General features: G+C 48.1%; 99 protein-coding genes and 2 pseudogenes (2 of these 101 cut by a window edge). 40 read left to right on the top strand and 61 right to left on the bottom strand.

Going from position 1 to position 115,343, the window contains the following annotated elements:
• Window positions 1–817: the 5' end (the start) of an ATP-dependent Clp protease ATP-binding subunit gene (locus KUA49_RS10050; protein ID WP_218411429.1), read on the bottom strand. 1,946 nt of this gene lie to the left of the window's left edge; only the first 817 of its 2,763 coding nucleotides appear in the window; the start codon lies at window positions 815–817; its stop codon lies off the left edge, out of view.
• Window positions 818–1,149: 332 nt separating this feature from the next.
• Between KUA49_RS10050 and gyrA the strand changes: the two genes are divergently transcribed.
• The 5 genes from gyrA to KUA49_RS10025 all read left to right on the top strand — a co-directional run bounded on the left by gyrA (window position 1,150) and on the right by KUA49_RS10025 (window position 7,115).
• Complete coding sequence (gene gyrA / locus KUA49_RS10045) at window positions 1,150–3,762, top strand: DNA gyrase subunit A (protein WP_218411430.1); 2,613 nt, start codon at window positions 1,150–1,152, stop codon at window positions 3,760–3,762.
• A 75-nt stretch (window positions 3,763–3,837) separates the two neighbouring features.
• Window positions 3,838–5,046, top strand: a complete 1,209-nt coding sequence (locus KUA49_RS10040; RefSeq protein ID WP_218411431.1) for a hypothetical protein — start codon at window positions 3,838–3,840, stop codon at window positions 5,044–5,046.
• 97 nt (window positions 5,047–5,143) lie between these two features.
• Entirely contained in the window at window positions 5,144–6,190 is a 1,047-nt protein-coding gene (locus KUA49_RS10035) for an iron ABC transporter permease (RefSeq protein WP_218411512.1), read from the top strand.
• A gap of 205 nt (window positions 6,191–6,395) precedes the next feature.
• The gene (locus KUA49_RS10030; protein ID WP_218411432.1) at window positions 6,396–6,755 is read left to right on the top strand and encodes a hypothetical protein; all 360 of its coding nucleotides are present in this window, start codon (window positions 6,396–6,398) and stop codon (window positions 6,753–6,755) included.
• Window positions 6,756–6,974: 219 nt separating this feature from the next.
• Window positions 6,975–7,115 carry an N-acetylmuramoyl-L-alanine amidase gene (locus tag KUA49_RS10025; protein ID WP_218411433.1) on the top strand — a complete coding sequence of 47 codons (141 nt, stop codon included), beginning with the start codon at window positions 6,975–6,977 and terminating at the stop codon, window positions 7,113–7,115.
• Between the two features lie 92 nt (window positions 7,116–7,207).
• On the opposite strand, the gene KUA49_RS10020 is transcribed toward KUA49_RS10025, so the two are convergent.
• The 6 genes from KUA49_RS10020 to dnaN all read right to left on the bottom strand — a co-directional run bounded on the left by KUA49_RS10020 (window position 7,208) and on the right by dnaN (window position 14,739).
• Complete coding sequence (locus tag KUA49_RS10020; RefSeq protein WP_218411434.1) at window positions 7,208–8,860, bottom strand: tetratricopeptide repeat protein; 1,653 nt, start codon at window positions 8,858–8,860, stop codon at window positions 7,208–7,210.
• 19 nt (window positions 8,861–8,879) lie between these two features.
• Window positions 8,880–10,547: a DNA repair protein RecN gene (recN, locus tag KUA49_RS10015; protein WP_218411435.1), complete on the bottom strand. Its 1,668-nt coding sequence runs from the start codon at window positions 10,545–10,547 to the stop codon at window positions 8,880–8,882.
• A gap of 11 nt (window positions 10,548–10,558) precedes the next feature.
• The gene (locus KUA49_RS10010; RefSeq protein ID WP_256624733.1) at window positions 10,559–11,446 is read right to left on the bottom strand and encodes a DUF4835 family protein; all 888 of its coding nucleotides are present in this window, start codon (window positions 11,444–11,446) and stop codon (window positions 10,559–10,561) included.
• Complete coding sequence (coaBC, locus tag KUA49_RS10005) at window positions 11,424–12,674, bottom strand: bifunctional phosphopantothenoylcysteine decarboxylase/phosphopantothenate--cysteine ligase CoaBC (RefSeq protein WP_218411437.1); 1,251 nt, start codon at window positions 12,672–12,674, stop codon at window positions 11,424–11,426. Before coaBC ends, KUA49_RS10010 begins: the two co-directional genes overlap by 23 nt.
• 2 nt (window positions 12,675–12,676) lie before the next feature.
• Window positions 12,677–13,540: a 3'-5' exonuclease gene (locus KUA49_RS10000; RefSeq protein WP_218411438.1), complete on the bottom strand. Its 864-nt coding sequence runs from the start codon at window positions 13,538–13,540 to the stop codon at window positions 12,677–12,679.
• A gap of 71 nt (window positions 13,541–13,611) precedes the next feature.
• A complete protein-coding gene (gene dnaN, locus KUA49_RS09995; RefSeq protein ID WP_218411439.1) occupies window positions 13,612–14,739 on the bottom strand; it encodes a DNA polymerase III subunit beta in 1,128 nt (375 codons plus the stop codon).
• A 287-nt stretch (window positions 14,740–15,026) separates the two neighbouring features.
• Here dnaN and KUA49_RS09990 point away from each other — a divergent pair, with 287 nt between their 5' ends.
• The gene (locus tag KUA49_RS09990) at window positions 15,027–15,479 is read left to right on the top strand and encodes a DUF3127 domain-containing protein (RefSeq protein ID WP_203038436.1); all 453 of its coding nucleotides are present in this window, start codon (window positions 15,027–15,029) and stop codon (window positions 15,477–15,479) included.
• A gap of 226 nt (window positions 15,480–15,705) precedes the next feature.
• Here the strand turns inward: KUA49_RS09990 and KUA49_RS09985 are convergent, their stop codons facing one another.
• From KUA49_RS09985 to KUA49_RS09975, 3 genes are all read right to left on the bottom strand, one after another.
• On the bottom strand, window positions 15,706–16,887 hold the full coding sequence (locus tag KUA49_RS09985) for an MFS transporter (protein WP_218411440.1): 1,182 nt from the start codon (window positions 16,885–16,887) through the stop codon (window positions 15,706–15,708).
• A gap of 82 nt (window positions 16,888–16,969) precedes the next feature.
• Window positions 16,970–17,746, bottom strand: a complete 777-nt coding sequence (gene nudC, locus KUA49_RS09980; RefSeq protein WP_218411513.1) for an NAD(+) diphosphatase — start codon at window positions 17,744–17,746, stop codon at window positions 16,970–16,972.
• Window positions 17,747–17,749: 3 nt separating this feature from the next.
• On the bottom strand, window positions 17,750–19,513 hold the full coding sequence (locus KUA49_RS09975) for a bifunctional metallophosphatase/5'-nucleotidase (RefSeq protein ID WP_218411441.1): 1,764 nt from the start codon (window positions 19,511–19,513) through the stop codon (window positions 17,750–17,752).
• Between the two features lie 114 nt (window positions 19,514–19,627).
• Between KUA49_RS09975 and KUA49_RS09970 the strand changes: the two genes are divergently transcribed.
• Window positions 19,628–20,425, top strand: coding sequence for a DnaJ domain-containing protein (locus tag KUA49_RS09970; protein ID WP_218411442.1), 798 nt, complete (start codon window positions 19,628–19,630; stop codon window positions 20,423–20,425).
• A 117-nt stretch (window positions 20,426–20,542) separates the two neighbouring features.
• Here the strand turns inward: KUA49_RS09970 and KUA49_RS09965 are convergent, their stop codons facing one another.
• The 6 genes from KUA49_RS09965 to KUA49_RS09940 form a co-directional block, all read right to left on the bottom strand.
• Entirely contained in the window at window positions 20,543–21,868 is a 1,326-nt protein-coding gene (locus KUA49_RS09965) for a double zinc ribbon domain-containing protein (protein ID WP_218411443.1), read from the bottom strand.
• A gap of 32 nt (window positions 21,869–21,900) precedes the next feature.
• The gene (locus KUA49_RS09960) at window positions 21,901–22,587 is read right to left on the bottom strand and encodes a glycoside hydrolase family 25 protein (protein WP_218411444.1); all 687 of its coding nucleotides are present in this window, start codon (window positions 22,585–22,587) and stop codon (window positions 21,901–21,903) included.
• A gap of 139 nt (window positions 22,588–22,726) precedes the next feature.
• Window positions 22,727–23,422 carry a hypothetical protein gene (locus tag KUA49_RS09955; RefSeq protein ID WP_218411445.1) on the bottom strand — a complete coding sequence of 232 codons (696 nt, stop codon included), beginning with the start codon at window positions 23,420–23,422 and terminating at the stop codon, window positions 22,727–22,729.
• A 90-nt stretch (window positions 23,423–23,512) separates the two neighbouring features.
• A complete protein-coding gene (locus KUA49_RS09950) occupies window positions 23,513–24,823 on the bottom strand; it encodes a Na+/H+ antiporter NhaC family protein (protein WP_217763255.1) in 1,311 nt (436 codons plus the stop codon).
• Between the two features lie 138 nt (window positions 24,824–24,961).
• Complete coding sequence (locus tag KUA49_RS09945) at window positions 24,962–26,458, bottom strand: UxaA family hydrolase (protein ID WP_218411446.1); 1,497 nt, start codon at window positions 26,456–26,458, stop codon at window positions 24,962–24,964.
• A gap of 127 nt (window positions 26,459–26,585) precedes the next feature.
• Window positions 26,586–27,650: a substrate-binding domain-containing protein gene (locus KUA49_RS09940; protein ID WP_218411447.1), complete on the bottom strand. Its 1,065-nt coding sequence runs from the start codon at window positions 27,648–27,650 to the stop codon at window positions 26,586–26,588.
• 569 nt (window positions 27,651–28,219) lie between these two features.
• On the opposite strand from KUA49_RS09940, the gene KUA49_RS09935 reads away from it, so the two are divergent.
• From KUA49_RS09935 to KUA49_RS09915, 5 genes are all read left to right on the top strand, one after another.
• Entirely contained in the window at window positions 28,220–29,242 is a 1,023-nt protein-coding gene (locus KUA49_RS09935; RefSeq protein WP_203038426.1) for a sugar kinase, read from the top strand.
• 107 nt (window positions 29,243–29,349) lie between these two features.
• On the top strand, window positions 29,350–30,021 hold the full coding sequence (locus KUA49_RS09930) for a bifunctional 4-hydroxy-2-oxoglutarate aldolase/2-dehydro-3-deoxy-phosphogluconate aldolase (protein WP_022121226.1): 672 nt from the start codon (window positions 29,350–29,352) through the stop codon (window positions 30,019–30,021).
• A gap of 51 nt (window positions 30,022–30,072) precedes the next feature.
• The gene (locus KUA49_RS09925) at window positions 30,073–33,618 is read left to right on the top strand and encodes a DUF5112 domain-containing protein (RefSeq protein ID WP_218411448.1); all 3,546 of its coding nucleotides are present in this window, start codon (window positions 30,073–30,075) and stop codon (window positions 33,616–33,618) included.
• 15 nt (window positions 33,619–33,633) lie between these two features.
• A complete protein-coding gene (locus KUA49_RS09920; RefSeq protein WP_218411449.1) occupies window positions 33,634–34,359 on the top strand; it encodes a DUF5932 domain-containing protein in 726 nt (241 codons plus the stop codon).
• On the top strand, window positions 34,349–34,939 hold the full coding sequence (locus tag KUA49_RS09915; RefSeq protein WP_256624723.1) for an AbgT family transporter: 591 nt from the start codon (window positions 34,349–34,351) through the stop codon (window positions 34,937–34,939). The genes KUA49_RS09920 and KUA49_RS09915 overlap by 11 nt, the downstream gene beginning before the upstream one ends.
• Before the next feature lie 195 nt (window positions 34,940–35,134).
• Here the strand turns inward: KUA49_RS09915 and KUA49_RS09910 are convergent, their stop codons facing one another.
• The 4 genes from KUA49_RS09910 to KUA49_RS09895 all read right to left on the bottom strand — a co-directional run bounded on the left by KUA49_RS09910 (window position 35,135) and on the right by KUA49_RS09895 (window position 38,033).
• Window positions 35,135–36,157, bottom strand: coding sequence for a hypothetical protein (locus KUA49_RS09910; RefSeq protein WP_218411450.1), 1,023 nt, complete (start codon window positions 36,155–36,157; stop codon window positions 35,135–35,137).
• Between the two features lie 151 nt (window positions 36,158–36,308).
• Window positions 36,309–37,064: a YaaA family protein gene (locus tag KUA49_RS09905; protein WP_218411451.1), complete on the bottom strand. Its 756-nt coding sequence runs from the start codon at window positions 37,062–37,064 to the stop codon at window positions 36,309–36,311.
• Window positions 37,065–37,098: 34 nt separating this feature from the next.
• Complete coding sequence (locus tag KUA49_RS09900; protein WP_218411452.1) at window positions 37,099–37,329, bottom strand: hypothetical protein; 231 nt, start codon at window positions 37,327–37,329, stop codon at window positions 37,099–37,101.
• Window positions 37,326–38,033, bottom strand: a complete 708-nt coding sequence (locus KUA49_RS09895; protein WP_218411453.1) for a nitroreductase family protein — start codon at window positions 38,031–38,033, stop codon at window positions 37,326–37,328. The genes KUA49_RS09900 and KUA49_RS09895 overlap by 4 nt, the downstream gene beginning before the upstream one ends.
• Before the next feature lie 51 nt (window positions 38,034–38,084).
• On the opposite strand from KUA49_RS09895, the gene KUA49_RS09890 reads away from it, so the two are divergent.
• The 5 genes from KUA49_RS09890 to KUA49_RS09870 all read left to right on the top strand — a co-directional run bounded on the left by KUA49_RS09890 (window position 38,085) and on the right by KUA49_RS09870 (window position 41,349).
• Window positions 38,085–38,420, top strand: coding sequence for a helix-turn-helix domain-containing protein (locus tag KUA49_RS09890; RefSeq protein WP_256624724.1), 336 nt, complete (start codon window positions 38,085–38,087; stop codon window positions 38,418–38,420).
• A 114-nt stretch (window positions 38,421–38,534) separates the two neighbouring features.
• A complete protein-coding gene (locus KUA49_RS09885; protein ID WP_218411454.1) occupies window positions 38,535–39,290 on the top strand; it encodes an MBL fold metallo-hydrolase in 756 nt (251 codons plus the stop codon).
• 548 nt (window positions 39,291–39,838) lie between these two features.
• On the top strand, window positions 39,839–40,318 hold the full coding sequence (gene msrA, locus KUA49_RS09880; protein ID WP_318331693.1) for a peptide-methionine (S)-S-oxide reductase MsrA: 480 nt from the start codon (window positions 39,839–39,841) through the stop codon (window positions 40,316–40,318).
• 84 nt (window positions 40,319–40,402) lie between these two features.
• On the top strand, window positions 40,403–40,789 hold the full coding sequence (locus KUA49_RS09875; protein WP_218411455.1) for a VOC family protein: 387 nt from the start codon (window positions 40,403–40,405) through the stop codon (window positions 40,787–40,789).
• Between the two features lie 26 nt (window positions 40,790–40,815).
• Window positions 40,816–41,349, top strand: coding sequence for a methylated-DNA--[protein]-cysteine S-methyltransferase (locus tag KUA49_RS09870; protein WP_218411456.1), 534 nt, complete (start codon window positions 40,816–40,818; stop codon window positions 41,347–41,349).
• Window positions 41,350–41,377: 28 nt separating this feature from the next.
• Here KUA49_RS09870 and KUA49_RS09865 read toward each other — a convergent pair.
• The 5 genes and pseudogenes from KUA49_RS09865 to KUA49_RS09845 all read right to left on the bottom strand — a co-directional run.
• Window positions 41,378–41,626 (bottom strand): annotated as a pseudogene (locus KUA49_RS09865) (type II toxin-antitoxin system HipA family toxin); the annotation flags it as partial.
• Between the two features lie 2 nt (window positions 41,627–41,628).
• Complete coding sequence (locus tag KUA49_RS09860) at window positions 41,629–41,949, bottom strand: helix-turn-helix domain-containing protein (RefSeq protein ID WP_218411458.1); 321 nt, start codon at window positions 41,947–41,949, stop codon at window positions 41,629–41,631.
• A 163-nt stretch (window positions 41,950–42,112) separates the two neighbouring features.
• Window positions 42,113–42,457, bottom strand: coding sequence for a hypothetical protein (locus KUA49_RS09855; protein ID WP_218411459.1), 345 nt, complete (start codon window positions 42,455–42,457; stop codon window positions 42,113–42,115).
• 550 nt (window positions 42,458–43,007) lie between these two features.
• Window positions 43,008–43,763 carry a hydroxyethylthiazole kinase gene (thiM, locus tag KUA49_RS09850; RefSeq protein WP_256624726.1) on the bottom strand — a complete coding sequence of 252 codons (756 nt, stop codon included), beginning with the start codon at window positions 43,761–43,763 and terminating at the stop codon, window positions 43,008–43,010.
• 16 nt (window positions 43,764–43,779) lie between these two features.
• On the bottom strand, window positions 43,780–44,424 hold the full coding sequence (locus tag KUA49_RS09845) for a tetratricopeptide repeat protein (RefSeq protein ID WP_218411461.1): 645 nt from the start codon (window positions 44,422–44,424) through the stop codon (window positions 43,780–43,782).
• 1,071 nt (window positions 44,425–45,495) lie between these two features.
• On the opposite strand from KUA49_RS09845, the gene KUA49_RS09840 reads away from it, so the two are divergent.
• On the top strand, window positions 45,496–45,996 hold the full coding sequence (locus tag KUA49_RS09840) for an RtcB family protein (protein WP_218411462.1): 501 nt from the start codon (window positions 45,496–45,498) through the stop codon (window positions 45,994–45,996).
• Here the strand turns inward: KUA49_RS09840 and KUA49_RS09835 are convergent.
• Complete coding sequence (locus tag KUA49_RS09835; RefSeq protein WP_256624727.1) at window positions 45,900–47,177, bottom strand: transposase; 1,278 nt, start codon at window positions 47,175–47,177, stop codon at window positions 45,900–45,902. The two genes, KUA49_RS09840 and KUA49_RS09835, sit on opposite strands and share 97 nt — an antisense overlap.
• A 382-nt stretch (window positions 47,178–47,559) precedes the next feature.
• The gene (locus KUA49_RS09830) at window positions 47,560–47,841 is read right to left on the bottom strand and encodes a helix-turn-helix domain-containing protein (protein WP_218411463.1); all 282 of its coding nucleotides are present in this window, start codon (window positions 47,839–47,841) and stop codon (window positions 47,560–47,562) included.
• Window positions 47,842–48,219: 378 nt separating this feature from the next.
• Between KUA49_RS09830 and KUA49_RS09825 the strand changes: the two genes are divergently transcribed.
• Complete coding sequence (locus KUA49_RS09825) at window positions 48,220–48,378, top strand: hypothetical protein (RefSeq protein ID WP_218411464.1); 159 nt, start codon at window positions 48,220–48,222, stop codon at window positions 48,376–48,378.
• Between the two features lie 426 nt (window positions 48,379–48,804).
• Here the strand turns inward: KUA49_RS09825 and KUA49_RS09820 are convergent, their stop codons facing one another.
• The 3 genes from KUA49_RS09820 to yfcE all read right to left on the bottom strand — a co-directional run bounded on the left by KUA49_RS09820 (window position 48,805) and on the right by yfcE (window position 52,764).
• A complete protein-coding gene (locus KUA49_RS09820; protein ID WP_318331603.1) occupies window positions 48,805–50,022 on the bottom strand; it encodes a hypothetical protein in 1,218 nt (405 codons plus the stop codon).
• Between the two features lie 481 nt (window positions 50,023–50,503).
• Window positions 50,504–52,150, bottom strand: coding sequence for an NAD(P)/FAD-dependent oxidoreductase (locus tag KUA49_RS09815; protein ID WP_218411466.1), 1,647 nt, complete (start codon window positions 52,148–52,150; stop codon window positions 50,504–50,506).
• Between the two features lie 68 nt (window positions 52,151–52,218).
• Window positions 52,219–52,764, bottom strand: coding sequence for a phosphodiesterase (yfcE, locus tag KUA49_RS09810; RefSeq protein ID WP_218411467.1), 546 nt, complete (start codon window positions 52,762–52,764; stop codon window positions 52,219–52,221).
• A gap of 312 nt (window positions 52,765–53,076) precedes the next feature.
• Between yfcE and thrA the strand changes: the two genes are divergently transcribed.
• From thrA to fucO, 5 genes are all read left to right on the top strand, one after another.
• Window positions 53,077–55,518 (top strand): bifunctional aspartate kinase/homoserine dehydrogenase I, encoded by a 2,442-nt coding sequence (gene thrA / locus KUA49_RS09805; RefSeq protein ID WP_218411468.1) that lies wholly within the window; start codon window positions 53,077–53,079, stop codon window positions 55,516–55,518.
• Window positions 55,519–55,551: 33 nt separating this feature from the next.
• Window positions 55,552–56,871: a cofactor-independent phosphoglycerate mutase gene (locus KUA49_RS09800; protein WP_218411469.1), complete on the top strand. Its 1,320-nt coding sequence runs from the start codon at window positions 55,552–55,554 to the stop codon at window positions 56,869–56,871.
• Between the two features lie 181 nt (window positions 56,872–57,052).
• Window positions 57,053–58,354, top strand: a complete 1,302-nt coding sequence (gene thrC / locus KUA49_RS09795) for a threonine synthase (RefSeq protein ID WP_218411470.1) — start codon at window positions 57,053–57,055, stop codon at window positions 58,352–58,354.
• Between the two features lie 12 nt (window positions 58,355–58,366).
• Entirely contained in the window at window positions 58,367–59,323 is a 957-nt protein-coding gene (locus tag KUA49_RS09790; RefSeq protein WP_218411516.1) for a D-2-hydroxyacid dehydrogenase, read from the top strand.
• Between the two features lie 243 nt (window positions 59,324–59,566).
• Window positions 59,567–60,721: a lactaldehyde reductase gene (fucO, locus tag KUA49_RS09785; protein ID WP_218411471.1), complete on the top strand. Its 1,155-nt coding sequence runs from the start codon at window positions 59,567–59,569 to the stop codon at window positions 60,719–60,721.
• Window positions 60,722–60,847: 126 nt separating this feature from the next.
• Here the strand turns inward: fucO and KUA49_RS09780 are convergent, their stop codons facing one another.
• The 13 genes from KUA49_RS09780 to KUA49_RS09720 all read right to left on the bottom strand — a co-directional run bounded on the left by KUA49_RS09780 (window position 60,848) and on the right by KUA49_RS09720 (window position 77,735).
• Complete coding sequence (locus KUA49_RS09780) at window positions 60,848–64,768, bottom strand: glycoside hydrolase family 2 TIM barrel-domain containing protein (protein ID WP_218411472.1); 3,921 nt, start codon at window positions 64,766–64,768, stop codon at window positions 60,848–60,850.
• Between the two features lie 113 nt (window positions 64,769–64,881).
• Window positions 64,882–66,525, bottom strand: a complete 1,644-nt coding sequence (locus tag KUA49_RS09775; protein ID WP_218411473.1) for a Gfo/Idh/MocA family protein — start codon at window positions 66,523–66,525, stop codon at window positions 64,882–64,884.
• Window positions 66,526–66,865: 340 nt separating this feature from the next.
• A complete protein-coding gene (locus tag KUA49_RS09770) occupies window positions 66,866–69,355 on the bottom strand; it encodes a hypothetical protein (RefSeq protein WP_218411474.1) in 2,490 nt (829 codons plus the stop codon).
• 354 nt (window positions 69,356–69,709) lie between these two features.
• Complete coding sequence (locus KUA49_RS09765; protein WP_006849046.1) at window positions 69,710–69,868, bottom strand: DUF4295 domain-containing protein; 159 nt, start codon at window positions 69,866–69,868, stop codon at window positions 69,710–69,712.
• Window positions 69,869–69,913: 45 nt separating this feature from the next.
• Window positions 69,914–70,102 carry a 50S ribosomal protein L33 gene (gene rpmG / locus KUA49_RS09760; protein ID WP_006849045.1) on the bottom strand — a complete coding sequence of 63 codons (189 nt, stop codon included), beginning with the start codon at window positions 70,100–70,102 and terminating at the stop codon, window positions 69,914–69,916.
• 5 nt (window positions 70,103–70,107) lie between these two features.
• Window positions 70,108–70,371, bottom strand: a complete 264-nt coding sequence (gene rpmB / locus KUA49_RS09755) for a 50S ribosomal protein L28 (RefSeq protein WP_006849044.1) — start codon at window positions 70,369–70,371, stop codon at window positions 70,108–70,110.
• Window positions 70,372–70,554: 183 nt separating this feature from the next.
• Window positions 70,555–71,064 (bottom strand): CinA family protein, encoded by a 510-nt coding sequence (locus tag KUA49_RS09750; RefSeq protein WP_218411475.1) that lies wholly within the window; start codon window positions 71,062–71,064, stop codon window positions 70,555–70,557.
• Between the two features lie 7 nt (window positions 71,065–71,071).
• Window positions 71,072–72,097 (bottom strand): tRNA (adenosine(37)-N6)-threonylcarbamoyltransferase complex transferase subunit TsaD, encoded by a 1,026-nt coding sequence (gene tsaD, locus KUA49_RS09745; RefSeq protein WP_218411476.1) that lies wholly within the window; start codon window positions 72,095–72,097, stop codon window positions 71,072–71,074.
• 104 nt (window positions 72,098–72,201) lie between these two features.
• Window positions 72,202–73,065: a type I methionyl aminopeptidase gene (gene map, locus KUA49_RS09740; RefSeq protein WP_218411517.1), complete on the bottom strand. Its 864-nt coding sequence runs from the start codon at window positions 73,063–73,065 to the stop codon at window positions 72,202–72,204.
• A 144-nt stretch (window positions 73,066–73,209) separates the two neighbouring features.
• Window positions 73,210–73,830: an HAD family hydrolase gene (locus KUA49_RS09735; RefSeq protein ID WP_218411477.1), complete on the bottom strand. Its 621-nt coding sequence runs from the start codon at window positions 73,828–73,830 to the stop codon at window positions 73,210–73,212.
• 35 nt (window positions 73,831–73,865) lie between these two features.
• The gene (gene metH, locus KUA49_RS09730; RefSeq protein ID WP_218411478.1) at window positions 73,866–76,649 is read right to left on the bottom strand and encodes a methionine synthase; all 2,784 of its coding nucleotides are present in this window, start codon (window positions 76,647–76,649) and stop codon (window positions 73,866–73,868) included.
• Between the two features lie 3 nt (window positions 76,650–76,652).
• Window positions 76,653–77,132, bottom strand: coding sequence for an SsrA-binding protein SmpB (gene smpB / locus KUA49_RS09725; protein ID WP_203038382.1), 480 nt, complete (start codon window positions 77,130–77,132; stop codon window positions 76,653–76,655).
• A 93-nt stretch (window positions 77,133–77,225) separates the two neighbouring features.
• The gene (locus tag KUA49_RS09720) at window positions 77,226–77,735 is read right to left on the bottom strand and encodes a DMP19 family protein (protein ID WP_218411479.1); all 510 of its coding nucleotides are present in this window, start codon (window positions 77,733–77,735) and stop codon (window positions 77,226–77,228) included.
• A 242-nt stretch (window positions 77,736–77,977) separates the two neighbouring features.
• On the opposite strand from KUA49_RS09720, the gene KUA49_RS09715 reads away from it, so the two are divergent.
• Together KUA49_RS09715 and KUA49_RS09710 are read left to right on the top strand one after the other, a co-directional pair.
• Complete coding sequence (locus KUA49_RS09715; RefSeq protein WP_006849036.1) at window positions 77,978–78,679, top strand: iron-sulfur cluster assembly scaffold protein; 702 nt, start codon at window positions 77,978–77,980, stop codon at window positions 78,677–78,679.
• Between the two features lie 15 nt (window positions 78,680–78,694).
• Window positions 78,695–79,708 carry a GGGtGRT protein gene (locus KUA49_RS09710; protein ID WP_118080037.1) on the top strand — a complete coding sequence of 338 codons (1,014 nt, stop codon included), beginning with the start codon at window positions 78,695–78,697 and terminating at the stop codon, window positions 79,706–79,708.
• 125 nt (window positions 79,709–79,833) lie between these two features.
• Here KUA49_RS09710 and KUA49_RS09705 read toward each other — a convergent pair whose 3' ends face one another.
• From KUA49_RS09705 to KUA49_RS09680, 6 genes are all read right to left on the bottom strand, one after another.
• On the bottom strand, window positions 79,834–80,892 hold the full coding sequence (locus KUA49_RS09705) for a glycosyltransferase family 2 protein (protein ID WP_218411480.1): 1,059 nt from the start codon (window positions 80,890–80,892) through the stop codon (window positions 79,834–79,836).
• A 36-nt stretch (window positions 80,893–80,928) separates the two neighbouring features.
• On the bottom strand, window positions 80,929–82,437 hold the full coding sequence (locus tag KUA49_RS09700) for an oligosaccharide flippase family protein (RefSeq protein WP_218411481.1): 1,509 nt from the start codon (window positions 82,435–82,437) through the stop codon (window positions 80,929–80,931).
• Window positions 82,438–82,649: 212 nt separating this feature from the next.
• Window positions 82,650–83,177, bottom strand: a complete 528-nt coding sequence (locus KUA49_RS09695; protein WP_203038378.1) for a 30S ribosomal protein S16 — start codon at window positions 83,175–83,177, stop codon at window positions 82,650–82,652.
• Window positions 83,178–83,308: 131 nt separating this feature from the next.
• Window positions 83,309–83,779: a DUF4293 domain-containing protein gene (locus tag KUA49_RS09690; RefSeq protein WP_218411482.1), complete on the bottom strand. Its 471-nt coding sequence runs from the start codon at window positions 83,777–83,779 to the stop codon at window positions 83,309–83,311.
• A 21-nt stretch (window positions 83,780–83,800) separates the two neighbouring features.
• A complete protein-coding gene (locus KUA49_RS09685) occupies window positions 83,801–84,148 on the bottom strand; it encodes a DNA-directed RNA polymerase subunit omega (RefSeq protein WP_203038376.1) in 348 nt (115 codons plus the stop codon).
• A 69-nt stretch (window positions 84,149–84,217) separates the two neighbouring features.
• A complete protein-coding gene (locus tag KUA49_RS09680; protein ID WP_217764839.1) occupies window positions 84,218–85,081 on the bottom strand; it encodes an outer membrane protein assembly factor BamD in 864 nt (287 codons plus the stop codon).
• Between the two features lie 191 nt (window positions 85,082–85,272).
• Between KUA49_RS09680 and uvrB the strand changes: the two genes are divergently transcribed.
• Entirely contained in the window at window positions 85,273–87,363 is a 2,091-nt protein-coding gene (gene uvrB, locus KUA49_RS09675) for an excinuclease ABC subunit UvrB (RefSeq protein WP_218411483.1), read from the top strand.
• 253 nt (window positions 87,364–87,616) lie between these two features.
• On the opposite strand, the gene KUA49_RS09670 is transcribed toward uvrB, so the two are convergent.
• The 10 genes from KUA49_RS09670 to KUA49_RS09625 all read right to left on the bottom strand — a co-directional run bounded on the left by KUA49_RS09670 (window position 87,617) and on the right by KUA49_RS09625 (window position 99,886).
• Entirely contained in the window at window positions 87,617–88,204 is a 588-nt protein-coding gene (locus tag KUA49_RS09670) for an IMPACT family protein (protein ID WP_119249538.1), read from the bottom strand.
• Window positions 88,204–89,538 carry a DUF1015 domain-containing protein gene (locus KUA49_RS09665; RefSeq protein ID WP_218411484.1) on the bottom strand — a complete coding sequence of 445 codons (1,335 nt, stop codon included), beginning with the start codon at window positions 89,536–89,538 and terminating at the stop codon, window positions 88,204–88,206. Before KUA49_RS09665 ends, KUA49_RS09670 begins: the two co-directional genes overlap by 1 nt.
• A gap of 84 nt (window positions 89,539–89,622) precedes the next feature.
• On the bottom strand, window positions 89,623–90,540 hold the full coding sequence (locus KUA49_RS09660; RefSeq protein WP_218411485.1) for an NAD(P)-dependent oxidoreductase: 918 nt from the start codon (window positions 90,538–90,540) through the stop codon (window positions 89,623–89,625).
• Window positions 90,541–90,613: 73 nt separating this feature from the next.
• A complete protein-coding gene (gene serC, locus KUA49_RS09655) occupies window positions 90,614–91,684 on the bottom strand; it encodes a 3-phosphoserine/phosphohydroxythreonine transaminase (protein ID WP_203049371.1) in 1,071 nt (356 codons plus the stop codon).
• A 305-nt stretch (window positions 91,685–91,989) separates the two neighbouring features.
• The gene (locus KUA49_RS09650) at window positions 91,990–93,309 is read right to left on the bottom strand and encodes a DEAD/DEAH box helicase (protein ID WP_218411486.1); all 1,320 of its coding nucleotides are present in this window, start codon (window positions 93,307–93,309) and stop codon (window positions 91,990–91,992) included.
• Between the two features lie 39 nt (window positions 93,310–93,348).
• Window positions 93,349–94,572 carry a hypothetical protein gene (locus tag KUA49_RS09645; RefSeq protein WP_318331602.1) on the bottom strand — a complete coding sequence of 408 codons (1,224 nt, stop codon included), beginning with the start codon at window positions 94,570–94,572 and terminating at the stop codon, window positions 93,349–93,351.
• A 66-nt stretch (window positions 94,573–94,638) separates the two neighbouring features.
• Window positions 94,639–95,748 (bottom strand): DUF6057 family protein, encoded by a 1,110-nt coding sequence (locus tag KUA49_RS09640; protein ID WP_218411487.1) that lies wholly within the window; start codon window positions 95,746–95,748, stop codon window positions 94,639–94,641.
• Window positions 95,749–95,758: 10 nt separating this feature from the next.
• Window positions 95,759–97,873 (bottom strand): alpha amylase C-terminal domain-containing protein, encoded by a 2,115-nt coding sequence (locus KUA49_RS09635; RefSeq protein ID WP_218411488.1) that lies wholly within the window; start codon window positions 97,871–97,873, stop codon window positions 95,759–95,761.
• A gap of 52 nt (window positions 97,874–97,925) precedes the next feature.
• The gene (locus KUA49_RS09630) at window positions 97,926–98,369 is read right to left on the bottom strand and encodes a YhcH/YjgK/YiaL family protein (RefSeq protein WP_203038368.1); all 444 of its coding nucleotides are present in this window, start codon (window positions 98,367–98,369) and stop codon (window positions 97,926–97,928) included.
• Between the two features lie 416 nt (window positions 98,370–98,785).
• Window positions 98,786–99,886 (bottom strand): phosphatidylinositol-4-phosphate 5-kinase, encoded by a 1,101-nt coding sequence (locus KUA49_RS09625; protein ID WP_256624734.1) that lies wholly within the window; start codon window positions 99,884–99,886, stop codon window positions 98,786–98,788.
• Window positions 99,887–100,212: 326 nt separating this feature from the next.
• Between KUA49_RS09625 and KUA49_RS09620 the strand changes: the two genes are divergently transcribed.
• Complete coding sequence (locus KUA49_RS09620) at window positions 100,213–100,914, top strand: LytR/AlgR family response regulator transcription factor (RefSeq protein WP_218411489.1); 702 nt, start codon at window positions 100,213–100,215, stop codon at window positions 100,912–100,914.
• A gap of 41 nt (window positions 100,915–100,955) precedes the next feature.
• Here the strand turns inward: KUA49_RS09620 and KUA49_RS09615 are convergent, their stop codons facing one another.
• Complete coding sequence (locus KUA49_RS09615; protein ID WP_256624735.1) at window positions 100,956–101,615, bottom strand: HAD family hydrolase; 660 nt, start codon at window positions 101,613–101,615, stop codon at window positions 100,956–100,958.
• 123 nt (window positions 101,616–101,738) lie between these two features.
• Window positions 101,739–102,116 (bottom strand): annotated as a pseudogene (locus KUA49_RS09610) (carbohydrate-binding module family 20 domain-containing protein); the annotation flags it as partial.
• A 530-nt stretch (window positions 102,117–102,646) separates the two neighbouring features.
• Here KUA49_RS09610 and mltG point away from each other — a divergent pair.
• From mltG to KUA49_RS09545, 12 genes are all read left to right on the top strand, one after another.
• Window positions 102,647–103,696: an endolytic transglycosylase MltG gene (mltG, locus tag KUA49_RS09605; protein WP_256624729.1), complete on the top strand. Its 1,050-nt coding sequence runs from the start codon at window positions 102,647–102,649 to the stop codon at window positions 103,694–103,696.
• 168 nt (window positions 103,697–103,864) lie between these two features.
• Window positions 103,865–104,137 carry an ACT domain-containing protein gene (locus tag KUA49_RS09600; protein WP_203038364.1) on the top strand — a complete coding sequence of 91 codons (273 nt, stop codon included), beginning with the start codon at window positions 103,865–103,867 and terminating at the stop codon, window positions 104,135–104,137.
• Window positions 104,138–104,198: 61 nt separating this feature from the next.
• Window positions 104,199–105,563: a PFL family protein gene (locus tag KUA49_RS09595; protein ID WP_203038363.1), complete on the top strand. Its 1,365-nt coding sequence runs from the start codon at window positions 104,199–104,201 to the stop codon at window positions 105,561–105,563.
• Window positions 105,564–106,153: 590 nt separating this feature from the next.
• Window positions 106,154–107,026 (top strand): nucleoside phosphorylase, encoded by an 873-nt coding sequence (locus tag KUA49_RS09590; protein WP_218411492.1) that lies wholly within the window; start codon window positions 106,154–106,156, stop codon window positions 107,024–107,026.
• Window positions 107,027–107,038: 12 nt separating this feature from the next.
• A complete protein-coding gene (gene mnmE, locus KUA49_RS09585) occupies window positions 107,039–108,502 on the top strand; it encodes a tRNA uridine-5-carboxymethylaminomethyl(34) synthesis GTPase MnmE (protein WP_218411493.1) in 1,464 nt (487 codons plus the stop codon).
• Window positions 108,503–108,993: 491 nt separating this feature from the next.
• Entirely contained in the window at window positions 108,994–110,340 is a 1,347-nt protein-coding gene (locus KUA49_RS09575; RefSeq protein WP_412178606.1) for a helix-turn-helix domain-containing protein, read from the top strand.
• 89 nt (window positions 110,341–110,429) lie between these two features.
• Window positions 110,430–111,611, top strand: a complete 1,182-nt coding sequence (locus KUA49_RS09570) for a site-specific integrase (protein ID WP_218411495.1) — start codon at window positions 110,430–110,432, stop codon at window positions 111,609–111,611.
• A 166-nt stretch (window positions 111,612–111,777) separates the two neighbouring features.
• Entirely contained in the window at window positions 111,778–112,476 is a 699-nt protein-coding gene (locus tag KUA49_RS09565; RefSeq protein ID WP_218411496.1) for a hypothetical protein, read from the top strand.
• Window positions 112,477–112,490: 14 nt separating this feature from the next.
• The gene (locus tag KUA49_RS09560) at window positions 112,491–112,868 is read left to right on the top strand and encodes a helix-turn-helix domain-containing protein (protein WP_117694227.1); all 378 of its coding nucleotides are present in this window, start codon (window positions 112,491–112,493) and stop codon (window positions 112,866–112,868) included.
• A gap of 287 nt (window positions 112,869–113,155) precedes the next feature.
• Entirely contained in the window at window positions 113,156–113,881 is a 726-nt protein-coding gene (locus KUA49_RS09555; protein WP_218411497.1) for a hypothetical protein, read from the top strand.
• A gap of 173 nt (window positions 113,882–114,054) precedes the next feature.
• The gene (locus KUA49_RS09550; protein ID WP_117694232.1) at window positions 114,055–114,393 is read left to right on the top strand and encodes a helix-turn-helix domain-containing protein; all 339 of its coding nucleotides are present in this window, start codon (window positions 114,055–114,057) and stop codon (window positions 114,391–114,393) included.
• A gap of 196 nt (window positions 114,394–114,589) precedes the next feature.
• On the top strand, window positions 114,590–115,343 hold the 5' portion of the coding sequence (locus KUA49_RS09545; RefSeq protein WP_176452239.1) for an AAA family ATPase. 299 nt of this gene lie beyond the right edge of the window; the window shows 754 of its 1,053 coding nt (coding positions 1–754); its start codon is at window positions 114,590–114,592; the stop codon falls past the right edge of the window.

Here is a 115,343-nt window from a genome sequence, read left to right as displayed (position 1 = left end):
CCGCCTTGGTCAGGTCGAAGCTGTATTTGTCGAGGGTTGGCGTGTTCGATTTCGTGGTTTTCGATCCGGCACCGATTATGTTGGTCTTGTTGTTGCCCATGTTGCCCCCACGGTTTCCCTGGTTGGAATCAGCATGCTCGTCGCTGAAGTCGAGTGGTTCCTCGTCCGGGTCCATCAGGTCGCCTTCGTGGTCCTGCACGTCAGTACCTCCTGTAGCGATCATGTCTCCGTCGCTTTCCTCATCATTCGGTTCTTTGTTTCCTTCCGTTGCGTTTTCAATTTCCTGGGTGCGCTTATAGTTTTCCACCTCCTGGTTCAGCTTGTTGAGCTTGTCCTCAATCTCGTCGTGGTAGCTAGAAAGGTAGTCAAAGAGTTTGCTGTAAGTGAGTCCTTGTGTAATGAGCAGCTTGGCAGGGTCGCTCTGCTCGTTTTTCAGGATGGCGAGCAGCAGGTGGATAGGTTCCACCATGGCCGAATGTCCTGAGCAGAGACGTGCCTCTATGAGCGAATCGCTGATTACGGCAGAAGTCTCCCTGTTGTAGGTCAGTCCCTTGCCCTGTTTCCTTTTGTCAGTCTCCGGTTCATCTCCCTTCACGGATACTTCCTCCATCACCTTCTCCTGGGAGTCATAGAGAGTGGAGCGTAATACGTCCGCATTGATTCCGAAGTGGTCAAAGATGTCGTTCACCTGCTTGTTGTTTGCGTGCAGTATTCCCAACATCAGGTGCTCTGTGTTCACCTGACTTCTCAACATGCGGCTTGCTTCCTTGCCGCTGAAGTTGAGTACATCGTTGATATGTTGAAATGGATTTTGCATGTTTTATATGTTTATATTACGATGCAAAATTACACAATATTTTGGTATTATGCAAGAGTTTGGTCAACTTTTTAACTTATTTAATATACAATAAATGCTAAAATATCATTTTTTTCGGCTTCGAAGCATTTTGTTTCATTTATTTTTTGTACCTTTGTCGGTGTTTTCGGAAGCACAAAACGGCTTAGAACGCAAATAAATGCCCTTAAACGCGATTTTTCGCTTTTCGCAGGTGGGTGGTGAAACGCCATGCGGACGTCAGAATCCTGATGGCAGGGGCAGATGATACAATTCACTATATAAATAAGGTATAAACATTATTAATATAAGAAATGGACGAAAATCAGACAATGGATCATGATAGAATCATGAAGATCAACATTGAGGAGGAGATGAAGTCTAGCTACATCGACTATTCTATGTCGGTGATTGTGGCTCGTGCCCTCCCTGATGTGCGCGATGGTTTCAAGCCTGTGCATCGCCGTATTCTTTACGGTATGCTCGGTATTGGAAACACCAGTGACAAACCTTATAAGAAATGTGCGCGCGTGGTAGGTGAGGTGCTCGGTAAGTACCACCCTCACGGCGACTTTTCTGTATATGGTGCCTTGGTTCGTATGGGTCAGGAGTGGAACATGCGTTACACCCTCATCGACGGACAGGGTAACTTCGGTTCTGTGGATGGTGACTCTCCTGCAGCGATGCGTTACACGGAGTGCCGACTCTCGAAGATGGGTGAGCACATCATGGACGACCTCGACAAGGAGACCGTGGATATGATGAACAACTTCGACGACACCCTCCAGGAGCCTTCCGTGATGCCTACCAAGATTCCTAACCTGCTGGTAAACGGCGGTAACGGTATTGCCGTGGGTATGGCTACCAATATCCCTACCCACAACCTGGGCGAGGTGATTGACGGATGCTGCGCCTACATCGACAACCCTGACATCGATACCGACGGATTGATGCAGTATATCCCAGCTCCTGACTTCCCTACAGGTGCCACCATCTACGGCATCCAGGGCGTGAAGGACGCTTATGATACGGGTAGAGGAAGAATCGTGGTGCGCGCCACTGCCGAAATTGAGACTGGCGAGAACCACGACAAGATTGTAATCACCGAGATTCCTTACGGTGTAAACAAGGAGCAGCTCGTCATGGCGATTGCCGACCTTGCCAAGGAAGGCAAAGTTGACGGCATTGCCAACGTAAACGATGAGTCTGGCCGTCAGGGTATGCGCATCGTGGTAGACGTAAAGCGAGATGCGAATGCCAACGTTCTCTTGAACAAACTCTTCAAGCTGACCGCCCTGCAAAGCTCATTCTCAGTGAATTGCATTGCCCTGGTCAATGGTCGTCCACGTCTCTTGTCCCTGAAGGAATGCGTGAAGTACTTCGTAGACCATCGTCACGACGTAACTATCCGCCGCACCCAGTTTGAACTGAAGAAGGCGCAGGAGCGTGCTCATATCCTCGAAGGACTGATCATCGCCTGCGACAACATCGACGAGGTGGTTCACATCATCCGTGCCAGCAAGACTCCATCCGATGCCCAGCGCAACCTGGAGAAGCGATTCGAGCTGGATGAACTGCAGAGTAAGGCCATCGTGGATATGCGATTGAGCCAGTTGACCGGCCTGCGCCTGGAACAGTTGCACAACGAGTTCAACGAATTGATGAAGACCATCGACTACCTGAATCAGATTCTCAACGACCCAGAGCTTTGCAAGAAGGTGATGAAGGACGAGCTCAACGAGGTGAAGGAGAAGTATGGTGACGCTCGCCGCACCATGATCAAGCCAGACGACCACGAGTTCAACCCAGAGGATTTCTATCCTAACGATCCAGTGGTCATCACCGTGAGTCACTTGGGTTACATCAAGCGTACTCCATTGTCAGAATTCCGTGAGCAGGCTCGCGGCGGCGTTGGTGCCAAGGGTGCCCGCACTCGCGACAAGGACTTCACCGAGTATATCTATCCAGCCACCATGCACCAGACCATGCTGTTCTTCACCAAGAAGGGCCGCTGTTACTGGCTGAAGTGTTACGAGATTCCTGAGGGCGACCGCAACTCTAAGGGCCGTGCTATCCAGAACCTCCTCAACATCGAGAGCGATGACCAGGTGAATGCATTCCTCCGCCTCAAAGGCTTGAACGACGCTGAGTTCATCAACAGCCATTACGTAGTATTCGCTACCAAGAATGGTACGGTGAAGAAGACCAGCCTGGAAGCATACTCCCGTCCACGTGCCAACGGTGTGATAGCCATCAACATCGTAGAGGGCGACGAGGTGGTAGATGTTCGACTCACCAATGGTCACAACGAGCTGATTCTCGCCAACCGCAATGGCCGTGCCGTTCGCTTCAATGAGGACCAGATCCGCACCATGGGCCGTACCTCTACCGGTGTTCGCGGTATGCGCCTCGATGAAGGCGACGATGCTGTGATAGGTATGATTGTTGTCAACGACCCAGATCGCGAGACCGTGATGGTAGTGAGCGAGCAGGGTTACGGCAAGCGTTCCGACGTGATTGACTACCGTGTAACCAACCGTGGCGGTAAGGGTGTGAAGACCCTCAACATCACCGATAAGACCGGTCGCCTGGTAGCCATCAAGAACGTTACCGATGATAACGACCTGATGATTATCAACCAGAGCGGCATCGTGATTCGCCTTGCCGTTGCCGACTGCCGCGTGATGGGCCGTGCCACCCAGGGTGTCCGCCTCATCAACCTGTCGAAGAAGAACGATGTCATTGCCAGCGTATGCAAGGTGATGAGTTCAGAGCTCGAAGCTTCGGTAGAAGAAGAGAGCCGTTCGGCATGGGCCAAGAAGAGCGAGGAGATAGAGAACGATACAGTGGGTGCCAAGACAGCCGAAGAGGCAGCCGAGGCTGAAGCTGAGTTGGAGAATCATGAAGACGAGAACGTTCAGGAGTAACATCCTGAACACTCGTTCACATAATATTGAAGACGCGTAAAAAATCAATAACAACTTTTAAACTTTAAAGAGAAAATGAAAAAGTTAATCGTAGCTGCTATGTTGGTACTAGGTGCCACATCAGCATTTGCAGGCGACAGTGATGCACTTAAGGCTGTCATGAAGGCTAAGACTTACGCTGAGGCAGAGACATTGCTGAAGCAGAACCTGGGTCAGTTGGCTAACGACGCAGAGAAGGCCAAGGCCTACAACAAGCTCGTTGACCTCAGTATGAAGGCTTACAACGACCAGCAGAGCATCATGCAGACCAACCAGATCATGAAGAAGAATGATCCTATCGACGAGAACGCAATGAACGAAGGCGCTTACAATGCGCTGATGAATGCCATTGAGTGCTACAAGTATGATCAGCTTCCTAATGCCAAGGGTAAGGTAGCTCCTAAGTTCGGTGGCAACGCTGCCCGCGTTTGGGCTGCTCGTGTTCAGCTCGTCAATGCAGGTCAGACTGCAGCGCAGAACAACAAGGCTGATGAGGTTTTGAAGTACTGGGGTGCTTTCCTCGATACAGATTCTGAGCCTCTCTTCGCCGGCATCGACGCTAAGCAGAAGGATGGCGAGAAGGAGTATATCGGTCAGGTAGCTCTCTTCGCTGCACGCTATGCTTATCAGGCTAAGGACGCAGCCCGTTGCGAGAAGTATTGCGACATCGCCATGAAGAGCGAGAAGGAGGCTAAGGACGCCCTCAACCTCAAGCTCTATGTAATGAAGGACGGTTTGAAGACTCATGCCGACTCTCTGGCTTACGTAGACAAGCTCAAGGGCCTCTATGCTCAGGACGAGAACAACGATGTAATCCTCGACGGTTTGAACTCTATGTATTCTTCTATGAAGATGGAGAAGGAGCAGGAGGCGCTTCTGAACGCAGCCATCGCCAAGAACCCTAGCAATTTCGTTGCACTCGCCAACCTGGGTATGATGTATATCCAGAAGAACGATGCTGACAATGCCATCAAGAACCTGAAGCTGGCTCTTGCTGCCAAGCCAGACAACGTAACAGTGCTGACTTACCTCGGTGCCTGCTACAACAGCAAGGCTGGTGCTTTGCAGGATCCTAACGGTCGCAAGGTAGTTTACAAGGAGGCTATCAAGGTGCTCGACAAGGCTAAGGAGCTCGACCCAGAGAAGGCTCAGGCTAACTGGGGCTACACACGTTACCAGGCTTACTACGGCTTCTATGGTCCTACAGCTGCAGAGACCAAGAAGGCTGAAGAGGAGAGCAAGTAACAACGGGTGTGAACTCTTTTTGAAATAACTGAGATGCTCCGAGAAGAGTCGAACGACTTTTCCCGGAGCATTTTTATTCTTTAAACGTGAACTTATGATGAACAAAGGATTTTTATACGCCTTCGCCCTGGCTGGCACCATCATCCTGCTGTTTCTTGCCAATCTGGCATGGGGCAGCGTCAGCATTCCGTGGCGGGAGGTCATGGCGATTCTCTCGGGCAATTCCGCCGATTCCTCTTCCGAAACTTTCCGTTACATTGTTTTGGAATCCCGTCTGCCGCAAGCCATCACGGCATTGCTTTCGGGTGCAGCCCTTGCCACGAGCGGACTGCTTCTCCAGACGGCTTTCCGCAATCCCCTGGCGGGTCCTGATGTCTTCGGCATCAGCAGCGGAGCAGGCTTGGCGGTTGCCGTAGTGATGCTCGCCTTTGGCGGCACCATTTCGCTGGGCGATTGGGGCATGGGCTTTCTCGATACTGCCGATGGGGTGGCTGTCGGCGGCTTCCTTGCCATCCTGCTGGCTGCCTTTGTGGGGGCGATGCTGGTGATGGGAGTCATCACGTTCTTTTCAGCCATCGTTCGCAGTCATACGGTGTTGCTCATCATTGGTCTGATGATAGGATATCTTGCCAGCAGTGCCATCTCGCTGCTGAATTTCTTCAGTACGGCAGAGGGTGTGAAATCCTATATGGTTTGGGGCATGGGAAGTTTCGGCAATGTCTCGATGGGAGAGGTGAGATGGTTCATTCCCATTGCCATCCTCGGATTGCTGGCTTCTCTTCTGCTCATCAAGCCGCTCAATGCCCTGCTCTTGGGCGAACAGTATGCCGAGAATCTGGGATTTCGCATCCGCAGGCTCCGCATTGCCCTGCTGGTTGTTACGGGGTTGCTCACGTCGGTGGTAACAGCCTTCTGCGGTCCCATTGCCTTCATCGGTCTTGCCACTCCCCACATTGCCCGTCTTGTCATCGGCACGGAGAACCATCGCCGCCTGCTGCCAGCCACGATGCTCATGGGTTCCGTGCTTGCCTTGCTCTGCAATCTGCTCTGCACGCTGCCTTCTGATGGTGGAATCATTCCGCTCAATGCCATAACCCCGCTCTTCGGTGCTCCCGTTATCATCTATGTGTTGATTCGAAAATGACCGGAAATGACGTTCTGGGTTTGTGCCCATGTACATGAGGATTTATACCCGAGAACATGAGCACCGATACCCGAGAACATGAGCACTATTAACCGATAATTCCGGGTATAAGTGCCCAAAGCCTTGGGCAAAGTTGGGCAAAGCCTCGGGTACGTTTGCCTGATGGTTAGAATTGACTTTTCCTGGAATATCAACTCTAAGTTATTTGAAAAGTTATAGTGAGCAAAATTTACCAATAATTGCAATGTCTCTGTATGATTTAGATATTATTTTTTACTTGTTTCAACAGAAACATATTGTTGAATATTTCAAATTCCGCATGCAGTGTATTAAAAATGGCATATATGGAGTAAGCGAGATTTATTACATTGGTGCTTATTTAGCGAAAGTGATGGAAGGTAGTATCAAACTTAATAATAATAAAATACCAAGGGAGTACGCATTATATGCTGATTATATAATTAAAAAAAGTAAGAGAGAACATTATGCATATAAAGATGTAGATTGTGGTTTGGTGGAATTATTAGTTATGTTTCAGCCGAAAGAACCTATCGAATGTAAATAAATATAAAATACGGTATCAGTTGATAGTTCATAGATTGTCATTGGGTATGTATTATTAGGCTTAGATGTTGAAGAACTTGAAGCGGCAAGGCTTAATTGCTATGTTGCCAGACAGGCGTTATCAGAAAGTTTCGCCTATAGTTTAAATCCGGTCATTTCCGGTCATGGTCATTTTCGGTCATTTTGGTTTCCGATTTATTGGAATCCTTCATGACCGATTATGTCCCCCGAGCAGAAGGCGGCGCTGAAAGCGCTGATAGAGCAGCTGAAGGAGGAATATCCGGAGGCTGAGGTTCATGGACATAATGAATTCTCAAACAAGGCCTGTCCTTGCTTTGATGTGAAGGAGGAATTTCAATAAATAAAAATGCCCTGAAAGAGTAAAGCTTCGTGTTTAAAAGCTTTTCCCTTTCAGGGCGTTTATTTTAGTTTTTCCTCTTTAAAGTGTTTACTTTATCGACTATACTTCTTAATATATCCCTCTGCACGAGCATCACCCAGCTCCTTTGCCTTCGCCAGATTCTTCAATGCCTCGTCCTTCTGCTTCAATTCTATCTGAAGCAAACCGAGGAGAAGATAGCCATCAGCGTATTCCGGAGCCAGGGCTATGCACTGCTTGGCAGCACTGACACCTTCCTCAAATCTCTTGACACGCAAATCCAGACTTGCCCACTCGGCAAAAAACGTAGGCTCCTTTGGCGAAAGATAGCAGGCACGGGCTATGTCGATGAGCGCCGGCTGCCACATACGCAATCGAGTCTCACACTTGTAGCGGGTGTAGAAAAACTCCGGATTCACGGGGCGGGCTATGGAATCATACTGGTTGTAATCGGCCAAAGCACTGCGATACTCGCCCTGCTCGTCCAGGAACTGGCCACGAGCCAGATAGTAGTTTCCTGCCAATACTCCCGCATCCTTCGATGCTACGATGGCACTATCCAGAAGCACCCTGATTTCTGATGCAGGTGCCTTCAGACGAGTCTTCGACTGAGCTGCCTCCAGATAGAGCTCGCCGCTGCGGATGTCCGTCTTGGTTAAATCCATGAACATATCGTACGCCTTCTGGAAGTCACCCTTGATAAACCAGATGCGGGCTTCCTGATGCTTATACACCGGGTTCGCCTTGATGGCATAAGCCTTCTGCGCCTCCTCAATCGCCTTGTCGTAAGTCCACGCCTTGAAAGCTGAATCACCTTTATACACCAGTTTCTGACTGATCAGCTCTGAATAGTTGGAGTGAGCCTCATCCTTGGCGTTCGCCTTCTTAATGCCTTCTTCCATCAGTTTGGCTGCCTCCTCAAACTCGTTCTGCTCTACCAGAATCGTACCCTTCTCCTTGTATCCGAAGGCGGAGGTTGGGAAACTGGCGAGGAACTCGTCTGCATACTTGGTGTAGGCTTCACGGCTCAGCTGCGCCTTGTTGAGCGTCATCATGGTGATGGCGTCCTGCTCCACATCAGGCAGGGCGGTGCGGATGCCTGTCTCGCGAAGCGCTGCATCGAGGGTGGAAAGTCCCGTTACCTTCAGCTCCTTGGCATAGTTGGCGTCGATGGCCGTAACCTGACCGTTGCTATGCATGATTCCGATTACCTGACCGTCTTTGTTGACGAAAGGACAGCCCACGGCATTATCGGGCACGGTGATGGAGAAGATGTAGTAATTGTAGGTGGTCTTGAACTTCTCTACGCTTGAAATCTCCTCCTGCTGGAATGGTGACTTCTTGATGGAATAGGGAACGAGCCACACCTTGCTGCCTGCCTCCGATTCCTTGGCTGCGATGCGGGCGGCTGCGGTGTTGCCCACCACTCTGAACTTCGCCACATCGTAAAGCTCGTCGGCTCCGAGGAGGGCGTCTACCTCCATCGACTTGCCCGAAGCATCCACGATGCTTGCCTTGACGGCTCCGATGAATGGCTTGAAGGTACTGATGGCAGTTCCCTTGTTGTCAATAAATACACCCTGCGTGGATGAAATGATGTTTCCATCCTTGTTGAAGGTGGTGAGAGTAAATACGCTCTTGGCTGATTTCTGCACAGCTCCCGGTTGAGCGAAGAGGGACGATGCACCCAGCATCAGTCCCAACATAATCATATATATTTTCTTCATATTTCAAAAACAGTCGTTTTTATGGGCGGTTGGACCTCAGCAGTTCCCTAGCATTGGCGAGTGCCGCCTGCGTAATGTCGCTGCCGCTGAGCATCTGGGCAATTTCCTCCACGCGCTGCTCGCTGTTGAGTTCCTTCATCTGCGAGATGGTGCCCTGTTCGGTTTCCTCCTTCAGCACCTTGTAGTGATGGCTTCCCTTGGCTGCTATCTGCGGCAGGTGGGTGATGGAGATGACCTGTCGTTCCAGGTGCCCCATCTCTGCCATGATGTCTGCCATCTTTTCGGCTATCTTGCCGCTCACGCCCGTATCGATTTCGTCGAAGATGATGGTTGGCAACTTCACGGCACCGCTGATCATTGCCTTGAGCGAGAGCATGACGCGGGCGATTTCTCCACCCGATGCTACCTGGGTGACAGGCTGCAGCGGCGTGCTCTTGTTGGCACTGAAGAGGAAACTAACCTTGTCGGTTCCGTTGCTGCTCAATCCCTTGTCGGCGAAGGCAATCTCGAATCTTACGTTCGGAATGCCCAGCGGAACCAGGCGCTGCTTCATCTCAGCCTCTATCGTCTTTGCCGATTTCTGGCGCACGGCGGTGAGCAGGGCTGCTTGCTTCCGGGCTTTTTCGAGCAGGATGGCTACCTGCTTCTCCAGGGCTTCCACCTGCTCGTCGCCACCATCGATGCTGGAGAGCTGACTGGCAATATGGTCACGGGTGGCAATGAGGTCTGCCACCGAATCTACACGGAATTTCTGCTGCAGGGTGTAGAGCTGGTCGAGGCGGGTGTTGATGGTTTCCAGACGGTTGGGGTCGAAGTCAACACTATCCACGCTATGGCTGATTTCCTGGGCGATGTCTTTCAGTTCGATATAACTGCTTTGCATGCGGTCGGAAATCTCGGCCATGCTCGGATACACCTCACGAATATTTTCCAGTTGGTCAGTAGCGGTTTTCAGTTTGTCGAGTATGCTGTTGTCGTCGCCGTTCAGGGCGTTGTCTGCCTCGTAGAGGGCGGTCTTGATGTCCTCGCTATGGCTCAGGGTTTCTGCTTCCTGTTCCAGCTGCTCAAGTTCTCCTTCCTTCAGCTGTGCGTCTTCCAGTTCCTTCAGCTGGAATCGCATGAACTCTTCGTTCTCGCGGTTTTTGAGAATCTCTTCCTTCAGGTTTTCCAGTTGAACCTTTGCTTGATGGTAGGCCTTGTAATCCTTCTGATAGGCAGCGAGTTGCTTGTTGTCCTGGGCGATGATGTCCACCACGTTCAGCTGGAAGTCTTCCTTCTGCAGCAGCAGGTTCTGGTGCTGCGAATGGATGTCTACGAGCTGTTCGCCCAACTCTCTCATCCGGGTGAGGGGCACAGGAGTATCGTTGATGAAGGCACGGCTTTTGCCTGCCGCCGTCAACTCTCTTCTGATGATGGTGTCGTTGCCATCGTAGTCGATGTCGTTGTCATCGAAGAACGCCTGCATTCCGTATCTCGAAAGGTCGAAATGGGCTTCTATCACGCAGCGGTCTCTGCCTGCCTTGATGGCCTTGGTGTCGGCTCTGTTACCCAGGAGCAGACCGATGGCGCCGAGGATGATACTCTTTCCGGCTCCCGTTTCTCCGGTGATGACGGAGAAGCCCGGATAGAGTGCAATGTTCAGCTCGTCGATGAGTGTGAAGTTCTTGATATATAATTGCTTGAGCATAATTGGTTATATTATTCCTTTATCTGGTCCCAATATTTGTTTTGCGACGGATTGATGGAGGTGAGGATTTCGAACACGGCTTCCTTCTCCTTCTGGGTGCCCTTGCCCTTGTAGATGTTGGCAAGTTCATCCTTCTTGTAATCCGTCCAGATTTGTGGCAACATGCTGAGCGGGCGATTCTCCTTGGCTTTCTTCAGTCCTGTTTCCAGGGCTGTGGTTATCTCGGTTCTGCCTCGTTCCGCATTGTTCGCCATCTCGTCGAGTCCCTTGCGGTAGTAGTCGTACTGCAACTGGCGGAAGGGCTCCATCGAGCCGTCAAGATAGTCGTTGATGATGGCGAAGCGGTTGCGGTCGTTGTCGAAAGCCTTCCAGCCCGGGTAGTCGAGGTTCTGCGCATTGTTGGTGAGATTCATGCAACGCTGCAGCACGTCCTCGCCACCCTTGGGCGAAAAACTGTCGAGGTCTAAACCGATGAGAAGATACGCATAGTAGGCGAAGAGGGCAGTAAGCTGGTTGTCTATCTGCTCCTCGTTGAACTCCAGCTGGTCGAATTCGGCAAACTTGAACGTGAAGTTTTCATCCACATTATTATATAAGGTGGAGGTGTAGGCCGAATTATACACCGGGCGGTTGGCCTGGATGGTAGCCTTGCAGGTAAAGATGCCCTGGTCTTTATCATACTTGGTTACCTGCAGGTTGAAGTTGCACACGATGCGCTCGTTCTTCTGAAACTGAAGATGAGTCCATTGGCGGTCGTTGACAAACTGCTCCAGGGTTTGTTGCAGATTGTCAAACACGCTTTTCTCCGTGCCCGAGATTTGGGCATGGTTGATGGTAATCTTTGCCTGCAGTTCCTGCGCCACGAGGGGTGCAGGATTACAACAGACGAGCCAGCTCATCAATGATGTCGCGAGCCACTTCAGTCTTCGGTTTCTTTTCATATTCTTTCTTTCCTTTTTCCGAGATGATGGTAATCTGGTTGTCGTCGGTGCGGAAGGTAGTGCCCGGGTTGCGAGTAGAGTTGAGCACGATGAAGTCGGCGTTTTTCTTCACTCTCTTCTTCTGCGCATTGTTCTCTTCGTCGTTGGTTTCCAGGGCGAAAGCTACGATTCGCTGATGTTTTTGTTTCATCCCTCCCAGAGCTGCTGCAATGTCGTGGGTAGGCACCAGGGTGAGTTCCAGGTCATCCTTCTCGCGCTTGATTTTCTTGTCGGCCACGGTGCTCGGCTTGAAGTCGGCAACGGCGGCACAGAGGATGGCAGCATCGGTTTGCCCGAACGCCTGGGTTGAAGCCTGGTACATTTCCTCGCAGCTCTCCACGTTGATGCGGTGGATGGCGGGACTGCAGCTGAGGGCTACCGGACCGGCGATGAGGGTGACGTCAGCACCACGGCGCAGACATTCTTCGGCGAGTGCGAATCCCATCTTTCCCGACGAATAGTTGCCGATGAAGCGAACGGGGTCTATCTTCTCGTAGGTAGGTCCCGCCGTGATCATCACTTTCTTGCCGGATAAATCGAGCGAAGCCTCAGCCTTCACTTCAGCATCAGCATTGCCTTCAGCTTCTTTCTCAGAATCTGCTTCCATCTTGAAATATCTGTCGAGATAATCCACGATGACATCCGGTTCCTCCATGCGTCCCTTGCCTTCGAGTCCGCTGGCGAGGAATCCCACTTCCGGCTCGATGATATGGTTGCCGTAGCTGATGAGTGTCTTCATGTTTGCCTGGGTAGACGGATGCTTGTACATGTCGAGATCCATGGCTGGTGCGATGAAGACGGGAGCCTTCATGGAGAGATAGGTGGTGATGAGCATGTTGTCGGCAATGCCGTGTGCCATCTTGCCCATGGTAGAGGCGGTGCAGGGAGCGATGAGCATGGCGTCCGCCCAGAGACCGAGGTCAACGTGCGAATTCCAGGTGCCGTCGCGCTGCGAGAAGAACTCGCTCACCACGGGCTTGTGGGTGAGTGCCGAGAGGGTGATAGGGGTGATGAACTCCTTGCCCGCAGGGGTGATGACCACCTGCACCTCGGCACCTCGCTTAATCAGTCCGCGTATGATGAGGCATGATTTATAGGCTGCAATGGAGCCCGTAATGCCCAATACGATTTTCTTTCCTTTCAGCATAATTATTTTCCCATTCTCTTGTTATACTCGCGCAGACGGATGCGGGTGAGTACCTGCTTGGTATTGTTGGTGAACTCGCTGCCCAGAATCCAGGTGAAGTAGCCCGGGTCCTTGGTGAGAACCTCTGCAACATCCCAGCCTTTGTACTTGCCGAAGTTGAACACTTCGTGCTTCTGCGGTTCGCCCTTCTCATTGAGAATCACGTTGCCCTGGGCATCCTTCAGCTCCTGCCATACGATGCGGCCTGCAAAGTCAACATTGTCATTGTGCTTTGAGAATTCGGCAAGCTCGTCCATGTTGTTGTTGAGCACGCGGTCTGCTTCCTCCTGAACACCAGGAGCATAGCGGTCGAGCTCGCCCATCAGTACGCGATAGGTGGCCTCGGTATCCTGATCGGCACGGTGGGCCTCGAAATCCTCCTCCATCTTTCTGCCGCAGTAGAACTTGTAGGCTGCGGCAAGGTTGCGGCGCTCCATCTTCATGAAGATGGTCTGGGCGTCGATGAGACGGCACTTGGAGAAATCGAAGTCGATTCCGGCACGCAGGAATTCCTCGGCGAGCATCGGAACGTCGAAGTGGTTGGAGTTGTAGCCGGCGAAGTCACAGCCGGTGAACTCCTGGCTCAGGGTGGCAGCCAACTGCTTGAAGGTTGGCGCATCCTTCACGTCTTCGTTGGTGATTCCGGTGAGTGCAATCACCTCTTCAGGAATCTGCTTTTCCGGGTTTACAAACAGGTTCTTACGAATCTCTGTTCCATCCGGGTTCACCTTAATATATGAAATCTGAATGATTCTATCCTTTACCATGTCAAGTCCCGTGGTCTCCAGGTCGAAGACGATGAGGGGCTTCGTTAAATTTAATTTCATTTCTTTTATTTTTGGTTCTTGATTATTTTCCTGCCTTTTGCCTGGCAGAACGTAAAAGAGCCTATGGCTCCTTAGTCGTTAAGGAGCATAGGCATGATGAGCATCAGAACGTCTTCGTTCTTTGGCTGCTCTGACGGGATCACGATTCCGGCGCGACTTGGGTCGGCAAGCTGGAAGATGACCTGCTCGCTGGTAAGATTACCCAGGATTTCCATCAGGCTGCTTCCCTTGAAACCGATGTTGATGGTTGAACCTGAGTATTCGCAAGCCAGAACTTCCTTGGCAGAAGTGCTGAAGTCGATATCCTCGGAAGAAACCTCGAAGCGGCCGTTCTCAATGTGGAAACGGATGAGCTGGCTGCTCTCGCTGGCGAAAGGCAGCACGCGGCGCAATGCGCTCTGCAGGGCCTTGCGGTCTACGGTGATCTTTGCGGGGTTGTTGGTTGGAATCACAGAGTTGTAGTTAGGGTAGCGGCCGTCGATGAGTCTGCATCTCAGCACGCCGTCGCTGAACTGGATTTCTGCGCTGCGCTCATCAAACTTGATGGTAGCCTCATCTTCCTTGCTCAGGATGTTCTTGAGCAGGGTGGCTGGCTTCTTTGGCAAGTTGAAATTGGCAGGAGTCTCACTCTTGATGGTGAAGTTCTTGCTTCTTACCAGTTTGTGGCCGTCGCTTGAAACAATGGCAAGTGCCTCTGGAGTCAGGTCGAAATAGATACCGTTCATCACTGGGCGCAACTCGTCTGCCGCTGTAGCGAAGAGAGATCGTGAGATGTTGTCAATCAGAATCTCGGTAGGGAGGGTGATGACGGTGCATCCCTCGCCCATAGGCTGAGAGCGTGGGTAGTCCTCGGCATTGATACCGGTGAAGTTATAAAGACCATTCTGATATACAATCTTCATGGCGTAAGCGTCGGAGCTGTTATCGACCTCGAAGCTGAGAGGCTGCTCTGGGAGTTCCTTGAGGGCATCGATGACTACGCGTGTAGGCACGCAGAATTCACCTTCGCCTTCGCACTCGGTCAGGGCGATAGTACTCTTGATGATGTTGTCACTGTCGCTGGCGGTGATGTTCAGTTCACCGTTTTCAATCTGGAACAGGAAATTCTCGAGGATAGGCAACGAGTTTTTGCTGCCAATCACCTTCACAAGCATGTTGAGCTTGCTGCTCAATGCTGAACTTGATACTGTAAATCTCATGAGTCGTTATTTTTATTATTATTTATTTTCCTTATTTTAATTTGCGCACGCCCCAGTTTGGGTGCCCTTTCGCAATTATGAGTACAAAAATACAAAAAATATCGGGGATAGACAAAAATAATCGAAGAAATGTTTCGGTTTTAGAACTATTTTTAGTAATTTCGCAGTCAGAAAGAAAAACTTGATAAAAGAATCACTCTATTTTGTGCTTTTCCGAGGGGGCAAGATGAAGACGTGCCCATCGTTTTTGCAATGATAGAACAGACAACATTTAATAAATTAATTATATGGAATTACAAGGAAAGGTGATTGCCGTTTTGCCTGAAAGAAGCGGCGTTTCTGCAAGAGGTGAGTGGAAGGCTCAGTCGTTCGTTATCGAGACTCATGAGCAGTATCCTAAGAAGCTTTGCTTCGATGTGTTCGGAGCTGATCGTCTTGCACAGTTTAACATCCAGAGTGGCGAGGAGCTTCTGGTTTCATTCGATATCGATGCTCACGAGTATCAGGGCCGCTGGTTCAACAGCGTTCGTGCATGGAATGTTCAGCGCATCGACCCTAACGCCGTAGCCGGTGCCATGGGCGGTATGCAGCCAGGTGCTGCCGCATTCCCTCCTATGGGTGCTGCGCCAATGGGTGCCGCTCCTGCAGCTGCGCCAGCAGCAGGTGCTACAGCTCCATTCCCTGCTTCTCAGCCAGCTGCTCCTGCACAGGGTGGTAGTGCTGACGATCTCCCATTCTAAATTGCAGGAAGAGATTTGAAAGAAAACAAGAAGAGCATTCGAGAGGATTTTTTAAAGATTTCCTCACGAATGCTCTTCTTTGTTAGTAATCATTGCCTTACCTGCCAAAATGGGGAGGTATATTTACCCTTAAGGGAAAATATTCCTAGCCTTAAGGATAAATATTTTTAGCCTTAAGGAAAAATATATTTTGCCTTAAGACGGGTTTTATGCTGACGGAAGGCTTCTATTCCTTTCGTCTTCTTTTTTCAAAAAATGTCCTGGATGCGGCAAAGAAGAGTACCACGGCGGCGGCATTCTCTATGGCTACCATCCAGAAGGCTCCACTGTAGCCGAAATGTTCGGCTACAATTCCACCCAGCAGACAGCCGATTCCGAACCCCAAGTCCCAGCCCGTAAGGATGCTGCTGTTCGCCGTGCCTCGCTGGTCGTGGCGCGCCACATTTATAAACATATTCAGGAAGGCAGGGTAGAGATGGCCGTTGCCCAATCCTATCAGTGCTGCCGAAAGATAGTAGGCTATCGGGTGCTTCACGGCAACGAAGATGGTGAATCCCACCAGCGAAATCAGCATTCCCTCGGCTGCATTCTGCGTCAGCTTGCCCTGGCTCAGTGCCTTCCTGCCCTGCAGACGGCTCATGAAGAGTCCCATAGAGAGGATAGCGAAATAGGTGCCCGTGCCTCCCGTAATGCCCAGTTCTTCCTTGCTGTAGATGGCGAGGTAGTTGCTCAGCACGCCCCAGCAGAAGCCGAACATGCAGATGTTGATGGCGAGCAGCCAGGCACGGGTGAGGAAGAATCTATCCAGAGAAAGTTTCTCCTTGTTCTTGACAATCTCTTTCTCCGGGAGTTTGATGGTTCCGGCAATCACCACGGAGGCTATTGCCACCACGAAGGCAATCCAGAACAGCACCATGTAACTGCCCACGATGTTGTGGAGATAGATGCCGATGGATGGGGCTATCGCCATGGCGAAGTTGTTGCTCAAGCCATAGAGACCGATGCCTTCGTTGCGGCGGCTGGCTGGCAGTACGTCGATGGCACAGGTGCTGTTGGCCACGGTGACGGCTCCAAAGGGACCGCCATGCAGGGTGCGGCAGATGGCGAACATCAGGATGGTGCCGGCGGCTATGTAGCCCGCAAAGAAGATGGCGAAGGCTGACAGACAGACCATCAGCACCTTCTTGCGCGAAAAGCTATCCACCACATATCCGCTGAACGGACGGATGATGAGTGCCGCCACCGTATATCCGCTCAGAACAATGCCTATCACATCCTTCGTTGCCCCGAAAGTCTCGCTCAGATAGAGCGGGAGGAGTGGGGTGAGGAGGTAGAAGGCGAAGTAGAGCAGGAAGTTGGTGGTCATCACCTTGATGTAATTCGCATTCCAAAGTTTCTCTTTTATCATTTCTCTTTCAACGCTTTTCTTTCAACGTTTCTCTTTTAACGTTTTTCATTCAACGCTTTTCATTCAACGCTTTTCATCCTCGTTAAATCTTATCCTCCAGCCAGGCATCAATCAATCTGCGGGCAATGGAAAGTTTCTCGGGGAGAATCGGCAGAGCATCCTTGCTGAACCATTTGCCACGGGAGAGTTCTTCTTTCTGAAGATGAATCTCGCCATCCACGTACTCGGCAGTGAAGCCTACCATCAGTCCGCTAGGATAAGGCCATGGCTGGGAACTGAAATACTTCAAGTTCTTGATAGTCAAGCCGGTTTCCTCCATTACTTCGCGATGAACGGCTTCTTCCAGACTCTCACCGGTTTCTACGAAACCAGCCACGAGCGAATCGAAATTGCCCTTGAAATTGCGGGCATGAACCAGGAGCACCTGGTCGCCCTTCTTGATGAGCACGATGATGGCTGTGGCTAGGGATGGCCACACCGTCTTGCCGCATTCGGTGCACTTCTTGCTGATGTCTGTATCCATCTTCATCGGAGAACCGCAAACGCCGCAGAACTTCGTGTTCATATCCCAATAGTTCAGCTCCTGGCACTTTCCTGCCTTCTGGTAAAGCTCGGGGGTGAGCTTGTAGAAGCTGGGGCGCAGACCGCACATCTCGTATTTCGGATGGTCGGTCACCGGCTCTGGAATGGTGAAGGTTTTCACTTCCGTGCCGTCGCTCATCGGGGTGATGTTGAGGACGTGAGTCCAGGGCTTGAGCTCTATCGGACTCTCCTCGCTACATGGAATCGTATAGGTTCCGTCTTCTTTCTTCTCAAGCAAGATATCTGTCTTGCAAAATATAAACCAATACTTCATAATATCTTATTTTTTCTTTCCGAAAAGCAAGTCGTAGTCGCGCTGGGCAGCAGGCTTGGTCCATGCTTCCGGCACGAACTTCCAGTTGTTGTTGGCCTTTGCCTCTACGGTTCCCATCTTCTCTATCGCTTCCATCAGATAGTAACGCTGGTCGCGCTCGCTGCGGTAGATGATGCGGCTCTCCAGACTGTCTTTCGGAATGCCGGCACCATGGGTAAGGAGCTCACCGCCGCCATTGCCACGATAGCTGTTTACTGCCACCTTGTACCACTTCTTCTCGTCGAAAGGTTGACCGTTGCTCATGCGCAGAATCTTCACCTTCTCGCCATCTGGCTTCGTAACATCCACCTCGTAATCAATGCCGGCAGCACTGTCGAAATTGAACGAGAGATTCTTGAATCCCAGGCGCTGCTGGTCGCCCTTGGTGTGGGTGTCGAGCAGGAGGAGATGGTCGTCAGGACTCTTCATCGTGTTCACCCAGAGGTCGTAGCTCATCTCCAGATGCTTGCGGATTTCCTCGCCGGTGAGGCGCATCACGTAGAGCTGGTTCTCATATTTATAGAGGTTGAACATGTCGCCTACGCAGATAGGACCCGCCTGGATGGTGGCGTTGAACTGCAATGGGGCGTTGAAGGCGATGTCGGCCTTGGTGATGTCGAGCTGCAGATTGAGGATGAAATCATTGAACGCGCAACTGCCGAAGAACGACTCGCGGCTGTGGATGGTGTTCTTGAATGTACCAATTTGCTTGCTCACAAACTGGTTGATTTCGGCTATCTGAGGCTCGAACGCCTTCATGAAGTCTTCGTCGATAGGACATTTTGTCACATCGGGCAGGGAGCCCGTCACCTTCTTGTCAGTCACCACATACTGCTTCTTGCCATTCACCTTCTTTTTATTTAAGGTGAGCGTTACCTCGGCGTCAGCCACGTTGAGGGCGTTGTTGGCAGGGTCGAGACAGACCACTGGCTTGCCTTCCACGTTGGTGACGGTCTCGTTGCAGCGGGTGTGGTCGTGGCCGAAGAGCACCATGTCGAAACCTGGCACTTCCTTTGCTACACGCAGGGAGGCATCCTCCTCGTATTCCGGGGTGACAATGCCACCGTCCTTACCGCTGTGGAAAACGCCAATCACCACGTCTGGCTTCTCCGTCTCCTGGATGTGCTTCATCCATTTCCGGGCACAGGTTACCATGTTTTCAAACTTAAGTCCGCTCCAGAGGTTTTCTGTCAGCCAGTTGGGAATGGCTGGTGTCAGCATTCCGAGCACGGCAATCTTCACGCCCTCACGGTTCAGGATGATGTAAGGCTTCACGTAAGGTTCGCCCGTCTTGGTGTTGATGATGTTGGCGCCGAGCACCGGACAGTTCAGTTCCTTAATCCATTTATCATACACGGCATGACCCGTTTCCACATCGTGGTTTCCGAACGCCTGGGCGTCATACTTCATATAGTTGACTACGTCGGCAGCCACATTGCGTGCCTGGGTGTTCACATAATTATAATAGTAGCAGGTAGGCTGGCCCTGCAGGATGTCGCCGTTCTCCAGGAGGATGACGTTGTCCTTGTAGGTCTTGCGCAAATCGTTGACGTAAGAGGATACGCGCGCCAGGGTTCCCGCCTTGGGCTTGCGGTTGATGAAGTCGTATGGAAAGAAAGCTCCATGAACATCACTAGTCTGAACTACTCTCAGTTTTACGGTACGCTGTTGTGCCATTGCCTGCGAATTAAAGGTGAGCGCCATGAGGAGCGCTGCGAACAGTTGTTTCATACTATTTTTTATTTATTATTTAAATTCATGTGCAAAATTACAAAAAAGTTGCCAATTACGGCATACTTTTTGTTGGATTCTTATTAAAAACATAAAAATAGGAGGTTTTATAATATGGCATTTGTAGATTATTACAAGATTCTCGGTGTTGACAAGAACATCCCCCAGAAGGATGTGAGGGCAGCATATCGTAAACGTGCAAAACAATTCCATCCGGATTTGCACCCGAATGACCCGAAGGCGAAGGCTAAGTTCCAGGCGCTGAACGAGGCATACGAGGTGATTTCCGACCCTGATAAGCGCGCCAAATACGATCAGTTTGGCGAGAACTGGAAGAACGCCGGTGGCTTTGGTGGTGGCGGCTTCGGTGGTGGAGCCGGTGGTGCTGGAGGAGCCGGAGGAAATCCTTTCGAGGGCTTCGACTTCAGCAGTTTCGGAAATGGCGGAGGCGGATTCTCCAGCTTCTTCGAAAATCTCTTCGGCGGAGGCCGTGCCCGTGGCGGTCAGCAAGGCGCCGGTTTCGGCGGCTTTGGTGGCTTCGGAGGTTTCGGCGGAGGAGCCAACGCCGGCTATGGTGCTGGTGCTGATTTCGGAACTGGCGGCTGCAACAGCGGCTGCGGTAGCCAGAGTGCCCGAACCAATACAGGCGAGATGAACATGAACGTGAACATCGACATGTACACAGCCTTGCTGGGTGGCGAGGGAATCATCACCTTGAGCAATGGTTCGAAGATTAAGCTGAAGATTAAGCCAGAGACCCAGAACGGCACGAAGGTTCGTGTGCGCGGCAAGGGTTACGACAGGGGCGACGGCACCTTCGGTGATCTGATGATTACCTATAACGTGAAGTTGCCTACTGGCTTGAACGAAAAGCAGAAGGAGTTGTTGAGACAGATGAAGGAAGCGCAATAATTTATGTTTGAGCGCTCATTAAAAAAAAAGGGTGTGACTGTAAAAAGCCACACCCTTTTTTATATTCATTGTACATTACAACCTATAAACTATAAACTATAAATTGTAAACTATAAACTATTCTGTTGTAACCTGATTCATGTTGAAGGAAGAAACCTTGCCGGCTGGTGAAACCACGGCATTGATCTTGAAGTTGTTCTGCTTCTTGCTTCCATCCGTGAGATCCAAATTCTGAACGGCAGAGAACTGCACCTGATATTCGTAATCTTCTTCTCCCACCTCGCGCTTCTTAATCTGGTAATCATTGTTAATGTGCCAGTTCATGTTAGCCACATTATCCTTATAGAGCTTGTCCATAAAGGTAACCACATCGGCCTTGGTGGCAGAAGTCTTGCCCAAGAGAGAAGAGAGGATGTCTTCGCACGTGGCAGAAAGTCCGTCGGCATTATGAGAGTTGATGCTCTGGAAGAACTGCCTGAACAGTCCGCTAACCATCTGCTTCTCTTCTGGCTGCAAGTCGCGGCTCTTTGCCTTCTTCATCGCATTCTCAGCCTCCTCAATATGTGCTCCGTCGGCGTGGGCGTCGAGGTAGGCCTGATAAGCCTGTACGTTGTCGGCAGCCTTCGCCACATTCCAGTCGATGGAATCAATCTTGTTCCACGCCTCCTGCTTATGCGGACTGTTAGGATACTTCTGCAGATAATCCTCCAAAGCCTGCTTCGAACCGCTTACCAGGGCGTTGGTCCAATCCTGGTCAATGCTCTTGAGCATTTCCAGATGCGCCATGATGGAGTCACGATGCGCCTCTTCTGCGTCTTTATAGGTGTCGAGATAACTCTGCAGCACCATCGGGTCGCTGCTCTGCATTGCATACTCGTAGGCTTCCTCCTCCTTGTTGCGGTTGGCATTATCGTAGAAATAATACAGGATTCCGCAAACCAGAACAGAGAAGACCAACGAGATAATCAGAATGCTTCGGGCACTCTTCTTCTTGGCTTTCTGCTGGGCTTCATTTTCAGGATTATTTCCGTTTCTTCCATTTCCGTAGCCGTTTCCATTATTTCCGTTTCCGCCGTTTCCTGCTGCCATCGGAGTCTGTCTTACCGGAGGAACAGGAGGGGTAGGAGGAGTAGGGGGAGTCGGAGGATTAACAGAAGCTGCTGGACCAGCAGGAGCCGAAGTTTCCGTTGAATCCATAGGAGTCTCTGTTCTAGCCGGAGTCTCTGTTCTAACTGTAGTTCCAGAGGCAACCGTTGTTGGAATTCTATAACCGGCTGAAGCTATTTCATGGCAGTTAGGGCACATTTCCTGACTGCTGAAATAAATCTCTCCACAGTGAGGGCATTTGATAATCTTTCCTGCGATTTCCACACCGCAGTTAGGACATGTAGGGGCTTTGTCACTGATTTGACGTCCACATTCCGGACATTTTATAATTGCCATAGTTTTATTTAATGTTTATTGATTTACATATTTTATCTGTGTCTGAATCTGATTTCTCGCAATCTGTGTCTACCCATGAATCGGCTCTTATCCACGTATCCGTTCACGCCGTTGAGCTTTCCCTTACCCGTGTATTGCCACATTTCGAAGTCCCTGCCGTCTCTGAGTACAGGCACTCGCTTGGAGTATTGAGCAATCATCAGCTTGTAGCTGTCCAGTTTGCCCAACAGGTAATTATCGTAGAAATTGGCTCCTGTGTAGATGAGGGGCTTCTGCCTGTAGGCTTTCTCCACGAGATGGAGGAACTTGAAGAGTGAGTCGCAGAATTCTTCTGTTTCCATTCCGCTCTTGGTTTCCACATCAATCATCGGGAGCAGATCCTGGTCGCCCGGGCGGCATTGCGCCTTGAAGTTCTCCAACTGGGTTTGCTGGGGAATACGGGCACGATAGAAGTGGTAGGAACCTACCTTCATTCCATACCGATGCGCCAGGTCGATATTCTGCTTGTATCTGCTGTCTACATTGGTTCCTCCTTCAGTAGCCTTCAGATAGACGTAAGCCATCTTGCTGTTGTCGCCGATGGTTTCCCAGAACACTTTTCCCTGATAATGGCTCATGTCAATGCCATGAACGTGGCTACAGGTATCTTCGCATTGCACCTGGGCGTGACTGCAAAGTGTGAGTATTGTCGATATAATTGTTATAAAAATTCGTTTCATACGTGCAAAGGTACGAAAATCATGCGATATTCGTAGCGTTAAGGGCTTATTTTTTTAATATTTTATATTATCGTAAACTTCTTCTAGGGAATCATCTTCTAAGAATCTTCATCAAAGGAATCATCTTCGTAAAATGATTCTACTCCTCAATCTCGGAGAGCGACTTGAAGAAGTTGTTGCAGAAGTTGCTGATAGTTTCGATGGGAGCATACTCCAGATACCTCATGCTGCGGCGCAGGTTCTTGCGCATGGTACCGCCAGTAACGTGCACGAATCCTGCCTGCGTCTCGTTGAAGTGGATGTCCTGCCTGTCCTGCTCGTTGTAATACAGCGATCGCAGGGTGAGCTTGTAGGCTCCCCGCTCCACATGGCGCACGTAGGGAATTTCATCCTGTTCGAAATCGAAGAAGAGGATGAGTACGCTGCCCTGCAACTGTGCCATGCGCTGGATGCGCAGCTTGCTGAGCCACTTGTCGAGCTTCACGAAATCCACCTTGTCGCCCTTGGTGCGCAGGTAGTTGCCCATCTCGATGATGCCGCTCAGGTTGATGCCGTAGGCAAGAATGCCATTGATGTTTGACACGATGATGCGCAGCAGATGCAGGGTCTCGATGGAAGTATCGATGGCGTGACGCTCATTTTCCTGGATGTTGGCGAGTCGTCGGTTCAGGAAACCATTGTTCATGCGTACTTCGCCCGCAGGAACATCGTTGAGATTCTTCATCATCTGGGCAATCTTCTGTTGCTTGAATGTAGTCATGGGTTCCATCTCCTCTTCAATGCCGAAGTGGGCGGAACGCAACTTGGTAAAAAGGTTCCTCTGTAAGAAGTCCATCGTATTAAAGTTTTAAATGAATTGATTTATCTTGTTTCTTTCTGGCTCCAGCCTTAGGCAGAAAGAAATCTGCCTAAGGCTGGAGCTTTATTAACTGTATCTCTTAGGATATCTCAGCAGGATGGAGAGCAGTGCCGCTACGCCGATGGCCATCGGATAGTAGAGATAGGGCAGAATGTCCATCGGACTGAGATTGGCAAGTCCCGCCGCCAGAAGCATCTGAACTCCGTAAGGAATCAGGCCCTGCACGGTGCAGGAGAAGGTGTCGAGGATGCTTGCCGCCTTGCGGTTGTCCACGCCAAACTTGTCGCCTATCTTCTTGGCAATGTTGCCCACCGTGAGAATCGCCACAGTATTGTTGGCGGTGCAGATGTTCACCATCGACACCAGGGCGGCGATGGAGAGTTCGGCGCCACGCTTGCTGTTGACGTGGGCGGTAATCTTATCGATGATGTAGTTGATTCCGCCATTCTCGCGGATGATTTCGAGCATTCCGCCCGCCATCATGGCGATGATTACCAGTTCGCCCATGCCCACGATTCCGTTGCCCATCGCCGAGAACCAGCCGAAGAGGTCATAGGAGGAAGTGGATCCCAAGAGATGACTTCCGATGCCGATGACTCCGCAGAGGATGGTGCCCATGGTGAGCACTGCCATCACGTTCATGCCGGCAATGGCTGTGACGAGTACTATTATATAAGGTATTACCTTCATGTATTCCACCTCAGGAATATGGGTAGGCGCCTGCAAGCCGAAGCCCATCACGCCATAGACGGCGAGTACGAGGACGGCGGCAGGAACCACGATGAGGGAGTTGACCCTGAACTTATCGCTCATCTTGCAGTTCTGGGTCTGCGTAGCCACCACCGTGGTGTCGGAAATGAACGAGAGGTTGTCGCCGAAGTAAGCGCCGCCCACGATGATAGCCGTCATCATGCCCACGTTCACCCCCATGGAGTGCGCCAGGCCCGCAGCTATCGGAACAAGAGCCACCACTGTGCCGACGCTTGTTCCGATGGATACGGAGATGAAACAGGCTGCCAGGAAGAGCCCCGGCAAAATCATGCTGGCAGGCAGGGCACTCAACGCCAGGTTCACCGTAGCGTCCACCGCTCCCATCGCCTTGGCAGAAGCAGCGAAGGCGCCTGCCAAAACGTAAATCCAGAGCATGAGCATCAGGTTGTTGGCGCCGGCTCCGCGACTGTAGGTATCTACTCGCTTCTTGATGGGCATTCCGCCCGAGATGGCCACCGCATAGATGCTGGCTATCATGAATGCCACCGTGAGTGACAGATTCGTGTCCTTATGACTCGCATCCGCCGAATAGAGGGTGTAAGCCACGATGAGGACAATCAACAAAATTAATGGCGATAATGCCAACAAACCTTTCTTGTTACTCATAATTATTCTAATGAGACTGATTACTCATAATGATTCAATGAGAAGAGAGAAGCAGGGAAACAGGACTCTATCAGAATCCCGGTTCCCGACTTCTCACTCCATGTTTTACAATGTTACTCCATTTCTGAAGATGGAAAATTACAATGTAACTCCATTCTTGAAAATGGAAATTTCACGATAGCCGTTGCGCTCGTTGCGAGCCTCCTCGCCACTGGCTACGGCAATAATCTTATCAATAAACTGCTTTACCAACTCCTTCATGTCGGTGCCTTCTACCAGGGCACCAGCGTTGAAGTCAATCCAGTTTGGCTTGTTCTTGGCCAGATTGCTGTTGGTTGAAATCTTCATGGTTGGAACGAAGGTGCCGAATGGGGTTCCACGACCGGTGGTGAAGAGAACCAACTGGCAACCTGATGAAGCCAAGGCAGTGGCTGCCACGAGGTCGTTGCCCGGAGCTGACAGGAGGTTCAAACCATTTGTCTCCAGACGCTCACCATACTGCAATACGCCGCTCACCGGAGCACGACCGCACTTCTGGGTGCAACCGAGTGCCTTATCCTCCAAGGTAGAAATACCACCCGCCTTGTTGCCCGGAGAAGGATTCTCACCCACAGGCTCGCCATGGCTCAGGAAGTACTCCTTGAAGTCGTTGATCAGGTGAACAGTCTTATCGAAGAGCTCTTTGTTCTCGCAACGGTTCATCAGAATCGTCTCAGCACCGAACATCTCAGGCACCTCGGTGAGGATGCTTGTGCCGCCCTGGGCCACGAGCCAATCGGAGAATTCGCCCACCAATGGGTTGGCGGTAATGCCGCTGAATCCGTCAGATCCGCCGCACTTCAATCCCACGCGGAGCTTGCTTACGGAAACCTCCTCGCGCTCATCCTCCTTGGCCTTGGCATAGAGATTGCGGAGAATCTTCATTCCTTCTTCAATCTCATCGCCTTCCACCTTCTGGGTAACGAGCAGCTTGATGCGGTCCTTGTCGTAATCGCCCAGCATCGCCATGAAATCGTCTGGCTGGTTGTTCTCGCATCCCAATGAGAGAACGAGCACGGCACCAGCGTTAGGATGGAGACAGATGTCGCGCAACACCTTGCGGGTGTTCTCGTGGTCGCCCGAGAGCTGAGAGCAACCGAAGTTATGGTGCCAGGCGTGGATGGCGTCAATACCCTCACAGCCTGTTTCCTGCTTCAGAAGCTCAACGAGCTTCTCTGCAACACCGTTTACGCAACCCACGGTAGGGACTACCCAAACCTCGTTGCGTGTTCCCACTTCGCCGTTCTTACGCACATAACCCTTGAAGGTTCTGCTCTCATCGGCGATGTTCAGCTTTTCCTCCACCGGATTGTAGGTGTACTCCAAAGTACCGGCAAGATTGGTCTTGAGATTGTTCTCGTTAACCCACTCGCCCTGCTTCAGGTCTTTCTTTGCGTGACCAATAGGGTAGCCGTACTTGATGATGTCCTGTCCTTCGGCAGCATCGTTGATGAGCACCTTGTGACCGGCAGGAGTATCCTGCAAAAGGGTGATGGTCTTGCCATCTACCTCAATAGCTTCGCCCTGCTTCATAGGGCGCAAGCAAACCACTACTGAATCAGCAGGGTTAATCTTGATAAAGCTTGATAGTTTCATTCTGTAGTCTTGTTTTTGTTTATTATGAATGTTATTCTACTTATATTTTTAATGCAGATTTTATTTAATGCAGGTCCTATTTCATGCAGATGCTATTTCATGCAGACTTTTCTCATCTTACTGAAAATCAGATCTGCGTTCTGCGATAGAAATCCACGTTCTCCTTCATCAGCAGCTCGATAGGCATGTAGTTTACGGGAGTAACCTTCTTCTTCAGTACGATGGCCTGGAAGAGAGTGTCTACGCAGTAATAGCCCTGCATGAAGGCGTGCTGGGCGATGAGGAAGGAGATGCTTCCCTCGCGAAGACACCTGGCATTCTTTTCTACCATGTCGTAACCCATAATCTGAATGTCGCGGCGGTTGGACTTCAGCAGATAGTCGCCCACGATGTGCGCCTTCGATGTCATGGTGATGCAGTGGTGGGTGTCGGAATGCTCGGCGAAGTATTTCTCCAGTATCTTGACAAACTCGTTTCGGGTGCCGTTGAGCGGCAGGTCGAGCGTATGGATTTGCATCTGCGGGAAATGGTCGTGCATGTAGTGGCGGAATCCCACCTCGCGGTTGTCCTGCTGCTTACTCATCACCTGTCCGTCCTTGGTCTGGCGCATCAGCATCACTTCTTTCTCGCCGCCGGCAATCATGCAGAGCATCTTGGCTGCAAAGTAGCCCGAGCAGAAGGAATCCTGTCCGAAGAAGGAAAGCGGACGCAGGTCGGGCATGTAGGAGTCGAGCAGGATGAACGGAATGCTGAGATGATGCAACTGCTCGGTGAATTCGCGTGTCACGGCAAGCGATGCAGGCACCACGACCACTCCCTCGGGTCTGGCTTCCAGAATCTCGTTGGCAACCTCGCAGAAAGAGGCTTCGTTCGAACGCTCGTAGAACTTGATCTCCAGGTTGATATGGAAATCACGGCGCTGGTCTTCACATTTTCTTGCACCTTCCTCAATCTCTTCCCAGTAAGCCTCAGACTCGTGCTTCGGGAGGAGGAGATAGAAGGTGTACTCCTTGTTGTAAGCCAAAGCACTAGCATACATGTTTGGCTGGTAATTCATTTCCTTGAGGGCTCTCTCCACCTTCTCTCGTGCGGGTTTCGACACGTTAGGGCGGTCGTGTAGAACTCTGTCTACTGTTCCAACAGATACGCCGGCTCTCTCGGCAATATCCTTGATTCTGATTTTTTCGGCCATTGTTTTTAAGTTTGTACATAAGGGCACTTCTCACGCGAACATTATATAATAATAGGGAATCGGGAATATCCGATAGACTTAGAGTAATCCCCAATAGACTTGGAGTAGTCCCCAATAGACTTGGAGTAGTCTTCAATAGTCATCGGGTAATAACTTGTCGCTTTTTCGTCTCATCCCATCCTGTGCGAAATCTGTGCTTTTTTGCATTTTACTAACTCTCAAATCGGCTGTGTGCGACCACACATCGACTTTCGGGCACAAATATACAACATTTTTTTGAATTGTGCGAATGCACAGCACATTTTTTGCACGAAAAATGCTAAAAAAAGAAAGAAACATACAAAAATAGGGTGAAAAACAAGAAAAATAGGGGCGAAAGTGAAAAAAAACGCGATTTTATTTCGTTATTCGAGAAATTATAGCTATTTTTGCCAACGATAAACGACAATGTATTGTTATTTGTCTGCCGGCTGACTGCCAAAGGCACAAAATCGGCAAGAAAAGGCAACTACTTTAAAATTTGTCAATCAATAACAAACAATAAAAACATAAAAGAATTAAAACATCAAATGGCTAAAATTGTAACATTAGGTGAGATTATGCTTCGTTTGTCTCCAGAGGCTAACGATCGCTTCATTCAGAGTGAATCATTCCGCATCATCCCTGGCGGTGGTGAGGCTAACGTAGCTGTAAGCCTGGCTAACTATGGTCATGAGGCTTACTTCGTATCTAAGTTGCCAAAGCACGAAATCGGTCAGATTGCTGTAAATGCTCTCCGTCGTTATGGCGTAAACACTGAGTTCATCGCCCGTGGTGGTGACCGTGTGGGTCTTTACTATGCTGAGACTGGTGCTTCTATGCGCCCATCAAAGGTTATCTACGACCGTGCTCACAGCGCTATCGCAGAGGCTGATGCTTCAGATTTCGACTTCGACAAAATTATGGAGGGTGCTCAGTGGTTCCACTGGAGCGGTATTACTCCTGCTATCAGCGACAAGGCTGCTGAATTGACCAAGTTGGCTTGTGAGGCTGCTAAGCGTCATGGCGTAACAGTATCTGTTGACCTCAACTTCCGCAAGAAGCTCTGGACTTCAGAGAAGGCTATCTCTGTAATGCGCCCATTAATGAAGTATGTTGATGTTTGCATCGGTAACGAGGAGGATGCACAGCTTTGCCTGGGCTTCAAGCCAGATGCTGACGTAGAAGGCGGCAAGACTGATGCTGAGGGTTACTACGGCATCTTCCAGGGTATGATGAAGGAGTTCGGCTTCAAGTATGTAGTTTCTACTCTCCGTGAGTCTCTTTCTGCTACCCACAACGGCTGGAAGGCTCTTATCTATGATGGTAAGGAATTCTACCAGAGCAAGCACTACGATATCAACCCTATCATCGACCGCGTAGGTGGTGGTGACTCTTTCTCAGGCGGTTTGATCCACGGTCTCCTGACTAAGGCTACTCAGGGTGAGGCTTTGGAGTTCGCTGTGGCTGCTTCTGCATTGAAGCACACTGTTCCTGGCGACTTCAACCTGGTATCTGTTGACGAGGTAGAGAGCCTCGCAGGTGGTAACGCTAATGGTCGCGTGCAGCGATAAATGATAGTTTAGAGTTTATAGTTAAAAGTTAATAGTTTTATAGCCGTCATGCTTATGGCGTAGCCCCTATAAACTATTAACTATAAATTATTAATTAAAATATAAAGATGGCAAAGTTTAGCAAAATGCAGGTCATGGCAGCCATGAAAGAGACTGGTATGGTTCCTGTATTCTTCAATAAGGACGTTGAAATCTGCAAGAATGTAATCAAGGCTTGCTACGAGGGTGGCGTTCGCGTATTCGAGTTTACTAATCGTGGTGATTTCGCTCACGAAATCTTCGGTGAGTTGGTTAAGTGGGCCGACAAGGCTTGCCCTGAGATGATTCTGGGTGCTGGTACAGTGGTTGACGCTGGCACTGCTTCTCTCTATTTGCAGTTGGGTGCAAACTTCATCGTGGGTCCTAACTTCAACCCAGAGATTGCTCCTGTCTGCAACCGCCGCCTGGTTCCATATTCACCAGGTTGTGGCTCTGTTACAGAAATCAACAATGCACAGGCTGCTGGTTGCGATGTAACTAAGGTGTTCCCTGCAGGCAACGTAGGTGGTCCTTCATTCGTTAAGAACGTAATGGCACCTTTGCGCTGGAGCAACATCATGGTAACAGGTGCTGTGGAGCCAACCGAAGAGAACCTTACTCCATGGATCAAGGCTGGTGTTCTCTGCGTAGGTATGGGCTCTAAGCTCTTCCCTAAGGAGACTGTGGCTGCCGGTGATTGGGCAGCTATTACAGCTAAGTGCCAGGAGGCTCTGGGTTATATTGCTAAGGCTCGCGCCTAAGCCCTGTAATCATCTTTTGTGATTCAATTAGATTCATGAAAATAAAACTTTATGCCTTTGCATAAAATTTTTCATCATAATCATGGCATCGCCATCATCTGCTTGATGGTGGCGATGCTTGTTTTTTCAGCCTGTTCGCCGTCGCATAAGGACGAAGTTGATAGGTTGAATAGCCTTTCTTATGCGTTTCACTATCGTAATCTTGATTCCACTAAAGTGCTGGCAACGAGAGCGTTGGCTCTCGCTGAAGACTATCCTGCTGGCTATGCGGAGGCTTGCAACAACCTGGCGTTCGTAGCCATTGCCAAGATGGATTATAGGGCTGCCAAAAGATGGCTGGAAAAGGTAGAAGGTCGCAGCGACAACCAAATAGAACTCCTTATTGCAGACGTTCAGAACATGAGAATCTGTCAGCGTGAAGCCCGCAACAAGGATTTCTATAGCCATCGAGAAAAGGCGATGCGCCGCCTTCGCAGAATAGGCGAGGAGGCAAGCCATCTGCCACTTCGTGAACACCGACGTGCCATCTACGCCAAGAGCGAGTTCGACATCGTGGTTGCCACCTATTTCTATTATGTGCAGCAGGAACGGCCGATGCAGCAAGCACTTGCCCTCCTTGATCCCGATGAACTGGAACAGGATACGGCTCAATATCTCAACTATCTTTATAATTACGGTTCGGGAGGAGCCATCACGCAAGGTACTGCCAATGAAATCAGCCAGGCTGAGTTCGACTATCTCATCCGTCTCTACATGATGGCGAGCGGCAGCAATCCGTATCCTTACTGGCAGGCAAACGCCCTGCAGGCAATCAGCGAACACATCCAGAATGCCGAGCGCAGGGATTTTCTGGTGAAGAACAATCTCCCGGCTTTCCAATACCTCAATGTGGAACAGATGCCTACCGAGCTGCTGGCGGGCAACTTCGCCCAGAGAGCACTGAATCTCTTCTCGGAGTATGGTGACGTATACCAGACTGCCGGTGCCTATCGCACCCTGGCAGAATGCTATTGGCAAATCAGGGACTATAATTCAGCAGGCAATTGCCTGACTCAAGCTCTCACGCAGAACAAGGCAATCTTTCAGGCTCCCGACCTGGTGGCTTCCATCCGGGAACGACTCTGCCTGGTGTATTCTGCCATCGACAAAAAACCGCAGAGCGATTACAACCGCAATATCTATCTGGATTTGCAGGAACAGGCTCGACAGGATAAGCAGTTGGAGGCACGTGCTGCCCAGCTGGATAACAATGCCGTGCAGCTTAACTCCATGATTGCCGCCGTCATCTTCGTCATCATCTTGGTCATCTTCCTGCTTTATCTCTTCGACCGCATGAAGCGCCGCAAAGCCAGGAATAATTCGGTGGAGGATTTACTTGTTCCTTTACATGAATGGGAGAATGATAATAAGCAACACATCAGTGTTTTATCTGATAAATATGAAGAAGTGAATGAAGCACGCGAAATGGTTCAGTTTCATATCTCCGAGAATAGAAGGAGAAACATGGAGCAGCGAGCAAAGGTTTCGCTGGTGAACAGCATCACGCCGTTTATCGACCGCATGATTCACGAGGTGGATAGACTGGAAGAGGGCGGTGAACCGGAAGCAATCCGACAGGAAAGATACCAGTATATTTCTGAGTTGGCCGACCAGATCAACCAGTACAACGGCGTACTCACTGATTGGATTCAGATGCGCCAGGGTTCCATCAGTCTCCGCATCGAGAGCTTCCCGCTGCAGCCACTCTTCGACATTGTGGCGAAAGGAAAGATGAGTTTCCAGATGCGAGGCGTAAATTTGGAGGTGCACCCGACAGATGCTGTGGTGAAGGCCGACCGCACCCTGACGCTCTTCATGATCAACACCATTGCCGATAATGCCCGCAAGTTTACACCAAGCGGCGGAAAGGTGGTGGTTAGCGCCCAGGTGATGGATCACCCCCAGGGGAGAGCTACTGAGAATAGCCATCCGGCAGCTTCCAAGGATAGTTACGTTGAGATTTCCATCGCCGATACGGGCAAGGGAATGGATGAAAATACTCTGTCTCATGTCTTCGACCGCACCTATACGGGCGGTCATGGCTTCGGATTACTCAATTGCAAGGGCATCATCGACAAATATAGGAAGATGAGCACCCTCTTCTCCGTCTGCCAAATCCATGCCGAAAGCGAGGAGGGAAAGGGCAGCAGGTTCTCCTTCCGCTTGCCTTGCGGTATTCGCAGAATGCAGATGGTGCTGGTGCTTGCCCTGATGATTTCCCAAGCGAGTGCAGCAACCGGCAATTTGCTGGAACGGGCTGATGCCTATGCCGACAGTGCCTACTTCTGCAATATCAATGGAAAGTATCAGCGTACATTGGAAATGGCAGATTCGGCAAGAACCTATCTCAATCGGTTCTATCTCTCGGTTTATCCGGACGGCAAATACCTGATGGTAAGCCATCCCAAGAAGGGAACGGCGGCAGAGATTCAATGGCTGCACGATGGTCTGCCTACCAACTACGATGTGATTCTCGACATGCGCAACGAATGTGCCGTGGCTGCACTTGCCCTTCACAAATGGGAACTGTACGAAAGCAACAACAAGGTCTATACACAGCTCTTCCGTGAGCGGAGTGCCGACAACTCGCTGGATGACTACGTGCGCACCATGCAGGTCTCAGAAAACTCTAAGGCGGTGGCCATTGTCCTGCTCATCATCCTCCTGCTCCAGTTGCCGTTGGCGTACTATTTGCTTTACTATCGTCACATCCTGCGCTACCGTTATGCGGTGGATAAAATCAACGGCATCAACAAGGTGCTGTTGAGTGATGAAAATGAGGAAAGTAAACTGCAACGCATCAACCAGCTCTGGATTCCGCAGAATGCAGAAAAGATGCGCAACTCGCAACTCTTCCCACAGCTCAACAAAGTGGTGGATCAGATTCTGCAGGCTCTGAGAAAAAGCATCGATATGCGCAAGAACGAAGCAATGAACATCGAAATGGCTGAAGATGACCTGCATCGTGCTGAATATGAGAATGACAAGCTGCACATCGCCAATTCGGTGCTCGACAACTGTCTCTCTACCCTAAAGCATGAAACGATGTACTATCCGTCGCGCATCCGCCAGCTCATCGACACCACTCCCGACGACGTCACTTCGCTCCACGAACTGGTGGATTATTACAAATCCATCTACAACATGCTGAGCGCACAGGCGATGGAGCAGGTAGAGGGCACCGTGAAGTGTGACCGTGATTTGCTGGGCTATCTCAAGACCCTGCTTGTAGGAGGAGTGAAGAACTACACCTCTCTCATCAATGAAGAAGGTGAATATCATCATCCGGCAGCAGATAACAGGGGCGGCAACAGAAAGCCTATCTACGTAACCTGCCAATATATCCTGCAGGAAGTGGATTACGACGAGAAGAAGCATCCGCATCTCTTCACACCGCTTACTTCCGACATGAAGTATCTCGTGGCTCGCCAAATCGTAAGAGAGATAGGAGAGACCACCAACCTTCGTGGCTGCGGCATTCAGGCCAAACCTTCGGAAAATGGCAAACTGATGATTGAAATTGTATTACCAAGAAAAATAATTGATTTAATTAGATAGATATAAATAAAGATAATGGAAAATTTTAAAGTAATCATAGTAGAAGATGTGCCTCTGGAATTGAAGGGCACGGAAGGAATCTTCAAGAACGATATTCCGGAAGCCGAGATTATCGGCACGGCGGATAGTGAAATCGCTTATTGGAAACTCATCAAGCAGCAGAAGCCTGACCTCGTGCTGCTCGATTTGGGTCTGGGCGGTTCCACCACCGTGGGCGTGGAAATCTGCCGCAACACCAAGGAGCAGTATCCCGATGTGAAAGTACTCATCTTCACGGGCGAGATATTGAACGAGAAGCTGTGGGTGGATGTGCTCGATGCAGGCTGCGACGGCATTATCTTGAAGAGTGGGGAACTGCTCACCCGTGGCGATGTGGCTTCGTGCATGGGCGGAAAGAAGTTGGTTTTCAACCAGCCTATCCTTCAGAAGATAGTAGAAAGATTCAAGAAGAGTGTGAGCAGCCAGCTGATGCGCCAGGAAGCCTTGGTCAACTACGAGATAGATGAATACGACGAGCGTTTCCTCCGCCATCTGGCTTTGGGTTACACCAAGGAGCAGATTACCAATCTCCGTGGAATGCCTTTCGGTGTGAAGAGTCTGGAAAAACGACAGAACGAACTGGTTCAGAAGCTTTTTCCAGATGGCAATAACGGCATGAGCGTTAATGCCACCCGCCTGGTGGTCCGTGCCTGTGAGCTCCGCATCATCGACATTGATAATCTGAAGCCAGATGAAGAGTAAGATTTGCGCTTACGCCATGCTCCTGCTGGCTTTGGCGCAGATAGTACTGGTTTTGATGTCATGGCTCATCACGGCAGCAATGCCCGATGCTTTTCCCCGTTCTATGCTCAGTCCAGAGGGAATCCGCTGGTTCTTTGGTTCCTTCACAGAAAATCTGGAATCGCCCTGGCTCGTGGGGTTGTTGCTCATCTGCATTGCCTGGGGAACGCTTCAAACCAGCGGTTTGCTGCATTTCGACCGCACCATCTATCGCCATTGCAACGCCTTGAGATTGGTATTGATAGAACTGGTTCTGTTCATCGCCGTAATCCTGCTGCTCACCATCGTTCCCCACGCCATCCTGCTCAATGTGATGGGTGGGATAGAGGCAAGTAGTTTCAGCCGCAGCATCCTGCCCTACATCTGCTTTTCCGTTATCGTGATGAGTCTGAGTTTCGGAGCCGTAAGCAACAGGTTGCAGGGGATTGAAGCCATGGGGGAGTCCTTGTCTGAAGGCATCCAGTCGGCTGCTCCCTATTTTGTTATCTATATTCTTGTCAATCAGCTTTATAGCTCCATCGAATATCTTTTCGGAATATAATCTTCAGCATAGTTTTCAAGCTAATGATAAAGAACAAAAATGCAAAGGGACACTCCAAATCACTTGGAATGTCCCTTCTTTTTTTGGTATATACTTTTGGTTTTAAATTGGAATCCTTTTTCACATCAAGGTTCTCACATCAAGGCTCCATTTTAAAGAACCTCTCTTCAAGATTCAAACTTCCAGAGATTGAACCTATCTTCTTCCGCCGAAGTGGCTTCCGCTGTTGCTGCGGGTAGAACCGCCGCCAAATGAACGGGCACCATTGCTGCTTCCGCTGCCGAATGAACTGCGTACGCTGGTATTGGAGCGACTTCCGCCGCCGAAAGAACCGCCTCCTCGGTTTCCACCAAACGAACTGCTGCTTGGAGTAGAAGAACGAGGGGTGAAGCCATTGGATGGTCGGCTATAGGTAGAAGAACTGCTTCCGAATCCACTGCGATTGCTATTGCGATTTTCACTGCGACTAGAACCTCCGAAGGTTCCGAACGAGCTACCGCCTCGGTTTCCGCCGAATGAACTGGAACTATTGGAACGATTGTTTTCCAATGATCCATTTGAACGGCTTCCGAACGAACCGCCGCCATTATTCGGGCGATTGACATTGCCAAACTGGCGGTCGCGGGTCACGGTGGTGCGTGTACTGCTCTGTCGGTTCATATTGCCGAAAGTCTTGCCGCGTCCATAATCACCACGGTTGAAGCTGTCTCTCATACCGAAATGCGGTTCACGGCTACCATGACGAGGAGCGCCATATTGACGTCCATGATACCAGCTTCTGCCGCCATTCATTCTCCAGCTATGTCCGCCACAATAAACGGCATAGAAATGTGGGCGACCGAAGAAGAAGTAGTCTCTGCGAGGATATCGGGCGTAGATTCCGAAATGGAAATATCCAGCGTCCCAATAGAGCGGACGATAGAAATAGCTTGCTGCGCAGAAATTACGGTATTGCCAATCCAGTAGGATGTAACTTAAATCGAGGTTACGCTGGCGCCAGTATACGCCGTAGAGATCATCGTAAGTATCAACGCCCATGAGATAATCCAGGTTGATCTCGTAGGCAGCTTCATACTGATCGTCTGTCAAATTAAGTTCGTAAGCCATCTTGTCAGTAAGGAACAAAGCCTGCTGGCGAGCCTGTTCATAACTCATTGCCGAAGCTGTAGTAAATGTCATGCTGAACATTGCTACAAGTGCTATAATCAACTTCTTCATAATCGTATCTTATTTAAAAGTTTTACTTCTATTTTCTTTTTCTGCTGCAAAGGTACGACAAAAGTCCCAGCCTGGGTAAGGATTTTCCCTAAAACGGCAGGGGAATATCCCTAATCCTCTTTCTAAAATGCTCTATTTACCATAACGTTCCTTATTTAATGAAAGTGGGGGTGAAAGCAAGTTCTCCTAATTCTGGCGCATATTCAAAACCTTCGTAGCTGAAGCCTGCCAGTTCCTCTGGAGTAAGAAGCTGATTATTCAGGATATATCTCACCATGGCTCCACGGCAAGATTTAGCCCATACAGCCTGCATCTTCAATCTGCCGTCTTTCTGGCGGACATAAAAGAGTGGCTGAATTACCTTTATCTCCTTATATACTCTTTTCCAATCAAACAGATGTTCATATTCCTCAGTTGATAGATGGATGAGTATGCCATCGTCAGCCTTCACACTATCGATGAGAACATCAGTCAGTTTGTCTTTCCAGAACTGATTGACAGGCTTGTCGTTTGTGGCTTCAAGCGATACGCAATGCTCCATACGATAAGGTACGATACCATCCATTGGTCGAAGTAAACCATAGAGAAAACAGGTAATCCAGAGATGCTTCTGGGCATACTCTAAGGAGTCCTCACTTAAAGAACTGGCACGCAGATGTTTATAAGCCTGACCATTGTAAGCCAGGATAGCAGGCATCTTTTCAGTTGCCATAAAATTATGATAGCGTTTCCAATTTTCAGTTGCAATCTTGCTGCTGCAATCCAGTTGCCTAGCCAATTCCTCTACATTCATCCTTGCCATTTCTTCGGCCAAGACATTGGCAACTGATTGGAAGAGTGGCACGGAGATAGGCTTCCTGTCTGCCTTATCAAACATGATTTTTGCATTTGCCAATAATATCTGCATAATAATCTATCTTTTATTTTTTGAACATCAATAATCAGTAGTTGTACAAACTTAGAACAGAACCATTTATGCCTTCTCCTTCATAATCTCCAGAAAGCGGAAGTTGACTGCAGATATTGCAGATTTCTGCATCATCCAAATGCTCTGTTAACTCCAGATGAAATCCCCAACTGGTGGCATGCAAATCCCATACACCATAACCGCATGCGTTGACTGCTGTAATGATGGAATCTTGAAGTTGCCATATTTCCGTGAAGTCTCTCATCCTTTCTTTACCACCCACTTAAAGCTTTCCTTTCCTGCTCCTATTTCAAAGTGAAGCTTGGCAATGCCGAGGTCCATCTTAGTATATCCTACCATTGAGAAGCCTCTCTTGGCAAGAACCTTGGGTTTACAACCAGCTTTTGTACCTTCCTGGTCTTGCAGGAAGAATGAGAACTTCTGCTGATTGATGGCAGTGGGAGCAAGAAGAGCTGCTTCCACGCCCTTTCGGAACCATGAAGGAGAATTGCTGGTTGCATTGCTTACCTGTTCCAAGGTCTTGATTTTGTGACTAACCCCTTGTGACTCTCCGTATCCCAAGGCAATCATGCATGTCAACTTCTCCCCTTTTTCAATCTTGTAGGCTTCATTCACCTTGCGATAGCTTAATCCTGCCCAGCAGGTGTTGAGTCCTAGGGCTTGGGCAAGCAGCACAAGCTGTTCGCCATAATAGCCAATACGCTCATCAAGATCGTCGGCTTTTTGCCCTGCCATTACGAGATAGTTCTCTACGCCATGGAATTTTCCATATGACATAATGCCGGAGAATGCCTTAGTTTCTTGGGTAACCAGTTGTATGTGAAGGCCACCCTCTTTGTTGCACTCCCCGATTTTTTCTTCTAGTGCTCTAACTACCTCAGTTGAAAGAGGCTTGTGTATGTACTTTCGTACACTATGTCTTTGTTTGATAGCTTCTTCTATAGTCATGACTTCTATAATGAATTGTGCATGCAAAGTTAAGAAAAAAAACAATATCCAATGGCAAATAATCAAGAAAAATCCCATGAACTTATAATTTTTTATAAAAGGAACATTATATTGCACCTTTTCTTGCGTAATCTAGAAATATTTGTTACCTTTGCAGGAAAAGTACAATATAATACACTACTTGATATGAAAATTCAAGAAGTAATGAAATTGCAGCGTAAGGCCTTAGGGATTACTCAGCAAGATCTCGCTGACATGTCTGAGATAGCCATTTCTACCATCAAGAAAATAGAGAGCGGTAAAGGCAATCCTTCCCTATCGACGGTTGAAAAAATCATGGATATCCTTGGCATGGAGGTTAAATATGAGATTCGTCAAACCGTTTAAATATAGTAGGATAAGAGAAAAGCTATTCTTTTTTGGACGGTAAGATGAAACATACCTATTTCAAATCGTCCAAGAAAGAATTCAAAGATTCAATCGTAAATCAGAATGAGAATCATGAAACTGACATATATCTTTCATAGTGGTTTTGCAGTGGAGACCCAATCCTGCGTATTGGTCTTCGATTATTGGATGGATCCCGCCGATTGTATGCCGGTGATTCTGTCCAAGGGTAAGCCTGTGTACGTACTTGTAAGTCATTTCCATGAAGATCACTTCTCTCGGGAAATCTTTTCATGGAGCCAGTGCTACCCTCATACCTCTTTTACCTATATACTCTCCAAGGATATCTTCAGACATCACAGATGCCAAAAGGACGAAGCTGACGTCTTGATGGTAAAGGGAAACTCATGGCGCGATAAAAATCTAAAGGTAGTTGCAGCCGGTAGTAATGACAGTGGTGTGTCTTGGATAGTAGAAGTTGAAGGCAAGCGTATCTTTCATGCAGGCGATCTGAATAATTGGTACGCCAGGTTCTTGACTTCCGACTATCAGGGTGGAACCATCTGGAGCTTTGAGTTTGGCGAGATAGACCCTCAAAAAGACGAGAAGCAATATTTGGGTGAACTCAAGGACATCAGAAAAATGGCTGATAGTTTTGATGTTGTGCTGTTTCCTGTAGATGGCCGCATAGGTAATGGCTATACCCGTGGTGCAAGACAGTTCATAGAGCAATTCCAGACAGGTCTGTTTGTCCCAATGCATTTTGTGGCAAGTGGTTTCAAAAGCGCCTGGCGTATGAAAGAGTTTACCGATGTTGTACAAATTCCGTTTTGGAAGATAGCACATGAGGGCGAATCGATAGATATATGATTCTTGTTCCATGAAGGGTGGTAATCATTCCAGGACTAGCAAGGCAAGAGATACGACAAGATTATAAACATAGAATGACATAATTAACAATGAATCCAATTGATATAGCACTCCGTATAGCAACGTCAGCCCATGCCGGTCAACTTGATCGCGATGGCTATCCTGTTATCCTTCATCCACTCACAGTGGGCTTGATGGGACATACAGACGAGGAAAAGATGGCAGGCTTTCTGCATGATGTGGTAGAAGATACCTCCTACTCCTTTGAGGATTTGCTTCATGAAGGTATTCCCACAGGTGTAGTGAATGCCCTTCGCATCCTTACACATAAGCCGGGAACTGATTATTTCGATTATGTGCAGAGCATTATCGATTCTCAAAATCCCATAGCACTTCAAGTGAAGTACAATGACCTTCAGCATAACTTTCAGAGAGGTAAGGACTACCCAGGCCTTCAGAAGAAACATGGCAAGGCACTGAAAATGATAAAGGCAGCCATCGAAAAATGCTCTCAGGTTGACATCTATCATGCGCCTGAAGACAGCAGTATAGAGGTTGGCATCTTTGCCTGCGGATGTTTCTGGGGCGCGCAACATCAGTTTCAGAAACAGCCCGGCGTACTCAATACCCTGGCAGGATATACCGGCGGCAAAGAGGCTTTTCCTTCCTATGCCGATGTACGAGACCACAAGACGCACCACGTAGAGGCCGTCATCGTGGAGTTCAATCCCCAACAGGTTTCATATGAGAGCTTATGTAAACTCTTCTTCGAGATTCACGACCCGGCACAGACCGATGGTGTTGGTCCTGATTTGGGGCCACAATACCGCAGCTGTATCTTCTATCGTAATGAATCTCAGAAGCAGACAGCCGGACATGTGACGGAACTTCTCCGTAGTAAGGGTGACGAGGTCAATACCTTGCTCCTGCCAGAGGAGACATTCTACATTGGCGAAGCCTACCACCAGCATTATTATGAAAAAACAGGTGGTGAGCCTTATTGTCATCTGAGAACGAAGAAATTCTGAGAAGTAATTTTCAGCAAAATATCAAAGAGGTAAATAAAGCATTTGTAGTTGATAAATCATTGATTAACAATAAAACAATATCCAATGAAACTTAACAAAATCCATCATGTAGCCGTGATTTGCTCCGACTATGAGAAATCCAAGCATTTCTATACAGATGTGCTCGGAATGAAGATTGTGAGTGAAAACTATCGTGAAGGACGCGACTCCTGGAAGGCAGACTGCTTTCTAGATGACACGTATGTCATAGAACTGTTCTCTTTCCCTAACCCACCTGCACGTCCTTCTTACCCGGAAGCTGCCGGACTGCGTCATCTTGCTTTTGAGGTGGATGACCTTTCGGTGGCTATAGATGAACTTGACAATAAAGGTATCGCTCATGCCCCCATCCGTACGGATGAATATACAGGCAAGCGATTTGTATTCTTCAGTGATCCAGATGGTTTGCCGATAGAACTGTATGAAAAATAAGAATCTGTTCAATCGTATCTGATATAATGCAGCAAGTAAGTATCCAATATTACAGTTCGCCTTGTGGAGAAATCATCCTGGCATCGGTGGACGATGAATTGTGCCTTTGTGATTGGAATGAAATGCCATGTTCAGAGCGCAATAAGCTTCGGCTTTCGCGGTATATCAAGGCTGAGTTCAAGATAGAAACATCCCCTATCCTGGAACTGGCCAAGAAGCAGCTGAATGAATATTTTACCGGCAGCCGCAGGACATTCGATATTCCGTTGCACCCTATAGGAACCGATTTTCAGAAAAAAGTATGGCATGCATTGCTCAACATACCATACGGAGAAACAAGAAGCTATAAGGAAATAGCCATAAGTTTGGGTAATCCCAATGGCACAAGAGCCGTGGCAGGTGCCATCGGAGCTAATGGCATCAGCATTTTCATTCCCTGCCATCGTGTTATCGGAAGCAATCATCTCCTTACAGGTTTTGCCGGAGGGTTGGATGCAAAGAGAAGGTTATTAGAGCTTGAAGGAGAACAAAAACAACATAAAATATTGATTTTCAAATAAGAAAATAAAAAAAGACAAAAAATTAAAGACGTCCCCACCTATCTGGCAAAGCATCAGAAAAACATCCGAAAATATCACTTCCTGGCTGGGTATATTGCATGCCTGGGTAATTGTTGATGTCTTCCGAAAGCTTAATTCCGGCATGAACCTTAAGCCAATTCTCATCAAACTTAAATGCATAACTGTCAGAGCCGCGCAATTTTTCATAACACAACTCCCCTACCAGCTCCGCTTTGCCGAGCCAGTTAAAATCAGTGAAAACAAACAGTCGTTCCATTTCTATCCTTTTTTAGATGCTCGTTGACGATTCTTCAATCCTATGTCCTGCAATGCCCTTCCGAGTTTGTCATCCTTAGCCAGGAGCAAGATGTCATCATCCAGCTGAAGAGCATAGAGTACACGAAGGTAAATTCCGATGGAAACCGTTGGTAATCCCTTTTCTACCGTGCAAAGTGTAACTTCCGAGCATGTTGCCCTTTCTGCAACTTGCGCCATGCTCAGGTTGCGCCGTAATCTGGCAAGCTTAATCTGCTCACCCACGATTTCCATTTTTTGAATCAACTTCCTTGGAAGTTTGTTTGCCATTGTATTCTTTGTCATAGCTTTAATCTTAATTATGATATGCAAAAATACATAATTTACTTCATTATAAGATGAGTTATCAAGTTTTTTTAAGAATAATGTATTAAATTAAACGCAGAAGTCTGCCGGCATTACTTCCAGCAGACCTCTGAGTTATAATTATGTTGAAATCAAATATTTGTTACTCTGAAACAGCAGCCTGTTCTATAGCCTGCCTTGTCTCTGTTGACTCCTGCTGGGCGTTCTTCTGTGGAGTCTCCTGAACCTCAGTTGGCTGCTCAGATTGGGTAGTTTCTACAGACTCTACTGTTGTCTCTGCAGGAGTCGCCTGCTCTGTAGAATCCTCTGCACCAGCCTGAGGCAAAACAGGTGTGCTGATCTCTGCTGAATCCTTTGGAGTTTCAGGTGCTACAGTGTCAACAGGAACTACTTCTGAATTATCTATCATCATTTTGCTTGATGCAAATACGTTGCTTACTGAAACCATTACCATAGCTGCGATAGCTGCAAAAACGAACTTCTTCATAATCTTATCTATTTTTAAATTGTTACTATTTATTATTATTTTCTCTGTTTTGGGATTCATTGTCGAACCCGCTATTCATGGTTGCAACCTGCATGCCAAAAGATAATAGAAAAGATGATAAGCTTGATATACTGAGACTTATAACTTGTCTGCCATAAATTACCCCTGTGGAATCTGGGGAAAAGGTGTAGAACTATTCCCCAAAGAATTGGGGAATAGCAAGAATATGCGCCCCACGTTATATCATATATAGCAGTAATGATGTCTTCGATTTAAATACTCCAGGTCTTCTTGGTGAGCATAGGCTTCCTTTTCAAACCTGATGTTGTAATATGCCCACATCCAATCCCGATATCTGAGAAATAAGAAAAACCATTCAATGACATACCAGAGGTAGAATGGGATATACAACAACTCCTTTGCTTGGGCCGTATGTATGAGCTCATGGTTGAGTTCCTCTTTAGAAAGCTCTTCGCAAGTAACAATCATGCCAAAGAGATTGATAGCAATGAAGCTTTTCATGAAGGAACGTCTCTTGATTCTAAAAATCCTAGACATAAGCCACAAGATTGCAGAGTTCATCGAGGAAGTTAATCATCATGCTACCATTGCCTCTAGACATGGAAGCCGCCTTTTCTCCGGCAATTCCCATAGCTTTCATGGCATGAGCAGCTGCTTCCAAAGAATCGGAATTCACAGCAAGGAATGCCCCAACGATACCGGTGGCAGTACATCCCATTGCAGTAACCTTGCTCATCATGGGATGTCCTTCATGAACATAAGCCATTCTTTCGCCATCCGTGATGAAGTCTATGGCTCCAGTTACAACTATGATACAGGAAAGTTGCTGAGCAAGTTTCTTAGCTTGTTTCTCAACCTCATAGGTTTCCTGGTGACTATCCACTCCCTGCATGCCTGTCTGGTGAGAGTACAATGCCTGAATCTCACTGGCATTTCCCTTGATGACTGTAGGGTGACACCTGAGGATAATCTGTGATGCTATATCCATACGAAAGCGGGTGGCTCCTACTCCAACCACATCAAATACGATAGGAATTCTTTTTTTCATGGCAGCTTCCCCTGCCAGTATCATCGAGTGAGCAGTGGTGCTTTCCGGAACACCCAGGTTGAGAGCCAAGGCATTGCTCTTGCTACTGATTTCCTCCACTTCTTCCTTGGCACGCGCCATGATAGATGATGCTCCAATAGCCAATAGGCTGTTGGCAACAAAGTTCATAGCCACATAATTGGTTATGTTGTGTATGAGAGGCTGCTGCTCTTGTATCAATCGTAAATCTGTCTTCATTTGTTTCACTACATTATTAATATATACTATAACCATTGTCCCTGCACCATTGTTTGGCATGCTCAAATCCTTGGGCAGTTGCTCTGTGAATCCATTTGAGTCCCTTGCGCTTGTCCTGTTTAACGCCCGTACCGGTCATATAGAACCATCCGGTAGAGAACTGAGCCTGTGCATCACCTTGCTGACCTGCCATTTCATACCAAAAGGCTGCCCAACTATAGTCCTTCTCCACTCCATCTCCATTCCAATAGTTGGCACCTACATTCTTTTGGCTCTGAAGATGTCCCCTTTGGGCAGCTTTCAGCCACCATTGGTGAGCCTTTACGTGGTCTTCTTTAGTTCCCTGACCCAAGTAAAATGCATTGGCAGCATTAACCTGTGATTGTACATCTCCTTTCTCTGCTGCAATCAGATACCAATGAAGAGCTCTTTCGAAATCCTGTTCCACTCCATCTCCCTGGTAGTAGCATTCTGCCACATTGTAGCATGCGTAAGTATCTCCCAGTTCAGCAGCCTTCATGTACCACTGAAATGCCATCACATGATTCTTCACAACACCGATGCCTTGCGCATAGCAGACACCCATGTTGTTCATCGCCATCAAATCTCCTTCAAGAGCTTGCTGACGATATTTGTTTGCCGTTTCACGTTCCTTTTTCATTTTGTAATCTCAACTTGGGTGCAAAGGTACAACTTTTATTTTGAATTTCGACACTCTAAAGATACAAAAAGAAAAGGCAGCTGCAAGCATCTTCACAAACGCCTGCAACTGCCATCTCTATATAATATATATGGAAACTTCTTTCTACAATTCTCTCAAATTTTCATGAAATATCGCCTGTTAAGCGAAGTTCTTCATGTTGGATCTTGCACCATACTCAGCGCATGCTGCAACAGCCAAAGCTAAAATCATTCCTAAAATCATCATAATCTTATCCTTTCTCTATATCAATCTGTTATCCTAATCTACATCTTCTTTACCTCATCTAATATCCATTAGAGAAGCTTCATTGGAAGCATCCTATGGATGCCTCTCAAAGCTTGCTTACTTGCCGAGGCTGATCTTCCTGTTTACATTTACAACCTCTGCAAAAAGAGCAGCTACAACTGCCAATGTCATTCCTAATACTATCATAATGTTACCCTTTCTTTACTTTAATTATTCGTTATTCAATCTTTTCGAGTGCAAAGGTAATGCCTTTTTGTGTGCGCGCACAATTTTTTGGGAAGAAAATGCAGAAAAGGGTATGATTTCTTGATTTCAGTCAAAAACTGTCATGCCAATTGGAGCAAAATGGCAGGTTTTTCTTGCAGAAGTCCGACTTTCAGCTGCTGTTTCAACGAGAATGATACATCAACATTAAAACTTTCCCCATTTCTCTTGCTGATTTCAGATGAATTGGTTATCTTTGCACTTGATAAGGTATTCATAATAGAGGGCAATACCTCCGTGAGGCTTAGACGCTGCGGTTTGAAGGGTATTGCCCTCGTTTCTATCGGCAGTTCTATACCATCGAGACACTGCTATGATGAATGTAATTTCAACATCCTATACCATTCTTGCGGCAGTACAATAGTAAGGTGATTCTTCATGCTCATTGGGGTGCAGATTAGTTGATAAACCTGTTGAACAGCCGATTTTTGCTGAAATTTGAAGATTTTGTACTCCTACGCAAAAATACTGCATACCGCTTTTGTAATTTTGCACAAAAAAAGATAGGAGATTAAGAAAATGAAAGAATTTGCAATGAATGGAACCCCTGTTAAGATGTGGGCACATATGTGTGATGCTACGGCTTGGCAACAAATATCAAACCTTTGTAGCCTGCCTTTTGTTTTTCATCATTTAGCGTTGATGCCTGATGTACATGCAGGAAAAGGTATGCCTATAGGAACTGTCCTTGCTACCCGGAATGTCGTGATTCCGAATGCTGTGGGCGTGGATATAGGTTGTGGTATGTGTGCTGTCAAAACCAATATCCAGGTGGAGACGATAGAACAGGATGTTCTGAGAAAGAAAATCATGCGAGGCATACGCCACCAGATTCCTTTAGGAATGGAACACCACAAGGTTGCCCAGGATGAGAAGTATATGCCTGAAAATCATGATATAGATGGCATGACTGTCGTTAAGCGTCAATATATATCAGCTACTAAGCAAGTGGGAACACTTGGTGGAGGAACACTGCTGTCCCGTTTAGAAATCATCGGGTCTGAAAAGGCTAGGATATAGCCAATCCTCCGTCTCTTCTGTTGGAACAGCTTTGTTAAATATTCATTTAAAGGAGTCTTGTCCGTAAGGAATAGACCCACGTTCTTTGAAATAGTGTGTAGCGATTGATCTATGTGCATCACTTTCTTTGCATAAGCTAAAAGCAAGTATGTGCATATGGCAATCCAGATTTGCAGATATATGGCATTCTCGGAAGTTCCATAAAAGGATTTGATGTGAAGGTGTTGCTTAATCCATTTAAAGTAAAATTCGATCTGGAACCAAGTTCTATAATAAAGAAGTACCTCTTCACCCGAGGTGTCTGTAGAGAAGAATAGTTTCTTCTTGCCATTCGGTATCTGCCAGATGACAAGTCTAACTTTACACTTGAGTGCCTTGGAATAGGCAATCAAAGTATAAGCTGTTCCTTCTATATCTTTCATCTCCATCTTCTCCATTCGAGTGAGGTCAAGATTCTTCATATCAATCTTGCCATCCTTTGTCTTGGGGCGACCACGTTTTCCCGTACGTGGACCTGCATAGACATAAAAAAGACAAGCATTGACACGAAAGCGGCTTATCAAAGAGAACCCTTCTTTCTTTATCCCATTAACAAATGTACTTGTAGAGAAGTAGGCATCTGCAACTATGAGGGTTGAGAGTTTGAGAAGTTCCTTGCGATAACGCTTAATGACGCTGATATAGAAATCTACCATAGTCTTGTTTCTAAGACTCAGTTCTTTTTTACTTAGCGACTGGTGGGCTCTTAACATCATGCTGTCTTTGGCATCAATATCTACGAGACCAATACCCATGATTTCGAGACCATGTTTAACAGACTGTGCACATCCTGACCAAAAACGACCGATATGTGGAGTCTTCTTGCCAGCTTTGCTGATGTAGCTGGGATCTATGGCAATAGCCCATCTTCCCTGTTTACCGAAGAAGCGTTTGGCAAGTGATACATTAAGTTTGAGCCAATCAATGCACTTCGACTTTTTCAAGCCGAATGCGTTGCGATAGGTTTGCTCAACATGCGAGCCATACCTCCCCATTTGGGTGAAATTTATCTTTCTTGGTATTACCATGAACAAAATTATCACCTCGATGAGTATTTTCTTAAAACTTTTTGTTAACTTTGCAGCCGAATCTTCAACTGCATCTTTAAAGACATCCATATATTGGTCAAGTCCTGTATTCATATAATTTTGCGTTTGTCGTGATTTGCAAAGTTACTGAAAATCAGCGACTTGACCATTTTTTATAGTTAAGTTTTCATAAGCATTTCTTAATATAAGTTATTGATTTACAGACGATTAAATATTAATTTAACGCAGTATTGTAACAAGAAACAAAAAGACAATATAAAAAGGCAGGTAGGTAACACATCTAACCTATCTGCCTTTATGACATCATGCCTTAATCATCGGCACTAGAATTGAACCCAAGCATATTCATATTCAAAAACTTCTGCTTATCATTTTGAAGACCTTGCTAATGCTCATAATGACAGCATTACCACCTGCAGAGTAATAGCTGCTATCACAATCCCAATTTGTACCACACATATAATTAGTTATCAGCTTAATGAGTTACACAATAGGCTGCGGCCTCAGATTCTATCTCAGCCATACTTTTGCATCGGTTCTGCATCATCCAGTCTTCCAACTCACACTTTTTGAAGTAGAGTCGGTTCTCATTTGGCTTATAGCAGGGGATGATGCGTTTCCTGACGTTCATCCTGACTCCTTCCACGCTCATGCCAAGGATGAATGCAGCTTCCTTGATGTTGAGCATTGATTTGGCGGCAATCATCGAATACTGCTCAATGCGGTCTAGCTGCTCCTTTATTTCTGAGTTTGTCATATCTACCTCCTTTAGATTAATAAAACACGACCTTGTTAGTCTTAACTCACCCGAACACATTCAAGACTTTCTGGCTAAAGACTTCGGACTGCTTGCTCTGACTTCTATATGCTAGAACGTTATAGATTGTTTCTCTTTTGCAACCATACAGCTCAGCAAGTTTTTTCAGTCTTTCAAGCGAAACTTTGATAATTTTTATCTTTTTTGCTTGCATATCTTAATTTTTTGTAGTACTTTTGTTTTTAAATATATAGCAACTTGTTGTTTACGACTGCAAAGATACTCTTTTTAGGTTTATTTACCAAACATTTTCTCTAGAAAGATTAACCTATTAAGTTTAATTAGTTAAGCAACCAAGATGCAAATGATTCTTCTAATATGGTTGCAGAGACTCCTCATCGTGAAGAACCTAAGATAGAAGAGTCTCATCAGGATGATTCCGTCTGGAAGGCTAAATACGAAGAGTTAGAGAAACGCTACGACCAGCTATTGTCTATCTTGGAGACAAGCAAATGTAGGATAATTAAAATGTGGTAGAATGTGGCAAGTGTTTATATTGATAATATGCTTTGGCGTATATCTATTGGCTGGTGCTGTAATAGCTTATTGTTTTTGGTATTTATTGCTTTTGGTTTTCAAACCTCTTAAATTAGAAAGGTTGTTTGGAATGGAGCTGCCATTACCGATTGTTTTATCGCTTTTAGGTATAGGAATTATGGTATGGGTACAACATCAACAATTTCTTGTCTGAATCTAGTAGTAAAAAGGTGACAACAGAGAGAAAAGAGAATGTACAATTAACAAAGACACTTCTTATTCTGTATATATATGTACTGGAGAAACTTCTACCAAGTATCATAGCGACCCTGATTGCCGTGGTCTCTCTCGCTGCTCAGGAGAAATAGAAGACGTAAGCGAGGAGGAAGCTGAGGATATGGGAAGAACTCCTTGCAAGATATGTTATTAACTGACCCCACTTAAAAAAGGGGCATATTTTGAATCCAGTCTGACCAGTGTGGTCATTCTGAGTGAAACATAGCAATCGGCTCCGCTGGTGAATATCTTTCGAAAAATCGCATTGAAAGAGCCGAAAGCTTCTCTTATAGGCCCGAAAAGGGCAAATATCGATCTTTGAAATGTTGAAATCTGGAATATTACCATCCTTCGGAGGTTCATCCACATACATCTGCTATATGCATGCATACGATGTTTGAGCAAGCCCCTATATCGGGTCTTGCCATTACGTGTATGAAAACTGTATTGGAACATGGCAGCTTCTACGTTATTCCGTTTATGCTGTTCCTCCAAAGGAAGGCTTTCTATCTGCTTCCTTAGCTGATAGGCTTTAATGTCTTTGTCTTCAAAGTAACGCCAACCGGTTTTGTTGTTCCATGGGATTCTCCATCGCATTCTGGAGCCTTGCTTTGTGACGGCTTTGACTGCCTCGTAGGTGTTGCCAGTAGCAATCTCCCTGATGGTAAGACCATCCTCGTCATGCGGTATCAGTTCCCATCTGCATCCACCTTGTATCTTGCCAGTCTTGAGCTGCATGGCATTGTGGTTCTTTGCAAACTCTCGATTGTCCGGACTTTGATAGGCACCATCTGCATACAGGTCTTCAATCGTAGAATTCGTGACACGTTCACTGTTTTCCACGGCCTCCTGAAGAAAATGGCAGTCTGCAAATACTGCTGTCTCAACCTGAACGGAAGTGATAATGCTAGGCTTGCCTTCCTCAACAGTCTCTGTGATGTTGGTCACATAGCCTTGCACCTTCTGTTCGTTCTTGGCACGATAGGTTGCATCAGGATCGTTAGGATTCTGAAGACTGTCAGCCTTTAACTCCTTCTTGTCTCGAAGAACAACCTTTCCGTCCTTTACGGCATACTGTTCATCAAACAGACGTTGAAGAAGATCATGTGCAGGGGAAGTGGCAGGAAAAGTTGCCAGCATCTCCATGATGAAATTGCCAATTCTGGCAAGATTGCCCTGAAGCGTATCGGAATCAGAGCGGTAAACTGTCTTGGAGGAATCCTCTTTCAAGTATTCCTTTGCCAGTTCTTCCTTCTCTGGGGTGAGATCGGAAAGCGTGCATGTCTTGAGAAACTTGACCAAAGTTGTATGTATCAGTTCATAACGAGACTGGCGAGCGATATTGCTGCCGATAAGCTTACTGTCCATGCGGACGCACTTTCCTGATATCTTGAGAAGGCGTACCTGATTGCCGGTAAACTGTTCGAAACTGTGCCGCATAAGACCCGTTATTTAATAAAAATAGGGACTGGTCATGCAGATGGGTATTCCCTGTATCTGGGGCGTAAGTACAGTGAATCTTAAATGCTGGAAAAGCAAGAGCACATCTCTTTCATTGTAGATGAATACGGCTACCTCCGTGGCGTAGTTTCCATGGAGGATGTGATAGAAACTATGACTGGTGTGGAAAATCGTGGATGAAGATGATGTGGCTGTAGATATGCAGGCTTTAACTAAGGAAAAGTTACGCATGATGATGTAGAAGAAAAAAGAAAAGAAATAAAACGAAATAGAAAAAAAGAAGAAAATATAAAAATAAGGTTGCCAGTGCTCTTCTTGAGGGGTTGGCAACCTTATTTGGTAAATTGAAGTTTATGGGTTAACTTAAGTTTCCGCATCCGTTTAATTACTACAATGTAGCGGATGTGAGATATTCTGCGCACATTTCTGCACATCTCTCACCATCTACACCAGCAGAAACGATGCCGCCTGCATAACCGGCGCCTTCGCCACAAGGGAACAAGCCCTGGATGCGTACGTGCTGCAGAGTGTCGCGGTCGCGGACTATTCTCACAGGCGATGAAGTTCGGGTCTCCATGGCTATCAATGTGGCCTCGTTCGTGAGGAAACCATGCGCATTCTTGCCGAAGGTCTTGAAACCTTCCTGCAATCGCTTGGATACGAAACCTGGCATCCAGAAATGCAGCGGACTGCTAATCAAGCCCGGCGCATAACTGCTCTTGGGCAAGTCGTAACTCAGGCGGTTGTTCACAAAGTCGGCCATGCGCTGTGCCGGTGCAGTCTGCTTCATGTTGCCCTGCTGCCAGCATTGCTTCTCCACAATCTGCTGGAAATACATCATCGCCAATGGGTCTTTCTCCAAATCCTCTGCGGTGAGATGAGAAGCCCCTGCCGAATCAGAACCCGGAATACCATGGTCAATGACGAATTGGGCTACATCCTCAGGATGCGTCTCTACCACCATTCCCGAATTACTCCAGGCAGTGCCACGATTGCTCGGACTCATTCCGTTTACCACCAGCTGCTCAGGTCCCGTTGCCGCTGGAATCACGAAACCGCCAGGACACATGCAGAAACTATACACGCCACGTCCATCTACCTGGGTAACAAAGCTATACTCGGCTGCAGGAAGATATTTGCCCCTGCCGTTCTTGTTATGATACTGTATCTGGTCGATGAGCTGGGATGGATGCTCCAGTCGCACGCCCACGGCGATTCCCTTGGACTCTATCTCGATTTTACTAGATGCCAGATATCGATAGACATCACGGGCACTATGACCGGTGGCAAGGATGACAGGACCCCGATAGGTTTCCTCGGCACCCGTTGCCAGGTTGATGGTCTCCACGCCAATCACCCGGTCACCTTCCAGGATCATCTTGGTCATCTTGGTCTGGAAATGCACTTCGCCGCCACAATTGATGATGGTGTTGCGCATGTTCTCGATGACGCGGGGCAACTTGTCGGTTCCAATATGTGGGTGCGCATCCGCAAGGATATTCGTGTTGGCGCCGTGCTGGCAGAACACGTTCAAAATCTTGTCTACGCTGCCACGCTTCTTGCTGCGGGTGTAGAGCTTGCCGTCGCTGTAGGCACCAGCTCCACCCTCGCCGAAGCAATAGTTACTCTCGCCATCCACCTTCTGGGTTTTAGTGATGTTGGAAAGGTCTTTTTTGCGTTCACGCACGTCCTTTCCACGTTCCAGGACGATAGGGCGATAGCCCAGTTCGATGAGTCGCAGGGAGGCAAAGAGTCCGCCAGGTCCCTCTCCCACCACGATGACTCTCGGCTTGGAGCTCACATCCGGGTATTCCGTATGCACATACTGATCGTCCTGTGGATATTCGTTGATGTAGGCACGCACCTTCAGATTGACGAAGATGGTGCGCTGGCGGGCGTCGATGCTGCGCTTCAGTACGCGCACCTGGTTCAGTGTTCTTACATCCAGCCCCTTCTCCTTGGCGAGATAGCACTTGATGCCTTCCTCGCTGGCTGCCTGTTCTGGCAGAATTCTTATCTGATACTCTTGAATCATTTACTTTGAAATTGAAATTTGAACTTTAAAATTTACGATTATCTTTATGAAAGTGCCGAGCGGCAAGTTTATGCTTCCATTGTTGCCAGCACTTCGCACGTATCCAGATGATACATGGTGAATTTTCCATTCTCCAAAGTAGCGAATGTTGGTACATTTCCGCCCTTCGGGAAGGTGATGCTGCCCGTGTTCACGATGCCTAGCCCCTTCTCGTTATGCGATAGTTCCCAGAGATGGGAATGACCGTAGATGATGCAGTCGTATGGACCTTTTGGCATGTTCTCCTTATTGTATACGTGGCCATGGGTCAAGAGATAGCGCTTGCCGTTGTCTACCAGCAGGGCGTAAGTCTCCATAATAGGGAAATCGAGCAGCATCTGGTCTACCTCCGCATCGCAGTTGCCACGAACGGCCACAATCTTATCAGCAAGGGCATTCAGCCGCTCCACGATGCCCTTAGGGTCGATGCCCTCGGGAATGCGGTTGCGGGGACCATAGTTGATGATGTCGCCCATGATGCACATCATGTCGCACTTCTCCTGCTCGAAGAAATCGAGCACTTTCTCCAGGGCTGGCAAGCAGCCATGGATATCTGAAAACAGTAAATACTTCATTCTTTGTACTTTTATCTATATTTGTTCTATCTATTTTTATTTTAAAAACCATCCGCAAAATTACAGCTTTTCTCCGAAACCTCCAAACTTTTTCGGAATATTTTTCTGCATCCCTTATAATATAATAATGTATAGAAGACGATAATGTCTGTAAATCTTCGAAAAACAAGGATTTTTATCTACAATCTGCAACTTTTTCATTGATTTCTTTGGCAGTTTGATAGAAAATTCGTACTTTTGCCCTCAAGTTTTGCTACGGCCCCGGTCGTTTCGGGGGTGGCATTACATTACCAACGCAAAATTCAATAACGTATGAAAGTATTAAAATTCGGCGGAACATCTGTTGGTTCCGTAAAAAGCATCCTCAGCTTGAAACGTATCGTTGAGAATGAGGCAAAGAAACAGAGTGTAGTGGTTGTCGTGAGCGCGCTTGGCGGTATCACGGACAAACTCTTGCAAACCTCTCAGCTTGCCCTCAAGGGTGATGAACAGTGGAGAGTCGAATTCGACGCCATGGTTGATCGCCACCACAAGATGATAGATACGATCATCACCGACACAACAGACAGAGAAAATCTTTTTAAAGCAGTTGATGCCCTCTTCGAGCAGTTGAAGAGCATCTACTTCGGTGTGTATCTTATCCACGACCTCAGCGAGAAGACTCAGGATGCCATCGTGAGTTATGGAGAACGACTCAGTTCGAAGATTGTTGCCACCCTGATCCGTGGCGCCAAATGGTTTGATTCTCGCAAGTTTATCAAGACCGAGCGCATCAATGGCAAGGGCAAGCACACGCTTGACAGTGAGCTGACCTGCAAGCTGGTAAAGGAAACTTTTGCCGAGCTGCCTCGCATTTCTCTCGTACCGGGTTTCATTAGCCGCGACAAAAACACGGAGCGTACCACCAATCTGGGTCGTGGTGGTAGCGACTACACCGCTGCCATCATTGCTGCTGCCTTGGATGCCGAGGTGCTCGAAATCTGGACGGATGTGGATGGCTTCATGACTGCCGATCCACGTGTCATCAAATCTGCTTATACCATCAACGAACTGAGTTATGTTGAGGCGATGGAGCTTTGCAACTTTGGTGCAAAGGTCATCTACCCTCCTACCATCTACCCAGTTTGCGTCAAGAATATTCCTATCAGAGTGAAGAATACCTTCAATCCTGATGCTCCTGGTACCATCATCAAGAACAAGATTGATGCCGACCAGAAGCCTATCAAGGGTATTTCTTCCATCAACGGAACCGCCCTTATCACCGTCACCGGTCTTTCCATGGTGGGTGTGATTGGTGTGAACCGCCGTATCTTCACTGCTCTCGCCAACGAGGGCATCTCTGTGTTCATGGTTTCTCAGGCTTCTTCCGAGAACTCCACCTCTATCGGTGTACGTGAGCAGGATGTGGAAGAGGCTGTGAGCGTATTGAACAATGAGTTCAAGAACGAGATTGCCGACGGTGCCATGTTCCCAATGCACGCAGAGTGCGGACTGGCTACCATCGCTATCGTGGGCGAAAACATGAAGCATGCTGCCGGTATTGCCGGTAAGCTTTTCGGTACGCTCGGACGTAGCGGTATTTCCGTGATTGCCTGCGCACAGGGTGCTTCTGAGACCAACATCTCTTTCGTAGTAAAGAGTGATTTCCTGAGAAAGTCGCTCAATGTGTTACACGATAGCTTCTTCCTCTCGGAGTACAAGGTGCTCAACCTCTTTATCTGCGGTGTGGGTACAGTGGGCGGCAAGCTCATCGAACAGATCAAGAATCAGTATGCCGACCTCATGGAGCGCAGCAAGCTGAAACTGAACGTGGTGGGTATTGCTTCTTCCAAGAATGCCATCTTTAACCGCGAGGGACTCAATCTGGAGATTTATCAGGAAGAGCTGAAGCAGTCGGCTCCTAGCAGTCCGGAGTTGCTCCGCGATACGATTCTCGCGATGAACATCTTCAACAGCGTATTCGTAGACTGTACGGCGAGCAAGGATGTAGCTTCCCTCTATCAGAGTCTGTTGGAGCACAACGTGAGTGTTATTGCAGCTAACAAGATTGCGGCTTCCAGCGAATATGAGAATTACGAGAAGCTGAAGAAGACTGCTATCCAGCGTGGCGTGGTATTCCGTTTCGAGACCAACGTAGGTGCTGGTCTTCCTATCATCGGAACCATCAACGACCTGCGCAACTCTGGTGATAAAATCCTTAAGATTGAAGCGGTTCTCTCGGGTACGCTCAACTTTATCTTTAACGCCATTTCCTGCGTGGTTCCATTCTCAGAGACCGTTAAACTGGCGAAGGAGAAGGGTTACAGTGAGCCAGACCCACGTATCGACCTCAGTGGTATGGACGTGATTCGCAAGCTCGTTATCCTCTCCCGTGAGGCAGGCTATCGCGTAGAACAGGAAGATGTAGAGAAGAATCTCTTCGTGCCGGATGAGTTCTTCAAGGGAAGCCTTGACGAGTTCTGGAAGAAACTTCCTAAGCTCGATGCTGACTTTGAGGCCAAGCGTAAGGCACTCGACCTGGAGCACAAACGCTGGCGTTTCGTTGCCACTCTCGATGGAGGCAAGACTTCTGTAGGTCTGCAGGCTGTGGGGCCGGAGCATCCATTCTATAACCTGGAGGGCAGCAACAACATCGTATTGCTCACCACCGAGCGCTACAAGGAGTACCCTATGATGATTCAGGGCTACGGAGCCGGAGCCAGCGTAACTGCTGCCGGTGTATTCGCCAACATCATGAGTATCGCCAACGTATAATTCAGTCGTATCAATCAATAAAGGATAACAATTATGAAGCATATTATCATTTTAGGCGACGGCATGGCCGACCACCCAGTGGAAAGACTGGGTGGCAAGACCTTGCTTCAGTACGCCAACAAACCCTATATGGATATGCTTGCCAAGAAGGGCAAGACAGGAAGACTCGTTACCGTGCCAGATGGTTTCCATCCGGGTTCTGAAGTAGCCAACAGCTCAATCATGGGCTACGACCAGAATGAGGTTTACGAGGGACGCGGACCGCTGGAGGCTGCCAGCATCGGCTACGAGATGAGTCCGAACGATTTCGCCCTGCGCTGCAACATCATCAATGTGAACGACGGCATCATCGTAACCCACAACGGCGGCAACCTGGAGACGGAAGACGCTGATATGCTCATCAAGTATCTGAACGAGAAGCTCGCCAGCCAATATCCGGGCATCGTGAAGTTTATCACGGGCATTCAGTATCGCCATCTGCTTATCATCAAGGGCGGTAACAAGTATGTGGATTGCGCACCTCCTCACGACCATCCGAACGAGGAATGGAAACCCCTGCTCGTGAAGCCGATGGAAGGCGTTGATGCTGCTCTGCTTGCCGGCAACAGTGACAAGACTCCTGCCGAAGATGTGGCTGAGAATGGCGGCACACTGAGCGACGAGTATCGCATGAGTGCACAGCAGACTGCCGACCTTCTGAACGAACTGATTCTGAAGAGTCAGGAGATTCTGGAGAACCATCCTTTCAACGTGGCACGCAAGGAGCGTGGCGAGCGCATGGCCAACATCATCTGGCCTTGGGGCGGCGGCTACCGTCCGCACATGCTCACTCTCTCGCAGATGTATCCGCAGATTAAGAAGGGTTCCGTGATTTCGGCAGTGGATCTGATTCGTGGCATCGGTCATTATGCAGGTCTCCGCAACATCATCGTTGAGGGGGCTACGGGTCTTGCCAACACCAACTACGAGGGCAAGGCGGCTGCGGCTATCCAGGCCTTGAAGGATGGCGATGATTTCGTGTATGTTCACGTAGAGGCGAGCGACGAGGCTGGACATGATGGCGACCTGGAGCTGAAGCTCAAGACCATCGAGAATCTTGACCAGCGCCTCATTAAGCCTATCTTCGACGAGGTAAGCACCTGGGATGAACCTGTCTGCATCGCCGTATTGCCTGACCATCCTACTCCTGTGGAGATTCGCACCCACGTAAAGGAGCCGGTGCCTTTCATCATCTATTATCCAGGCATTGAGCCGGATAGCGTAGAGAAATACGATGAGGAGAGTTGCGTGAGCGGAAGCTACGGCTTGCTGCAGTTGCAGGACTTCATGAACGCATTTATGGCAATAAAGTGAAGAACGTAGAGTGAAGAGTGAAGAATTCAAATGTATCAAGGCATGGGATTCTTCACTCAGAAAAAACTCTAATTCTTCATAAAGAGATATAAACAAAGAAAAAAATCGTGAATGGACAAAGAAATAAGAATCATGACATTTGAATTCTTCACTCTTCGTTCTTCACTCTTCACTTACAATTATGAAATATTATTCAACAAATAAGAAAGCACCAATCGCCGATTTGCACAAGGCGGTAGTTAAGGGTTTGGCAGAAGACCGAGGTCTCTATATGCCTGAAATCATCAAGAAGTTGCCACAGGACTTCTTCGATAACATCGAGAAGCTGAGCTTCCAGGAGATTGCCTACAAGGTAGCTGACGCCTTCTTCGGCGAGGATGTGGATGCTGATTCACTGAAGAAGATTGTTTATGACACCCTGGCTTTCGACTGCCCAGTGGTTGAGGTGGAGCCAAACATCTACTCGCTGGAGTTGTTCCATGGTCCTACCCTCGCCTTCAAGGATGTGGGTGCCCGTTTCATGGCTCGTCTGCTTCAGTACTTCGTACGCCAAGAAGGCAAGGAGGAAGTGAACGTGCTCGTAGCAACATCGGGTGATACGGGTTCTGCCGTAGCCAATGGTTTCCTCGGCGTGGAGGGAATCCATGTTTACGTGCTCTATCCAAAGGGCAAGGTGAGCAAGATTCAGGAGAGCCAGTTTACTACACTGGGTCAGAACATCACTGCCCTTGAGGTGGATGGCGTGTTCGACGACTGCCAGGCACTGGTGAAATCTGCGTTCATGGACGAGGAGCTGAACAAGCACATGAAGCTGACTTCTGCCAACTCTATCAACGTGGCCCGCTTCCTGCCTCAGGCATTCTACTATTTCAACGCCTACGCCCGCATGAAGGAGAAGGGTTTGGCCGACAAGTTGGTAATCTGTGTGCCTAGCGGTAACTTCGGTAACATCACAGCCGGACTCTTCGGTCATGAGATGGGCTTGCCTATCCACCGCTTCATCGCAGCCAACAACGCCAACGACATCTTCTATGAGTATCTACAAACTGGCAAGTACAATCCTCAGCCTAGCAAGCAGACCATTGCCAACGCCATGGATGTGGGTGATCCATCTAACTTCGCCCGTATCTACGACCTCTACAAGGGCGACCACGATGCCATTGCTGCCTACATCAGTGGTGCAACCTATAAGGATGATCAGATTGCAGACTCCATGAAGAAGTGCTACAATGAAACCAAGTATGTACTTGACCCTCATGGTGCTTGTGGCTATCAGGCATTGAAGGAACAGTTGAAGCCAGGCGAGGTAGGTGTATTCCTGGAGACTGCTCACCCAGCTAAGTTCAAGGAGAAGGTAGACAGCATTCTCGGTACAGACATTGAGATTCCAGCCCGCCTTGCTGAGTTCATGAAGGGCGAGAAGAAGAGCATCCAGATGACCAAGGACTTTGCTTCGTTCAAGAACTATCTGATGAATGAATAATATACAATTATGATGAAAATCGTAATTTTAGACGGATATGCAGCCAACCCAGGCGATTTGGATTACCATCGCCTGGAGCAGCTTGGCGAAGTAGTGGTTTATCCACGAACCTCTGACGAGGAAAAGGTGGAGCGTGCGAAGGATGCAGATATCATCTTATTGAATAAGGTACAGATGGATGCAGAGACCCTGGCGCAACTTCCAAAACTGAAGTACATCGGTATTCAGGCTACGGGCTTCAACGTGGTGGACATCGAGGCAGCGAAAAAGCAGGGCATCATTGTAACCAACATTCCGGCTTACAGCACGGATAGTGTGGCACAGATGACATTCGCACTGATTCTTGCCATTACCAACCGCGTAGAGCATTACACCCAGGAGAACCGTAATGAGCGCTGGGCTTACAACAAGGATTTCTGTTATTGGGACACTCCATTGTTGGAGCTTGCCGGCAAGACCTTCGGTATCATGGGACTAGGAAATATCGGAATGAAGGTGGCTAACATCGCCCGCCAGTTTGGTATGAACATCTGTGCCTGCACCAGCAAGCCATCCTGTTCTCTGCCAGAGTGGATCCAGAAGGTTAGCAAGGAGGGATTGCTTTCCACGAGCGATATTCTCTCGCTGCATTGTCCGCTTTCTGAAGATACCTATCATTTCATCAATGCCGAGAACATTGAGAAAATGAAGGATACGGCCATTCTGATTAATACGGGTCGTGGAGCCCTGGTAGATGAGACTGCCGTTGCTGCAGCCCTTCATTCCGGAAGTCTGGGCGCCTATGGTGCTGATGTGATGGAACAGGAGCCTCCTTCGAAGGAGAATCCGCTGTTTAATGAGCCTAATGCTTATCTTACTCCTCACATTGCCTGGGCAACCTACGAGGCACGCGAGCGACTGAACAAGCAGGTGGCTGCCAATGTTGAGGCTTTCATCCAAGGAAAGCCCATCAACGTGGTGAATGCATAAGACGGAATTTAAGAAACAATATGGTTGAAGTTAAGGTTCAGAATTCTGAACCTTAACTTTTTTTTCTTTCCCATTTCTACCCCATTTTTTGAGAATAATCCCTAAAGATTGACCTACTTTGTTTTTTTAACTAGAAAAACTTGGCGGTATCAAAGAAAAGCAGTATCTTTGCTGCATCTTAAACAATTAATTTAATCAACCAAATATTAACAATATTAATAATCTTAATTAACAGAAACATTTATGGTAAACAGATTCATTCTCAATGAAGTGTCTTATTTCGGTCCTGGTGCCCGTAAAGAACTCCCTACAGTAGTAGCTAGCCGTGGCTGGAAGAAAGCTCTGGTTGTAACAGATAAGGGCTTGATGAAGTTCGGTGTAGCCAAGATGGTGCTCGACGTTTTGGACGAGGCTAACATTGCTTACGAGGTTTTCGACGACGTGAAGCCAAACCCAACCGTTTCTAACGTTACAGCCGGTATTGAGGCATGCAAGAAGGCTGAGGCTGATTTCATCATCGCCATTGGTGGTGGTAGCTCTATGGATACAGCCAAGGGCATCGGCGTGGTGGTAACAAACCCAGAGTTCGCCGACATCGTTTCCCTGGAGGGCGTGGCTCCTACCAAGAACAAGTGCTTGCCTATCGTAGCGCTTCCTACCACAGCAGGTACTGCTGCCGAGACTACCATCAACTATGTAATCATCGACGAGACACGCCAGCAGAAGATGGTTTGCGTGGATCCTAACGATATTCCTGCCGTAGCTATCGTAGATGCTGAGCTGATGTACTCTCTGCCAAAGGGTCTCACTGCTGCTACCGGTATGGATGCGATGACTCACGCCATCGAGGGCTTGATTACCAAGGCAGCATGGGAGATGAGCGACATGTTCGAGCTTAAGGCTATCGAGATGATTCACAAGTATCTGCCTATCGCAGTGAACGATCCTAAGAACCCGGAAGGTCGCAACGGTATGGCTGTGGCTCAGTATATTGCCGGTATGGCTTTCTCTAATGTAGGTTTGGGCGTTGACCATGGTATGGCACACCCAATGAGTGCTTTGCACGATGTTCCTCACGGAGTGGCTTGCGCTATCCTGCTCCCTACCGTGATGCGTTTCAACATGGAGGTAAGCGTTCCTAAGTATGTTCAGATTGCCAAGGTAGTGGGTGTTTACAAGGACGGTATGACCGATCAGGAGGCAGCCGAGGCTGCTTGCAACGCTATCGAGGAGTTGTCTAAGCTGGTAGGTATTCCTCAGCACCTCAGCGAGTTGGGAATCACAGAGGCCGACATCCCTGCCCTTGCAGAACAGGCTATCACCGATGTTTGTACTCCAGGTAACCCACGCGAGGTGAGCAAGGAGGATATCATCGCATTGTATCATAAGATTTTGTAATAGCAGAACATATTCAAAAAAATCTTTCATAAAAAACTTCAATAAAAAAAGAGGCTGGTGCACATCGCATCAGCCTCTTCTTTTTTATTGAACTAGAATTGATTATTTGTAATTAATTCTAGTTGATTATTCTGTAACCAAAGTAAATTCTGCGCCAGAAGCGTAATCCTGACCATTTTGCTCATTCAAGGCACGCAGGCGAACGTAGCGGGCTTTCACTGGCTTACCGAACATCACCTTCTGAAGCTTGGCACTCTTCTCGAACTTACCCTTCAAGATTGGGTTGCCCCAATTCTTGTTGTCGTTGCTTACGTAAATCTCGTAATCCTTGATGCAGCCGTTCAGCGAACCATCCTGGCGAGGCAGATAAGTGAAGCCCTTGATAACCTTCTCCTTACCGGCGTCGAAGTCAACCCAGTGAGGGTACTTCGCCAGAGTGATGGAATACATCGTGTGCCAGAAGGTTGAAGGATCGCCATCTACCAAATAAGCTGCATCACCCTCATCAGGCTCCTGGCTCGAAGCAAAGGCAATCTGCAAACCGGCGCTCTGCTGGTTCTGCTTCATCTTCTGCATCATCTCCTTCGCCATCTCTCTGCCTGTGGCAGAAACCTTCACCAGGTTACCCAGCTCTGACTTCACGGCTGGACGGATGATGAAACCGAAGGTGGTTGGAGTGCTGCGTACCTGATCTGGAGTCAATGGACCACCCTGGCCGCAACTTGCACCACCAAGTCCGGTAACCTTCGCATCCAGGTGCAGATGGGTTCCGCTGCTCTTAGGCAACTGGTATGGATGAGCCGCCAAAGTCAACTCCTGCTGGCTCCAAGGAAGAGCCGAAGCCGACATGGTGCTGTCGGAGATGAATACTACGCCCTGCTGTTGGCTGTTGGTAACGGCGCACCAGCGAACCTCCTCGCGGTTGCCCTGTGCCTGAGGCTTAGGAAGCATGATGCCCTGCTCTGCCACCGGACTATGATACCAACCGATAAACTGGCTGGTCTTGCGGTCGTTATAGTTGTTCACTGGTCCACGGCCGTAGTAATCATACTGATTCAGTTCGCTTGGCAAAACCATAGAATATCCGATGCGAGGCAGAATCACCTTCGAGCGGTTGGCACCGATGGCACTCTGCATTTCGATGGAACCATCCTTGTAGATGGTGTAAATCTGACGCGAAGTGAACTTCAGGTCAGCATCAGTCAAGGCGTGCTTGTTTTTCTCGAAATTGTAGCAAGACTCTGGGTCGCGGTCGCGATTGCCATAGTTCACATCGCATCCTTCCTTGCCCTGGCTTTCCACGGTGAAGTCGAGCTTGTAGGTTCCATCCTTCTTGTTAGGAGTGCAAGTCCAGCTCTTCACCACGTGCTGCAGGTCATACAAGCCGTTTCGGAACCATGCATTGTGGTAGCCGATTCCAGCATCGTTATCTGTAGGTGCACGGTAAGCATCCAGCTGAGGGCCATTGCCATCCTTGATGATTACCTGGTTGCCGTACTTCAAGCTGTAGATGGCACCGGTGTTCAAATCGAAAGCCACCTGGAAGTTCTCGCCCGTAATATTGGCACGCTTCGCAGCCTTATCCAGCTGATACTTCATCGCCTTGCCACCCTTTGTAACGGCAGCGATAGACGGAGCGGCAACATCAGCACCCTTCACTCTCAACTGCTCTTCCATCTGAACATAGCCCTTGGAAGCCCAAGGCATGTCCTTGCCCAGCAGGAACTGGATGGTAACGAAGTACTCGCTCTTTGGGTCCAGACTCGCATAGTCGTAAGGCAAGGTGTAGATGCCCTTCTCACGTGGACCCACGATGTTCTTGGCTCCCTGCAGTGGCTGATTCTTCTTCACGCATACGCCGTCCTGATAGAGCGACCAGACGATCTGATAGTTTTTCAGCGGCTCGAAGTAATTCTTATTGAAGATTTCAATCTGTCCCTGCTTCATGTCGATGGCCTTGACGCCCACGTTCTGGTAAACCTTCTTCACCTCGTAGTACTGAGCCTTAGGGGTAAGGTCTGGGCGCATGATTCCGTTCATGCAGAACATGCCGTCGTTTGGCTTGTTGTCTTTTCCGAAGTCGCCGCCGTAGGCCCAGTAGGTCTTTCCTGTGGCTGGATCCTGCTTGTTCAGCGCCTGGTCAACCCAGTCCCAGATGGCTCCACCCATAAAGAAGTTGGTGCTTTCGATAGCGTCCCAGTAATCTATCAGGTTACCGCAGGCGTTGCCCATGGAATGCGCATACTCCGAGATGTGGAACGGATACTTCAGATTATACTTGCCCTGAACGGCTCCCTGCACCCAGGCGATGGACGGATATTGATTGGAACCCATATCCACGATGTCGTTGTTGCGTTCATACTGCACAGGGCGACTGGTATCGTAGGCCTTGATGGCATTGTAGCAATCAACGAAGTTCTTTCCAGGACCCGCCTCGTTACCCAAGCTCCAGATAACCACCGAAGGATGGTTGATTGTGGCGTGAACCATCTCCATGTTTCTGGCGATGTGGGCATTGCGGAACTCAGGAACGTGAGATAGACTCTGCTTGCCGTAGTAATATTGATGGCTCTCGATGTTTGCCTCGTCCTCCAGGTAAATGCCGTACTTGTCGCACAGATAGTACCAGTAAGGCGCATCAGGATAGTGGCAGTTGCGCACGTGGTTGATGTTGCCGCGCTTCATCAGGAACACCTCGTGCTCCATTTGTTCACGGCTTACGGTGTGTCCTGTCTGAACATTGTTCTCGTGGCGGTTTACACCCTTCAGCTTGATAGGCTGTCCGTTCAGATAGTAGTATCTTCCTGCAAGTCCGAACTCGTCCTTATCGGCAGGCGTATCCTTGATTTCCACCTTTCTGAAACCTACGTAGGTAGAGAATGTCTGAACGGTTCTGCCCTTGGCATCCTTCAGTTCGCCCACCAATGTATAGCGGTGAGGAGCCTCAGCACTCCAGAGGTTCACATTGTTAGCTGCATCGAGTGTAGCTTCGATGTTGATTTCTCCCTTCGCATTCAACTTGCCTTCCAGCTTAGCCGATGCGGTAACGCCGTTGAGCAGGGTGTTCTCGTCGGAATAAAGACGGTTGGCGTAGAGCGAATACTGGATAGTATAGCCCTTGATGGCCTTTTGGGAGAGGTTCTCAAGCTGGGCTGTAATATGCAGTTTGGCGTTGGTATAGGTGTCATCAAGGTCTGGAATCGCCTTGATGTCGCTGATCTGCACCTGAGGCTTGGCGGTAAGTGCCACGGTACGGAAGATGCCCGGCAGGCGGAACATGTCCTGACTTTCGAGGAAGGATCCGTCGGAATGGCGGTAAACTTCTACGGCCACGGTGTTTTCTTCACCCTCCTTATTTAAATAAGGTGTAATGTTGAATTCTGCCAGATTTCGTGAGTTCTTTGAAAAGCCCACGTACTTGCCGTTGATATAGAGATAGAAGAAGGAATCCACGCCGTCGAAGTTGAGATAGATTTCCTGTCCCTTCCAGTCGGCAGGCACGGTGAAGTTTCTGCGATAGGAACCCACTTCGTTGCGGTTGCGGTAGGTCATCCAGTCTTTAGGCGGTGTACGCATCACTCCACCCTTCCAGTCGTTCATCGGCTGCCAGGAGTGTTGGAAGATGACGCGCTGGTTGGAATAGAGCGGATCTCCATACTTGTTCTTTCCGTTTCTCTGCAGCCCAGCCATGTTCCAGCTTACCGGCACCTTGATGTCATCCCATTTCGACACGTCATAGTCGGTGCGAAAGAAATCCTTTGGTCTTTCATCCGGATTCGGAGCCCAGTGGAATTTCCACATGCCATCGAGTGATTTCCAGTAGGAACTGTTTTCCGGCAAAACCTTTCTTGCCTCCTCGATGTTTCTGAACGAGAAGAACCAGGCATGCGGTTGCAGCTTGTTAACAGCCACGGAATCAGGACTTTGCCATTCCCATCCCGTAGGCGCAGCTTGCTGCTGGTAGAAATATCCTCCCAGCTTGCCGTCGGCCCAGGCGGCTGGAGTACAGAGCATTCCAGCCAAAAGTAATAAATATGTTCTCTTCATTTAGTTATGTTGTTTATTATAAGTTTGCTTCTTGGAAGCCAAATACTTCCAAGAAGCAAACATTTCTTCATGATTCTTATTTTCTGATGATTATCTTTATTTCATAATCATCCCTATTTCTTGGCAACCATCGCCTTCTTGGCAGCAGCCACAGCCTTGTTGTACTTGGCTGTAGCACTCTTCACGGCCTTGGCGTTGTTTGTCTTCTTGGCAGCGGCCACAGCATCATAGAGCTTCCACAGATTATACTTGGCGGTAGCCTCCTTCTGAGCCTTGGTGTAGGCAGCTGCGGCAGCTTCGGTAGCAGCCTCGTCTGCTGGAGAAGCATACTGATGTTTGTAACCCTGCTCCTTGTTCCAGAAACCGCGGGTGAAATCAGGGAAGGTTACGGATGCGCAGTTGTTATCCATAGAGATGGCACCCAACTCTGCCAGAGCACACCACTCTGCCAAGTCGTAAACGTCCATATCCAATGGCAAACCATTCTGCAGGCAGTAAACCAATCGGGAATCCATGATAAAGTCCATTCCTCCGTGACCCATCTGACGGCCCAGTTCACCATACTTCTTCAAAATTGGGTGATAGTATTTCTTCACCAGCGCAGCCTTCTGCTGGGCGTTCATGAAGCCGTGAGCATTGAGATTATCCATCTGAGGTGCTCCTGTTCCCTTCAGTGCATCGCCTGAAAGGGCGAACTCCTCGGTAGGATACTTGGTAGCGTAACCCTTGGTACCGGTCAACTTAAACAGTCGGTTGTATGGCTGCGGAGTCATCACGTTGTGCTGAATCTCTACCACCTTTCCCTTAGCTGTACGCATCAAGGTAGTGGTATGGTCGCCATTGCGGTACTTCTTGCACTCCTTGCCGCTCTTCTTGGAAACCCAATCCTTACCTACAAAAGATTCTGTATCCATAGCAACCAATGTAGTGAAGCGGTCGCCACGGTGGATGTTCAGACACTGAGCCACAGGACCCAAGCCGTGAGTAGGATAAACGTCACCACGGTTCTCCATGTTGTACTTCATACGCCAGTGCAGATTGTCCTTGTCATTATCATTAGGGTCTTTCCAGTAAGCATCCCAGAAGTCTTCCAGGCAGTGGATGTAGGCACCCTCCGCACGGATGATGTTGCCGAACACGCCGTCCTGAGCCATAGCCAGGGCGTTCATCTCGTAATAGTCGTAGCAGCAGTTCTCCAGGATGAAGCAATGCTTGCGGGTCTTCTCACTCATGTTGATCAGACTCCAGCACTGGTCGAGATTCATGGCGCTAGGTACCTCGATGGCAGTATGCTTGCCGTTTTCCATGGCACACTGAGCCACTGGGAAATGGTGGTTCCAGTCGGCAGCGATGTAAACCAGGTCGATGTCTGGGCGCTTGCACAGTTCCTCGTAACCCTTTTCTCCGCTGTAGATGGCAGCCGGTTTCAAGCCCTGCTTGCGGAGGAATTCCTGCGATTTCTCAGCGCGCTCCTCCTCGTAGTCGCAAAGAGCCACGATTTCAACACCAGGAATGTGGCAGAATCTCATCACCGCCCATGGTCCACGCATACCAAGACCCACGAATCCCACGCGCACGGTCTGCAACTTTGGAGCCCTGAGTCCCAATACGTTCTGCTGTCCAGCAGGACGTTCTGGAGTTTCCACTACGATAGTACCTTTGTCCCAATGCCACTTGGTATTAGGCGACAACGACTGTGCGCCTGCTGTAAGAGAGAATGCAGCCAAAGACGCAATCAAAAAGCTTTTGATTTTCATTTTTTTCATCTAGCAACACTGTTAGTTAGAATATATTTAGGAGTCCCGGTGGTCTCTGAAGGTCCGGGATTATGTAGCATCATTGGCATCATCTGTTTTAGTGTTGCATTAGAAAACAGACAAACCTCTGAAAACCACTGCAAATATACGAATAATATTTGAGATTTCGCATATCTTTTAGTATTTTTTTTATGAAGATGTGGGAAAAGGATAAAATATCTTAGAATCATTTTCGCAGGATGTTGTTTTTTTGATTAGTACGGATAGCAATGACGATGGATGATACAGGAACAAAAAAGTGAATTAGTCTTATTGGCTAACCCACTTTTTCTATAAATGTTTATAATACTACTTTCAATCTCTTTCCATCAGCAACCACGATATAGATGCCGGATGATGGAGCCGTAATGGTTCCGTTCAGGCTATTACCCACTAACTTGCCATCGGCAGAGAACAGCTGCAATTGCTTCACACCAGCGGCTGTAATGGTCTTGCCGGCAATGCGGAGATGAGAAGCAAGCTGGACTGCAGGAGCAGAAATGCCATTGGATACCTCTACCTGACCATACTCGATGACATAGGACTCCACCTCGTTGCTTCTAAAGGTCATCTGAGTAACTCTTCCTTCCTCATCATAGTCAAAGAGACGCGCAGGACCATCAGGACCCTCATAAACAACCAGGCGATTCTTGCTGTCAATATAATAGGTATATGGTTTACCTCTGTAGAAAGCCTCTACTATCTTATAACCATCTTCTTGGCGCTCAGAATAGGAGAAGTCACGGAAAGAAGAATTAGCAGTATCCCAACTGTTCGTCTCCTCATTCCATCCGTAAGAGATTTCAGAAACGCCCTCGCATGCAGGAACCAGGAAGAAGTCGTTGAAGAGACTCTGCGGAATGATGGCAGGCAGCGGATTGCTAGGCAGCGTGCATGATACAGCCCCGAAAGAATAAGCTGCATATTCTGTCTTTTGGCTAGGTTTCCACTCCCCATCTTCCTTGTTGTAAATTTCTGTCCATTTCTTTGTACCGTCAGCATTCTTATCTTCCAGGATAGTTTGGTATTCCTCGATAGCCTCGCCGTTCCATCTACGAAGAATGGTAACACTCACACCATCAGCATTTGTTGATGAAACAGGCGGAATGTTCATGTGTGAAATTTTCCAGTCGTTGGCATCCTCATCCCAATTATAGTAAGTTTCAATGCCGTCAATCTGTACCACGGTGCGCTCCTTTTCCTCAATCTCGCCATCCTCGTCATAATCCGTATAGATGATTTCCGTGGAGCCATCAGCCAGGAGTTTAGCCGATTCTATTTCTTCCAGATACATCACGCCATTGCCGTTTGCCTCATAATAAGTAGCCACGTATCCGTTATCTGTATATTTTATCTCACTTGTTTCGCTAAGCTTACCATCTTCATAGATTTCCGACCATACACCATATCCCAATTCGTTGGTCTTGACGGTAGTATGGTTTTCAGAACCGGCACCCAGTGTAATTGTAGCATTCTTCAGCGCCACCCATTTACCATTCTCATACTCTTCCATGACGCTAGGAGAACGCCATTTCTGAACATCCTCCCCCGATCTGATGCGTCTGGTTTCCTTGCCATGGGCATCATAGAATGTAAGGAGAACTTCATCTGAATTATCAGGATATTTTAATACCGTATAACTGTTGTCAGCAGCGATATAGTATTCCGAGTTATCGCTGATGAAATCACCATTTTCCACCTTTTCATAGGTAGTGTTAACATCTTTTAACTCACCATCATCGTAATAAAAATGGGTATGCTTTACGAGATTGAGGGTTGGATGATTCACCCAGTCGTAAGCATCTTTTCTCTGAATCTGATATTGCAGTGTTGACTCGTCGTAGCTGTAAACAGTTTTTTCTCTATGCTTCCCGTCGTTTACAGCAAAGCTGGAGTCGAAGTTTTGGGTCTGTGCAATTCTTTCATTGAATTCCCAGTTCACGCCATCAGATGATCGATAGTATGTTAGCGTAACATAGCCTTCAGCAGGCTGGTTAACCAAAGCCTCGCATTTATCGTAATCGCACCAATTTGGCTCATCGCTGCTACTGTTGCCGTAATAATATTTTCGCACTTTGGTATAGTTGTTCCCATCCAGCACCACGGTCTCCTGACGGTACTCATCACTCTTGCATTCTATGAAAGCCTTGGCAGCTTCATACCATACATATTCAGTGCCATGAGCCATATATCTGTTGCCCACCTTTTCATAGGTAAGATCCTTAACCACATAGGCCTGCATGCTTTCATCCAGGGTTTCGGTCTCCTTGTCATAGCTATATTCATGATCACTCACAGGATACCATTCCTGCGTATCATAGTCGAATCCTGTTGCATGGATGCTGAGGAGGCGTCCCTTTGCATCAAAGCTGCGCTCGGTTTTGAACTTAGCAATCTCCTCTTTCTGGGCATTCATCTTGGTGTGCTGAAGAGTAACCCACTTATGCTGGGCATTGTAGGTATAATCAAAAGTTTCAACGCTCTCATCAGAATAGCTGATTTGACTGATATTGCCCTGCAGGTCATAACTTATCTTTCCTTCCGGACCAGCTTCGGCGCCATCAGAATGGAGGAAAGCAACCGGCAGGATTTTCTTGACGGTTTGACCTTCTATTTCAGCAGCATCCACGGTACGCATCTGGTCGGTGCGCACTAATTCAGGAAGTGTTTTGCTGCTTGTCATAGCCTTTTCGGGTACAGCCTTGGCTTTCGGCTTCATGAGTCCTTGTGCCTGGACAGAGATTAATCCCATCACAGCAAACAGACAAACTGAGTAAATCTTCTTTTTCATAAGCAGTTGGCTTAAAAGTTATTGATCTTGTTTATTCACTCAACAGATATTAATTTCTTTTTTACCTGTCTCGCCTGCAAAGATAAGCTTTTATTTTGAATCAGCAAAGAAAAAGATAGAAAAATTTCCAATAAGATGAACTTTTGTTTTTGATGAAGATTTCTATTGTACCATTTATGATGACCCGGTTCCATATCCTTAAACTGGTTGAAGAATGATGCTGAAGAGGAAATAAGAGAGAAACTAAAGAGAAAACAAAAAAAAGGTCACAATACCCTAAAAAGAGTATAGTGACCTTATTGTATTTATGCGAATCTTCAATAAGATTCATCCTGGGGGGATAACCCCTAGAAATTAATCCTTGAAGAAGTCCTTAACAGCCTCGTTTGGTACCATCTTCTCATCGAAAACATAAGCACCAGTCTTAGGGCTCTTAACCATCTTGATAACCTTTGTATATGCGCGACCATCCATGTTACCTTCGTGGAGGGTAGCGACCGCTTTCTTTGCCATAGTCTATTTAAATTGATAAATTTGTTTATAAACTTGTAAGCTAGCTTACTTAATCTCCTTGTGAAGAGTCATCTTCTTAAGGATTGGGTTGTACTTCATCAACTCAAGACGCTCAGGAGTGTTCTTACGATTCTTTGTAGTCACGTAACGGCTTGTACCTGGCATACCACTGTTCTTATGCTCAGTGCACTCGAGGATAACTTGTACTCTATTACCTTTTGCTTTCTTTGCCATGATATTTATTCTCCTATTACTTTAATGTCCTTCCAATCTACATAGCCCTTCTTTACTGCCTGATTCAAGGCAGCATCGAGACCTACTTTATTAATAAGACGAAGACCAGCAGCACTGATCTTGAGGCTGATCCAGCAACCCTCTTCTACATAGTAGAATTTCTTGCTGAAGAGGTTAACGTCAAAGCTTCTCTTTGTACGGTGCTTTGAGTGAGACACATTGCAACCTAACTGTGCCTTCTTACCTGTAATTTGACAAATCTTAGACATTTCTATCTTTAATTTTGTAATTCGTTAATTGATACCTATTCCAAACAGAGTGCAAAATTACAAATATTTTTTGAATACGCAAAACTTTGGGCGGAAGAAACGCTTCTTTTAAGATTTATTAAGAAGAAAAGGGCGTTTCTAAAGATATTTTTATCTAGAAACGCCCTTTTTGGGGATATTATCTTACTTGTGGGTAAGCTCTTCCTGATGCTCTTTCAGGAAGTCGAGCATGCCTTTAAGTGCTGTATTTGTGGCGATTGCAAGATTGATGTCGCGACCGAAATCTTCGGTGAGTTTTACCACACGAACATCGTCCTTGTTGCCGAAGCCTACGAAGATGGTGCCCACTGGTATGGCTGGTGTGCCGCCGGTAGGACCCGATACGCCTGTTGCAGAGATGGCGAAATCAACATTCAATGCCTTGATGGCGCCCAGCACCATCTCTCTTGCCACTTCCTCGCAGTAGGCTGTCTTCTCCTCCAATACCTCGTGGCTTACGCCCAGAAGGTTCTCCTTCACCTCGTTGGTGTAGCTTACCACACCGCCCTTGAAGTAATTGCTGGCACCTGGCACGGAGATGAGTGCCTCGGCGATACGTCCGCCTGTGCAGCTCTCAGCTGTGCCTACTGTCTTGTCACTGTTATAGAGCATCTCCTGGATGCCCTTGCTCAATATTTTTGTTTCAAATTCCATTTCTTACTTACTTAAATGTTACTTTACTATATGCAGGAAGATCGATGGTTGCGAAATCACCATCACGATACTTGAAGGTTCCCACGCAGCCGATCATCGCCGCATTGTCGGTGGTGTAGCTGAACTTAGGGATGTAGATGGTCCAGCCGAATCGCTTGGCGTGGTCGCGGAAGGCATTGCGCAGACCATTGTTGGCACTCACGCCTCCAGCCACTGCCACGTGCTTGATGCCCGTCTGCTTCACTGCCATGCGCAGCTTCTTCATCAGGATATCCACGATGGTGAACTCGATGCTGGCAGCCAAATCGAACTTGTTCTTCTCAACGAAGTCAGGATCGGCAGCCACCCACTTGCGCAGGCTATAGAGGAAACTGGTCTTGAAACCAGAGAAGCTGTAGTTCAAGCCTGGGATGTGTGGCTCGGCAAAGCTGAAAGCCTTCGGATTACCCTGACGGGCATACTTATCCACGACAGGACCACCAGGGTAGCCCCACTCCAGCACCTTGGCACACTTGTCAATCGCCTCGCCAGCCGCATCGTCGATGGTCTGCCCCAGCACTTCCATATCATTATATGCGTTCACCTTCACAATCTGTGAGTTTCCACCGCTCACGAGGAGACAGATGAATGGGAACGGAGGTGCACTCTGGTCGTCATCGCTCTCCTTGATGAAATGCGCCATCACATGACCCTGCAGGTGGTTGACATCAATCATCGGAATATTGAGCGAACGGGCGAAACCCTTGGCAAAGCTCACGCCCACGAGCAGCGAACCCATCAGACCCGGACCACGGGTAAAGGCTACTGCCGAGAGGTCTTCCTTCTTGATGCCTGCACGGGCTATTGCCTGGTCAACCACCGGCACCACGTTCTGCTGGTGAGCGCGGGAAGCCAGCTCTGGTACCACGCCGCCGTAGGCACGATGCACTTCCTGAGAGGCGGTAACGTTGCTCAGCAATACTCCATTCTTGAGCACTGCGGCAGAGGTATCGTCGCAGCTGCTCTCTATACCTAATATATATATATCCTTCATTATATCAAAGTTTATAATTTATAATTTATAGTTTATAGCATAAACCACCTTATCCATGAGACTCAAGCAAGAATGCCCTATAAACTATCAACTATTAACTAACACTAGTGTGTCAAAATCTCCACACCTGTCTCGGTCATTACGAGGGTGTGTTCCCACTGTGCTGATGGTTTCTCATCGCCAGAGATTACCTCCCATCCGTATGGATCGTCAGCATCGATGAACACCTTGTAGGTTCCCATGTTGATCATTGGCTCAATGGTGAACACCATGCCCGGAACGAGCAGCATGCCGGTACCGCGATGACCATAGTGGAGCACCTCAGGTTCCTCATGGAACTGGCAACCTACACCGTGACCGCAAAGATCGCGAACCACACCATAGCCATACTTCTTGCAATGCTTCTCGATGGCGTGACCGATGTCACCCACAAAGCTGTAAGGCTTTGCAGCCTCCATACCAATCTCCAGGCACTCCTTGGCCACGCGAACCAGCTGCTCCTTCTCAGGAGTAGTCTTGCCGCCCACGATAAACATACGGCTGGCGTCGGCGTAGTAGCCATCTACGATGGTAGTCATATCTACGTTGATGATATCGCCCTCCTGGAGCACATCCTCCTTCTTAGGAATACCATGGCAAACCACCTCGTTGATAGAGGTGCATACGCTCTTAGGATAACCTTCGTAGTTGAGGCAGGCAGGAATGGCGTTATTATCCTTGCAATACTGCATGCAGAGGTCGTCAATTTCCTGGGTGTTCAAACCCGGACGGATGATCTCGGCAACGGCGTCGAGACAGCCCGTATTAACGACACCACTCTTGCGGATACCTTCTATCTGTTCTGGAGTCTTAATCAAGTCACGGGTAGGCACCAGCTTACCCTTATTTTCCCAATACATCACCTGCTTGTCGAGCTCTGTAAGAGGCTGACCAGGCAAGCAATGCCATCTTTTCTTCTTAACCATTATCTTATTATTTAATTATTGCGACTGCAAAAGTACATTATTTCTTGCAGAATGCAAAATAAAATGGCAATTATTTGCAGTTGGGCTGCAAATAATCACCATAAATCATTACTTGAAATCGTTACCTGAAATCAATATATCTGATTATTACTTCAGATAATCGTAGATTTTATCACACCAATCTTCTCCGTTCTTTGGGCAATAGGTGAAAAGACCTACTTCTGAAGCGGCACAGCAGTTGCGGGCACCATCATCAATGAAGAGGCACTCCTCCGGCAATGCCTTCTCTGCAGCTATTACATAACGGAAGAAATTCTCGTCGGGCTTCATGTATTTCACCTCATAGCTGCGGTACATCGCATCGAAGTAATCGCCGATGGGATGACCGTCGCCAGAGAACTCCTCGCTGTCGGTCCAGGCTGAAACGTATGGGTTGGTGTTGCTGAGCAGAACCACGCGATAGCCCTGCTTCTTCAGGTTCCTGATGGTCATCAGCTTGCGGGCAGGCACTTCCTTCATGTAGCCCAGCCAGCAATGCTGCAGTTCCTCGAAGCTCACCTCTCGACCTACCTTATCGCTCACCTTCTGGCGGTATTCCTCTTCAGAAAGCTTTCCTTCTTCCAGGTCGCCGTTCAATCCCGACTGCTTGTAGGGATCCATTTTATCGGCAAACTCCTTCATTCCTAACTCAACAAAGCGTTTGCCTGCCTCGTTCTCGTCGAGGGTGATTACGACGCCACCCATATCAAAAATTACGGTCTTGATCATATTATCCTTTTTACTAATACCTTTTTTATCCTATTTTAAAACAACTCTAATTTGTTCTTTCTGGCTTCCTCCAGCGAAGCAATCTTAGCCTGCCGCTCATGATATTCATTTCTCAGCCGCTCGTATCGCTCGTTGAGTTCTGCCACAAACTTAGGGCATTCAGCCTCGTTGAGGAAACGGGCACAGATACCAGCATTGAGCGAAGCATCCTTCACCCAGATAACCGGACCATCATACACCGGAGCAATCTTCAGTGCCACATGCAGTTCGCTCGTGGTTGCTCCACCCACCATGATAGGGATGCGAAGACCTGCCTTCTGCATCTCCTTGGCTGTATGAACCATCTCCTCGAGCGATGGGGTAATCAAGCCGCTCAGTCCTACGGCATCCACTTTCTCCTTTATCGCCTTCTTTACGATTTGCTCGGCAGGAACCATCACGCCCAGGTCGATGATATCGTAGTTGTTGCACGACATCACCACACAGACGATGTTCTTGCCGATGTCATGAACATCACCCTTCACGGTGGCCATCAGAATCTTTCCGGCAGTGGTGCTTCCACCCTGTTTCTCCGCCTCGATATGTGGCTGGAGGATGGAAACCGCTGCCTTCATCGTACGGGCGGTCTTCACCACCTGCGGCAGGAACATCTCTCCCCTTCCGAAGAGTTCGCCCACTAGGTTCATACCATCCATTAGCGGACCTTCGATGACGTTCACGGCATGCGGATATTTCTGCAATGCCTCGTCGATATCCGGTTGCAGAAACTCGGTGATTCCCTTCTGCAGGGCATATTTCAATCTTTCTTCTACAGGCTGTTTTCTCCACTCAGGCGCAGCTGGTTTCGGAGCCGGAGCACCACCCGCCTTGGCTGCAGCCTTAGCCGCATCCGCCTTTGCCTTGATTTCGGCAGCCAGTTCGATGAGGTCATCGGCAGCTCCCTTTCTGCGGTTGAGCACTACATCCTCTATGAGTTCCAACTGATCCTTAGGAATCTTGTTGTAATCCATTCTCGCCTTGGCATTCACGATACCGAAGTCCATACCCACCTTCTGGGCATGATGCAGGAAGACGCAGTGGATGGCCTCACGGATATAGGTGTTGCCGCGGAACGAGAACGAGAGGTTGCTGACACCTCCGCTGACATGCGCTCCCGGCAGATTCCTGTGAATCCATTCAGTGGCACGGATGAACTCCACGGCATAGTTGTCGTGTTCTTCCATACCTGTGGCAATGGCGAGCACGTTAGGGTCGAAGATGATGTCGAGGGGATTCATGCCCAGTTTATCCACCAGCAGGCGATAGGCACGCTCGGCTATCTCGATGCGGCGCTCGTAGGTGGTAGCCTGTCCCACCTCGTCGAAGCACATCACCACCACGGCTGCACCATATCGCATCACATCGCGTGCATGCGAGAGGAACACCTCTTCGCCCTCCTTCAGGGAGATGGAGTTCACGATGCACTTGCCCTGACAGCATTTCAGTCCGGCAAGGATGACTTCCCATTTCGAGGAGTCGATCATCACAGGCACCTTGGCTATCTCCGGCTCAGCCGCTATCATGTTGAGGAAGTTCACCATCTCGGCCTTGGCATCGAGCAGTCCGTCGTCCATGTTTACATCCACCACGGCAGCACCATCTGCCACCTGCTTGCGGGCAATGCCGATGGCTTCCTCGTAACCTTTTTCATTTATCAAGCGCAGAAACTTCCTGCTACCAGCCACGTTGCAGCGTTCGCCCACATTCACGAAGCGGCTGGCATCTACTGGCAGATGAACGGAATCATCCACCTGCAACAAGTCCAAGCCCGAGAGCCACATGTACTTAGGCTTCTCTACCACCTGATGAGGCTTCTTGCCCTCGGCACTTCGGGCGTAATGAGCGATGAACTCAGGACTGGTTCCACAGCAGCCGCCAATGATGTTGACAATGCCTTCGTCGATGAACTCGGCAATCTGTGGAGCCATCGATTCTGCGGTTTCATCATACTGCCCCATCTCGTTAGGCAGTCCGGCATTAGGATGCGCACTAATATAATAAGGTGCAACCTTTGCCAGATGCTCGATGAACGGTTTCATCTGAGGCGCTCCGAAGGCACAGTTCATGCCCACGGAGAAGATTGGATAAGGAGAGAGCGACGCCAGGAAGGCATCTACGGTCTGACCGCTGAGGGATCTTCCCGCCAGGTCGCTCACCGTAAGACTGATCATGATAGGCAGCTCCACCCCGTGCTTCTTCATCATGGTGATGGCAGCATCAATCATCGCCTTGCAGTTGAGCGTATCGAAGATGGTTTCGATGAGGATGACATCCGCTCCGCCTTCGATGAGACCATCCACCTGTTCGCAGACATCGGCGAAAAGTTCATCGTAGGTAATTTCCCGGGCGGCAGGATTGCTGACGTCCGGACTCATGGAGCAAGTCTTATTGGTAGGTCCCACATCTCCAGCAACGAAGCGTGGCTTGTCGGGTGTTGAGAACTTGTCGCATTCGATGCGCGCCAATCGTGCACCCTCGAAAGCCATCTCGCGGGCGCAATCCTCCAGGTGATAATCTGCCTGCGAGATACGCTGGCACGAGAAGGTGTTCGCCGTGATGATGTCGGCACCCGCCTCCAGATAGCGTCTGTAAATATCCGAGATGACATCAGGGCGAGTGATGTTGAGCATATCGTTATTGCCCTTCATCATGCCCGGCACGTCGCGGAATCGCTCACCACGGAAGTCATCCTCCGTTAAATTGTATTTCTGAATCTCTGTACCCATGGCACCGTCGAGAATCAGAATCTTCTCCTTAGCAATCTCTCTTATATTCTTCATAGTCTAAAAGTGCTTGATAGCCCTATCCATCTCCCTTCTGTCTTCCTTCTCCTTCAGGGTCTGACGCTTGTCATACTCCTTCTTACCCTTGCAGAGGGCAATGTCCACCTTGGCACGTCCCTTGTCGTCGATGAAGACGAGTATAGGAACGATGGTGAAGCCCGGCTGCTTGCTGTCTTCTTCCAGACGGCGCAGTTCACGCTTGGTGAGCAGCAGCTTGCGGTCGCGGCGTGCTTCGTGGTTGCCGAAGGAACCGTAGAAATAAGGAGAGATGTTCATACCCTTCACCCAGAGTTCGCCCTGGTAGAAGTCGCAGTAGCAATCCACCAGCGACGCCTTGCCGCCGCGGATGGATTTAATCTCAGTACCCGTGAGCACGATGCCCGCGGTGTAAGTGTCAACGAAGAAGTATTCGAACGAAGCCTTCTTGTTGCGTATCTGTATCGGACTCTTCTTGCGGAGTTCCTGGTCTTTCTTGTTCATATATATAATAATGTATTATAAGTTTATAGTTTAAAGTTTATAGTTTATAGAGCATTCCTGCCATACGGCGAAGCCGCTATTAACTATCAACTATTAACTTTTGACGATTTCGCAGAAATTGTCAATATGCTCGTCGATGTAGAAAGCCACCATTCCGGTCCACTGTTCCTCGTTCTCCACGAACACATCGTCGAAGTCATCAAACTCCGGCAACTTCTCGTAGAGTGCCATGAACTCCTCGTCGCTCATGTCGCCCTCAATTTCCTCGTGATGGGTCTTGTAGAGGAAGTGGCTCTTCTTGATCAATTTCGAAAGGTCCACCAGTCCCCAGTTTCTGAACGCCTTATCTGTAGGGTTCTTCCAGATGAAGGCACCATATCCGTTATGGATAAGCTGAATCATTCCGCCGTCCATCATCTCCTCGTGCAGGGTGTCCCATGCCAGGAGCGTAATCTGGTCGCTGTTCAACTCTGCCATGTTCTCGGCAGTAAGCTCTCCACCAATCGCCTCACGGATGGCGTCCACGAAGGCCTTCACAAACTCGTCCATGCCTGCCTCGGCAGCCTGCTGAAGCACGGCATCCTTTATCTTCACTTCGATCATAATCTACAAAATTGCTATTTTCAGTTTGCAAAGATACATGAAATTGTGCATAAACCCAAGAAAAAATCTAAATATTAGGTTAAAGAGTTAAAAAGAATACTCATTTTTGGGTATTTTACAGATTTTTTTTGTACTTTTGTGGTCGGAATTGAGGTTGTAAGACCAATGTTTCAGCAAAACAATATGAATTAAGCAGAAGAATTTATACTTATATATATTCATTAATATAAAATTTAGCGAATATGATTTATTCTAAAGAAGTAGACAACATGTGCGTTGTCGCTAAGGGTCCTAACCACGGACCAGCTCCAATTCCTGAAGAGGGAAAATGGATTCAGGCAAAAGAGATTAAGGATATCTCTGGTTATACTCACGGTGTGGGTTGGTGTGCTCCTCAGCAGGGTGCTTGTAAGCTCTCTTTGAACATCAAGGAAGGCGTTATTCAGGAGGCTCTCGTTGAGACTATCGGTTGTACTGGTATGACTCACTCAGCTGCTATGGCTTCTGAGATTCTTCCAGGTAAGACTATCCTTGAGGCTTTGAACACTGACCTCGTTTGCGATGCTATCAATACAGCAATGCGCGAGCTCTTCCTCCAGATCGTTTACGGTCGTAGCCAGAGCGCTTTCTCTGAGGGCGGTCTTGTTATCGGTGCAGGTCTTGAGGACTTGGGTAAGGGTCTTCGTTCACAGACTGGTACTCTCTATGGTACTGTAGCTAAGGGTACACGTTACCTCGAGTTGACAGAGGGTTACATCACAAAGCAGTTCTTGGATAAGGACAGCCAGGTTTGTGGTTACGAGTATGTTCACCTCGGCAAGATGATGGAGGCTATCAAGAACGGTATGGACGCTAACGAGGCTGTCAAGAAGTTCACTGGTAGCTACGGTCGTACAACTGCTGAGCAGGGTGTTGTTAAAGCTATTGATCCACGTAAAGAATAATAAGGAGATACAGATATGATTAGAAAAGTAAGTTACGAAAGTCAGGAACGTCGCGAGAAGCAGGTTCTTGCTGCTCTTAATGCTAACGGTATCAAGAGCTTGGAAGAGGCTAATCAAATCTGCGAGGACGCAGGTGTTGACCCTTATCAGATGTGTGAAGATACTCAGCGTATCTGCTTCGAGAACGCTAAGTGGGCGTATGTAGCTGGTGCTGCTATCGCTATCAAGAAAGGTGCTAAGACTGCTGCTGATGCAGCTGAGGCTATCGGTATCGGTTTGCAGGCTTTCTGCATCCCTGGTTCTGTAGCTGACGACCGTAAGGTTGGTCTCGGTCACGGTAACTTGGCTGCTCGTTTGCTCCGTGAGGAGACTCAGTGCTTCGCTTTCTTGGCTGGTCACGAGTCTTTCGCTGCTGCTGAGGGTGCTATCAAGATTGCTGAGATGGCTAACAAGGTTCGTAAGAACCCATTGCGCGTTATCTTGAACGGTCTTGGTAAGGATGCTGCTCAGATCATCAGCCGCATCAACGGTTTCACATACGTTCAGACAAAGTTCGACTACTACACAGGTGAGTTGAAGGTTGTTAACCGCATCGCTTACAGCGACGGTCCACGTGCTAAGGTTAACTGCTACGGTGCTGACGACGTTCGCGAGGGTGTTGCTATCAACTGGAGCGAGGATGTAGATGTATCTATCACTGGTAACTCTACAAACCCTACACGTTTCCAGCACCCAGTAGCTGGTACATACAAGAAGGAGCGTATTGCTGCTGGTAAGCCATACTTCTCAGTAGCTTCTGGTGGTGGTACAGGTCGTACATTGCACCCAGATAACATGGCTGCTGGTCCTGCTTCTTACGGTATGACTGATACAATGGGTCGTATGCACTCAGACGCTCAGTTCGCAGGTTCTTCTTCAGTTCCTGCTCACGTAGAGATGATGGGCTTCCTCGGTATGGGTAACAACCCGATGGTAGGTGCTACTGTTGCTATTGCCGTAGCTATCGACCTCGCTATCAACAAGAAGTAATTTCTTTGAGATAACAAAATATAAAGCCTTGGGATTCAATTTGAATTCCAAGGCTTTTTTCATATAGCTTCTTTTTTATTTCTAAAAAGATTTCTTCCGGCAAATGATATTTCTAAAGAGATTTCTTATATTTTTCCCGAAATCCTCTTCAATAAGAAATAGAGATTCGCCTGAAGACGGAAGAGGCGCCAGCAGATTCCTTCGGGAAGCAAAGAACTTCTGCAGGGTAGAAAACCCAACTTGTTCTTATTTTCCGGAAATATCATCCTGAAATCGATTGATTTCCAGGTATTGCGGATGATATGAAGTCCTTCTCTCCTATCTGCATCCGCCAACTCATGCGCATGCTGCCAATAAAAGAGGTAAATGCCTACCACATTCTTCCAGCGTTCGTTCTCGTAAACTTTCAGCAGATGAGAAGAAACCTTCAACCTGCGCAACTCTGCCATCATAGTGGCGTTCGCCTTCAGATAATCGAAACGGCGAGATGAAATCTGATGAGTTACAGAAGCAGCATGCTGGCGATAGAAATACGCTCCGCCACATGACACCACCTTGCGCGAAGCAAGATAGTGAAGACGGGTGGTATTATCATCGCTGTATGAGCGGGACGAATCATCGTAAGGATATTGCAGATGGATGGATGTCTTCACAGCATAAACACCATGAATCTTCCAGGTTAGACTCAGTTCAAAAGCCTGTTCGCCCGATAAGGCAACCGGTTGACCATCAACTGAAGCTGCCGCCTCCTTATCCTTCTTCTCCTTCTTCTCAAAAGCCGGCATCGGATACTCCTCTATCCTATCCTCAGAATAATAATATCTGCATCTGAAAAGAACACTATCTATTGTTTCATCCTGCTCAAAGGCTGAAACAATCTGCTGCAGGGCATCTTTTCCCAACCAGTCATCACTATCCAGAAAACAGGTATATGTTCCCTGGGCTCGCATTAATCCCTGGTTGCGGGCAAATGCCTGACCATGATTCTCGGCAAGAGAAATTACTTCGATGCGGGAATCTCCATGTGCATAAGATTCCAAAACCTTCAGAGAATCATCGGTAGATGCATCATCCACACAAATCACCTGAAAGTCGCCCATGGTCTGATCCAATAAGGAATCCAGACACTGAGGCAAATACTCGGCAGTATTGTAAACCGCCATTAAGATTGAAACCTTAACCATATCATCTACAAATCTTAAATCTCTGCTATGATTTTATTACTTTTTCTTCAATTTGCTCTTTACCTTGAGCACTAGACTATTCCAGAGCTTGGTCTTGGAATGCAGAACCTTCAGAGAGAAGGCAAGACTGACCAGACAAGCCAAGCCGCCGATACCCCAGCTCATTACCGGATTTTCAAGGCAAGATGCCCAATAGGTGAAAATGCCAAGAAGCATCTGAACTGCGAAGTAAACTAATACCTGGCGGGATGGGCGATAATGATAGCGGTAACGCATGAAGCACAGTACTACCACGAGATTGATGATGCCGAGTAAAAACAGGGCAATACCCGTACCCTCAAGAGACCAGAGACTGAAACCTAGAATAACCAGGGCAATGAGCAGAACATCGTACAGCGCCTCCAGGAAGAGATAGGATCTTGAATCGCCTTTCGAAAGCGTAATGTATTCTATCGGAAGGGTGATGGCACGGAAATACATCGCCATCAGCGCTATCTTCATCATTCCTACCACAGGCAGGAACTTGGCACTGAAAAGCACATGAAGAATCAGGGGACTCGCTAGAATAAAGACGGAAAGCAACGGAGAAACCAGCAGTAATGAAACCTCTATCTGCCTGTTTACCACAGAATTAAGTTCTGAGCCTGTGCCTTCAATAGCCGAAAGACGAGGAAAATAATCTGTCTCCATCGCCTGGAAAACCATTCCGGCATAAGTCATGGTCATCATAAATCCCGTATTGTAAAAGCCCACCATATCCAGTCCGCTGGTGTAGCTCAGATAGGAACGTACGGCAAACTCAGCCCCACTACCCAGGATTCCTGCCAGGATGAAGGCAACGCCCAAGCGAACCATGCCGAGACCCTCGCCCAGAAGCGACTTGATGCGCGAAAACGACATGGCGAAGAAGGCTGGAAAGAGGCGGAACGAATAGCAGCACGCTAGCACCATCTGCAACAGAGCCACCAAGGCAATGGAAGGCACGATGGCCGATTCGCCCCAGATATAGAACAGCGGAATGGAGGTAATCAGTGCTCCTATCACACCATACACTGAAATCACAGCCAGCGATTTCAGACGACGGGTTCCTTTGAGAATAGCCAATTCGCCTCCGGTTATCGCCATCATGGCAACCACCGGAGAAAGCAGGACAAAATGATGTGTATGATCGCCCCAGGAAAAGGTAAAGCGGTTGAGAAATGGACTGAAGATAACGCAGACCAGCATACCGAAGAGCGCCGTGAGAAAACTCCACAGTCGTACCAGACTTACGATGTGGTTGAGTCTTTCCTCATCCCCATGTTCGTAAGCCTCCGATACCTCGCGCACAGCACTCATGCTAAGCCCCAGGTTAGTAGAATCAGACACCAGTTTGATGCTGGAATTGAAAAGAGAAATCAATCCCATACCTTCAGGACCGAGTATGATGGCCACCAGTTTGTTGCGCACCACGCTCATGAGGATATTCAATCCCTGCACTCCTCCGAAGATGCCTGTATATTTTAGAATATGTGAATAACTATCGTCTTTCTTTTCTTTTATCATATATTAAGAACGCAATCGTTTCCGTTTTATTGCTTGAAAGTGAAGAATAAGGGAAAATATTGAGAGAAAAAGAAGAGGGAGAAATATTAGAAGAAAAGGAGAAAGGAAGGAGAAAAAAAGAGGAGAAAAAAACAGAAAAAAAGGCCAGATTTCCTATTTGGAAAATCCGACCTTTATGTCTTAAAATCTCCGAAGAAGATTTCTGTAGAAGATTAAGCCTCAGCTGGAGCCTCCTCTGTAGCCTCTGTCTCAGCAGCAGCCTCTGCAGCAGCAGCGGCAGCAGCAGCCTTCTTCTCAGCTACCTTCTTAGCGATTGCCTCGTTCATCTTCTTCTCAGCCTCGAGCTCCTTAGCAGCAGCTTCCTTCTTAGCCTTAGCGTCGCCCTCGCGAACAGCAGAAGCCTTAGCGTCCTTGCCATTCTTCCAAGCGTCGAAACGCTTCTGAGCCTCAGCATCGTCGAATGCGCCCTTCTTAACGCCACCCTTGAGGTGCTTCATCAAGTAAACGCCCTCGCCCTTGAGGATGTTGCGAACTGTGTCTGTTGGCTGTGCACCTGTCTCTACCCAGTAGAGTGCGCGCTCGAAATTCAAATCTACAGTAGCTGGATTGGTGTTTGGATTGAATGTACCAATCTTCTCAGTAAATTTACCATCACGTGGTGCTCTAACGTCAGCGATAACGATGCTATAGAAAGCATAGCTTTTACGACCGCCGCGCTGCAATCTGATCTTTGTTGCCATTTTTTTAAATCTTAATTTTAATTTAATTTATTAATGAGGTTTGAATTTTATGCTGCCATCTCGTGACAGCGGCTGCAAAGGTACGAAGTTTTATCCGTACCAACAAATATCTTGCTTATTTTTAAGCTTTTTTATCTGATTCGGTCGGCTGCTCTTACCAGCTTCTCGTCGTCACTCACGCCCTTGCGTGCCATCAGCACGAGAATGAGGGCTACGAGTGGAAGGCAGGCAGCAAACTGGAAGTTCGTGGCGCCCTCTACCTCAGGAATCGGAATGATGCTGAATACCATCAGAAGATAGTCAACATACCAGAGTCCTGTAAACAGGGAGGCGATGGAACACAGGTTCATCTGCAGCTTGCGGTTCTTGAAGAGGAATACCGTAGCCAGCGAAATCACTGCCGATACGGCGAGCAGAAGAAACAATGGCAGGCAGGTGGATGAAACACTGATGCCACTGTCGCCATTCACTACGCCCAGGTTGTAAACCAGACTGTCTGCCCCCATGCCAGAAGCGCTTACACTGGCGATGGGAAGAAACAGACAAACTGCATAGGCAATGACAGCCAGAATCAAGAACAAGCTCTGTTTACGCTGTATCATAACTTACCTGATTTTAGCGTATTAGAAAGCAGGCTCCTCCTGGTTGTGAACAGGCATGCTAGGATCACGCCAGTAGATGCTCTTCTCGATGAACTCCTCTGTAGCAATCAAAGTTGGCTTTGGCAACTTCTCATAGAAACGAGAGATTTCAATCTGCTCACGGTTCTCGAATACCTCCTCCAATGAGTCGTTGTAAGAAGCGAACTCAGCGAGTTTCTTGCTCAAGTCCTGCTTAATCTCCAGCGAAATCTGGTTAGCTCGCTTGGCGATGATGGCAACACTCTTGTAAATGTTATGCGTATCATCACAGAGGTCCATGATGTTACGGGTAACTGTGTTAACTGGTGCTTTTGATTTCTTGTAATCCATAATTTATAGTACTATATATTTTTTAACCTTGTTTCCCACCTTATTATATATAGGTGGTATTTACCTTCATTAATTCTGTCCTGCCAGTTTTTCGAGGGTATCTTCCGGATGAGCCTTCTCGAATTCCTTGCATTTCTCGATGTATTTCTCGGCAGTGGCACGTTCCTTTGAATCCGGATACTCGTTGATGAAGCCGTAGCACTCATCCTCTGCATCCTGGTAACGCTCCAGCTGCTTGCTCTCCACACTCATCTTGGCAAGCTCGTACTTGCTCTTCATGATGAGGGTAGCAAACTCCTCGCGCTTGTTGCTGTAAGGATAATCCTTCAGGGCGTTCTGCGCCGTAACGATGCACGCCTCGTAGTTGTTGCCGCCCTCGGTGCAGTTGCCAAAGTAGGTTCCCATACCGAAGTAGAGGCTGGCACTCTTGTACTCCTTCTCTACCAGCAGATCCTGCAAGGCATAGAGGCGCTCGGTAGCCTGAGCCTTGAAGCGGGCATCAGGGAAGAGGTCGAGATACTCCTGGAATGCAGAGATGGCCGTATAGGTGGTACTCTGGTCGAGACGTGGCTCCGGAGCATTCTGGAAGAGGCTCTCGCCCACGAAGTACTTCGCGTTCTCAGCATACAGTCCCTTAGGATAAGAAGAATAATACTTCTTGAAATACTCAGAGGCTGTTTCGTAGTCCTTCAAACCATATTCAGCCATCGCCAGCATATAGAGACACTCCTCGCCCTCGGTAGAACCCTTCTTCATGGTCACTACATCCTGCAGGAGAGGAATAGCACGAGAGTACTTGCCCTGAGCAAAACATTGCTTGGCATACTCGTACTTATACGATGGTGTTGCTGCCTTGTACACCTGGTTATATTCGTTCGCACAACCCGTCATGAGAAGTGCTGCGCAAGCTGCAATTATTACTGATTTCTTCATATTTTTCTAATTGTGCATGCAAAGTTACGGATAATTAGCTAATTATCAAAAGAAAAAATACATTTTTTCGCAAATAATTAATCTTTATAACGATTAATGCCGTTTTTTTTGTATTTTTGCACCTTGAAACAGAACTTTTCTGCAGAAAAAGCACTGTTTTCGATGTGAAACGTTTAAGTTCAAGATAAATTATGGATTTCAAGATTACTTCGCAATATAAGCCTACGGGCGATCAGCCGCAGGCCATCAGACAGCTCACCGAAGGCATTCAGCAGGGGGAACCGGCACAGGTACTCCTAGGCGTTACCGGTTCGGGTAAAACCTTCACCGTGGCCAACGTCATCGCCAACGTGGGAAAGCCTACGCTGATATTGAGTCACAACAAGACGCTCGCCGCACAGCTCTATCAGGAGATGAAGGGATTCTTCCCCGAGAACGCTGTGGAATATTACGTCTCCTACTACGACTACTATCAGCCGGAGGCCTATCTGCCTACCACCGATACCTACATCGAGAAAGACCTCGCCATCAACGACGAGATAGATAAGCTGCGTCTCGGTGCCGTCTCGGCTCTGCTCTCGGGCAGAAAGGATGTCATCGTGGTTTCTTCCGTTTCGTGCATCTACGGTATGGGCGGACCGGTGGCGATGCAGGAGAACATCATCAAGATTCAGAAGGGGCAGCGGATAGATAGAAACGAGTTCCTCAGAAAACTGGTGGATGCGCTCTACGTGAGAAACGACATCGACCTGCAGCGTGGCAACTTCCGAGTGAAAGGCGAAACCGTAGACATCTACATGGCTTACAGCGACAACGTGCTGCGCGTTACCTGGTGGGATGATGAGATTGACGGCATTGAGGAGGTGGATTCCCTCACCTACCACCGCCTCGCCTCGTTCGATATCTACGAGATTTATCCTGCCAACCTCTTCGTCACCACGAAGGAGCAGCAGGAAAGTGCCATCCGCATGATTCAGGACGACCTGTTGAAACAGGAGGATTATTTCAAGAGCATAGGCGATGGAATCAAGGCGCAGCGCATCAAGGAGCGTGTGGAGTACGATATGGAGATGATCAAGGAACTGGGCCACTGCTCGGGCATTGAGAACTATTCCCGATATTTCGACGGCAGACATCCGGGAGAACGCCCTTACTGTCTGCTCGACTTTTTCCCGAAGGATTTTCTCCTGGTGGTAGACGAGAGTCACGTGAGCATTCCGCAGATTGGAGCGATGTACGGCGGAGACAGGGCGAGAAAGCAGAACCTGGTGGAATATGGTTTCCGATTGCCAGCCGCCTTCGACAACCGTCCGCTGAAGTTCGAGGAGTTCCACAGTCTGATTCACCAGGCCATCTACGTAAGTGCTACCCCAGCCGATTACGAGCTGAGAGAGGCGGAAGGCGTAGTGGTGGAACAGCTCATCCGTCCTACGGGATTGCTGGATCCGGAGATTGAGGTGCGTCCGAGCGAGAATCAGATTGATGATTTGCTCGACGAGATTCTTACCCGAACCCATAGAAACGAGCGTGTGCTCATCACCACCCTGACCAAGCGAATGGCGGAGGAGCTGACCGAGTTCCTGCTGAACCATAACGTGAAGGCGGCGTATATTCACAGCGATGTGGCTACGCTCGACCGAGTGAAGATTATGAACGATTTGCGAGCTGGCATATATGATGTGCTGGTGGGAGTCAACCTGCTTCGTGAGGGTCTCGACCTGCCTGAGGTTTCGCTGGTAGCCATTCTTGATGCTGATAAGGAAGGATTCCTGCGCAGTCACCGTTCGTTGACCCAGACAGCCGGTCGTGCCGCCCGAAACGTGAACGGAAAGGTGATTATGTATGCGGATAAGATTACGGACAGCATGCAGAAAACCATCGACGAGACGGCTCGCCGAAGAAGCATCCAGTTGCAATACAATGCCGACCATGGAATTACGCCGAAGCAGATTCAGAAGGCCATCACCTCTGCCCTGCCTATGGGTAAGGAGGAGGAAGCTGCTTCCGGAGCAGCTGCTATCAAGAGCATCAGGGGTGCTCAAGGCGTTACTGGCGTCAAGGGAGCCGAAGGTTCTAAGCAGCGTGTTTACATCGAGCCGGATAGTGCCACGATGGTTGCCGACCCTATTGTCCGCAGCATGAGCAGGGAGGAATTGGAGAAGAGCATCGCCAACACCACCGCTCTGATGAAGCAAGCCGCCAAGGATCTCGACTTCATGCAGGCTGCGCAGTATCGTGATGAAATCATACGATTGCAGAAGGAACTGGATGAGAAAGTGTAATGATTGGATAAGAAAATGTAATGAAAACTCTTATTTTTGCAAAACGCAGAAATGAAGAAAGAAAGCACTTATTCATAATATCCTTAAGGATAAATATATTTAGCCTTAAGGCAAAAAATAAATACCCTTAAGGCTAAATTTATTTTGCCTTAAGGGTATTATTTTATCTGTTTGCTCCATTCTTTATAATTGTAAAGATAGCATCAAAAACACTATCTTCTAAAGATAGCCTCTCATTTAAAAGATTGCTTCCTTATTCAAAGGAAAGCTTTTTCAGGCGGGTGCGCAACTGCTCAGCCTCGCTCTTCCTTATCGAAAGCTTGATGGTGCACGTATTATCAAACGTCTGGTCCACGATGCGGGGATTCATCTCTTTCACTATCCTCATCACATCATTCATCATCGGATAGGTGAAATCGTAGGTAACGATTTCCTCCACCTGCTGCGTCACCTCCTCGCAATGCGCCAGGGCGTCTATCGCAGCTTCACGATAAGCTACAATCAAACCGCTGGTACCCAGTTTCACTCCGCCGAAATAACGGATTACCACGATAAGAATATCCGTTAATTCGGCTTTCGTAATCTGGCCCAGAATAGGCTTGCCCGCTGTAGAAGAAGGCTCGCCGTCATCATTGGCACGGAATTCGGTGCGCTCGGGCCCCAGCATATAAGCATAACAACAATGTCGGGCATCGTAATATTTCTTACGGTACCCGGCAACAATCTCCTTCACCTCGTCAACTGTAGTAACGTGGTGAGCAAAGGCGAGAAACTTACTCCTTTTCTCGGTGTAATATCCCTCGCCTACTGTATCTGATATGGTCTTGAATTCGTCAATCATTAATCAAGCTTGTGAATAATCAATCCGCTACGCAACTTAGGCTCAAACCAGGTTGCCTTTGGCGGCATAATCTTGCCACTGTCTGCAATGTCCATAATCTGCTGCATGGTGATTGGATGAAGGGCCAGCGCCATCTTCATCTCACCACTATCCACACGGCGCTTCAACTCGCCGAGTCCACGAAGACCGCCCACGAAGTCGATGCGCTTGTCTGAACGCAAGTCCTTGATGCCCAGAATGTCGTCGAGAATCAGACGGGAAGAAATATCTACATCGAGCACGCCGATTGGATCCTCATCATCGTATGTTCCCGGCTTGGCAAACAAACCGTACCACTTGCCGTCCAGATAAACGAGGAATGAATGCAGCGCGGCTGGCTTCAGAATATCCAAGCCAAACTGCTCGATAGCTGCATCAATGTCAAACTTCTCGTAGCAAGGGATTCCCTCCTCATCGCCAGATACGTTTACATTAATCGCATCAATCTCTATTACCTCGAAGTTCTTGGTCAATGCATCGAGGAACTCTTCTGAAGTCAAGCCATTCAAATCCTTCACCACGCGGTTGTAATCGAGGATGGTCAACTGGCTTGCCTGGAAGCATACAGCCATGAAATAATTGTACTCCTCCTTGCCGGTATGATTAGGATTCTGCTTCGCCTTCTCAGCGCCCACCAGGGCAGCAGCAGCCGAGCGGTGATGGCCGTCGGCGATGTAGAGGCTAGGCATCTTGGCAAATTCAGCCGTGATGGTAGCGATGTCCTTATCGTCGCTGACAATCCAGAACTGGTGGCGGAAGCCATCGATTGGGGCGATGAAATCATACTCAGGTTCTGTTGCCGCATAGCGCATCAGAATTTCATTGAGCACGGCGTTATCAGGATAAGCAAAGAAGACTGGTTCGATGTTGGCGTTGCAGACACGAACGTGCTTCATGCGGTCCTCTTCCTTGTCACGGCGGGTGAGCTCATGTTTCTTGATGACGCCCGTCATGTAATCATTCACGTAGGCACCTACCACCAAACCATATTGGGTCTTGCCGTTCATGGTCTGTGCATAGATGTAATACTGTTCCTTATCATCCTGCTTCAACCAGCCGTTTTCCTGGAACTTCTTGAAGTTCTCTGCAGCGCTTTCGTAAACGCGAGGATCATATTCAGAAGTACCCGGCTCGAAGTTGATTTCAGGTTTAATAATATGATAAAGGCTTTTCTCGTTGTTGCCAGCCTCGGTGCGAGCTTCCTCAGAATCAAGGACATCGTATGGACGAGACTCAACTTGCTCTACTAAATCTTTTGGGGGACGAATGCCCTTAAATGGTTTAACTATAGCCATAATGTTTTATTGATTTTAATGAATAAAAGCCCATAAAGGGCACTAGCTAAAGCACCCTCTATGAGCTCTCTTATATCCTAAATTTTATTTGTTTACTTGATATTTTGTGCAGCCATCAGCAAAGAACGCATTGATCTGCTTAGCTGCGGCAATACCGGCATTGATGTTAGCCTCGGCTGTCTGCGCACCCATCTTCTTTGGGGTTGAGAAGTAGCGGCCCTCGAACTTTGCGAAGTCGGCGTCAGCATCTGGCTTGATGTCGGTGATGAACTTCAAGTCCTCACGCTCAGCGAGAAGTTTCAGGAGCTCTGGCTCATTGATTACCTCCTTGCGGGCAGTGTTGATAAGAATACCACCCTTAGGCAACTGGTTCACGGTCTTATAGTCGATGCTCTTGATGGTCTCTGCAGTAGCAGGGATATGAAGAGAAACGATGTCGCAAGTCTGGAACAACTCATCCTGAGATTTCACGGCGTGAACACCGGCAGCCTCGATTACATCTGCTGGGCAGAAGGCATCATAGGCAGCTACCTCCATGCCGAAGCCCTTGGCGATACGAGCCACGTTGCGACCTACATTACCGAATGCCAGGATACCCAACTTCTTGCCCTTCAACTCAGAACCAGCCTTACCGTTGTAGAAATTACGAACGGTGAAAACCAGCAGACCGAATACCAGCTCGGCAACGGCGTTGGAGTTCTGACCCGGAGTATTCTCAGCCACCACGTTGTGAGCAGTAGCAGCAGCCAGGTCGATGTTGTCGTAACCTGCACCTGCACGAACGATAATCTTCAGGTTCTTGGCAGCGTCGAGCACCTCGGCGTCAGCCTTGTCAGAACGGATAATCATCGCGTCCACATCCTTCACTGCATCGAGAAGCTGAGCCTTCTCTGTATATTTTTCGAGCAGCACCAATTCGTTGCCTGCTCCCTCTATTTCTTTCTTAATGCCTTCCACAGCAGCCGCTGCGAATGGCTTTTCTGTTGCAACTAATACTTTCATATTTGAATCCTTTAAGAAACAATTATCATCAAGGATAACTATTAACTTTTAACTATAAACTGTTAACTATCAATTAGTGCTGTGCTTCAAAATCCTGCATTGCCTTGACGAGTGCCTGAACACCCTCCATGGTCTGTGCATTGTAGCAGCTGGCACGGAAACCACCCACTGAGCGGTGTCCCTTGACACCTACCATGCCACGCTCTGTAGCGAAGTCAAGGAATGGTTTTTCCAACTCCTTGTACTCGTCGTTCATCACGAAGCAGATGTTCATCAATGAACGGGAAGCCTCTTCCACTGTACCCTTGAAGAGCTTGTTGCGGTCAATCTCAGCATAGAGCACCTCAGCACGCTCGTGGGCACGCTTGTCAGCAGCTTCCACACCACCATTCGCCTTCAACCAGCGCAGGTTCTCCATCAGGGTGTAGATAGGAACCACAGGAGGAGTATTGAACATACTGCCCTTCTCTACGTGGGTGCGATAGTCGAGCATGGTAGGAATCTCACGAGGAGCCTTGCCCAGCATCTCATCCTTCACGATGATGACGGTAACACCAGCCATAGAGAGGTTCTTCTGAGCACCTGCATAGATGGCAGTGTACTTGGAAACATCTACAGGACGGCTCATGATGTCTGAAGACATATCAGAAATCAAAGGCACGTTCACGTCTGGATCTACACGAAGCTCAGTACCATAAATTGTATTGTTGCTAGTAAGATGCAAGTAATCACAATCAGCTGGCACATTGTTAGGCACCTGTGGGTAGAAAGTGTAGTTGGCGTCCGACGATGATGCGATCTCCACGACCTCACCAAAATGCTTCGCCTCTTTCATAGCCTTCTTAGCCCAAGTACCAGAATTAATGTAGGCAGCCTTCTTGATGAGGAAGTTGGCAGGAATCTGCATAAACTGCAGCGACGCACCACCACCAAGGAAGATTACGGAGTAACCCTCAGGAATGTCAAGAAGCTCCTTGAAGAGGGAGACAGCCTCGTCGACAACTGGCTGGAAATCCTTAGCACGGTGGCTGATTTCCATCAATGAAAGACCTGAACCATTAAAATCCAAAATCTGCTTTGCTGTGTTCTCAATCACTTCGCGTGGAAGCATTGATGGACCTGCGTTAAAATTGTACTTCTTCATCTTTTTATGTTTTTATTTAAGTGATTTACGTATACGATTCCTGCTAGCAGGAAACTTACTTGCACAATCCACCCATAAAGGATATTGAGTAATCCTCAAAGATGGATTTACGACTGCGAAATTACACATTTTATTTGAAACTACCAAATTTTCGTGCACATTTTTAGCGTTTTGCGCAAATTTCTTTCTTTTTGTTAGAGGTTTTAACATAATTCCCGTATATTTATGCAGGAAATTACGATTTATAACCAAAAAAGCCTCATCCGGAAACAGATTCCAAGATGAGGCTATTATTATTTGAAGAACTATCTCACTTCTTCTACAATGGTCTTCACACCCTTGATTTTCTCGCCCTTCACATTGTTCAGCACGCTGCGCAGCTTGGTACGGGTGATGGCTGCATAGGCGTAGCGGTCGTTCACATCTATCTTTCCAATCTCAGAAGAGTTCAGTCCGCCCTTCTTGCAGAGGAAGCCAAGAATATCGCCCTTGCTGATCTTGTCCTTCTTGCCCTTACCTATATATAAGGTAGCCATCCTTGGTTTGGCTGGCTGCGGCAGCTCATCGGCAGATGGAACTTCATAATCCTCCACCTCTGAATCCACGTACTCCGGAATGTGCTCCTCAGGACCCAACAGGAAGAAGGCTCTTCCGTGCGCTTCCCAGCGGGCTGTTCTACCCACACGGTGGATGTAGCCGTCCTCGCTCTCCGGAATGTGATAGTGGATGATGTTGTCGATGTCCGGAATGTCAAGACCACGCGATGCGAGGTCAGTGCTCACCAGGATATTGGCGCTGCCGTTGCTGAATCGGTAGAGTGATGCTTCGCGCTCCTTCTGCTCCAGTCCACCATGGAAGAACGAAGTAGAGAAGCCCTGCTCCACCAGATACTTGTTGGTGCGCTCCACACTGTCGCGATAGTTGAGGAATACGATGGTGCTCTGGTCGCCCAGACTGCGGAGAAGCAGACCGAGACTCTCCAGCTTATCCTTCACCGGACTTTCCACCTTATATATATGTACACGGTCTGGCACCTGCTCCTCGTCCATGCGATAATCTATCTTATCCACCCTGCCCATGTGAACGAAGCGAGGAATCTCCTCTGCCTCGGTGGCTGAAAGCAGGAAGTGACGGCGCAGACCCGGCAACTTCTTGATGAGTCGGCTCATCTCGTCCTGGAATCCCATCTCCAGACACTTGTCAAACTCATCGATAATGAGATATTTGATGTGGTAAGGCGAAAAGTTTCCCTTGTCCAGATGGTCATTCAGTCGGCCCGGTGTTCCGAAGATGATCTGCGGGCGCACCTGCTTCATCATTCTATGCTCGTCCATCGCAGCCCTACCTCCGTAGCACGCCATGGCTCTCAGTCCGCTGCCCATGTTCTTGAGCACGGTAGCCGACTGCAGTGCCAGTTCTCGTCCCGGAGTCACCACGATGGCCTGCGGCTCATCATCGGCAGCATCCACCAGTTGCGAAACCGGCAGCAGATAAGCCAGCGTCTTACCGCTACCCGTTGGCGAAAGCACCACCACATCCTGGTTGCCGTGCAGGATAGCGTTCATCGAATCCTGCTGCATTTCATTGAGCTCAATGCCCAATTTATCTAAAATTCTATCTATCATATTTTTTATGCTAATCAGTTGTAAAATCTAATCAGTTATTTATTTCTGTTTCATCACCTTATCTATCTCATCAAACTCCTTGCCCATGTTGAGGTTCAGATAGATGGTATAGAGCGGAAAGGCCCATTTGCCCTGTTCCTTCGGTTCCATTTCCCGATATTTCACCAGATAAGGCAGCGCCTTCTTGTAGTTTGCCTCCACCTGTTCCTTCACCTTGCGCGAATTGTGCGAATTCTTGTCCTGCTCCACGGCAAGATTGAAGTAGCAGATGCCTGCATTGTAATATGGGTCGCCCAGTTTCTGGTTCACTTCGATTACCTTCTTGCTCACCTCGATGCATTCCTGCAGCTTGCCCTGCTCCAGGAGCAGATTCGATTTGGCGGCAAGATACACGTCACTGTCGGGAACTACAGTCAGTGCCTCGTTTACCACCGTCATCGCTGAGTCAAGCTGGTTGCGCACCACGTAATACTCCACCAGTCGTGGGAAGAAGTAAGGGAAGGTAGGCACCCTCTTGAATCCTTCGTTCAGCGAAGCCACGTAGCGCGCCGTATCCTTCTCCAGCATATAGGTCTCGGCAAGATACTGCAACATATAATTATAATGCACCGTATCTTTCAGTGCCTCGTAAGAATGATGCAGGGTTGCCTTCGGGTCCTTCATCTTATAGCCGGAATACACGGCATAGTAGGCGGCTGTAGGCAGATGCTTGTCCTTCACGCCATAGTTGTACTGCTTGAACATCGGCTGACTGGCGCACTCTATGTAGCAGTCAAAGAACTTGTAGGCGTCGGGATATTTCTTCTTGTTCAGAAACCAGATGCCGCCGTTGTAGAGATTGGAACGGATATGAGCCAGATACTCGCCGTGACCCTTGCGGAACTCAAAGTCCCTCCTGCCCTTCTTGTCGGGCGCAGTCTCTACGGAGTCATACTGAAACGCCACCTCAAAGAGCTGACGGGTGTAGTTGAAGAGCTGCGCCGTATCGTATTTCTGCTTCAGATACAGCTTCTCGTTACCCTGCTCATACTGTTTGCGAACGGCATCGAAGTAAATCGTCCAGATTTTCCTGTTGGTACGGTTCGCCGAGTCGGCAAGCAGTTTCTTCATGCTTGCCGCTGCCTGGTCGAGATTCTTTCCCGCCTTCACCTGGTCCTTAGCTGTCTGAATCTCCTTCTTCTGAGCCGAGGCCGCCACGGGCGACATCAGCATCAGAAACATCAGCGCAAACGCCTTCCATATATTAACCTTCCTTTTCATCATTCATTCTTTTTTATGTGATATAATTCCCAAAACCATTTTATAGGATTTCTATCCCAAAAACTGCTTTTACTTGCTGCCATACTGGTAATAATACCAATAGGTGTTGCCATACGTATCACGCAGAGCCGACTGGCGTTCCACCGGATTGGCGTACTTCGCCTCCATGGTCTGGTAATCCTGATAGTCTGCATCCATCACGTTTTCGTGGTATTCGAAAATCGGATGACTGCGCAGATGGCAATAGAGCACCAGCGCCTCCTTGTAATGGGTAGGCAACTTGGCCGATTCTAATTTGTAATGCTTGCCCACCTGTCTCACGAAATCGTCTATCTTGCGGTCCAGCAAGAGCGCGCAGAGCTGGTAGTCGGCAGGAATCTTATACTTCAGATGATGCTTCACCATCCATGCCGACGGCTTGTTCATCCATCCCGGATACTTCCACATCATCGCCTTCACCGAGGTTCCGTTAGGCATCATCGCCTCGCTGCCGCCCACCAGCGGATAGGTGAAGAGCTCGCTGCCCAACTGGCCTGTTTCGTTGAGGCAGGCGATGCGGAGCATCGTGAGCGACGAATCCGTCTGCAGCGATTTCCTGCCCACCTCTAATGCCTTTTCATACTGTTTTTCTTTCATCAGATGTTCCATCTTCATTCGCTCGTGGAAGAGCCTGTCGTTGTTGCCGATGAAGAGCAGGGCGATGGTCATCACGAGCAGCTGGCTGATGTTGAGCCAGGAGTAGTGCGAGAACCAGCCGAAGCTATGAGGCTCCTGCTCAAGCGGTTCCAGCTGGCGAACCACCCACATCACGCCGCCCCACACCAGCAGGCTGAATGGCAGGAAGAACCACCACCAGCCCAGGGAATGATGAACGTCGATGTCGTTCGGAACGTCGGTAATCAAAGCCAGCAACAGAAATGAAGGGAAATAAGTCAACCCATGGAAGCGGCGCTTCACGCGGGTTGCGGCGTATGCTCCCAACTGCAGCAGAAAGCATACGGCGGTTATCAGGAGCGGCGCAAGCGTATAGAAATAGTCGGTCTTTCCATCCGACAGTACGTGCTGCCCCACGGCTAAGATGTCTGCCTGGTAACAAGCCAGGTAGGTATAACTGAATACGAAAAAAATGATAGCACAGGCGAAGCGCATCTTCGCCGTGCTATTCCTTTTATTACTCATAAATCAACATTTAATTTTTCTTGAGCACCAGTGCCGAACGTGCCGGCAAGTAAAGCTTCAGCCATTCCTTGCGATCGTTCACGTATACAGGGTCGTAGTTGGTAAGATGGGTCATCTCGTCGTCGTTCAGACCATTACCGCCAAATGCCTTGTTGTCGGTGTCGAGTACCACGCTGTAGGCTCCCGTAGGTACCAGGAATCCATAGTCGGTAAACGAGCGGGTTGGCGAGAAGTTGAACACGAAGAGCAGGTCGCCGCGCATGTAGGCGAGCACCTGGTCACCATCGTTGTGCCAGATTTCCACCACCGGTGTCTTGTTAAAGTTCTTTTCACTCTTGATGGTCTTGAGCATCTCCTTGTCGAAGTCGCCCAGATAATGATAGCAGAGCTCATGGTTGTCCACAAGGTTCCACTGTCTGCGGGCGTACTTGTAGCTCCATCCGTTGCCCTCGCGTGGGAAGTCAATCCACTCTGGGTGGCCAAACTCATTGCCCATGAAGTTCAGGTAGCCGCCGTTGATGGTTGATGCTGTAGCAAGACGGATCATCTTGTGCAGGGCGATTCCGCGGTGAACCATATCGTTCTCGTCGCCCTTCTTGAAGTGCCAGTACATGTCGGCGTCGATGAGGCGGAAGATGATGGTCTTGTCGCCCACCAGTGCCTGGTCGTGACTCTCGCAGTAGGAGATGGTCTTCTCGTCGGCACGGCGGTTCTTGATTTCCCAGAAGATGCTAGATGGCTTCCAGTCTTCATCCTTCAGCTCCTTGATGGTCTTGATCCAGTAGTCAGGAATGTTCATCGCCATGCGGTAGTCGAAGCCGTAGCCGCCGTCGGTAAACTTGGCAGCCAGTCCTGGCATTCCGCTCACCTCCTCGGCTATGGTGATGGCATTCTTGTTCACCTCGTGAATCAGACAGTTGGCAAGGGTCAGATAGCAGATGGCATTGTCGTCCTCGTGACCGTTGAAGTAGTCGCCGTAGTTGCAAAATGCCTCGCCCAGTCCGTGGCTGTAGTAGAGCATGGAAGTTACACCGTCGAAGCGGAAACCGTCGAAGTGGTATTCGCTGAGCCAGTACTTGCAGTTGCTCAGCAGGAAGTGCATCACCTCGTCCTTTCCGTAGTCGAAGCAGAGGCTGTCCCAAGCCGGATGCTCGTGTCTGTCGCCCGGATAGAAATACTGGTTAGGGTCGCCGGCAAGATTGCCCAGACCTTCCAGCTCGTTCTTCACGGCGTGCGAGTGCACGATGTCCATGATGACTGCGATTCCGTTCTGATGGGCGGTATCGATGAGGTCCTTCAGTTCCTCAGGCGTTCCGAAGCGGCTGCTTGCTGCGAAGAAGCTGCTCACGTGGTAGCCGAAGGAGCCGTAGTAAGGATGCTCCTGGATAGCCATGATCTGGATGCAGTTGTAACCGTCCTCAATGATACGTGGCAACACCTTTTCCTTGAATTCCGTGTAGGTGCCCACCTTCTCGGCATCCTGTCCCATTCCGATGTGACACTCGTAGATGAGCAGCGGAGCGGTGCAAGGCTTGAAGGTCTTCTTCTTCCACTTGTAAGGTTCCGGGCTCCACACCTGTGCAGAGAAAATCTTGGTCTGCTCGTCCTGAACCACACGGTTGGCCCATGCAGGGATTCGCTCGCCTTCTCCGCCTTCCCAGTGCACCTTCATCTTGAAGAGGTCGCCGTGCTTCATCGCCTTCTCCGGCATCTTGAGCTCCCAGTTGCCTGTGCCCTTGATGCGCTTGGCGCGATATTTAGGCGACTCCTGCCAGTTGTTGAAGTCACCGATCAGATAGATGTCGGTGGCGTTAGGTGCCCACTCGCGGAACACCCATCCCTTCTCGGTCTTGTGCAGTCCGAAGTAGTCGTATCCGTTGGCAAAGTCGCTGAGCGTAATCTTGCCGTTGCGGGTAAGCTGACCCAGTTTCCAGAGTGCATGTTCATGACGGCCTACGATGGCTGGCTCAAAGTCTGCCAGGTATGGGTCGTTCTTTACCAGTCCTATATGTTTGGGTGCAGCAGCCTTCACTGTTTTCTTGGCTGCAGTCTTCTTGGCACAAGCCTTGGCTGCGGTCTTCGTGGCTGTTGTCTTCTTAGCTGAAGTTTTCTTTTCTGTTGCCATATATCATGATTTTAGATGGTTAGTACTTTGTTGCTTTTCAGGGAAGGATGCTTTAAGCCTTTACCTTGAAGATGGCCTTATGGATGTCACCCTTGCCGATGCATGGCTGATGACCGTCCTGTGGGAAGAAGATGGCAAACTGGCCTGGCTTGCAGGTTACCAGTGTCTGCGCCTTCACTCCTGGATACAGGGTGCAATCCTTTGCCTCGTTGTACTCCACCTCTGGCAGGTCCTTCACTGGAGAGTAGCCGTAGGTCTCCTCTGTGTTCAGCGGAATCTGGATGTCGATCATCTGGCGGTGAGCCTCGATGGTAGCCTCTTCCTCTGTCTTGCCGTGAGCCACGGCGATGTTTACGAAGAGGTCGCTGCCCTGGATAGGGTGCTTGCCAGTCTCCAACTTAGCGAGATCATTTTCCTTGATAAATTTCACTACTTCTGCGAAGAGTGGATTGAGAGAAACGTATTTCTCCAAATTGTCTAATGTATCAATTACCATAGTTTTACTATATTAATTTCTTTATTAATTATATTCTCTATTAATTATATTCTCTATTAATTATATTCTCTAATCAAGTTTTACAAGTAACCTCCGGTCCCCGAAGGGGGCCAACTTTCAATAACCGCTGGTGGAATGACCGAAGGTCATGGAACCTGCGGACAACCAACAGGAGGGAGAATGCGTCCCCGAAGGGGGCGAACCACATCCAGACTTGCTACTGTTCGCCCCCTTCGGGGACGATAGAGAATGTGTGTGTCTGCTATCCGCAGGTTCCATTCCCTTCGGTCATTCCACCCGCGGTTATTCACATTCGCCCCCTTCGGGGACGGCAGAATGCCACATGCGAAAGTTCAGTATTTTATGTTCTGCTCATTTTCTGAAGAGATTAATCTTCAATTTATTTTCTGAAGAGATTAATCTTCAAATCTTTTTCCGTTCTCATAAACGCCCTTGGCTGTTACCTGGCCGTTGCGGTCTTTCTCCACGAATCTGCCGTCGCGGGCATCCTTCTTGTAGTTGCCCTCAAAGCGCTTGCCTTCCTTGGTCTCCTCTATGCAGAAACCCTCGCGCTTGCCGTTGCGATAGACGCCCTTGAAGCGGTTGCCGTTGGCGTAGTGAATCACCACGTTGCCGTCTACATGACCCTTTCTGAACTCGCCCTCGTAGATGTCGCCGTTCTTCTTGGTCAACTTGCCCCTGCCGTTCTGCAGGTCGTCCTTCCAGGAACCTACGTAGATATCACCGTTCTTCCAGATGAAGGTACCCTGTCCCGAACGCTGACCGTCGAGAAACTGTCCGGTGTATTTCGAGCCGTTGGCTGAACGGAAGATTCCCTCGCCGGTGCGCTCGCCCTGGGCATAGTCGCCCTCGTAGACGTCGCCGTTGTGGAACTTGTAGATTCCCTTTCCGTCCTGGATGTCATCCTTCCAGTCGCCGATGTAGGTGTCGCCGTCAGCATATTTGAACGTACCCTTTCCCGAACGCTGGTTGTCCACCCACTGTCCGTCGTAAGTGGTTCCGTCGCCCCAGTCGAAGAATCCGTTGCCGTTCTTCATGTCGTTCATCCACTGGCCTTTATACTGCGCTCCGTTCGAGTAGGTGTAAGTACCCCTGCCCTGTCGCTTGTCCTTGTACCAGTCGCCGTCGTACTTATCGCCGTTATAATAGTACATCACGCCGTGTCCGTGCTGGAAGTCACGGAACCAGAGTCCCACATATTTATTATTGTTCTGGAAATAATACGTGCCCTTTCCGTGCTGCTGGTCCTGCAGCCACTGTCCCTCGTAGCGTTCGCCGTCGGAGAAGGTGTAGACACCATATCCGCTTCGTTTGCCCTTCAGGTAGGAACCCTCGTAGGTGTCGCCATTGGTGTAGACGGTGGTTCCCTTGCCCTGCGGCTTTCCGCTCACCATCTCGCCCTTATACTGTCCGCCGTCGCGGGTGATGCAGGAGCCGAGCGAGATTTTCTGGGCAGATGCTGCCAGTGGCGACAGTGCCAGCATCAGGGCGAGCATCAGGGGCTTGCCTGCGGTTAAAGCCTTGCTCACCCACATAGGGTTGTTATATTCGTTTGTCTTATATTTCATGTCGATTATAGTCTTTATGATTTGAAATTCAGTCGATAAGATTCGATGTTCCGTCGATAATCTATCGATTCAATCCCCAAAGTTAGCGGTTTTTCGGCAAACAGCCAAATAGATTAAACAAATTTAAGGTAAAAAGAAGAAAAATAATAGTTATCAAGAAAAAATAATATCAAAACACAATAATCTGCCCATTACGCCGTTTCTAGAAAATAACAATTTTTATCGAACCCAGCAAATCAAACACATATATGATTTTGAATTGTGCAATAATAGACGAGGACCCAGGAGCCTTGGAGCTCCTGAAGAAGTACGTCGACGATACGCCGACGCTCAACCTCATTGGTGCCTATCCCAGCGCCATCCATGCAGTAGACGGTATTCGCCACAACCATCTGGATATACTCTTTCTTGCCATCCACATGCAGCAGATCAGCGGATTGGAGTTTGCCAAGATCGTACCCAAGAACGTAAAGATTATCTTCACCACTGCCTTCAAGGAATATGCCATCGAGGCTTATAAGGTGAACGCCTTCGACTATCTGGTGAAGCCGATAACCCACGAAGACTTCATGGGAGCCTGCGAGAAGGTGTTCAACAGCTACATGCAGGACAACAAGTACAATCCCATCAAGCGCGACAAGTTCCTGATTGTAAAGAGTGATTTCAGATATGTCCGCATTCCCTTCGAGAAGATTCTCTTCGTTGAGAGCCTGAAGGACTACGTGATGTTCCATCTGGAAGGAGGAGAATGCATCACGACGCTGAGCAACCTGAAAAGACTGGAGGAGAAACTGCCGGGGGAGATGTTCAAGCGGGTTCACCGTTCCTATCTTGCCAACATGACCAACTTCGACACCATCGAGCGCATGAAGATGATTTACGGCAAGTTGGCCATCCCGATTTCCGAATCCTTCAAGGACGAAATTCTCAAGTTCATCGAAGAGCACGAAATATAAAAAAATAAGTGCGCCCCCTTGCCGGAGGCGCACTTATTTTTTTATATTCCCGCAATCTGTCCCGGAGTAGAAACGAAGATATGGGCACCATGGGCGATGAGGAAATCCAAATCACGGAAGCCCCAGAGCACACTGATGCACGGCATTCCGCTGTTCTTCGCCGTCATCACGTCCACATCGCTGTCGCCAATGTAAACCGCCCCGTCTCTATCGGCGTGCAACTGGCGCAAGGCTTCGTTCACGGTATCAGGAGCCGGTTTCTTCCTGATATCCTCACGCTCTCCTATCGCCACCTCTACCAGGTCGCCGAAGAAATGACGGCAGAGTGCCTGCGTTGCCGCATAAAACTTGTTGCTCACCACGGCAATCTGCTTGCCCCTGTCCTTCAGTTCCCTCAGCATCTCCATCACGCCCCTGTAAGGCTGCGTCGTGTCAAGATTGTGCATCATGTAATGCTGGCGGAAATCAGCATACGCCTTCTCAAACTTCTCGTTCTTCTCGCCATCCGGAACGGCTCTTATCATCAGCAGCTTCACGCCGTTTCCCACAAAGCGGCGCACCTCATCCAGGGTTCTTTCGGGCATTCCGTTCTTCTTCAGGGCGTAGTTGCAGCTAGCCGCCAAGTCCTGCAGCGTGGAGAGCAGCGTACCGTCAAGGTCGAAGATGTAAGTATCGTAGTTAAACTGCGCATGAGGCGACATTCTCTTTACCCTGAAATCGCCGCCATGCAGCACGCAAACGTCGTTGGTAAAGAGGCGCACCTCGTCGGGCGCACCGGTGGTGTAGGTGCTTTCCTCCTTCACCTGTCCGTAGGCGTAGCCCGTGCCCATCGTTCGGTTCTCGCCATACTCCCAGCGCTTGAAGGCCTTCGTCTCCGCATCCACCACCACATATTTATATTCCAGCGGCGATTCCAGTGCCAGCACGTTCACCGAGAGCACCCAGTCGTCGCCCTGCAGATGGGTCATCGGCAGATAATGGTCGGTGTTCCATTCGCCCAGGGTTGGATGGTTGCCCAGCAGTCCCAGTGCCTCGTTCTCGTGCAGGCGTGGTGCGGAAACCTTGAAAATCACGGTCTGCTCGAAGATAGGCAGTCTTGCCACCTCGTCGCCCTTCCACTGGGCAGGCACGGTGTAGTTAGACACCTCTCCCGTCAGCTCCACCTCGTCGTCGAGCCAGAAGTCAGAAAAGATGTAGTTCATGTTGGCATCATAGGTGTAGGCACGGGGCGAACGCACCGACTCCCTTCTCATCAGGGCGCCCTTCGCATCCACTACCTTATAATAATAGGCGATGGCGCTGTATGGATGATGGCGGTTCTGACGGGCATGCGTCTCTGCCAGCCAGTGATAACCGTCTGCCGTGTTCAGTGCAAGATCGAGCGTCTCACGCTTTCCGTCGCGCGAGAAGAAGGTGATGTCAGCATGCACCGTCTCACCCCACTCCGCCTTATAGGCTATCGTAAATTTCATTCTCATATCTTCATTCCGTATTAAATCTATCATTTCTTCTATGCAGGTATTTTTACCATGCAAGGGTCTTTTTATCCTGCAAAGGTACGGAAAAAGTTCATACCACGGATAAAGAAATCGGGAATTAACCTATTTTAATTGACAACGCTTTGCTATTTGCCATTTTTACTGTACTTTTGCACCGTAAAACGTTTAAAACGGAAAACCGTTCAAGAGAAAAACGTTAAGATTGAAAAATCGTTTAAATCAGATAAATGAAAATGAAGAAAAAGTCAGTTTCTAAGTTGTATCTCTATGGGGCCATCGGCTGCGTGGCGGCGATTGCCTGCATAGGTTATCTCTACTGCTTCTCGGCGTTCTCGAAAAGCAGCGAAACCAAGTATGTGTATATCGACACCGACGATAATATCGACTCGGTATATAATAAGGTGGAACCCTTCGCCAAGAGCATCCCGATGCAGGCGTTACGTACGCTCACCCATCATTCGGGCTACGCAGACCACATCCGCACCGGCCGCTACGCCATCCATCCCGGCGACGGAGCCTTCAAGGTGTGGAGACATCTGAAGAACGGACTCCAGGAACCGATGAACCTCACCGTGCCTTCCGTGCGCACCATCGACAAGCTCTCGGCAGAACTCAGCAAGAAACTGATGCTCGACAGTCTGGAAATCCGAAAGGCACTCACCGACGAGGCCACCTGCGAGAAGTATGGCTACGACACAGCCACCATCGCCTGCATGTTCATCCCGAACACCTACGACATCTATTGGAACGTATCCGTCAGCAAACTGCTGGATAGAATGAAGAAGGAGAGCGACAAGTTCTGGAACTTTGAGCGCACCCAGAAGGCGAAGGCGATGAAGCTCACCCCGGTAGAGGTAATCACCCTGGCGAGCATCGTGGACGAAGAGACCGCCAACAACGCCGAGAAGCCGATGATTGCCGGCATGTATTACAACCGACTGATGCTCCGCAACGCCGAATATCCAGAAGGAATGCCGCTGCAGGCAGACCCAACCATCAAGTTCGCCTGGAAGCAGTTCGGGCTGAAGCGCATCTACAACAACCTGCTGAGTATCAAGAGCCCGTATAATACGTATAAGAATCCGGGACTTCCTCCTGGTCCTATCCGCATCCCTTCGGTGGCAGGCATCGACGCCGTGCTCAACCACGTAAAGCACGAGTACATCTACATGTGCGCCAAGGAGGATTTCAGCGGTACCCACAACTTCGCCCGCACCTATCAGGAGCACCTGCAGAATGCGGCTAAATACACCAAGGCACTCAACGAGAGAGGAATTAAGTAGGCTTCCGTTCAGAAAACCTGCATGATAATTCCCAAAACATACAGAAAATTCATAGGGAAACTTGCAAAATGTCACTCATTTTGCAAGTTTTCTTATTTTATATTTGGTAGTCTCCCAAAATAGTTGTAATTTTGCAGCATTAAACATTCCATTTAAAGAATTTATTACATGAACAGAACGATTATTACAGTAGTAGGCAAGGATACCAAAGGTATCATCGCCAAAGTTTGCACCTATTTGGCAGAGAAAGACGTCAACATCCTCGATATCTCCCAGACCATCGTGCAGGAGTATTTCAACATGATGATGATTGTCGACATGGGTAAGATGAACACATCTTTCGAAACTGTTGCCGATGAACTCGATGAGCTCGGCAAGAGCATCGGCGTTCAGGTAAAATGCCAGCGTGAGGAAATCTTCAACATGATGCACCGCATCTAAGTGATTCTGCTGGGTGATTCATCTATAAAAGTTATTCATTTTTAAAGTCAATAGAAGGAAAATGATCAATATATCTGAGGTAATAGAAACCAACAAGATGATTGAGCAGGAGAACTTCGACGTGCGCACCATCACCATGGGTATCAACCTCCTGGATTGTGCCACTTCCGATCTCGACCAGCTCTGTGAGAACATCTATAACAAGATAACCCGTCTTGCCAAGAACCTGGTGAAGACCGGTGAGGATATTTCTAAGGAATACGGTGTGCCTATCGTCAACAAGCGCATCTCCATCACTCCTATCGCCCTGGTAGGCGGCTCGGCCTGCAAGACCACCGACGACTACGTGAAGATAGCCAAGACCCTGGACAAGTGTGCCAAGGAACTGGGCGTCAACTTCCTGGGCGGCTACTCTGCCATCGTGAGCAAGGGTATGAGCAAGAGCGATGAACTCCTCATCCGTTCCATCCCTCAGGCGATGGCACAGACCGATTTCATCTGCAGTTCCGTGAACGTGGGTTCCACCAAGACCGGAATCAACATGGACGCCGTGCGCCTGTTGGGTGAAATCGTGAAGGATACAGCCGAGGCTACCAAGGACAAGGGTTCCCTGGGTTGCGCCAAGCTCGTGGTGCTCTGCAATGCGCCGGATGACAACCCATTCATGGCAGGTGCCTTCCATGGTGTTTCTGAGGCCGACGCCGTAGTGAGCGTAGGTGTCAGCGGACCAGGTGTGGTAAAATATGCATTGGAGCAGGTGAAGGGCGAGAGCTTCGAGGTGCTCTGCGAAACCATCAAGCGCACAGCCTTCAAGATTACCCGCGTGGGCCAGTTGGTAGCCAAGGAGGCTTCCCGCCGACTCAACGTACCATTCGGAATCATCGACCTCTCTCTGGCTCCAACTCCAGCCATCGGCGACAGTGTAGCTGATATTCTGGAGCTTATCGGACTGGAGCGTGCCGGTGCCCCTGGTACTACAGCCGCCCTTGCCCTGTTGAACGACCAGGTGAAGAAGGGTGGAATCATGGCTTCCTCTTACGTAGGCGGTTTGAGCGGTGCCTTCATCCCTGTATCTGAGGACCAGGGCATGATCAATGCCGTAGAGGCTGGTGCGCTGACCATCGAGAAGTTGGAGGCGATGACCTGCGTGTGCTCAGTAGGTTTGGATATGATCGCCATCCCTGGCGACACTCCAGCCACCACCATTTCGGGCATCATAGCCGATGAGGCTGCCATTGGTATGGTGAACCAGAAGACCACAGCCGTGCGCATCATCCCTGTAGTGGGAATGAAGGTAGGCGACACCGTAGATTTCGGTGGTCTCTTGGGTTATGCGCCAATCATGCCAGTAAACAAGTTCAGCTGCTCAGATTTCGTGAACCGTGTAGGCAGAATCCCTGCTCCTATCCACAGCTTCAAGAACTAAGCAGGATTTTCAAGATATAATAGCTAGAAATAGGGTGCGTCATTGACTTATGACACACCCTATTTCATTTTCTTCATTTCATTTTCTTCATTGTTTTTCTTCATTGTTTTTCTTCATTGTTTTTTCTTCATCGGATTATGCGGATGAATCGGAACCTTAACCGCCTCCTCGGATTACGCACGGATTTTAAACGGAAACTCGACCTTACGGTCGTGGCGATACCCCCTAAAGCTTGCACTAAGAGGCTTATAGCTACGGGCTAGAGCTATGATCACGTGCTAGAGCAATGATTACGCGCTAGCCCAATGGCCGCAAGGCCAAATCCGTTTAAATTCCGTGCGTAATCCGTAGAGCAAGAATGTTCCGTTAACTCCGCGTAATCCGATGAAGAAAATTCGATGAAAAAATTCGATGAAAAAATCCGATGAAGAAAAAAAATACGATGAAGTTTTTTATTTGTTAAACATTTCTAACGAATTTCGGATATTCTGAAAAATATTTGTATCTTTGTGTTCTTGAAATAAGTAATAAAAAGAAATGCACAAGATAAAAACATGTGCTATATAAGTCGAACTTAATTAGTAATAACCATGAGCAAGTATTTTGCAGAATCAGAATTGATTATCAATGAGGATGGAAGCTGCTTCCACCTCCACCTCCGCCCAGAACAAGTGGCAGATAAAGTAATCCTAGTAGGCGACCCAGGCCGCGTAGCCCTCGTAGCATCCCACTTCGAGGAGCAGGAATGCGAGGTTTCAAGCCGAGAGTTCCACGCCATCACCGGAACCTATAAAGGCAAGCGAATCACCGTGCAGAGCACCGGAATCGGCTGCGACAACATCGATATCGTGGTCAACGAACTCGATGCCTTGAAGAACATCGACTTCACCACCCGCACCGAGAAACCCGAGCACACCACCCTCACCCTCGTGCGCATCGGCACCTGCGGCGGTCTGCAGCCAGAATGCCCAGCCGGAACCTTCGTAGCATCGCAGAAGAGCATCGGCTTCGACGGCCTCATCAACTTCTACGCCCGCCGCAACGAAATCTGCGACCTCGAAACAGAGGCAGAGTTCAAGCGCCAGGTAAAATGGATGGACCAGATAGGCAATCCATACTGTGTAGATAACGACCCGGAACTGCTCAATCAGATAGCCGGCGACGATATGGTACGAGGAATCACCATCGCCTGCGGCGGTTTCTACGGTCCGCAAGGCAGAGAACTGCGTGCCCCACTCGCTGACCCAGAGCTTAATGCAAAGATAGAAGCATTCGAGCATAACGGACTGCGCATCAACAACTTCGAGATGGAGAGCTCCGCCCTAGCCGGCCTATCCCTCCTCTTGGGCCACAAGGCATTAACCTGCTGCATGGTCATCGCCAACCGCCGCACAAAGAAGGCCAACACGGGCTACAAGAGCACCATCGACAACTTGATAAAAGTAGTATTAGATAGAATTTAAAGTAAAAGAAAAATGAATCAAGAAGAATGTATCTGCGCCCTGGCAACCCCAGCTGGCGGCGCCATCGGAATCATCCGACTCAGTGGCAATAACGCCATTACCATCACCGACCAGGTTTTCACCGCAGCCAGCGGCAAATCCCTGACCGATGCCAAGCCCAACACCCTCCACTACGGAGAAATAAAAGATAAAAACGGCAACACCATCGACGATGTAATGGTAAGTGTCTTCAAGGCACCCCACAGCTACACCGGCGAAGACTCCACCGAGATTTCATGCCACGGCAGCAGATACATTCTGCAGCAAGTGATGCAGTGCCTGATACAGGCAGGTTGCCGCCACGCACAACCGGGCGAATACACCCGCCGTGCCTTCATGAACGGCAAGATGGACCTCTCGCAGGCAGAAGCCGTTGCCGACCTCATCGCCTCCACCAACAAGGCAACCCACCAGATGGCGATGAGCCAACTGAAGGGTCACTTCAGCAACGAGCTCTCCACCCTTCGTGAAAAACTCCTCAAAATGACCTCACTCCTCGAACTGGAACTGGATTTCAGCGACCATGAGGACCTGGAGTTTGCCGACCGCACAGAGCTCCACGCCCTGGCCGAGGAAATAGAGAAGAAGATAACCGCCCTCGCCCACTCCTTCGAAACCGGCAACGCCCTGAAGCAAGGCATCCCTGTAGCCATCGTGGGCAAGACCAACGCTGGCAAGAGCACTCTTCTCAACCGTCTGCTGCAAGATGACAAAGCCATCGTAAGCGAAATCCACGGTACTACGCGCGACGTCATTGAGGACACTACAGACATAGACGGCATTACCTTCCGCTTCATCGACACGGCAGGAATCCGATCCACCGACGACAAGGTGGAGCAGCTGGGCATAGAGCGCACCTATCAGAAGATGAAGGAAGCCAAGATTCTCATCTATCTCATCGACGGAAGCACTGATGATGACCAGCAGGATAAAGACATGGACGAGTTTATGGAGATTATTAATGACTACGACTGCCCGAATATAATCTTAGGTATCAACAAGTTTGACGACATCACGGAGTATGATGAAGAGAATATCAATGGATTCAACGCTATGACGGAAAGTCTCAACTCGTTCAATGCGTTCCAAAGCCAGTGTAGCGGAAAACCATTGAAGACACTCAACATAGTTCCGATGAGTGCCAAGTTGGGTTACAACATGGATGGTCTCAAGGAAAGTCTGGTAAAGATTGCCAATGTTCCAGAGATTACGGAGAACGATGTCATCATAACGAATGCCCGCCACTACGAGGCGTTGACGAAAGCCAACGAAAGTCTGCAGCGAGTATTGGAGTCGATGGATGCCGGCATGAGCGGCGACATCATCGCCGAAGACCTCAAGATGGCATTGGAAGAGCTGGGCGAAATCACTGGCGGACAGATAAGTAGCCAGGAAACGCTGAATAACATCTTCAAGCACTTTTGCATCGGAAAGTAACCCCCTGGACAGCACTAAAACGAACATTTTTATAACTGCTTGCAAGCCACCTACTTAGGTGGCTTTTTTCGTCTTAACACATTCCATTTGTAATTTGCTGAAACCAATATTTTGGTGTATTTTTGGCTCAAATTTCATTCGTGGCCCTCAATTCTGTGAGAAAATGGAAAGCCAAAATTCTATTTTTGGACACCAATTGCAAATTCTGCAAACCTTTCCAGTGACCGACATTTCTCATGTTGGACACCATCATGAAAATTGCTGCAAAAACGTGAAAATTGCTGCAAAAGAATTAGGGGGACTCATAGGGTACTAAATAGCAAACAAAAATGAGGATTTTAAGAAAATGTGAGGTATGTGGTGAAGAGTTCATTGCTACCAAAATCACAAATAAGTATTGCTCCAAGAGGTGTGCTCGTGTTGTGCATCGGAAGAAAGAAGCTGAGAAAAAGAAAAAAGCAAGAGAAAGTAAGAAGGACGATGCTCAGAATTTGCAAAGTCTGGAAATCGCTTCTCGACCTTTCTTGACACCTTCAGATGTTGCATTTCTTCTTGGTGTTAGTGTTACTACTGTGTATCGATGCTTTTACTCTGGAACACTCAAAGCTGTCAGACTACGACGTAAGACATATGTTCGTCGTGAAGATCTTGATAAATACTTTGAGGAAGCTGGTGCATACAAGAAGAAAAGCTATAAACGCAAAGATGACCAGGAGTACTATACTTTGCGTGAAATCATGGAGAAATATAATATCGGTCGCAAGGCCGTATGGGGACGCTGTGACCGTTTGGGTATTCCAAAAGTCTATGTAGGACGTAACACCTTCTTCAGTAAAAAGGCAGTTGATGCAAAGTTTGCAGACCTTCTTGAAGAAATCAATCTCGACAACTACTATACAATGGATCAGGTGATGGACATGTATGGTATGACTCGAACTAATGCAATGAGTTTTGTTACTTATCATAAGGTACCAAGAGTTAACCGTAATGGTAAGGCTTACTATTCCAAGATACATATTGATAGTATCAAGCAAAAAGGCAATGAGGTAGATCCGGACTGGTACACTTACGAAGAGATTTCAGAAAAGTATGGCCTAACAAAGGATCAGATTAGCTACACTCTTAAAAATTATGATGTAAGGACTGAGAAGCGAGGTAAGTTCACGATGATATATAGAACCGACTTCGACAAGATTACTCAACAGCGAATGGGCAACACCAAGAAAGTTGAGAACTTGGATGGTACAGAACGTGTCATCTTCCAACCAAAAGCACAGGAGAGAGCATGTCCTCCTACTCCAGAAGGATATTACTCAACTGAGGAAGTGGCAGAAATGTTCAAGATCACCATCAAGCATGTCGGTGTGATGACCAGAGAGAACAAAACTCCTAAAATAGCTCTTAAAAATTTCAACTTCTATGAGAAGAAGGCCATTGATATCCTGTATAATCAAAAGCATAAGTATGCGGATATAAATGACTGGATCACTCCTGAAGAGATGAGAGATACCTACAAGATGACGCATGACGCAGTACGTTCATTCATCCACCGGCATAAGATACCTTCAAAAGTTGAATATGGAGTAACCTACTATTCAAAGCAGCACATCCAGGTGCTGAAGACTGGATATTTCGAAGGAAGAGAACGCTACTATTCCGTAGAAGAAGCAATGAAGAAGTATGGAATGACAAAGGATATTGTACATTATTACGTCAAGCATTACAAAGTCACTAAAGTAAAGAAGGGGCAATTCATGTTCTTTAGAAAAGAAGAATTCGACAGACTCATGGAAAAACGTTTCAAAAATGATGATTTGAAAACAGATTATACTGAATAGTATGATTTACTTTCTCTTTACTGCTGTCAATGTAGTATCATTTAGGAATTTTGCAACCGAATTTTATTAATACAAAAATCAGATATATTATGCAAGTATGTAAAACCGTTAAGCTCCGTATGCGTGACAGACGCAACGGAACAAAGTCACTTTTTCTGGACTTTTGGCCAGGATATAGAGACCCGGAGACGATGGAGTTGATACGCCGTCGCTCACTTGGCATGTACATTTATGCCGATCCTGCCAACAAGCAGCAGAAGCTCTACAACGACAAGATTCTCGCCAAGGCAGAAGCTATTCGTTGTAAGGTGTACATTGATGTTCTCGATGAGAAGTATGATTTCTTCAACCGTGACAGATTGAAGGAGGACTTTCTCGGATATTTCAGAAATATGGTCAATCGCAACTATGTGAAGTGTGATGCAGCCTACAAGCATTTCGAGAAGTTCTGTAAAGGCAAATGTACATTTGAGATGCTTGATGTTCTTTACTGTAACAAGTATATGGAATATCTCCTTGATACCAAAGTGTCATCAAGAGGTGGACATGTTATCAAGAAGTCTATTTCCAGAAATACGGCATCAGCCTATTGGAATGTGTTCAAGCAGGTCTTGACAAAGGCATACCGTGAGCGTAGATTGACAGATGATCTTGCCAGCCTTTTGGAAAACATTTCATGTACAACGCCAGTGAAGCAAAGTCTTACATTGGAGGAAGTTAGAAGAATGTACAACACAGAATGTTCTATTCCGGTGGTTCGAAAGGCAGCTTTATTCTCTTGTCTGACAGGTCTCCGTATCAGCGACATCCTGAGATTGAAATGGGAAAATATCCGTAGCTATGCTGATGGTGGATATTATCTGGATTTTATTTGTGTGAAGACAAAATGCCAGACCCAGGTTCCAATTGGCGATGATGCATATGCTCTCATCCATCCAAAGACTAACAGAACATATATCTTCCAAGGTTTCAAACGTACTATGACGTATGGTGTGATGCAGAACTGGCTAAAAGAGTGTGGTATCGAAAAGCATATCACCTTCCATTGCTTCCGTCATACGTATGCCTCGTTGCAGCTCGAACTTGGTACAGACATCTATACAGTTCAGCATCTGCTCAACCATAAGAATGTCAGCACGACACAGATCTACGCTTCTCACGCAAATCCAAAAACTCGTGAGGCAGCAGGCAGAATTACGTTAACGAACGTGAAAGACGATGTGAAGACAACAGAAAGCAAGATGTGCCCAAAAGCAAATAAGAGAAAATAAGATTATAATACGGCAAAAAAGAGAAAACAAAACATCGCTTAAAACGTTGAAACACAGAATAATAAATAGTGTTTAAGAGGCGCATTTTGTTGATACGAAATAGTAGAAAATAGCAAGATTCTCTATATCTTTGCAGACACAAAAACTCCAAAAAGTAACAATTGCAATGATTAAAAAGTTAAAAGAGAACTTCTTGATTCTCCTCATTTCGAATATGCTCACCATCATTATGATAGTAGTCGCTCCAAGAATAGATGGAGCGATTGCTAACCTGATGATGACAGTTTCCGACTCAGATTCCGGTTTCTCTTTGCCGATGATATTCTACTATATATCATTTGCCATCATTGTCTGTGCATTCATGTGTTTACGTAAGCCCCAAGCTGTGAGAGACATCGTGATCAACAACAGTATTTCTTCCAACGAACCATCCATATCGGATGTGGAGAAAGCAGAAGAAATGCGTGAACGCTATCGCAACAGGCAGTATAGTCTTGAAAGCTCAAAATATGATGCGGTCAAAGACTACACCTACTCTGTACTTTCGCCATATATGACAGATGAGTATTTGGAGATACTGTGCCAGAACATCAAACTATACGACATCCCTGAATCATGTATTGTTCCTGTGAAGACAAATGGAACCTTGAATACTCTCGACATCAGGCATTATTCCTGGAATATTGGAGAACGCCTTGGTTGGAGCGGTCAGAAACGAGCAACCTTCATAAAGCTATGTTTCCCTACCGAACTCAAAGATGTTGAAGTAGAAAGCATGAGACGTACATTAAGACAGAAGGGCAAATGCGTAATTGAGATTGATGTACCCGATTACAATGATTATCAATTTCATCATCAGAAATAAAGAAAGTTTTTAATATGCAGAACGAAGAAAGACAAATAACATTCAATGACATACCGGAAGTATTGTCAGAGATACTGAAAAGATTCGATCTTCTTGACCAGTCTATGGAACTGATTCGAGAAGAGGTACGCAGAACTAAAAGACCTTCCCTGTCAGATCATATTCCAATGGATGTGAAGGAAGCTTGTGAATTTCTTAAAATCAAGAAATCCACTATGTACACTTACATACAGAACGGAGAAATCCCTGTCAATCAGAAGGGTAAGAAATACACCTTCTTTAGGGATGACCTTATCAAATGGTTAGAATCTGGCTGCAAGATAGAGGCTCCTATCAGCACCATGGAGATTAATCAGATTCTCAGCAAAAGACCAAAACGAAGAACTTTATAGGACGGATAAGAGCCTAAATTTCAGAAGCCTACATTGGATATTCCCTAATGTAGGCTTTTCTTTTGAGAATAGTCTAAATAATCATACTGATGTTATTTTTTATACTGAATGCAGATAGAATGCACAATTTTAGTGTATCTTTGCACTGAAATGATGACTTACATAATAAATAAACGTCAAGTTAAATACACATTTCCGCCTGCTTCATTAAGCAGGCGTATTTCAAATTTATTCATTAACAAAAAGTAATATGAGTCAGAAGAACAATTCCTCTGTGCTCTCTCTTTTTGTGTTTACAGTGCTCAGATCATTGTCCAAAACAAGAGATTGAGCTTTCCAAAGATGAGCTTTGGACACTCTATCGTGCTGCTTACGAGCAGTACAAGTCGGAAATCCTTAATGATGGCAAGTTGTATGACAGATATGTCAACGACTTTGTTAGCTATCACCTGCCGGTCTTCTCTTCCGAGGAGCTGATTGTCCGCAACCATTTCAAGCATGTATTCAGCTTGTATGAGTTGCTTACTACCAGAAAAGACCTTGTCACCAAGTACTTCACCAAGTCCTCATTTGAGAAAGGAGACTTTGAGACAATGGTTTATGAGTTCAACCACATTGAAGTTGTGGTTGAAAGCCCTCGCATTCTTGCTTCATTCACTACAGAACAGATTCGACTCATTACGAAATTCGCCAATGAGTCGAATTTCTTTGTAGATGGTATCGATGAAGAAACGATGGACGGATTCTTCAAATGTGCGTTGGATGAATCTCTGGTTGTAGTCAACATGCGACAGGTACTTCAATTGCTGTATGCTTTGTCTATCGAGAAGATGATTCCCCACAACTGGGTATCACTTATTGCGGACAATCAGCTGCTCACCCCTAAGAGTACGGGAAAGGCATCCAAACGAGGTGCTATCAGCAGCCGACTTAGTGAATTGAAGACTTCATCTGCAAAATTCCCAAGTGGGGAGTTTCTGGATTTTGCAAAACAACTGAAAGAAATGCGATGAAGTAAAGTAAGTTAAACAACTGAAAAGAAAAATCTCCTTACATCCCCCCTGACACTTCCGAGTGTCAGGAGTAAGGTCAGTTGTATTAGATTTTATTGGGGTAATTTTGCCCCCGAATCGATTCAGTTTCGGGGGTAGCCCCCTTATTGTCTAACATTAAAAGTAATAAGAAAATGGGAAATAGCAAAATTGACATGAACATACTTGCCAAGAGAGTAGAACTTTTGGAAATGAGAGTAAAGGAACTCACTTCGGTAGAACCTGAGGCACTTAACGAGCGTCTTTCAAAGATTGAGGAAAGATATTTCTCAAACAAAGAGATGCTCACCACCACCGAGGTTGCTGAATATCTTGGCGTTTCTCAGTCGCAGATTTACAAGCTCACCATGAACATGGAGATTCCTCACTACAAGCCACAGGGCAAAACCATCTATTTCGACAAGAAGGAGCTTTTGAAATGGATGCGCAACAACCATATCACCCTGGCACGAAAGGACAGTGCCAACAAATAGAGAAGCGTTATGAAAGACAGAAAGAAAAACAAGACCAGAGTTTATTCTGATGTCCAACTGACGGCTCTCTTGGAAAAGTCTGAGATAGTGATTGACCCCTCAAAGTGTAGAAATCAAATTGAAAGAAGCAATGGCAAGAGGAAGAAACAGTAAAAGTGAGAAAGAAGGGTCTGCAGCAAGTTCCTTGGAAGTAGGCATGCTGTGCAAGAGTGCTTTCAACGACAGTGAACTGGAAAGTTATCTCAGACAAGGAGAGATAAAAGCTTCAGAAAAACCGCCCGTACCACCCCAGGTGTTATGGGTCGGTGATTGTACCATAGCCACTTTCGGAAATTTCAGCGCATCAACAGGTAAGGCAAAGAGTAAAAAGACATTCAACATCACGGCGATGGTAGCAGCTGCGTTAACCAATTCCACGGTACTCAACTACCGGGCAAGTTTTCCAGAAGGAAAGAGACAAATTCTCTATTTCGATACCGAGCAGAGTCGCTATCATTGCCACAATGTTGTTGAGCGAATCTACCGACTGGCAGGACTCAGCCTTAACAAGGAAGACAAGCGCATCAAATTCTATGGTCTAAGGGAGTTCACCCCTACTCTCCGCATAGCCCTCATAGATTATGCGCTAAGAACTTTTGATGGCGTGGGACTTGTCATTATCGATGGTTTGCGAGATCTCATGTACGACATTAACAACGCCAAGGAGTCCACAGACGTAATGACGATGCTAATGGCATGGACGAGCAAGTATGATCTGCATATTCATTGTGTGCTCCACCTAAACAAGAATGACAACAATACTCGTGGTCATATTGGTACAGAGCTGGAGAATAAGGCAGAAACGGTGTTGATTATCAGTAAGAACAAGCAGGATGCCAATATCAGTGAGGTAAGACCCATGCACATGCGAGACAAAGAGTTTTCGAGCTGGGCGTTTCACATTGACGACA

This window comes from Segatella copri, assembly GCF_019249655.2.
In the GTDB taxonomy this organism is placed as follows: Bacteria; Bacteroidota; Bacteroidia; order Bacteroidales; family Bacteroidaceae; genus Prevotella.
The sequence above is the reverse complement of the archived record's forward strand: the minus strand, read 5'-3'. Positions and strand labels throughout refer to the sequence as shown.

Coding starts and splice junctions, on each gene's coding strand:
- KUA49_RS09925 (WP_218411448.1), top strand. CDS start 30,073: ATGCCTTTGCATAAAATTTTTCATCATAATCATGGCATCGCCATCATC.
- coaBC (WP_218411437.1), bottom strand. CDS start 12,674: ATGCTGAAAGGAAAGAAAATCGTATTGGGCATTACGGGCTCCATTGCA.
- KUA49_RS09715 (WP_006849036.1), top strand. CDS start 77,978: ATGATTTATTCTAAAGAAGTAGACAACATGTGCGTTGTCGCTAAGGGT.
- thrC (WP_218411470.1), top strand. CDS start 57,053: ATGAAATATTATTCAACAAATAAGAAAGCACCAATCGCCGATTTGCAC.
- mltG (WP_256624729.1), top strand. CDS start 102,647: ATGAAGAAAAAGTCAGTTTCTAAGTTGTATCTCTATGGGGCCATCGGC.
- KUA49_RS09735 (WP_218411477.1), bottom strand. CDS start 73,830: ATGATCAAGACCGTAATTTTTGATATGGGTGGCGTCGTAATCACCCTC.
- KUA49_RS09600 (WP_203038364.1), top strand. CDS start 103,865: ATGAACAGAACGATTATTACAGTAGTAGGCAAGGATACCAAAGGTATC.
- KUA49_RS09590 (WP_218411492.1), top strand. CDS start 106,154: ATGAGCAAGTATTTTGCAGAATCAGAATTGATTATCAATGAGGATGGA.
- KUA49_RS09650 (WP_218411486.1), bottom strand. CDS start 93,309: ATGATAGATAGAATTTTAGATAAATTGGGCATTGAGCTCAATGAAATG.
- KUA49_RS09550 (WP_117694232.1), top strand. CDS start 114,055: ATGGGAAATAGCAAAATTGACATGAACATACTTGCCAAGAGAGTAGAA.
- fucO (WP_218411471.1), top strand. CDS start 59,567: ATGGTAAACAGATTCATTCTCAATGAAGTGTCTTATTTCGGTCCTGGT.
- KUA49_RS09965 (WP_218411443.1), bottom strand. CDS start 21,868: ATGGCAATTATAAAATGTCCGGAATGTGGACGTCAAATCAGTGACAAA.
- KUA49_RS09910 (WP_218411450.1), bottom strand. CDS start 36,157: ATGAAGAAGTTGATTATAGCACTTGTAGCAATGTTCAGCATGACATTT.
- KUA49_RS09870 (WP_218411456.1), top strand. CDS start 40,816: ATGCAGCAAGTAAGTATCCAATATTACAGTTCGCCTTGTGGAGAAATC.
- KUA49_RS09985 (WP_218411440.1), bottom strand. CDS start 16,887: ATGATAAAAGAGAAACTTTGGAATGCGAATTACATCAAGGTGATGACC.
- tsaD (WP_218411476.1), bottom strand. CDS start 72,097: ATGAAGGATATATATATATTAGGTATAGAGAGCAGCTGCGACGATACC.
- KUA49_RS09765 (WP_006849046.1), bottom strand. CDS start 69,868: ATGGCAAAGAAAGCGGTCGCTACCCTCCACGAAGGTAACATGGATGGT.
- KUA49_RS09710 (WP_118080037.1), top strand. CDS start 78,695: ATGATTAGAAAAGTAAGTTACGAAAGTCAGGAACGTCGCGAGAAGCAG.
- recN (WP_218411435.1), bottom strand. CDS start 10,547: ATGCTCAAGCAATTATATATCAAGAACTTCACACTCATCGACGAGCTG.
- KUA49_RS09905 (WP_218411451.1), bottom strand. CDS start 37,064: ATGCAGATATTATTGGCAAATGCAAAAATCATGTTTGATAAGGCAGAC.
- KUA49_RS09950 (WP_217763255.1), bottom strand. CDS start 24,823: ATGAGTAACAAGAAAGGTTTGTTGGCATTATCGCCATTAATTTTGTTG.
- uvrB (WP_218411483.1), top strand. CDS start 85,273: ATGGATTTCAAGATTACTTCGCAATATAAGCCTACGGGCGATCAGCCG.
- KUA49_RS09635 (WP_218411488.1), bottom strand. CDS start 97,873: ATGGCAACAGAAAAGAAAACTTCAGCTAAGAAGACAACAGCCACGAAG.
- KUA49_RS09645 (WP_318331602.1), bottom strand. CDS start 94,572: ATGATGAAAAGGAAGGTTAATATATGGAAGGCGTTTGCGCTGATGTTT.
- KUA49_RS09685 (WP_203038376.1), bottom strand. CDS start 84,148: ATGGATTACAAGAAATCAAAAGCACCAGTTAACACAGTTACCCGTAAC.
- KUA49_RS09955 (WP_218411445.1), bottom strand. CDS start 23,422: ATGGACTTCTTACAGAGGAACCTTTTTACCAAGTTGCGTTCCGCCCAC.
- KUA49_RS09690 (WP_218411482.1), bottom strand. CDS start 83,779: ATGATACAGCGTAAACAGAGCTTGTTCTTGATTCTGGCTGTCATTGCC.
- KUA49_RS09705 (WP_218411480.1), bottom strand. CDS start 80,892: ATGGTTAAGGTTTCAATCTTAATGGCGGTTTACAATACTGCCGAGTAT.
- KUA49_RS09800 (WP_218411469.1), top strand. CDS start 55,552: ATGAAGCATATTATCATTTTAGGCGACGGCATGGCCGACCACCCAGTG.
- KUA49_RS10025 (WP_218411433.1), top strand. CDS start 6,975: ATGTCCCCCGAGCAGAAGGCGGCGCTGAAAGCGCTGATAGAGCAGCTG.
- mnmE (WP_218411493.1), top strand. CDS start 107,039: ATGAATCAAGAAGAATGTATCTGCGCCCTGGCAACCCCAGCTGGCGGC.
- KUA49_RS09700 (WP_218411481.1), bottom strand. CDS start 82,437: ATGATAAAAGAAAAGAAAGACGATAGTTATTCACATATTCTAAAATAT.
- KUA49_RS09820 (WP_318331603.1), bottom strand. CDS start 50,022: ATGGACAGTAAGCTTATCGGCAGCAATATCGCTCGCCAGTCTCGTTAT.
- metH (WP_218411478.1), bottom strand. CDS start 76,649: ATGAAGAATATAAGAGAGATTGCTAAGGAGAAGATTCTGATTCTCGAC.
- KUA49_RS09860 (WP_218411458.1), bottom strand. CDS start 41,949: ATGACAAAGAATACAATGGCAAACAAACTTCCAAGGAAGTTGATTCAA.
- KUA49_RS09630 (WP_203038368.1), bottom strand. CDS start 98,369: ATGGTAATTGATACATTAGACAATTTGGAGAAATACGTTTCTCTCAAT.
- thiM (WP_256624726.1), bottom strand. CDS start 43,763: ATGAAGACAGATTTACGATTGATACAAGAGCAGCAGCCTCTCATACAC.
- KUA49_RS10010 (WP_256624733.1), bottom strand. CDS start 11,446: ATGAGCTGGCTCGTCTGTTGTAATCCTGCACCCCTCGTGGCGCAGGAA.
- KUA49_RS09595 (WP_203038363.1), top strand. CDS start 104,199: ATGATCAATATATCTGAGGTAATAGAAACCAACAAGATGATTGAGCAG.
- KUA49_RS09935 (WP_203038426.1), top strand. CDS start 28,220: ATGGCTAAAATTGTAACATTAGGTGAGATTATGCTTCGTTTGTCTCCA.
- KUA49_RS09670 (WP_119249538.1), bottom strand. CDS start 88,204: ATGATTGACGAATTCAAGACCATATCAGATACAGTAGGCGAGGGATAT.
- KUA49_RS10040 (WP_218411431.1), top strand. CDS start 3,838: ATGAAAAAGTTAATCGTAGCTGCTATGTTGGTACTAGGTGCCACATCA.
- KUA49_RS10035 (WP_218411512.1), top strand. CDS start 5,144: ATGAACAAAGGATTTTTATACGCCTTCGCCCTGGCTGGCACCATCATC.
- KUA49_RS09790 (WP_218411516.1), top strand. CDS start 58,367: ATGAAAATCGTAATTTTAGACGGATATGCAGCCAACCCAGGCGATTTG.
- KUA49_RS09660 (WP_218411485.1), bottom strand. CDS start 90,540: ATGAAAGTATTAGTTGCAACAGAAAAGCCATTCGCAGCGGCTGCTGTG.
- dnaN (WP_218411439.1), bottom strand. CDS start 14,739: ATGAGATTTACAGTATCAAGTTCAGCATTGAGCAGCAAGCTCAACATG.
- KUA49_RS09895 (WP_218411453.1), bottom strand. CDS start 38,033: ATGACTATAGAAGAAGCTATCAAACAAAGACATAGTGTACGAAAGTAC.
- KUA49_RS09970 (WP_218411442.1), top strand. CDS start 19,628: ATGGCATTTGTAGATTATTACAAGATTCTCGGTGTTGACAAGAACATC.
- rpmG (WP_006849045.1), bottom strand. CDS start 70,102: ATGGCAAAGAAAGCAAAAGGTAATAGAGTACAAGTTATCCTCGAGTGC.
- KUA49_RS09840 (WP_218411462.1), top strand. CDS start 45,496: ATGAAAGAATTTGCAATGAATGGAACCCCTGTTAAGATGTGGGCACAT.
- KUA49_RS09960 (WP_218411444.1), bottom strand. CDS start 22,587: ATGAAACGAATTTTTATAACAATTATATCGACAATACTCACACTTTGC.
- KUA49_RS09830 (WP_218411463.1), bottom strand. CDS start 47,841: ATGACAAACTCAGAAATAAAGGAGCAGCTAGACCGCATTGAGCAGTAT.
- KUA49_RS09890 (WP_256624724.1), top strand. CDS start 38,085: ATGGCAAATAATCAAGAAAAATCCCATGAACTTATAATTTTTTATAAA.
- KUA49_RS09835 (WP_256624727.1), bottom strand. CDS start 47,177: ATGAATACAGGACTTGACCAATATATGGATGTCTTTAAAGATGCAGTT.
- smpB (WP_203038382.1), bottom strand. CDS start 77,132: ATGAACAAGAAAGACCAGGAACTCCGCAAGAAGAGTCCGATACAGATA.
- KUA49_RS09625 (WP_256624734.1), bottom strand. CDS start 99,886: ATGCTCGCCCTGATGCTGGCACTGTCGCCACTGGCAGCATCTGCCCAG.
- KUA49_RS09775 (WP_218411473.1), bottom strand. CDS start 66,525: ATGAAAATCAAAAGCTTTTTGATTGCGTCTTTGGCTGCATTCTCTCTT.
- KUA49_RS09930 (WP_022121226.1), top strand. CDS start 29,350: ATGGCAAAGTTTAGCAAAATGCAGGTCATGGCAGCCATGAAAGAGACT.
- rpmB (WP_006849044.1), bottom strand. CDS start 70,371: ATGTCTAAGATTTGTCAAATTACAGGTAAGAAGGCACAGTTAGGTTGC.
- KUA49_RS09695 (WP_203038378.1), bottom strand. CDS start 83,177: ATGGCAACAAAGATCAGATTGCAGCGCGGCGGTCGTAAAAGCTATGCT.
- KUA49_RS09990 (WP_203038436.1), top strand. CDS start 15,027: ATGGAATTACAAGGAAAGGTGATTGCCGTTTTGCCTGAAAGAAGCGGC.
- yfcE (WP_218411467.1), bottom strand. CDS start 52,764: ATGAAGTATTTACTGTTTTCAGATATCCATGGCTGCTTGCCAGCCCTG.
- KUA49_RS10020 (WP_218411434.1), bottom strand. CDS start 8,860: ATGAAGAAAATATATATGATTATGTTGGGACTGATGCTGGGTGCATCG.
- KUA49_RS09720 (WP_218411479.1), bottom strand. CDS start 77,735: ATGATCGAAGTGAAGATAAAGGATGCCGTGCTTCAGCAGGCTGCCGAG.
- KUA49_RS09640 (WP_218411487.1), bottom strand. CDS start 95,748: ATGAGTAATAAAAGGAATAGCACGGCGAAGATGCGCTTCGCCTGTGCT.
- KUA49_RS09615 (WP_256624735.1), bottom strand. CDS start 101,615: ATGTCGCCTCATGCGCAGTTTAACTACGATACTTACATCTTCGACCTT.
- KUA49_RS09885 (WP_218411454.1), top strand. CDS start 38,535: ATGAAACTGACATATATCTTTCATAGTGGTTTTGCAGTGGAGACCCAA.
- KUA49_RS09570 (WP_218411495.1), top strand. CDS start 110,430: ATGCAAGTATGTAAAACCGTTAAGCTCCGTATGCGTGACAGACGCAAC.
- thrA (WP_218411468.1), top strand. CDS start 53,077: ATGAAAGTATTAAAATTCGGCGGAACATCTGTTGGTTCCGTAAAAAGC.
- KUA49_RS09920 (WP_218411449.1), top strand. CDS start 33,634: ATGGAAAATTTTAAAGTAATCATAGTAGAAGATGTGCCTCTGGAATTG.
- KUA49_RS09900 (WP_218411452.1), bottom strand. CDS start 37,329: ATGAGAGACTTCACGGAAATATGGCAACTTCAAGATTCCATCATTACA.
- KUA49_RS09770 (WP_218411474.1), bottom strand. CDS start 69,355: ATGAAAAAGAAGATTTACTCAGTTTGTCTGTTTGCTGTGATGGGATTA.
- KUA49_RS09915 (WP_256624723.1), top strand. CDS start 34,349: ATGAAGAGTAAGATTTGCGCTTACGCCATGCTCCTGCTGGCTTTGGCG.
- KUA49_RS09665 (WP_218411484.1), bottom strand. CDS start 89,538: ATGGCTATAGTTAAACCATTTAAGGGCATTCGTCCCCCAAAAGATTTA.
- KUA49_RS09975 (WP_218411441.1), bottom strand. CDS start 19,513: ATGAAACAACTGTTCGCAGCGCTCCTCATGGCGCTCACCTTTAATTCG.
- KUA49_RS09845 (WP_218411461.1), bottom strand. CDS start 44,424: ATGAAAAAGGAACGTGAAACGGCAAACAAATATCGTCAGCAAGCTCTT.
- gyrA (WP_218411430.1), top strand. CDS start 1,150: ATGGACGAAAATCAGACAATGGATCATGATAGAATCATGAAGATCAAC.
- KUA49_RS09565 (WP_218411496.1), top strand. CDS start 111,778: ATGATTAAAAAGTTAAAAGAGAACTTCTTGATTCTCCTCATTTCGAAT.
- KUA49_RS09780 (WP_218411472.1), bottom strand. CDS start 64,768: ATGAAGAGAACATATTTATTACTTTTGGCTGGAATGCTCTGTACTCCA.
- KUA49_RS09945 (WP_218411446.1), bottom strand. CDS start 26,458: ATGAAACTATCAAGCTTTATCAAGATTAACCCTGCTGATTCAGTAGTG.
- KUA49_RS09560 (WP_117694227.1), top strand. CDS start 112,491: ATGCAGAACGAAGAAAGACAAATAACATTCAATGACATACCGGAAGTA.
- KUA49_RS09680 (WP_217764839.1), bottom strand. CDS start 85,081: ATGAAGAAATCAGTAATAATTGCAGCTTGCGCAGCACTTCTCATGACG.
- KUA49_RS09825 (WP_218411464.1), top strand. CDS start 48,220: ATGGTTGCAGAGACTCCTCATCGTGAAGAACCTAAGATAGAAGAGTCT.
- KUA49_RS10000 (WP_218411438.1), bottom strand. CDS start 13,540: ATGAAATTAAATTTAACGAAGCCCCTCATCGTCTTCGACCTGGAGACC.
- KUA49_RS09855 (WP_218411459.1), bottom strand. CDS start 42,457: ATGAAGAAGTTCGTTTTTGCAGCTATCGCAGCTATGGTAATGGTTTCA.
- KUA49_RS09750 (WP_218411475.1), bottom strand. CDS start 71,064: ATGGAATTTGAAACAAAAATATTGAGCAAGGGCATCCAGGAGATGCTC.
- serC (WP_203049371.1), bottom strand. CDS start 91,684: ATGAAGAAGTACAATTTTAACGCAGGTCCATCAATGCTTCCACGCGAA.
- KUA49_RS09940 (WP_218411447.1), bottom strand. CDS start 27,650: ATGGCCGAAAAAATCAGAATCAAGGATATTGCCGAGAGAGCCGGCGTA.
- KUA49_RS09815 (WP_218411466.1), bottom strand. CDS start 52,150: ATGATTCAAGAGTATCAGATAAGAATTCTGCCAGAACAGGCAGCCAGC.
- KUA49_RS09875 (WP_218411455.1), top strand. CDS start 40,403: ATGAAACTTAACAAAATCCATCATGTAGCCGTGATTTGCTCCGACTAT.